This is a genomic window from Vibrio sp. TBV020, from assembly GCF_046056895.1.
In the GTDB taxonomy this organism is placed as follows: domain Bacteria; phylum Pseudomonadota; class Gammaproteobacteria; order Enterobacterales; family Vibrionaceae; genus Vibrio.
In genome coordinates this window covers 691,414-806,756 of record NZ_JBEEAQ010000003.1, presented here as the reverse complement: position 1 = coordinate 806,756, position 115,343 = coordinate 691,414, and the positions used below count along the sequence as shown (strand labels likewise).

Sequence of the window (115,343 nt, the reverse complement as noted above, 5' to 3'; positions counted from 1 at the left end):
TCTCTGTACTCTTGTTCTAAAAGAGGACCAAACTGAATTTTGTAACCCAGTCGACGTAAGAATGCTGGGTCGCTGATCTTTTCTGGATCTAAGTTCGTAGAAAAAGCCAAAGTCAGTATGAAAGGGATAGAAATCTGCTGGCCGTTTGGCAAGTTCAAGTAATCATAGAAGTATTCCATTGGAACAATCCAACGGTTCAAAAGCGTGTCGACAGGCATTGGTTGCCTACCTAAGTCATCGATAATAAAGATACCGTTGTTGGCCATCATTTGCAGAGGAGCCATCCAAACTTTGTTATGTTCACTATGATTGACTTCGAGCATATCCATTGTAAGCTCACCGCCCACTTGTATACTTGGCCTTTCACAAAGTGCCCATCTTCGGTCAAAATGCTCTTTAAACGTAATGGATTGAATTTCATCACTTCGAACTTTTTTATGATGCTGCGGGGAAAACACTTTAATGATGTTTCCCATTGCAAATACTGCGTAAGGCACGTAGACGGAAGTATTAAGGGAATTTAGCAGCCTTGTAGCTACAAAGGTTTTACCTGAACCCGCACTTCCGTAAAGCAATAATGCGCGGCCAGAGTTTATTGCTGGACCGAGCACTCCGACCATTCTGTGCGCCCCTAGCACATCAGAAAGGGCAAACTCTACATCCGCACGGTTAACCATTTGAGCCCTAACATCCTGTTCTTCAACCATTTTGTTATATTGATTTAGAGAAACTGGAACAGGTCCTAAGTAAGCATCTTTAACAAACGCAGCATCCGCCTCTTGTAGACCAGATTCGGATAGGCCATAGCGCACATGCCCTGTTGACTGGACAGAGAATGTGGAGGAAGCGGCTTGAAACACTTCAACTAAAGACTTAGCTCGTAGCCCTGCAATCACGTCTTCGATCATGTGACTGTTAATACATAGCAACTTAGTGAGCTGAAGAATATCGGACTTTGGATAAGCAGCAATATGCTTTATGACAAGGTTCTCGACGACAGCTTTGGGAATCCCCAGCTCATCGAATGTTGTAGGAACTGGCGGTTCTGGAGCTTGCGGCGTCAGCTCAGTTCTATGTCGAACCGCAGAATTTGCCTGAACCATATTGACTCCTTGTCATTAATTCAGAAAATAAAAATAGAGAGCTAAACCGATGACAACCACTGGAGCAAAAGGCATTCGGTAATGTTCTTCCATTTTTTTGGGCGCTTGTAATACTTTAGTGCCACTCGTACCAAACTGAGCTAGCATTGAGTACTTATTTAGTTTGGTCCTAAGTTGTTCCGGAGAGTCCGCTAGCCTTAGTACCGCATAGAAAAGACCAACAATTACACTCGATATAGCAATCCAGTAGACAGAGCCAAGTATATGTTCACTCCCTACCCAAAAGCCGACTACCCCCAAAAGTTTAACGTCCCCAGGTGCCATGACTTTTAAAAAGTAAAGAAGTAATGCAACAATAAAGCAAGTAATACCAGTAGTAAGTGAATAAAAAAGAAGGGAAAAGTTTTTATCGATTAGAATTATATCTGCACAGACCAATGCAAATATAACCATTAATAGGTAGTTGGGAATTTTATGTTCTTTAGCATCTGAAACGGCTACAGCAAATAGTACCATCCATATAATAATATCCATTTAGCCGTCCTTGCATACACTAATTATTCATCCTTAATTAAATATAGTTGCAAATTCATTAGTTAGTATGCCTCTAAATGCAATAAATAGCCCTGCGAAACCAACCACTATTAATCCAGCTCCCACCACATACTCTACGACAGTAAGGCCTTCTTCATCTTGCAAGAAACTGTATACAGCGTTCATAGTGTACTCCTAAATAGCTCAAGCCCATGAAGTTATTTCATGGGCTTGTGAATTTAAAATTATCTTTCTAACTTTGTGTTAAGTGTTGAAAACATTAGACAGTTCATCAGTTAATGTATTGGAAAAGGTTCCGAAAATCCCAGCAAGTCCGGCTACAAGTAAACCTGCACCAACAACATATTCGACAACTGTTAGCCCTTCTTCATCCTTCATAAAGGCTTTAATGTTTTTAATTAGCATGCTCATATATGTCTCCTTCCAAAGTTCAGCAAGCTGTAACGCTTATTGATAATTTAGAGTCATTTATAAAAGACATGTTAGGATTATTATGACGACATTTAGCACTTTTTTGCCATAAAACTCAGCGCAATTCAGCATTAAACCTCAGTAGTTTGTCAAAATCTGTTAATTTAAGTTTAATATAATAAAAGTCAGACATGAATTAATTCATAAAAATCAGTTTATTAAAACTAGAAATTAAATAAACTCTTATAACAAACAAACCAACTTAAGTTAGTCTCAGTTTTGAAACTTGACAAAATACACCGCGAACAAAAATGTGATACTGCACAACAAAAAAACAACATAAAACTAAACATTCACTCAATAATGAAGATGGTCATTAAAAGGAAGTCGTACTAAGCTGATCCTTAATACCTTACTCGTATCAATTACAAAGAGAATGAAGGGTACTAAACAGTGGATGTATTACACAAAGGCTATTGGATAGGTCAATCGGTCACTTATGTTTCCAAAGATATTGTGAGAGACATGGAACGTTATTTTCATATCTTGGATTATGGGCATGATGTTTCTGTGCTGAGTGAGCCCGATATCCATTTTTGTTTCTTCTTTTATGAAGAACAGTTTACTTCTCTATTCCTCACCGCTACAAAGCTTTGTCAAAACCTTGATAAGCATATTATCGTCATCCATAAGCAGGAGCTTCCCAATGAGTTTGAAAGTCTAGATGTTGTATTTTCAACATTTAGTATTAATGACGATGACGCACGGACATGGTCAGCTGAGCTCAACAAACAAATCTACTATCAATTTACTCAGCACCAAGAGATCCTTGATATCAACAAACTCACTAACCAACATAACCAAAAGCATATTAGTAAAGACCTCGTTGAGATGTTGAGGTATATCGAAAAGAACCTTTCACGCACCATTCGTGAAGAAGATGTAGCTGAATACTGCCACTACTCTGTAACCTACTTCTCTAAGTTTTTTCATAAAACAATTGGGGTAAGTTTCCGTGATTACCTCACACTAAAAAGAATTAACCTCGCCAAACAGCTATTGACCAACTATCGCAAAGAGAAGATTTCTTTTATTGCTTTTCAATGCGGTTATAACGATGTCTCCTACTTTTCTCGCATCTTCAAAAAGAAAACAGGGATAACACCAGCCGTGTATCGCCAACTTCACTAACAGCATGGCAGTCACAAGATAACTCGAAACTCACCACAATTGCTTCCCTACAGTTTGATTTACATGCTAAAGTTAACATTCTATTAACAATAAAATAATCATAATTTTTGCCAATAACACGGAGTTAGAGAATGATTCAGCCTAACGAGTTGAGCAAACCAACCTGTGCTCTCCCACCACCAAATGAGATGATCTTAAAATGGGCAGCGGAACGCCCAAATGACATCTATCTCAAACAAATTATCAATCGAAAGTTTGTTGAATACACCTATAGCGAGGTTGCCGAACAAGCATTAAAACTTGTCAGTGCACTCAATGAGCTTGGTGTACAGCCTCGTGATAAAGTCGCACTTGTTTCAAAAAACTGTGCCGAATGGTTTATCTGTGATCTTGCAATGATGTTAGGGGATTTCGTCAGCGTCCCTATCTTCCCTACAGCAGGGGCCGATACCATTGAATACTGCTTAACGCACAGCGAAAGTAAGGTGTTAATCGGTGGTAAGCTTGATGATCCTGCTGCCACTCAGCAAGTCATTGAAAGTAAACCCGACCTCATTACTATCTCGTTGCCGTATGATTCGGCACCTGACTGTCAATATCAATTCAAGCAGTTACTGGATAACCACGAGCCAAGTTCTTATCGCCCTGAGCATTATGATGATAAGTTGATGTCCTTAGTCTATACGTCTGGTACCTCTGGGCTTCCGAAAGGCGCAATGCTTACTTATGGAGCATTTAGCTGGTCAGTACAGCAACTAATCAACCATATCGGCATCCAAGAAAACGACCGCCTGTTTTCTTACTTACCTCTTGCGCACATCACCGAACGTGTATACATCTTTGGCTCTTCAATTATGGGTGGCGTCCAAACCGCATTCCCTGAGTCTTTGGATACCTTCATTGAAGATGTGAAAATGCAAAGACCAACACTGTTTATTTCAGTGCCTCGCTTGTGGACTCTCTTCCAGCAGCGTATTCAAGACAAACTGCCTCAGAAAAAACTGAACATTTTACTTAAGATTCCATTCGTGAATTCTTTAATTAAAAAGAAACTGGCAGATGGCCTTGGCCTCGATCAAGCTCGCGTATTAGGTTGTGGCTCTGCCCCTGTTTCCCCTGCTCTATTGGATTGGTACCACAGTGTTGGGTTAAATATTACCGAAGCCTGGGGCATGACAGAGTCTTTTGCCTACAGCACACTCAATTACCCATTCAGAGCGGATAAGATCGGTAGCGTTGGTAATGCTGGCCCAGGTATTGAGCTTAAGATTGCCGATGATGACGAGATCATGGTGCGTGGACAAGGCTTATTCTCTGGGTACTACAAGAATGACATAGCGACTCAAGAGTCCTTTGACTCTGAGGGTTGGCTGCATACTGGTGATATCGGGTTTATTGATAGTGAGGGCTATCTTACGATTCAAGGCCGTAAAAAAGACACCTTCAAAACAGCCAAAGGTAAATTTGTTGCTCCTGTACCGATCGAGAAAAAGCTGTTTGAGTATAGCCGCGTCGAGATGATGTGTCTGATTGGTCTAGGGCTTCCTGCACCAATTTTGCTTGTCGTTCCTCACGACTTCCCTAACTTTGATCGTAAGAGATACGAAAGAACCACAGAAAAAGTGATTGCTCGTATGAACGCAGAGCTCGAGTCTCATGAGCAGATCAAAGGGGTATTAATGATTAAAGATCCTTGGAGCATTGAAAACGGAATCCTCACTCCTACTCTCAAGATCAAACGTCATGTTCTAGAGCAAAAATATCATGATGTAGGACATAACTGGCCTAAAGGACAGATGGTAGTTTGGGAGGAGTAAATTTCTACCAAACTACATAATCATAAATAAAGGAGAGCTCAGCTCTCCTTTTTGTTTACCTATTTATCTCGAGGGTAGTCGACACTATTGCCTTTTAAGGAGTCGTAGCTCAGATAGTGCAAAATTTTAGCTTCAACTCGAAGTCGGCTAATGTTATCGAGAATGAAACCTGAGAATAAGCACGATATCGCTATAACTCCAAGGGCGCTAGATAAGACTGCGGTAGGTAAGCGCTCTACAAGGCCGGTGTTCCAAAACTCAACCACTACAGGCAATCCTAAGACCAAACAAACCAACATAAACAGACCTGAAATCGTAGAGAAGAACTGAAGCGGTTTTACATCCCTCAGTAAAAAAAGGATGAAGTAAAGTATTTTTGCCCCGTCACTAAATGTTCTTAGTTTACTCGCCGTCCCTTCCGGTCTGCTTTTATAACGAGTCGGTACCTCTTTAATCGACATGCTATGGTGCAACGCATGCACAGTTAACTCCGTTTCAATTTCAAATCCGTGGCTAAATATTGGCACTGTTTTTACGAATCGCTTACTCATCACTCGATAGCCCGAAAACACATCATTCAGCTTAGTTCCGAAAAAGACGCTAATCAGTTTAGTGAACAGTTTATTTCCGAGAATATGCCCTTTGGGATAAGCGTCGGATGAGGTAGTACGAGTACCAATGACCATATCGAGATTATTATCGATTAAGTCCTGAATTAAAGAAGCGGCAACTCCTGCGTCATAAGTATTATCACCATCTGCCATAAGGTAAATATCAGCGTCAATATCAGAGAACATTCTTCGTACAACCTTACCTTTACCCTGCCGCTCCTCTTTGTATACCTTAGCTCCTGAATTTATCGCTTCACTAACTGTGCCGTCAGTTGAGTTGTTGTCATAAACATAAACAGTTGCATCAGGTAAGGCCTGACTGAACGCGAGAACAGTTTCCCCAATAGCGCCTTCTTCGTTATAGCAAGGAAGCAATATAGCAATATCTGGTTTGTTACTCATATGTTCTCCTTGTCCACTTTATACAGCTTAATGCCGTGTTCATTGGTATTAACCAAAGTCATCCATTCGGGTGGATTGTCGCTTCTCAAGCGATTAATAAAACCATCACGATTGCTGTTTCTTGAAATAGCCAAACTCGCACCATCTTCACCAAACATAACAAAATCAACGCTTCTGCTTCTTAACTGTGACTTTACATAAGACATATCGTTCGAAGATAAGACCTCGATGACGAATGTGTTCCCATTTATATTTCTATGATACGGCGCGGATATTATCTTGTTTTGCGTCAGTACAAGTGCGGGAGCACCATAAGGTATCGGAGCGAGTATGAGCGCATCCTGAATCTTGCCGTCAATGAGCACATCAACTTTAGATAACATGCTTACTTTCCCTTTTTCTTCACTCCGACTCTCTGCTGAAAATGGTAAAACTTTGAAAAGAACCAGAGCCATAAACCAAGGCATAAATCCCACCATAAACACGATTCTTAGCAATTGATTGGGAAAACGCCCCATAAAATAGACACAGAGCGCGGATTGAATAGGTATAGAGAATATAAATGAGGCAAATACCATTCTAGATTGCCAAAAGAGTGGCATAACTAAGCTGAGAAAGAGAGCTGAATAGAGAATTGCTAACTTTAAGCCTCCCTTGAGAAAGTATGGAGCAACCAAAGCAGGGAGCATAAATAGCAATAAGTTTCTTTCTGAAAAGAATCCATACTCGTGTATATAGTCCAGCATGGGCTTAGCTTCTGTAACATGATTCAGCCAATAGAGCTTTAAGACTTCTGGATAACTATGAAAGACACCTTTAACCAAAAATGGAAACGCGATTAGAACAGGAAGGAAAACAACCGATAATGCAATCAAGCGTATGATTTTGTTACGCTTACGGTAGTCCCCTCTTTCAAAGAATCTTAACGATGCAAAACAAAAAGCATACCCAGACACTAAAACACACAGATACACAATAGAAATAGAGTCATAGTGAACCTCCAAATATTCGTTTAGAGGCCTATTTAAAACGATAAAAACAGCCACAAAAATGGATGAGCTGAGACAAGTTATCGCCGTATATTTCAGTGTATGCAGGTGAATGAAATAACCTTGTAAAACCATGATCCCTAAAATAATCGCCACTATAGGGAGATTTTCCATACCAACCCAAAATGAAAGCGCAATCAACCCACCTTGAACAGTGGCCTTTAGATATTGACGACTATCTTCTCGATTGATTGGTACAAGAGCGACTATCCATGCCAATAGACAAAGCTGTATGTTGTGATGGTCTATCGCACCAGGAAGGAATTTGCTCACAATAGGTGAAAGCAAAACCATAACCATAGCTATCTTTGAGGCATCATCACCTGACAGCCTTTTCGTCATAAAACCAACTGCAGCAACGACTCCGACTAAGTACAATGCTGGAACTATGGTCATTGTCAGAGCAGCTGCTACAGTGCTGCTAAAATAGCTGTGAGTCATCAAATAACAAAGCGCCAACGGAATATCTGGCACTCTTAACCAGTGCATGATGAGGCCATCTTCTGGATTAAAGGCTTCGATTGGCTTCAAGTACCAGTTTCCGTCCTCAATCCAAGAGGTAAATTGGTTATAACGCATATAGTCATCATTATCCGACAACTCAAAAGTCGTTAGTGAATCCCAATGGTTGAACGCTTGCATTGCACTAAATGTCGTTGCGAGGCAGAAAGCAACAAACCAAATGAACACAACGCTATCAGTTCTCTGTCCTATCACCTAAATTCATCCATGAATTAATCTCGTTATAGAATTTTAGTATGGTACAAAGCTGTTTGATTTGTTTATGATTTTGACTTTTCTTCTAAGAAACAAATAAACCTAACAATACTTACTACTACGACTTTTTACTGATTCAGATTAATACGTACTGGCGAAAGAGGTAATTGAAGAGTAATAACGGTAGTATTGATAATTAGGTTCATTTCTAAATACTCAATAAGGCGAGAGTCACTCATGGATGCAAGACTTCATCACCTACCTGGATTACGCTACTTCGAAGTCGCAGCAAGACTAAATAGCTATAGCCGTGCAGCTGAAGAGCTGTTTATAAGCCAAGCAGCTGTCAGTCAAAAAATACGTCAACTTGAAGATGGCTTGGGTTGCAAACTATTTGTTCGAGATGGACGAGAAATGCGCCTCACTGAGCAAGGCAAGACGCTCTATAAATATGTTTCACAAGGTTTAGAAAGCATTGTGTCTGGTCTGAACCAAATTCAAAGCGAGCCATTGGATGGACTGCTGTGTGTCAGTTCAACTCCCTCTTTCGCATCTCGCTGGCTACTTCCTAGACTCTGGAAGTTTTCCGTTCAGTACCCAAATATTCCTATTCGTATCATCACCAGCTGCGACGCACCAAAGCTTAAGCAAGGTGATGCCGATCTTGCGATTTGGCAAGGTGAAGAACTCGATGAAAACTGCGCTCAAAAACTGCATAAAGAGTTCCTTTTCGAAGAGACCATTTACCCTTTTTGTTCGCCTAACCTTACCAAAGCGATTGAGCTTTCTAGCCCAGAGCAACTACTCAATACTTGGCTTATTCACTATGAATCTGGTGGTTACCCTTGGCAAACATGGTTTGCTCAAGCAGGGGTCAAAATGGATAAAGAGTCTGTACAATGGATGGATGTCAGTACTTTTGATCACGCGATGAATGCTGTGATGGCAGGGCATGGTGCGTGTTTAGCATCCGACTCCCTAGCAAGTGATTATATTGAAAGAGGCTTGCTCATTAAGCCATTTGATATCGGAATGACACCAGGTATTCAATTCAATTTGTTCTATGATGACGAATCACCTCGTAGCAATCGTATTCAAGCCTTTGCTGCGTGGCTTCATGAGGAAATTGACCCTCAGAACTAAGCGCTCACCTCTTACATTTAACCGCAAGATATTCTACACATACAAAAAGCCCCTGAAGCTCTCACTTCAGGGGCTTTATAAGCTATCTAGCTAACTTAAAGAATTACTTCTTCTCGTTACGCTCTTTAACTTCTGCGATTACTTGCTCAGCAACGTTTGCTGGACATGGTGCGTATTGACCGAACTCCATAGAGAACTGACCACGACCAGAAGTGATAGTACGTAGGTGACCGATGTAACCAAACATTTCTGATAGAGGAACGTCTGCTTTAATACGAACGCCAGTAGTACCAGCTTGTTGGTCTTTGATCATACCACGACGACGGTTAAGGTCACCGATAACGTCACCAACGTTGTCTTCTGGAGTGAATACGTCAACGTTCATGATTGGCTCAAGAAGTTGCGCACCAGCTTTAGGCATAGACTGACGGAATGCGCCTTTAGCAGCGATTTCGTAAGCGATAGCTGAAGAGTCAACTGCGTGGAAACCACCGTCGAATAGTTCAACTTCTACGTCTAGAGTTGGGAAGCCAGCTAGAACACCAGTTTCCATCATAGATGCGAAACCTTTCTCTACTGCAGGCCAGAATTCTTTAGGTACGTTACCACCAACAACTGTTGAAGAGAACGTGAAGCCTGAGTTTGGCTCACCTGGGCGGATACGGTAGTCGATCTTACCGAACTGACCTGAACCACCAGACTGCTTCTTGTGCGTGTAGCTATCTTCAACTGCTTGAGTGATAGTTTCACGGTAAGCTACCTGTGGAGCACCTACTTCTAGCTCAACGCCGTAAGTACGCTTAAGGATGTCTACCTTGATGTCTAGGTGAAGTTCACCCATACCTTTCAGGATAGTTTCGCCAGACTCTTCGTCAGTCTCAACCTGGAATGATGGATCTTCTGCAACCATCTTACCGATAGCGATACCCATCTTCTCTGAACCGCCTTTATCTTTTGGCGTTACAGCGATAGAGATTACTGGTTCTGGGAAGATCATAGCTTCAAGAGTACATTCGTGCTTAGGATCACATAGAGTGTGACCAGTTTGAACGTTCTTCATACCAACGATAGCGATGATGTCACCAGCTTGCGCTTCAGTAAGTTCGTTACGTTCATCAGCTTGCATCTCACACATACGACCGATACGCTCAGTCTTACCAGTTGCTGAGTTAAGGATAGTGTCACCCTTCTTCAGACGGCCAGAGTAGATACGTACGAATGTTAGTGCACCAAAACGGTCATCCATGATCTTGAATGCTAGCGCTTTTAGTGGCTCATCTGCAGATACAGTAGCTACTTCGCCAGTTGGCTCACCAGTTTCTGGATCTGTTAGAGGCTGAGGATCAACTTCTGCTGGAGCTGGTAGGTAATCTACAACAGCGTCAAGGATAAGTTGCATACCTTTGTTTTTGAATGCAGAACCACAGAACGTTGGGAAGAACGCTAGGTCACGAGTACCTTTACGGATACAACGCTTAAGGTCTTCGATAGAAGGCTCTTCACCTTCCATGTACGCTTCCATTAGGTCGTCGTCTTGCTCTACAGCAGTTTCAACTAGCTCTTCACGGTACTGTTCTAGGTCATCAATCATGTCCGCAGGAACATCTTGAATTTCGTAGTTTTCTGGTAGACCTGTGTCGTCCCAAACGTAAGCTTTACGGTTTAGTACGTCAACAACACCAACGAAATCGTCTTCACGACCGATTGGCAGAGTCATTACTAGTGGGTTTGCGCCAAGAACGTTCTTCACTTGATCAACAACGTTGAAGAAGTCTGCACCCATACGGTCTAGTTTGTTTACGAAGATCAGACGAGCAACTTCTGAATCGTTCGCGTAACGCCAGTTTGTTTCTGACTGAGGCTCAACACCACCAGAACCACAGAATACACCGATACCACCGTCAAGTACTTTAAGTGAACGGTATACTTCAACTGTGAAGTCAACGTGTCCCGGAGTATCGATAACGTTTAGGCGGTGGCCATTCCACTCACAAGTTACCGCAGCTGACTGGATTGTAATACCGCGCTCAGCTTCCTGTTCCATGAAGTCAGTTGTAGACTCACCGTCGTGTACTTCACCAGTTTTGTGGATTTTACCAGTAAGCTTAAGAATACGCTCAGTGGTGGTAGTTTTACCCGCATCAACGTGCGCGAAAATACCAATGTTTCTGTACTTTGATAAATCTGCCATTGTCTTACTCTGTTTATAAGGTATAAATTGCGCGCAGAGTATATCACAATCTGTCAAGACTGATACCCTTGCCAACGCTGTATGTAAAAAAAACTTTTCTCACCAATACTAGCGCTAATTTCACCGACTTGCGGCAAATTAACCTTAGGAGATTGTGTTTTTTAAGAATAAAAATGCTGCTTACACCAGATAAGCAGCACTGATATTGTGTCTAATGCCTACTGTTTAACGTGGGCAAATTTCCGACTCTGGGAAGAAGAACTCGATTTCACGAGCTGCTGATTCCGGACTGTCTGAACCGTGAACTGAATTATAGCGCATGCTCACTGCGTAATCAGCACGAATAGTGCCACAAGCTGCTTCTTCAGGGTTCGTTTTACCCATCAGTTCACGGTAACGTGCGATAGCGTTTTCACCTTCAAGCACCTGAACCATAATCGGACCAGATGTCATGAATTCTTTTAAAGCAGGGAAGAATGGTTTGCCTTCATGCTCAGCATAAAAGCCGCTCGCCTGCTCTTCAGTCAGTCGAACCATCTTCGCAGCAATGATTTGTAAACCCGCTTTTTCGATACGATGGTAAATTTCACCGATTAAATTACGCTCTACTGCATCGGGCTTAACAATAGAAAAAGTTCTTTCTAGAGTCATAGGGTATCCTTTCATTTATCTTTGTTTTAATAGAAGAGGCTCTTCGGCCTCTTATTGCTATTTATTCGCTTGCTGAAGAATCAGTCCAGCTAAACTGCGCACACCAACACCTGTTGCGCCCGCAGCCCATTTATCCGTCGCTGATTTGCGATATGTTGCAGCACAATCAAAATGTAGCCAGCCCTTCTTGTAATCTTCAACAAAGTAAGAAAGGAAAGCCGCTGCAGTACTTGCACCAGGAGAGTAATCACCACTACTGATGTTTGATAAATCAGCAAAGTTTGAAGGTAACATGCCACGGTGGAAATCCGCTAGAGGAAGTGGCCATAGCCCTTCTTTTTCTTCTCGAGCAACAGTCAGTGCTTGATGAGAAAGCTCGTCATCAAAACTCATTAAAGCGTGGTAATCGTTACCAAGAGCATTCTTTGCCGCACCCGTTAATGTCGCGCAGTCGATAATAAGCTCTGGGTTTTGCTCACTCGCATACATTAGACCATCAGCCAAAACCAAACGCCCTTCCGCGTCTGTATTCATGATTTCTACTGTTTTGCCATTTTTGTAGGTAATGATGTCACCAAGTTTCAGCGCACGACCAGAAATCATGTTCTCAGCACAGCATAGAATTAACTTAACGCGCTTGTTTAGACCACGCATGATAGCAAGTCCAAGGCCACCAGTAATAGTACCTGAACCACCCATGTCAGCTTTCATCGCTGTCATAAAACCAGATGGTTTAATACTGTAACCACCAGAATCAAACGTAATACCTTTACCAACAAGGCAAGCAAATACCGGCGCGTTTTCATCCCCAGTTGGGTTGAAATCAAGCTGCAGCATTGCTGAAGTACGCTCTGAACCACGCCCTACAGCATAGATACCTTGCCAACCTTCAGCTAACAAGTCTTTGTCTTTAACAATGCGAGCTTTAACCGTACCTTCTGGTGCCACTGACTTGATGAATTCAGCCGCCATTGTAGCAAGTTGACGCGGTGCAACTTCTTCAGCAGGTTTGTTAATGATATCGCGAGTAAAGTCAGTCGCTTTAATGCGAGCCTCTAGCTCTGCTTGATCGCTTTCCTCAAGTTCTTGCCAAATTAGCTGATTCGCTTTTTTCGGCCCACGGTAACCTTGATGAAAAGACCATACACTTTCCAGATCCCATCCATTTCCTTCTAAGGAAACTGACGCAATGCCTTGACTATCAAGCTTACGTGCTGCGCGTTGGATAGCACCAAGGTCATGACCTTCACCTATATGAACGACTGCACCTTGCTCTGAAAATGAAAGAATCGCCTTCTCGCCCCAATGTGGTGCTGCAGCGTCTTTGCTTAGAAATACTGACATCTGTGTAGACATGGTTTCTCCTTGTCTGTACTGGCGTTGCCTACGCCTTTTTCTATTCACCTCTGGATGTTAACACTTTAATGTTAAATTGATAAAAAAACGGACCATAAGGTCCGTTTTTTTTAGTAAATTTTGTTAACTGAGAGAGGTTTCCCCGCTAGGGTTAATCCATTTCATCCATCCAACATAGGATCACAGCTTCCAAAATTTTCTCATTTGAGCGGTTTGGCTCATCATCAAATTCTTCTAACTCTGTAATCCATTGATGCAGATCGGTAAAACGTACTGTTTTAGGATCAATCTCTGGAAACTTATCGCATAGCTCAATCGCAATATCACGCGAGTCTGTCCATTTCATTGCTTACCTTCCTTTCTACTCTGCGGTAGTCATTAACTAAGAATTAGAGATAAAGATTAATGATCTTCTGAAGCGTGGTTCAGCGTGTACTTCGGAATTTCTACAACAAGGTCCTCGTCAGCAACTTTAGCCTGACAACCTAGTCGAGATTCAGGCTCAAGACCCCATGCTTTATCTAGCATGTCATCTTCAAGCTCATCACTCTCATCCAAAGAGTCAAAACCTTCACGAATCACTACATGACAAGTTGTACATGCACATGATTTTTCACATGCATGCTCAATGCCGATACCATTTTTAAGTGCAACATCTAGAACTGTCTCACCTGAGTTAGCTTCTAGTACAGCACCCTCTGGGCATAAATCTTCATGTGGTAAAACAATAATCTTAGGCATAACTCTATCTCTTAAATATCATTTACTGATTGACCTGACAGTGCAGCTCGAATCGATTTATCCATACGGCGAGAAGCAAAATCCTGACTCGCCTTATCAGTATCTTTGATACCTTGTTCTATTGCATCTGCGTCATCGGCATTACGTAGCTCAATAAGTGCTTCGATTGCTTTAATAAGATCTTGGCGCTCGGCCTCTGACAACAGCTCGTCACCATCCGCTTGCATTGCAGCAATCAAACCTTCAATAACTCGGTCGGCTTCAACTCGCTGCTCTGCCAACGCGCGCGCCAACATGTCATCTTTCGCATAAGTCATCGAATCACGCAGCATATTCGCAACTTCATCATCACTTAAACCATAAGAAGGCTTAACTTGGATTTCAGATTGAATACCCGTGCTCTTCTCCATTGCAGTTACCGATAACAAGCCATCTGCATCAACTTGGTAAGTCACTCGAATATGAGCGGCGCCCGCAGCCATTGGTGGAATACCTTTGAGTGAAAAGCGAGCTAGAGAGCGGCAATCGTCAACCATTTCTCGCTCACCCTGAACGATATGAACACTCATTGCAGTCTGACCATCTTTGAAAGTTGTAAACTCTTGAGCTCGCGCAACAGGAATAGTGGTATTTCGTGGGACGATTTTCTCAACCAATCCACCCATGGTCTCAATGCCAAGCGATAGTGGAATAACATCAAGAAGTAGCATTTCAGAATCTGGTTTGTTGCCCGCTAGGATATCTGCTTGAATGCCCGCGCCAATCGCCACTACTTCATCTGGGTTGATCGTGGTTAATGGTTGACGACCAAAGAAATCTCCAACCATTTCACGAACCAATAATGTTCGTGTAGAACCACCAACCATGACAACTTCAAGCACTTCTTCTGCGTCAACATCTGCATCTTTAAGTGCTCGACGGCAGGACATCAGTGTTTTTTTCACTAATGGTTTAATTAGATCTTCAAATTCTTCACGTGAGATAGTGCCTTGCCAACCCAATACATCGACGGAAACATTGTCTTGCTCAGAAAATGCAATTTTTGTCTCTGTTGCGACATTCAACAATATACGAGTTTGTTCTGCAGTTAGTGATTGCGTGATACCCGCTTTTTCGACGATGTAGTCAGCTAACAAGTGATCAAAATCATCGCCGCCTAACGCAGAGTCACCACCCGTTGCTAGAACTTCAAAAACGCCTTTTGATAAGCGCAGAATAGAGATATCAAATGTACCACCACCAAGGTCGTAAACCGCAATCACACCCTCTTGGCCAGAATCAAGGCCGTAGGCAATCGCTGCAGCTGTTGGTTCATTCAATAGACGAAGAACATGCAGACCCGCAAGCTTCGCAGCATCTTTTGTTCCAGCACGCTGAGCATCATCGAAATAAGCCGGTACAGTGATCACAACACCAGATAACTCACCACCAAGTGTTTGTTCCGCACGTTGACCTAGCTTTCTAAGAATTTCAGCAGACACTTCAATCGGGTTTTTGTCACCACTTGCCGTTTCTAAAACAGGTAATCCATTGTCACTCGCCTTAAATTGGTACGGCAGGTTTGGATAACGTTGTTGTATATCGGCAAGAGATCGGCCCAATAGGCGCTTAACCGAAATGATAGTATTAGCAGGGTCGGTTTCTGCTTGCGCTTTAGCGTCATAGCCTACAACAGGTAGTTCACCTGAATAGTTAACCACTGACGGTAAGATGCTTATGCCTTTCTCATCAGTTAACGTCGCCGCATCTCCACTTCGTACTGAAGCAACCAAAGAGTTGGTCGTACCTAAATCAATACCAGCAGCAAGTTTGTGCTCATGAGGTGCCGAGCTTTGGCCCGGTTCCGCAATTTGAAGTAATGCCATGGGTGGTCCTTGTGTACACTAGCCGAGGAGCTTATCTTCCACTAGTTCAATTTCATTTTTTAATTTGGCGATAAACTTTAGCTTACGGACGCGATCAGCTGCTTGTTGCCAATCTGATTCATTGAGCTCTTGCTCTGTTGCCGCTAGCTGTTGTTTAAACATCTTGCTCACTTTGCTGTCAAAATCGAACAAAGCATCTTCAGGGTCTGAGCTAGATGAAATATCTTCCAGTTCTTCACGCAGTTCCATTTGCTCCATAAGGAACATTGGGTCTTGCATCGTTTGCTGCTCGCCACGAATCTCAACGCCATTTTGAGCTAAGATGTACTCTGCACGCGAGATAGGATTTTTCAAAACCTGGTGAGCGTCATTGATCTCTGCGGCCTTTTGTACAGCCAGTAATCGATCGCGTTCTGACGCAGTCGCAAAGTTGTCAGGGTGAAACTGTTTTTGAAGTTCACGGAACTGTGAAGAAAGAAGGCTACCATCCAGATTAAACTGACTTGGTAGCCCAAACAATTCGAAGTAATTCATTGAGAATTCGGTCCTTGGTAATAAACCTGCAAGTGATTCACTCGCAGGCGCTATCAATTAAACGTTGAAGCTTTCACCACAACCACATTCGCTTTTCGCATTCGGGTTATTAAATTCGAACCCTTCATTCAAGCCTTCTTTAACGTAGTCCAACTCTGTACCATCCAAGTACACTAGGCTCTTTTGATCAATGATCACTTTCACGCCTTCGTGCTCAAATACAGAGTCCTCTTCGTTTAGCTCATCAACAAACTCAAGTACATAAGCCATTCCCGAACAACCTGTCGTTTTCACACCTAAACGTAAACCGATGCCTTTGCCTCGATTGTCTAGGAATGTTCTAACGCGACTTGCCGCGGTTTCTGTCATTGTAATGGCCATACTGCACCTTAGTTTGTCTATATTGCGAATGAAATGGGAGAACTAGCCTCCCATTATATACTTAATCTTGATGTTTTTTCTTGTAATCAGCAACTGCTGCTTTGATCGCGTCTTCTGCAAGAATTGAACAGTGAACTTTCACTGGTGGAAGTTCTAGTTCTTCTGCAATCTCTGCATTTTTAATCGCTGCTGCTTCATCAATGCTCTTACCTTTCACCCATTCAGTGACAAGAGAGCTTGAAGCGATTGCACTACCACAACCGTATGTTTTGAACTTCGCATCTTCGATAATACCTTCTGGTGTTACCTTGATTTGCAGCTTCATAACATCACCACACGCAGGTGCGCCAACCATGCCGCTACCTACTGCCGGGTCTTCTTTATCAAATGAACCTACGTTGCGTGGGTTCTCGTAGTGATCAATTACTTTTTCGCTATATGCCATGATGTTTTACCTCGAATCCTCTATTAAATTCCTGGGAATAACCTATCGATTAGTGGTGAGCCCACTCAACGGTATCTAGGTCGATTCCTTCCTTGTACATATCCCATAGAGGAGACATGTCGCGCAGTTTAGTTACTGCAGTACGAATTTGTTCAATTGCGTAGTCGATCTCTTCTTCTGAAGTGAAACGACCAAATGAGAAGCGAACAGAGCTGTGTGCTAATTCATCGTTTAGACCAAGTGCACGTAGAACGTATGATGGTTCTAGGCTTGCTGAAGTACATGCACTACCAGACGATACTGCTAGGTCTTTTAATGACATAAGCAGTGACTCACCTTCAACGAAAGCAAAACTTACGTTTAGGTTATGTGGTACACGCTGCTCTAAGTCACCGTTAACCGTTACTGCTTCAAGGTCGATAACGCCTTCAAGTAGACGGTTGCGTAGCGCCATTGCGTGATCATAGTCTTTCTGCATATCTTCTTTAGCGATACGGAACGCTTCACCCATACCAACAATTTGGTGTGTAGGTAGAGTGCCTGAACGGAAACCACGCTCATGACCACCACCGTGCATTTGCGCTTCTAAGCGAATACGCGGCTTACGACGAACATACAGAGCACCGATACCTTTAGGGCCGTAGATCTTGTGTGCAGACATAGAGATAAGGTCAACTTTCATCTCTTTTACATCAATAGGCAGTTTACCTGCTGATTGTGCAGCATCTACATGGAATACGATCTTACGCTCACGACATAATTCGCCGATAGAAGAGATATCTTGAATAACGCCAATTTCGTTATTCACATGCATGATAGAAACAAGCACAGTATCTTCACGCATTGCTGCTTCTAGCTTTTTAAGATCGATAAGACCGTTTGATTCAGGCTCAAGGTATGTTACTTCGAAGCCTTCACGCTCTAGCTGACGGCAAGGATCTAGAACTGCTTTATGTTCTGTTTTGCAAGTAATTACATGCTTACCTTTTTTCGAGTAAAAGTGAGCTGCACCTTTAATTGCAAGGTTATCTGATTCTGTCGCACCAGAAGTGAATACGATCTCACGTGGGTCTGCATTCAATAGGTCCGCAATTTGCTCACGGGCAGTATCTACTGCTTCTTCTGCCTGCCAGCCGTAACGGTGTGAACGTGATGCTGGGTTGCCAAACGTACCATCCATAGTCATGTACTGAACCATTTTTTCAGCTACACGAGGATCAACAGGACAGGTCGCTGAATAATCTAGATAAATAGGCAGTTTCATTCTCTACTCCAATGTAACAGGCAGCCGCTTAATTGCGGACGTTTACACCGATGGGCGCGGTGTTTGTATTTTTATTTGCTAGCCCATGATTCACGGCAAGACCAATATCTTGTCGATCTGAAATTTCTAAAACTTCGTTGTCTTTCATCAGCTCACCTAGAGTGATGTTATTCAAGAAGTCACTAATGCGCGAGCTTAAGTCACGCCATAGTGTATGGGTTAAACAGCGAGAACCACCTTGGCAGTCTCCCTTACCATTACACTTTGTTGCATCAACCGATTCGTCTACTGCCGCAATCACTGTTCCGATTGCAATTGAGTATGCGTCTTCACCTAGTCGGTAACCACCACCAGGCCCACGTACACTCGCTACTAGACCAGCTTTACGCAATTTAGAGAAAAGCTGCTCTAAGTAAGACAATGAGATCCCTTGACGCTCAGAAATGTCCGCCAAAGGTACTGGGTTCTGTTGCGAATGCAGAGCCACATCTAACATGGCTGTCACTGCGTATCTTCCCTTAGATGTAAGTCTCATATAACACCATATCCACACCGTTTATGTGGTATGAATTCTTTCATACCTGACTATTTTGGTCAAGTATTTAGTTGACTAATTTAGTCAGGTATTTAACCTTTTTTAGCGCGTGGTTATATGTTACTAAGAAATACGCTTTTCAATTGCAGTAAGAACACCACGTAGAATATTAAGTTCTTGCGCTTCTGGTCTTGCACGATTGAATAGTCGACGCAGCTTGTTCATTACCTTTCCAGGCTGATCTTCACTGATAAACTGGGTATCTTTAGCCACTTTTTCAAGGTGTGAGAAGAACATTTCTAATTCTTTGTGTCTTGGGTATTCCACCACCTCTTGTGGCTCGTACTGACTTTGCTCACGCTCTAAAAATGCCATACGCACTTCGTAACTAAGAGTCTGAACAGCCATTGCTAAGTTTAGCGAGCTGTATTCTGGATTTGCTGGGATACAAACATGATAGTGACAGGTTTGTAATTCATCGTTTGTTAGGCCAGTACGTTCACGGCCAAAAACTAACGCCACAGGCGAGTCTTGACCTTCCTCGACGAACTTTTTACCACACTCACGTGGTTCTAACATGGGCCATTCAAGTGTACGAGAACGCGCACTGGAACCTACAACTAGTGCACAGTCAGCAACAGCTTCTGTTAGAGTACCCACAACTGTTGCATTCTCAGCAATATCAGCAGCCCCTGCAGCTAAAGCTAAAGTCTGTTCATCAACACTGCATTGAGGGTCAACTAGCACTAGGTTACTCAAGCCCATCACTTTCATTGCTCGAGCGGCAGAGCCAATATTTCCAGAGTGCGAAGTCCCTACAAGGACAACTTTAACGTTGTTAAGCATTGATAAATCCCAAGACGAATAATAAAGCTGCAAGATAGTACCATATACCTGAGTAAAATGGTCAGACCCTTTGATCGATAAAAACCAAGAGAGCAAAAAATAACCACTTCCTTTTAACGATTTATCTGGTATACTGCCGCCCGTTTTTCTGTTCTTTAACATCCGTTGGGAAATTAGTATGCATCCAATGCTTAATATCGCTATTCGTGCTGCACGAAAAGCTGGCAATCATATTGCGAAATCTTTAGAAAATGCTGAGAAGATCGAGTCTACTCAGAAAGGCATTAACGACTTTGTTACTAACGTAGACAAAGAAGCTGAAACGATCATCATCGACACTATTCAAGCTTCTTACCCTGAGCACTGTATTGTTGCTGAGGAAAATGGCGTTATCGAAGGTAAAGACAAAGACGTACAATGGATCATCGACCCACTGGATGGCACTACAAACTTTGTAAAAGGTTTACCTCACTTCTCTGTATCAATTGCTGTACGCTTCAAAGGTAAAACTGAAGTAGCATGTGTATACGACCCAATGTTAAATGAACTATTCACTGCACAACGTGGTGCTGGTGCGCAACTTAACAATGCTCGTATTCGTGTTAAGCAACTGAAAGACCTTCAAGGTACTGTTCTAGCAACAGGTTTCCCATTCAAGCAGAAGCAACACTCTGAGTCTTACTTCAAGATTATGTCTTCTCTATTCGTAGACTGCGCTGATTTCCGTCGTACAGGTTCTGCTGCGCTTGACCTATGTTACGTTGCTGCAGGTCGTGTTGACGGTTTCTTCGAACTTGGCCTTAAGCCTTGGGATATCGCTGCAGGTGAGCTTATCGCTCGTGAAGCAGGCGCTATCATCACTGATTTCGCTGGCGGTACTGACTACATGAAATCAGGCAACGTTGTAGCTTCAAGTGCACGTGGCGTGAAGAGCATGCTGAAACACATCCGTGAAAACGGAAATGAAGCAATGCTTAAATAATTAAGCTTCGTCACAGCTGAATATCAGAAAGCCCCGCTTTTTTATAAGCGGGGCTTTTTTTGTTTAGATAACTTTTATTAAGCTAATAAAAGAGCAGCCTCTATCTCAGCACACGTTATACCCTGTAGAGCGTCGGAAACACCCTTCGATCAACTTCATTTAATACATCATAGGCCTGATTGATTACGAGTAACGTTATTCTTAACCATGTTTAAGTCAGTCATAAAGACCTCTTACCTCTAGATTGCTTTATGCTTAGCTCCCTTTGAGCATGACTAATCATCATCCGCAAAACAAAAGAGACAATGATGCCAAAGTCGTCAAAATAATTAGATCGTCAGCATAGGGATAAGGAAGGTTGATACGCAGAGGATTAAGTAGGAGCTTCTTCTTTAAACTAAGGCCTTAATTGTGATTCCAATTAGTACCTAACTTGCTCGTTCTTGGGGGAAAGTGAATCCATTGCAGTGAACTGGTCTCACTCTACCGATAAAATGGCGTACAAAGTAAAAAGGCCTTAGTCTCTCGACTAAGGCCTTAAATATGGCAGGGGTGGAGAGATTCGAACTCCCAACACGCGGATTTGGAATCCGCTGCTCTGCCAATTGGAGCTACACCCCTGTAGTTCGTATTTAATGAGACGACTCTCTAAATAAGTGGCGGAGCGGACGGGACTCGAACCCGCGACCCCCGGCGTGACAGGCCGGTATTCTAACCAACTGAACTACCGCTCCGCACTGGTTAGACCTAAAGTCTAAATTTAAAGCCTGGCGATGTCCTACTCTCACATGGGGAAGCCCCACACTACCATCGGCGCTAATTCGTTTCACTTCTGAGTTCGGCATGGAATCAGGTGGGTCCAAATCGCTATGGTCGCCAAGCAAATTCTTTAATTTGAAAAGCTGTAGTTCTTACACATTCAATGTTCTTACTTTGAGTCCATCAAAACCCTTTGGGTGTTGTATGGTTAAGCCTCACGGGCAATTAGTACAGGTTAGCTCAACGCCTCACAACGCTTACACACCCTGCCTATCAACGTTCTAGTCTCGAACAACCCTTTAGGACCCTCAAGGGGTCAGGGAAGACTCATCTCAGGGCTCGCTTCCCGCTTAGATGCTTTCAGCGGTTATCGATTCCGAACTTAGCTACCGGGCAATGCGTCTGGCGACACAACCCGAACACCAGAGGTTCGTCCACTCCGGTCCTCTCGTACTAGGAGCAGCCCCCTTCAATCTTCCAACGCCCACGGCAGATAGGGACCGAACTGTCTCACGACGTTCTAAACCCAGCTCGCGTACCACTTTAAATGGCGAACAGCCATACCCTTGGGACCGACTTCAGCCCCAGGATGTGATGAGCCGACATCGAGGTGCCAAACACCGCCGTCGATATGAACTCTTGGGCGGTATCAGCCTGTTATCCCCGGAGTACCTTTTATCCGTTGAGCGATGGCCCTTCCATACAGAACCACCGGATCACTATGACCTGCTTTCGCACCTGCTCGAATTGTCATTCTCGCAGTCAAGCGGGCTTATGCCATTGCACTAACCTCACGATGTCCAACCGTGATTAGCCCACCTTCGTGCTCCTCCGTTACTCTTTGGGAGGAGACCGCCCCAGTCAAACTACCCACCAGGCACTGTCCGCAACCCCGATTCAGGGGTCAACGTTAGAACATCAACACTACAAGGGTGGTATTTCAAGGACGGCTCCAACGATACTGGCGTACCGTCTTCAAAGCCTCCCACCTATCCTACACATGTAGGGTCAATGTTCAGTGCCAAGCTGTAGTAAAGGTTCACGGGGTCTTTCCGTCTAGCCGCGGGTACACTGCATCTTCACAGCGATTTCAATTTCACTGAGTCTCGGGTGGAGACAGCGTGGCCATCATTACGCCATTCGTGCAGGTCGGAACTTACCCGACAAGGAATTTCGCTACCTTAGGACCGTTATAGTTACGGCCGCCGTTTACCGGGGCTTCGATCAAGAGCTTCGACCGAAGTCTAACCCCATCAATTAACCTTCCGGCACCGGGCAGGCGTCACACCGTATACGTCATCTTACGATTTTGCACAGTGCTGTGTTTTTAATAAACAGTTGCAGCCACCTGGTATCTGCGACTCTCAATAGCTCCATCCGCGAGGGACTTCACCGTCAAGAGCGTACCTTCTCCCGAAGTTACGGTACCATTTTGCCTAGTTCCTTCACCCGAGTTCTCTCAAGCGCCTTGGTATTCTCTACCCGACCACCTGTGTCGGTTTGGGGTACGATTCCTTACAATCTGAAGCTTAGAGGCTTTTCCTGGAAGCATGGCATCAATGACTTCACACCCGTAGGTGCTCGACGTCGTGTCTCAGCCTTAGAAAGAGCCGGATTTACCTAACTCTTAAGCCTACGCACTTGAACCTGGACAACCGTCGCCAGGCCCACCTAGCCTTCTCCGTCCCCCCATCGCAATTGTAAGAAGTACGGGAATATTAACCCGTTTCCCATCGACTACGCCTTTCGGCCTCGCCTTAGGGGTCGACTTACCCTGCCCCGATTAACGTTGGACAGGAACCCTTGGTCTTCCGGCGAGGGGGTTTTTCACCCCCTTTATCGTTACTCATGTCAGCATTCGCACTTCTGATACCTCCAGCATGCTTTACAACACACCTTCAACGGCTTACAGAACGCTCCCCTACCCAATGACTAAAAGTCATTGCCGCAGCTTCGGTTTATAGCTTAGCCCCGTTACATCTTCCGCGCAGGCCGACTCGACTAGTGAGCTATTACGCTTTCTTTAAATGATGGCTGCTTCTAAGCCAACATCCTAGCTGTCTAAGCCTTCCCACATCGTTTCCCACTTAGCTATAATTTGGGACCTTAGCTGGCGGTCTGGGTTGTTTCCCTCTCCACGACGGACGTTAGCACCCGCCGTGTGTCTCCCGGATAGTACTTACTGGTATTCGGAGTTTGCAAAGGGTTGGTAAGTCGGGATGACCCCCTAGCCTTAACAGTGCTCTACCCCCAGTAGTATTCGTCCGAGGCTCTACCTAAATAGATTTCGGGGAGAACCAGCTATCTCCAGGTTTGATTGGCCTTTCACCCCTAGCCACAAGTCATCCGCTAATTTTTCAACATTAGTCGGTTCGGTCCTCCAGTTGATGTTACTCAACCTTCAACCTGCCCATGGCTAGATCACCTGGTTTCGGGTCTATATCCAGCAACTCGACGCCCAGTTAAGACTCGATTTCTCTACGGCTCCCCTAGATGGTTAACCTTGCTACTGAATATAAGTCGCTGACCCATTATACAAAAGGTACGCAGTCACACCACGAAGGTGCTCCTACTGCTTGTACGTACACGGTTTCAGGTTCTATTTCACTCCCCTCACAGGGGTTCTTTTCGCCTTTCCCTCACGGTACTAGTTCACTATCGGTCAGTCAGTAGTATTTAGCCTTGGAGGATGGTCCCCCCATATTCAGACAGGATATCACGTGTCCCGCCCTACTCGATTTCACTGAATGTGCGTTGTCGACTACGGGGCTATCACCCTGTATCGCCGGACTTTCCAGACCGTTCGTCTAACGCATATAAAGCTTAAGGGCTAGTCCAATTTCGCTCGCCGCTACTTTCGGAATCTCGGTTGATTTCTTTTCCTCGGGGTACTTAGATGTTTCAGTTCCCCCGGTTCGCCTCATTAACCTATGTATTCAGTTAATGATACATGCTTATGCATGTGGGTTTCCCCATTCGGAAATCCCAGACTCAAGTGGCTTTTACTGCCTAATCTGGGCTTATCGCAAGTTAATACGTCCTTCATCGCCTCTGACTGCCAAGGCATCCACCGTGTACGCTTAGTCACTTAACCATACAACCCCAAAGAGTTTCGCGAAGCGAATCTTGAGGATGTTGTTAAACAACCAAAGTTGTCTGCAATTTTTATACATGATGCAGACTCGATTTTGCCGGACTCAAATTCCAAGAACACTTGAATGTGTTGTATTGGTGTTTGTCTTAAAGACAAACATTGAGAACTTTACAATCAACAATAACTTGTTGATTTGTCAGCTTTCCAAATTGTTAAAGAGCTAATCACTTCTAATGAAGTAACCATTTTTAAAAGCACTTAATCAAGTACGCTTAAAGATGGTATCCCGTAGGGGAGTCGAACCCCTGTTACCGCCGTGAAAGGGCGGTGTCCTAGGCCTCTAGACGAACGGGACACTAGATTCTTACTAAGTAAGAATTGGTGGAGCTAATCGGGATCGAACCGATGACCTCTTCGCTGCCAGCGAAGCGCTCTCCCAGCTGAGCTATAGCCCCTCAAAGCTCTAATAAAGACATATCAATCTGTGTGAACACTCATCGCAATAATCATCGTATAAGGAGGTGATCCAGCCCCAGGTTCCCCTAGGGCTACCTTGTTACGACTTCACCCCAGTCATGAACCACAAAGTGGTGAGCGTCCCCCCGAAGGTTAAACTACCCACTTCTTTTGCAGCCCACTCCCATGGTGTGACGGGCGGTGTGTACAAGGCCCGGGAACGTATTCACCGTGGCATTCTGATCCACGATTACTAGCGATTCCGACTTCATGGAGTCGAGTTGCAGACTCCAATCCGGACTACGACGCACTTTTTGGGATTCGCTCACTATCGCTAGCTTGCTGCCCTCTGTATGCGCCATTGTAGCACGTGTGTAGCCCTACTCGTAAGGGCCATGATGACTTGACGTCGTCCCCACCTTCCTCCGGTTTATCACCGGCAGTCTCCCTGGAGTTCCCGACATTACTCGCTGGCAAACAAGGATAAGGGTTGCGCTCGTTGCGGGACTTAACCCAACATTTCACAACACGAGCTGACGACAGCCATGCAGCACCTGTCTCAGAGTTCCCGAAGGCACCAATCCATCTCTGGAAAGTTCTCTGGATGTCAAGAGTAGGTAAGGTTCTTCGCGTTGCATCGAATTAAACCACATGCTCCACCGCTTGTGCGGGCCCCCGTCAATTCATTTGAGTTTTAATCTTGCGACCGTACTCCCCAGGCGGTCTACTTAACGCGTTAGCTCCGAAAGCCACGGCTCAAGGCCACAACCTCCAAGTAGACATCGTTTACGGCGTGGACTACCAGGGTATCTAATCCTGTTTGCTCCCCACGCTTTCGCATCTGAGTGTCAGTATCTGTCCAGGGGGCCGCCTTCGCCACCGGTATTCCTTCAGATCTCTACGCATTTCACCGCTACACCTGAAATTCTACCCCCCTCTACAGTACTCTAGTCTGCCAGTTTCAAATGCAATTCCGAGGTTGAGCCCCGGGCTTTCACATCTGACTTAACAAACCACCTGCATGCGCTTTACGCCCAGTAATTCCGATTAACGCTCGCACCCTCCGTATTACCGCGGCTGCTGGCACGGAGTTAGCCGGTGCTTCTTCTGCAGCTAACGTCAAATGAGGCCGCTATTAACGACTCCACCTTCCTCACTGCTGAAAGTACTTTACAACCCGAAGGCCTTCTTCATACACGCGGCATGGCTGCATCAGGCTTGCGCCCATTGTGCAATATTCCCCACTGCTGCCTCCCGTAGGAGTCTGGACCGTGTCTCAGTTCCAGTGTGGCTGATCATCCTCTCAGACCAGCTAGGGATCGTCGCCTTGGTGAGCCCTTACCTCACCAACTAGCTAATCCCACCTGGGCATATCCTGACGCGAGAGGCCCGAAGGTCCCCCTCTTTGAGCCGAAGCTATTATGCGGTATTAGCCATCGTTTCCAATGGTTATCCCCCACATCAGGGCAATTTCCCAGGCATTACTCACCCGTCCGCCGCTCGACGCCGTTATCGTTCCCCGAAGGTTCAGATAACTCGTTTCCGCTCGACTTGCATGTGTTAGGCCTGCCGCCAGCGTTCAATCTGAGCCATGATCAAACTCTTCAATTTAAGATTTTGTCGGCTCAATGAATACTGAACATTACATAAGTAATGTTTGAATTGACTGTGCTGAGTCTTTCGACTCGTTGGTCACTTCGTTTCATTGAAACCTAATTTGAAGCCGAAGCTTCTAATTGGATTATCATCAACGAGTGCCCACACAGATTGATAGGTCTATATTTTTAAAGAACTTCGTTTTGGGCTCTGCTCAAAACGGACGGCCATTTTATCGAGATAACTTTTAGTGTCAAACACTTTTTTCGTTATTTCTTCGAAAGTTATCATTTAACTTTCACCGCCGTTGCTGTCATTGCTTATCCGCTCGGTTTCCCGTGACAACGGAGGCGCATTATAGGGAGTTCCGAATTAAGCACAACCCCTAAAATTAAAAAAAATGCTTTTTTTAAACCGTTAGCTCAACAATCCATCAATAAGCATAAAAAGAACACAAAAGGGCCGGTTTTCGGCCCTTTTATCTAGTTTTAATTGTCTATTCTATTGATGAGCAATGATCTGGTCATTGTTCACTAGTAGTTTCACAGGTTTATCCGGAACAACCTTTCCTGCGAGTATCGCTTTCGCAAGTGGGTTTTCAACGCTTTGCTGAATAGCACGCTTTAAAGGTCTTGCCCCATAAACAGGGTCAAATCCTACTTGTGCAATTAAATCTAGCGCCTTGTCCGATACATCTAAAGAATACCCCTTCTCTTCCATACGCTTCGAGAGTCGCGCAAGTTGAATAGAAGCAATCGACTTGATGTGCTCTTGTCCTAATGGGTGGAACACGACACTCTCGTCAACTCGATTCAGAAACTCAGGACGGAAATGTTTACCGACTACATCCATCACCTGATCTTTCATGCCTTGATAGTCGAGTGAAGCAAAGTTTTCTTGAATGCGAGCCGAACCTAAGTTTGACGTCATGATCACAACGGTATTGCGAAAATCGACTGTACGCCCTTGCCCATCAGTTAAACGACCATCATCGAGTACTTGAAGCAGTATGTTAAACACATCTGGATGCGCTTTCTCTACTTCATCAAGCAGAATCACTGAATATGGCTTCCGACGAACCGCTTCAGTTAAGTAACCACCTTCTTCGTAACCAACATAGCCAGGAGGTGCTCCCACCAAGCGCGCCACCGAGTGCTTTTCCATAAACTCAGACATATCAATGCGAACCATTGCATCTTCACTATCAAACATGAAGTTAGCTAATGTCTTACATAATTCTGTTTTACCAACACCAGTAGGACCTAAGAATAGGAACGAGCCGATTGGTTGATTAGGATCGGACAAACCTGCACGGCTACGTCGTATAGCATTTGCAACAACTTCAACCGCTTCCGTTTGACCAATCACACGTTTGTGAAGTACATCTTCCATACGCAGTAACTTCTCTTTCTCTGCTTCGAGCATTTTTGAAACAGGAATACCAGTCTGCTTTGAAAGCACATCAGCGATTTCATTGTCAGTCACTTTATTACGCAGCAGCGTCATTTCTTGCATTTCGGCTTGGGTCGCAAGGTCTAACTGTTTTTCTAGCTCTGGGATGCGACCATATTGCAACTCAGACATTCTATTCAAGTCACCAGCTCGGCGAGCAAACTCCATATCCATTCGAGCTTGCTCTAGCTCAGATTTGATATGTTGAGTACCTGATAAGGCCGCTTTTTCTGCATTCCAAACTTCATCGAGTTCAGCAAAGGCGCGCTCTTTCTCGCTTAACTCTTCATTTAAAATAGTTAAGCGCTTTTCACTCGCCTCATCGTGTTCATTCGTTAGTGCTTGCTGCTCAATTTTAAGCTGAATGATCTTTCTTTCTAATTTATCTAGCGACTCAGGTTTAGAGTCGATCTGCATTCGGATGCTAGAAGCTGCTTCATCAATCAGATCGATCGCTTTGTCTGGCAGTTGGCGATCGGATACATAACGATGGGACAAACTCGCGGCAGCAACAATCGCTGGGTCGGTGATCTCTACATGGTGGTGAAGCTCATAACGCTCCTTCAAGCCACGCAAAATCGCCACTGTATCTTCAACACTTGGCTCATCAACAATGACTTTTTGGAAACGACGCTCTAACGCTGGGTCTTTCTCGATATATTGACGGTATTCATCTAACGTCGTTGCGCCAACACAGTGAAGTTCACCACGAGCCAAAGCCGGTTTTAACATGTTACCTGCATCCATCGACCCTTCACCTTTGCCAGCTCCCACCATAGTGTGAATTTCATCAATGAAGAGGATGACATTACCTTCTTCTTTAGAGAGTTCATTAAGGACGGATTTCAATCTTTCTTCAAATTCACCACGGTACTTCGCACCAGCCACCAGCGCGCCCATATCTAAAGAAAGGACTCGACGCCCACGGAGCCCTTCCGGTACTTCGTTATTAACGATGCGTTGGGCAAGCCCTTCAACAATCGCAGTCTTACCCACACCTGGTTCACCAATAATGACCGGATTATTCTTGGTTCGACGTTGAAGTACTTGGATTGTTCTGCGAATTTCATCATCACGGCCAATAACTGGGTCAAGCTTGCCTTGTTCAGCTCGCTCTGTCAGATCGATTGTGAATTTCTCAAGCGCCTGGCGAAGCTCTTCCGCATTAGGATCATCAATCTTTTGACCACCACGAACTTTATCTATCGCTTCAGACAATTTTGCTTCTGTTAAACCGAGTTCTTTTAGTAGTGAACCGAGTGGTCCTCTATCTTCTAGCGCAGCGAGTAGAAACACCTCAGATGAAATGTAGGAGTCTTGGCGTTTTTGAGCCACCTTGTCACACAAGTTAAACATAGTGCCCATAGCACTTGATAACTGCACATCACCACCAATGCCACTCACCTTAGGTAAACGGTCTAGGATTTCACTCAACTTTGATCGTAGATGAGTAACATCGACATTAAGCATTGTTAGCAGCGGACGGATTGGACTACCGTTTTGATCCATTAATGCAACCATTAAATGAACCGGTTCGATATATTGATGATCACGACCTAAAGCAAGCGACTGAGCGTCAGATATAGCGATTTGGAATTTGCTAGTAAATCTGTCAAGACGCATATCTACCTTCCTACCTCAACTGAGAAAAAATAACTAATCAGTATGAAAGATGGATACGCAGAGGGGGATTTTCAAGGGGGGATTGTCGGTTTCAGTTATGAAAGTAGACGATTAGTTTTCAATCCAAATAAAAGTTGCTTGTCGTCCTGTGATACCATCTCTACGGTAGGAATAAAAGCGACTTTCATCTTCAAAGGTGCATAGGTTACTGTAGTAGACCAGCTCAACACCCACTCTATTAAGACGCTGGGTCACGAGAATATTCATATTCGCTAGCCATTTGCCAGGTTGCGTTTTCGCAGTAAAAGCCTGTTGAGCATCTGGCACTATAGCGGTAAAGGCTTCAACTACATCTTGCCCTACTTCAAATGCGGGCTGACCAATCGCAGGACCAATCCAGGCCATAACGTCACCATCAAACTTGGCAACGGCATTTTCTACGATGCCATTAGCTAATCCGCGCCAGCCAGCATGAACAGCAGCCACTTGAGTGCCATCTGTATTAGTCAAAAGTACAGGGAGGCAATCCGCTGTCATAGCGGAACAGACCACACCAGAAGAAGCTGTATATAGGCCATCTGCGTCCAAAATTTGCTTCGTTGGTTCACTCACTTCTAACACAACAGAGGAGTGCGTTTGATTAAGCCATATCGGTGCAGTAGGCATCTTGGCTGCTTGCTGCAAGGCACTCCGATTTTTAAGTACCATAGCTTGATCATCCCCGACATGTGTTCCCAAATTAAGCCCTTGATAAGGCCCAATAGAAAAACCCTCACCTCTTGTCGAAGCAAATGCCTTTACGTGCGCTTTAGCTGGCCAGTTAGGGATGATCATTTCCATACTTAAAACTCGTCTTTCAAGCCGTGTTCTTGAGTATCTTGACGCAGTGCTTCTGCCATTTCGACCATATCATCAGGCACAGGCGCGTGGAACTCCACATCTTCACCAGTAATCGGGTGTTCAAACTTAAGCATTACCGCGTGTAGCGCTTGACGATCAAAACTACGAATATGATTCGCTAGCTCTTCTGACGCACCACTTGGAATTCGTGCACGACCACCGTATGCAGTATCACCCAATAGAGGGTGTTGCAGGTAAGACATATGGACACGAATTTGGTGAGTACGACCCGTTTCTAGGCGCAAACGGATACGTGTATGCTCACGGAAGTGTTCTGCAACTCGGTAGTGCGTAATCGCAGGCTTACCCATAGGGCTTACTGCCATCAAGGTACGCTTAGTTGAGTGGCGACCAATTGGTTGCTCAACTCGACCACCAGCGGTCATTCGACCAATGGCTATAGCTTCATACTCACGAACAAAGTTACGTTTTTTCTGCAGTGCACGAACTAAGCGAGTTTGAGCAGGAACCGTTTTAGCAACAACCATCAAGCCTGTTGTATCTTTATCTAGACGGTGCACAATACCCGCACGAGGCACTTCCGCGATATTAGGATAATGATGCAACAGCGCATTAAGCACTGTGCCATCTGGCGTGCCTGCACCTGGATGAACAACGAAGCCACGAGGTTTATTGATCACTAGGATGTCATCATCTTCATAAACGATATCAAGAGGAATATCTTGTGCTTCCCAGCGTTCTTCATCTTCAAGTTCCGCTTGCAGGATGATCTCCTCGCCACCCATAACCTTGGTGCGAGGTTTTGTAATCACTTCACCGTTAACTTTAACTTTACCGTCAAGCAGCCATTCCTTTAGGCGCGAGCGAGAAAAGTCAGCGAATAATTCGGCGATAGCTTGGTCTAGGCGTTGGCCTAATTGGCTATCTTTTACTGTATTTGTTAATTCAATCTGCTGAGCCATATCGAACTTTTTTAAAAACTGTGAGACTAATTGTCACTACTGTGGAAAAATGTACTATTGGACATTGTATCTGTTACTGCTTAGAAAGTAACGGAAGCAACTGAAATATTTATCTCAAGGAATCGAATCCTGACATGAAAAAGCATACTTTATCTGGCTTGTTGGCATTATCAGTACTGGTTGGCTGCTCTAGCAGTGAAGAAGTTGTTCCAGACGTGCCACCATCTGAACTCTATTCAGAAGCACAGATTTCGCTTCAAAGTGGTAGCTGGCTGACTGCAATTGAAAAGCTAGAGGCTTTAGATTCTCGTTACCCGTTTGGTGCCTATTCAGAGCAAGTACAGTTAGATCTTATCTACGCATACTATAAGAATGACGATCTTGCTTTAGGTCTTGCAACTATTGAACGCTTTATGCGCCTAAACCCAACTCACGAAAAGCTGGACTGGGTGCTTTACATGCGTGGCCTAACTCATATGGCACAAGACCGTAATTTCATGCACGACCTATTTAATGTTGACCGTAGTGATCGCGATCCTGAGCCAGTAAAGAAAGCATTTTCTGATTTTAAAAAGCTGTTAGAACGATACCCAACAAGCCCATATGCAGAAGACTCTCAAAAGCGAATGTATGCTTTGAAAAACCGTCTTGCAGAGTATGACCTAGCAACGGCTGATTTTTACCTTCGCCGTGAAGCTTGGATCGCAGCGATTAATCGCACTCAAGAGCTACAAAAAACATACCCTGATACGGAAGCAGCTCGAAAGTCTCTCGAGATTCAGCTTGAGGCGTACAAACAGCTTAATCTAGAAGATGCGATTGAACGTACCGAAAAAATGATCGAGCTGAACCCTCAGTAAGCCGCTATAAAATAAAAAGAAAACGCCTCACATTCTGAGGCGTTTTTTGTTTCTCACGTTTTGCCAACATATCACTTTCGGACTACATTTTAATCAATATGGTTTAGAGGTGGTTCATGCTCCGGATAATCTTACTTGTTTCAATTTTCAGCTTTTACATTGGCCAAGCAATGGCGTTGTCATTATCACCATTGCAAAAACAGCCCTACTTCGGCGACCTTCCAACCTTAGAAAAGAAAGGGGTCATTCGAGTACTTGTTGCTGCAGATCTTGGCTTTTATTACGTTGAAGCAGGAAAACCAAAAGGGATCTTAGCTGAGCTTTTATATCACTTCGAAAAAGAACTGAGACAACGTTCGTCTTATTTCAACTTACAAGTCATCCCAGTACATAGAGACGAGTTAGTTCCTTCACTTGAAAAAGGGTTTGGCGATCTTATTGTCGCAAATTTAACTATCACCCCTTCTCGGTCCAAGTTAATTGACTTTAGTGCGCCTGTTTTGAGTGACGTTCAAGAGTTGCTAGTGACGCATAAAGACCAGCCTGTTATTGAGAACATAGAAGAGTTAAGCGGCAAAGAGGTATGGGTTAGAGCAAGCTCAAGCTATTTTGAAAGCTTGGTGCAATTAAATGAACAATTAGATAAAAAATCCAAACCTCCCGTCATCGTTCATTTTGTCGAAGAGACACTACAGGACTATGAACTGGTTGAAATGGTTAACCAAGGCCACATACCTGCAACGGTTCTCGATAGTCATAAAACTGAGTTATGGCTAAAAGTGATGGAAAACATTCAGATACAAGAAGCGATACCACTAAGGAAAGATGGCCAAATTGCATGGGCAATGCGTAAAGATAGTCCAAAGCTAGAAGCGTATGTAAATCAATACCTAAGAAACTATCGTTCGGGCACACTGCTAGGCAATGTTATCTATGGTAAATACCTCGACAATACCCGCTGGTTACAACGCATCCTTAATCCAAAACATATAAATAAATTAGAAACGCTAGCACCAACTTTTGAGCAATATTCGGATCAGTACAGCTTTGACTCTCTGATGATTTCTGCTCAAGGTTTTCAAGAATCAGGGCTAGACCAAAGCAAAGTCTCACATAAAGGCGCGGTAGGTGTGATGCAGGTACTTCCTAGTACCGCCAAAGATCCTAACGTAAACATTCCCAACATTTATGAAGTCGATAACAATATCCATGCCGGCGTAAAGTATATGCGCTTTATTAAAGATCGTTACTTTAGTGATGAAGATATTCTGCCTGAGGATCAAGTCTACTTTTCCCTAGCGGCATACAACGCAGGGCCAGCAAATATACGTAAGATGCGGCGCTTAGCAGAAAAGAATGGTTACGACCCAAACAAGTGGTTTAGAAATGTTGAGATCATGGCGAGAAGAAACATAGGCAGAGAGCCGGTTCATTATGTATCCAACATAAACCGTTACTTCATTATCTACAAACAGTTGAACGCTTTGAAGCTGGTAAGGGAAAATCAAGCCACACTCAACCGCTCTAACACACCTTCATTAATTATTGATGATTAGAGAGAATCAAACGGGTCGAGCAAAGAAAAATAAAACGGAGAGAATTCTGGAATTCAATTCACATTAATGTGATGGTCAATTCGTAATCACCTGTTTTTATTAGGTCGCATTAAGCCGCTAAAAAGCAGATGATTTTTAGTTGTTTACCTCTTCCAATCTAATGAGATTTTTAAACGAAACAAGCTTTTTCGTGACAAAATAGTCATACAGTTTGAGCTAGATCACGTTTAAATTTAGCTACCTAAACAGCCCACAAAATAGTGATCTAAATCACATTATTTTACCATAAGATAAGTAATCTGGAGTTAACCCATGAGGGATGACACAGAGGAAAACATCTATGAAAGTAAACATCACTGGCAAGAACATCGACATCACCTCTGCAATCCGCACTCACATTGAGAGCAAGTTTAAAAAGCTAGAAAAGTGGCAAGTAGACATTATCGGTTGCCAAGCAAGCTTCAGCGAAGAACCAAATAAGCAGAAAAAATTTGAAGCTGTAATTACTGTACCGAAAGGCCAACTTATCGCATCTGCGACGCATGAAGATTTATACGCTGCCGTTAACGAGGTAGAACAGAAGCTAGAACGTCAGCTAAACAAACTACGCCATAAGCCAGAAGCACGCCGTGCAGACAAGCCTGAGCTTGAAGAAGTAGAATAAAAATATAAATTTAGAGGATTCAGAAAAATAGCGCCGAAAGGCGCTATTTTTTTGCTTGACGCTCCATACTCGGTTGCTTATTGTGTTTAAAGATTCACAACAAAGCCTATGAATATGCACAACACCACTCTGTTCTTTTTTGACTTCTTTTTTCTCCACTAGGCTTGGAGGCTCTCTCGTTTTCGAAAGATAAGTCAAAAACGAACAGGAAGCCTCCCAAAGGGAGGCTTTTTTTATGAGGAATACTAGGATGACTGACCAAAAATACTCGCTTGAAGAAATACGCTTACGATTAAATGAGCTCGATGATCAATTGCTACAGCTCTTATCGGAGCGTCGTCAAATGAGTATTGAAGTGGCGAAGAGTAAGGTCCAAACATCAAAACCTATACGTGATGCGGAAAGAGAGCAGCAGTTATTGGTTAAACTGATCAACAACGGTAACCAAAAATATGACCTTGATGCGCAGTATATCACTAAGCTATTCCACACGATTATCGAAGACTCTGTGCTTCTTCAGCAGTCTTACCTGCAAAACCTAGCCAACCCTGAACTAAGCCGCAAACCTCTAGCTAGAGTCGCTTTCCTTGGTTCAAAAGGCTCATACTCTCACTTAGCTAGCCGCGAGTACTTTAGCCGTAAGAACACAGAGCTAATTGAGCTAAATTGTGAGCATTTCAAAGGCGTGACAAACACTGTTGAATCAGGCCATGCTGATTACGGTGTTCTACCTATTGAAAATACTAGTTCAGGCTCTATCAATGAAGTGTATGACTTGCTTCAACATACAACCCTTTATATCGTCGGTGAGCTTACCCTACCTATTGAACACTGCTTAGTAGCAACCGCTGATTTAAGGTTGGAAGAGATCAAGACACTCTACTCCCACCCTCAGCCACATGCACAGTGCAGCGAGTTTTTAAGTAAACTTAAAGGCGTGAAGCTAGAGTCATGTGCAAGCACTGCAGATGCAATGCGTAAAGTAAAAGAAATGAAACGCACCGATGTTGCCGCTATTGGCAACGCATCAAGTGGCAAGCTTTATGGCTTACAGTCAATTCAAGGCAATATTGCTAACCAAACAGAAAACCACACTCGTTTCATTGTTGTCGCACGTAAGCCGGTTGAAGTTTCTACCCAAATCCCGGCGAAAACTACGCTTATCATGTCAACCTCACAGGAAGCCGGTTCATTGGTTGAAACACTGTTAGTACTTCAGCGCTACAGCATCAACATGACAAAACTAGAGTCTCGTCCAATCATGGGTAACCCTTGGGAAGAGATGTTTTATGTGGACCTAGAATCTCATCTGGACTCACAACAGATGCAACAAGCTCTTATTGAGCTCACCAAGATCACGAAACACTTGAAAGTGCTAGGCTGTTACCCAAGTGAAAATGTGAAACCAACCCAGGTGAAGTTACAATAAATAAACCTACGCAGATCAAATAAATACACTCTTATTGCTGACACAATTTATGAATATCTTAGTATCCTTAGATATTAAGTTGCATATTAGTGTTGTGTCAGCTCATTCCAACTGACTCTGATAAGCCATACATCTCAGATTTATCCAAAAGGTAAACCCTAGTCAGTATGAGAGTTCCTTTCTTATCGCTTTTTTTATTTGTTAGCACCTTTAGCTCAGCTTCCGAATCTCCTCTTAGTATTTACATGTGGGAAGACACCTTATCACCCAATGTACGCAGTGATTGGGAGACTGACACAGGTGTTCCTCTAAGATTGTCTCACTTTGACAATGACGATGAACGCAGCTTGTTGATGATGAAAAGCGTCCAGTTACCATTTGATATTGTTGTGCTTGATAACGTTTCGGCTCAAATATATGGCAGATTAGGCTCGTTTGAAGATCTATCGAGTTTAAAAAATCGTTCTAACAACGACTCCAAATGGAATCAAGCATGTGGTACACATGCTATTCCCTACTTCTGGGGATCTGTAGGTATTGCTTATCGAAAAGATATGATTGATTCACCACCAGCAACTTGGAGTGAGTTTGTCCAGCCTCCAGATGAGTGGGTTGGTAAGATAGGTATGATCAACGACAGTATTGAAACCTTTCTTCCCGTTTTTTACAGCTTAGGCATTCCCCCAACGACAGACAGCCCTGCCGACCTTCAAGCAGCATACCCAGCAATCATCTCGTTCAACAATAGTGTGCTGACGTATGAATACATTTTGAGTTACATCCGCAGCCAATCAGACCCAAACCGTTTACTGATGACATTAGCTTATAGTGGTGATCAGTATTCACTGAATCGTTTCTTTGGTCAGGAACAATGGGCATACATCATTCCAGAAGGAGAGTTGTTTCTTTGGGTTGACTGCCTTGCTATCAGCAGCCATTCAGCCAATAAACAAACAGCTAAAGCATTCTTAAACTACCTAATGGATCCCAAAGTAGCTGCAAAAAATGCAACCGATATCAAAGCTGCTACACCTAACTTAAGTGCTATCAAATTACTGCCTGATTGGTATCTAAATGATGCATCATTATTTCCATCAAAAGAGCGCCTTAAAAGCGCCAGAATAGATAGTGAACTCTCGGCAGAAAACATCAGCCTAAGAGTGAAAATGATTAACCAGTTACTTAAACGCCATGAAGCTAAATACTAGAGTATTATTACTTGTCGCCCCGGTGATCATGTTGAGTGCAGCAGTCTCTAGCTACAGCATTTACATAAACCAAAAAGATGCGCTAATAAAAAGGGAAAATAGCTACCTGCAACTTTCTATGGAAAAGCTGGCTGGCCACTTTCGTCAATCTTTAGCCCTAATCAACAGCTACTCTTTAACATTGACTAAAAGCGACATCATTCGCCACTACTTCGGTCAACCGGAAAATCCCTATCGGGAAATGAAGCTTATAGGCAACTTACAGACAACGATTGAGAACTTACAACCGAATAAACAAGATGATATTGCTGTCGCTATTGTCGATAGCAATCAACAGGTAAAGTTCTATGCTGACAACCAAAGTGACCCATTTTCAGCTCTTGATGAAAATGTCTTAAAATACGTCAATCATATTTATCAGCAGACTGGGCAAACGTCTCATACTGGTTTCGCTAAAAGTTATCAGGGACAGAGCATATTAATTCGCTACGATGTCCTTGATAAAAGCACGCTGGTTTCTCCACTTAGTTACAATAAAGATCAAGTGTTCTTTATCGTTGTATCCCTATCGCTTGAAAAATTCGATCAGCTTAAACATATTCTAGAATTCGATAACGACAGTAGTATCTTCTTTTCCGTTGAACCGGTAATTAAGTCAGGCCTAGCCCAATCGGTAGAACTCAAACCTGGCTTGCATGCTATTCTCGACCCGGCTCAATACCTAACCACAGAGAAACTTGCCAAAATTGAACAAAGACTGCTGCTATCATTTGGTGCATCTTCTTTAGTGACTGTATTGATCCTACTTTTTCTGTTGTACCGCCATGTCATCAAGCCAATCACTCACTTAGATCGTCAACTTAAAGACGTTGAAATGCAAAAGCGCAGCAACATTGAAAAGCTAGACAATGACAATGAAATTGGTCGTCTATCGATTCGCTTCTATGACATGTACAAAGAGCTCAACTCAAGCTATCAAAAGACCAAAGCGATGGCGGAAAATGATCATCTAACTCAACTAGCCAACCGCTACCAATTCCAAGTTTATGTCGAGCGGACTCTAGCAAATAAGATGAGCCACAAATATGCGTGGATCTTGTATATCGACTTAGACAACTTCAAATATGTTAACGATAAATACGGTCACCATGTGGGTGATTCCCTGCTAGTGAGTTTTGCCGAGCACATCAAGTCAGTGAGCAAGGCAAGTGAAGCACAATACGGCATTAAATGTTTGGCCTCACGACTGTCAGGAGATGAATTCGCCATCTTCATTGCTGCAGACCAAAATGCTCACTACGCAGAAAGCCTTGCTTTGTCTGTACTCGAACCTATCCAAAACAATACCAATACTGCTATCGGTAACTTCCCGATTACCGCCAGTATCGGTATAGCTTCATACCCAGAAGATGGGTTGGATGTTACTAAGCTACTGTCCCATGCAGATACCGCGATGTATCAAGCAAAACGCGCGGGTAAAAACCAAATAGCTCACTATTCCAAAGAGCTTGATGAAGTGGTTCGCCGCCGCACTCAAGTTGAGCGAGCACTGCGTAATGGGGATTTGGAAAATGAATTCACACTACTTTATCAACCTTACTTCGATCGAAGCGGTCAATACATAAAAGGAGTGGAAGCTCTGTTGCGTTGGGACTCTCCGAAGCTTGGAAAAGTAAACCCGAGTGAATTTATCCCAATTTCAGAACAGATTGGGCTATTTGGCACCATCGACCGTTGGGTAATCAAACAAGCCTTTAAAGACTTCTCTAAGCTACAAGATTGTTTTGAACAGCCGATCTGCCTGTCTATAAACCTATCCTCAGCAGAATTAGACTCGTTACAACTTGCTAGCGATATTCAATCATTGATGGAGCAATACCCTATTACTCCTCACTTGATTGATTTCGAAATAACAGAAACTTTTGCTTCGGACTCACAAAGCTATTTGCTACTCCATGAGTTGTCACAGATGGGCTTCAAGTTAACCATTGACGACTTTGGCTCGGGGTATACATCAATCACCCAGTTGGTCGAATACCCAGTACAAAAAATCAAATTTGATCGTGAGTTCTTAGAGACCTTGATTAAGACGAATAATCACCAAGTCGTTAAACCTCTGGTTGACCTTTGTCACTCTCAATCTATGATGGTAACCGCAGAAGGCATTGAGTCCGAAGAGATGCACCGTTGGTTAGCAGAGAATAAATGCGACTACATGCAAGGCTATCACTTATCGCCACCTCTCTCGTTAACTCAACTAAAGTTTGACCCTAAGGCCCAGAAAGGAAACCTTGATGTCCAAGAAGAAGGTTATTGTAGCTTCGCTTAATCCCGCAAAAATTAACGCCGTAAAAAGTGCGTTTGAAGCTTCATTCCACAATGAGAATTTTGAGTTTATCGGAGTAAGTGTCGCGAGTGGCGTTGCAGATCAACCCATGACCAATGAAGAGACTCATACAGGTGCCCTTAATCGTGTTGCCAATGCGAAAGCAGAACATAGTGGTGGTGATTATTATGTTGGCCTAGAAGCAGGTATAGAAGGCTCTGTAACATTTGCATGGATGGTGATTGAATCAGCAACTCATCGCGGTGAATCCCGTTCGGCCAGCTTAATGTTGCCACCAATCGTCATCGAAAAACTACAACACGCCAATGAACTTGGTGATGTAATGGATGACGTTTTTGGCACAGAGAATATTAAACAGAAAGGTGGCGCTATTAGCTTGCTGACCCATAACTTGCTCACTCGCAGTTCTGTGTATCATCAAGCTCTCATTCTGGCACTCATTCCTTTCGTGAACCCAAAACACTTCCCTAGTAACTTGTAATTTAACTATTAAACAGTTACTTGGTAGAAAGTAAAAAGGGTGCTTATTAGCACCCTTCTTTCTTCTCTAGTAACTGAGCAATTTCTTGTTTTTCCTCAGCACTTTTCGATTTCAATTCATTAGAACCCCGAGTAATAGTCGCAATGCCTACCCCGAGCATTTGACTGATTTGCCGCTGAGATAGATCGCCTTTTAGCAACTCTCGAAAGATATTTACTCGGGCAACCAGAGCGTCACGCTCATCTGGTGTGAGTAGCATAGTTAATAACATTTCGTGCTGCTGGGATTGGGTGCTATCGCTGATCAAATCTAAGATCTGCTGCCACTCTTTATACTCAGGCTCTAATGACATCTATAAGGTGCTCGCTAATATTTCGCATTCAACTCGTGTTGATTTAAAAAGGCGCCATCCACTCCAAGTACTTCTCGGTAGTAAGTTTCAAACATTAGGATATTTTGAACGTATCCTCGCGTTTCTTTGAAAGGAATAGCCTCAATAAATGCGTAAGCGTCCAGTTTTCCATCAGTACGCTCACGCCAAGTTTTCACTCGGTTAGGCCCTGCATTATACGCAGCCAATGCGAAAATTCGATTGTTATCGTACTGCTCAAGTAAACCATCAAAATAGTGACTGCCTATTTCAATGTTCTTACCTACCTCATACAGGTCTTTCGTGCCTTGATAAGTCAATTTGTACTTCTTGGCAGTGTATTTCGCCGTTGAAGGCATAATCTGCATGATACCTCGGGCACCCACTGGTGAACGAGCTTCGATATCAAGCGCACTTTCTTGTCTTGCGAGAGACATTAAAGTGATCGGGTCAATGCTGTGTTTGTCTGCATAGAAGTTAAACCACCAGCGGTGAGCGATCGGAAAACGCATATGAAGGTTATCCCACATTTTTGCTTTAATGGTCGCTGTTACAGTTAAGTGGTGCCAGCCCTTAAATGAAGCAAAAGCCGCTAACATCTCTTTTTGATTTGTGTCTGCACGCTCTAACAACCAAGTCCACTCACTCTTTGCAGCCGCTATTTTATCGCGCTCTACAAGCTCTTCGATTCTGACAAGATCAGTATTGAAATCCTGAATCTGTTTTTTATCTAAAGTAATCACGGATGTTGGGTACTCAATTGAACGCTTTAACTCTTTCGCTGCCGCCACACTGTAAAAGTTGCGCTGACCTATAATCGATTCCATACGCTTTTGGCCAGCTGAGCGATTACCGTTCTCTAGTTCACTGCGCCCTAGCCAATACTGCCAACGTAAACTGTCCTGCTTCTTTTGTGATAATTGCGCAATCCAATTCTCAACACCTTTCCAATCAGCGTGTTGTATGGCTAAACGAATACGACGCTCAATCAATACCTCGCTTTCGGAGTTTTTAATTTGCTTATCGCGCCATTTCGCCAATTCATCAGAGTCGGTATTGATTAAGCGAAAGGCGATGTAGTCAGCTAATTTCTGACGAGCGGGCTTATCCATTTTCTGCGCATCGACGACGGTTTCAAACACCTCTTGCGCCTGTTCAACATCTTTACGTGCAAGCTTCTTTAGCGCCAGTGTGGTTTGCTCACGATTGAAGTCCGTCGCTTCTTGTTTCTTAGCAAATGAAACGACCGATTCAGGCTTACTGAAAAGTTCCAGCATCAATTTGGCTTGTTTTTTCGCTTGAGAGGAGGAGACTTGTTTTGCTAGGTAATTGAGCAAGCGTCCATTGCGAGACTCAAACACCAATACCATCCGGTCAAGAACAAGTTGGTCGGTTTTTAGTCCTGCTTGGTCCCAATGCTCGAATAATGGGTCACAAGCATCTGCGATACTTTTACCTGACAGCCACAGTTTTTCAGCGCCTTGGAAAGCGAGTTCTTTGTTCCCTTCTAACGAATGCGCATAAAAGTAATGGCATTGATAGGTTTCGCCCCTCGGTTCTACCGTCTGAAACTCTAAGAGGGTTTTCCACTCCCCTTTATCTGCGAGCTGGTCAATATACGGTGCTCTAATTCGTTTAGAAAAAGGAAACGAATAATGATTTTCTATGAAGGATTCGACTTCCTGTGGGGAACGCTCACCTAACCCAACTAGAAAGCTTCGATAATCGACATAAGGGGTTAAGGGGTAATCTGCAATATCAGGTCGAATTTTTTGGTATGCCTCGACCTGCTGAGAATCCAATAGCTTTTGCGCTTGGTCATAGATTTCGCGTTGAGTTTGCAGGTCGACTGCCATTGCTGACGTTGAGAAAATTGCGCTGCAAGCCATCGTAGAAGCAAAAAAAATCGATGACGGAATACGATGCAGCGACTTGGAGAAAGTCAGATTCATAATGGTCTCATCCTGAGATTATCGTAATGTGTTTTTCCTATTAATGCTTATTGTAAACATCGGTGTAAAGCGAATAGGTGTAAATATTAATAAATTCACACTACTGTGACGTTTCCCCGACTTAAGCCTTACTATTGCTTAGTAATTCATCAGTAGTAACGTTTGTGACACACACCAGTCGTTTCTGTGGTAACAAACTGAGCGCTATTAGTATAAAATAACCGTTTACATAAATTGATTATTTAGGAACGATCGGCAATGGCTGAATACGTATATACCATGTCGCGCGTGAGCAAAATTGTGCCACCAAAGCGACAAATTCTTAAAGACATCTCTCTAAGCTTCTTCCCTGGCGCTAAAATCGGTGTTTTGGGTCTAAACGGTGCAGGTAAATCGACGCTACTGCGTATTATGGCAGGTATCGATACCGATATTGATGGCGAAGCACGTCCACAACCAGGTCTAAATGTAGGCTACTTACCTCAGGAACCTGTACTGGATGAGTCAAAAACAGTTCGTGAAATCGTTGAAGAAGCCGTATCTGATGTTGCAGGTGCAATGAAGCGTCTTGACGAAGTATACGCTGCGTACGCAGAACCAGATGCTGATTTCGATGCTCTAGCAAAAGAGCAAGGTGAATTAGAAGCGCTGATTCAAGCAAAAGATGGCCACAACCTAGAGAACTCTCTAGAACGTGCTGCCGATGCACTTCGACTACCAGAGTGGGATGCGAAGATTGAGCACCTGTCAGGTGGTGAGCGTCGCCGTGTTGCTATCTGTCGCCTACTTCTAGAAAAACCTGACATGCTTCTTCTAGACGAACCTACCAACCACCTTGATGCTGAATCTGTTGCTTGGTTAGAGCGCTTCTTAGTCGATTACACAGGTACTGTTGTTGCGATTACCCACGACCGTTACTTCCTAGATAACGCTGCAGGTTGGATCTTAGAACTTGACCGTGGTGAAGGTATTCCATGGCAAGGTAACTACACTTCTTGGCTTGAACAAAAAGATGCTCGTCTGCAACAAGAAGCATCTCAAGAGAAAGCTCGTCAAAAGACCATTGAGAAAGAACTTGAATGGGTTCGTCAGAATCCAAAAGGTCGTCAAGCGAAGTCTAAAGCTCGTATGGCGCGCTTTGAAGAACTACAAAGTGGCGATCACCAGAAACGTAACGAAACCAACGAACTATTTATCCCGCCAGGCGAGCGCCTAGGTGACAAGGTTGTTGAAGTTAACAACCTGACTAAATCATTCGATGGTCGCGTGCTAATTGACGACCTATCTTTCAGCATGCCTAAAGGCGCTATCGTCGGTATCATTGGTGCCAACGGTGCAGGTAAATCAACGCTATTTAAGATGCTAAGTGGCACAGAACAGCCTGACTCAGGCACTATCGAGATGGGTGATACTGTTAAACTCGCGTCTGTTGATCAGTTCCGTGATTCAATGGATGACAGCAAAACTGTATTCCAAGAAATCTCTGAAGGCGCTGATATCATCAAGATCAACAACTTCGAAATCCCTGCTCGTGCGTACTGTTCACGCTTTAACTTCAAAGGCTCAGATCAACAGAAGATCATTGGCGAGCTTTCTGGTGGTGAGCGTAACCGTGTCCACCTTGCTAAGCTACTAAAAGCTGGCGGCAACGTACTGCTACTCGATGAGCCAACCAACGACCTTGACGTTGAAACGCTACGTGCTCTAGAAGAAGCACTACTTGAGTTCCCAGGCTGTGCAATGGTTATCTCGCACGACCGTTGGTTCCTAGACCGTATTGCGACTCACATCATCGACTACCGTGACGAAGGTCAGGTTAACTTCTACGAAGGTAACTATACTGAATACATGGAATGGTTGAAGAAGACGCTAGGTCCAGAAGCTGCGGAACCACATCGCATCAAGTACAAGCGTATTACGAAGTAATATTACTGCTTGAAATTCATGCAAAGGCCGCTAATATTAGCGGCCTTTATTATATCGATCTCAATACGGATAAATTCGGTATTGATTAACGTGAAGAATGCGAACGAGCACGCATAGTGGCCACTGTAATTTTGATACTCTTCTGAGTTGGAATTAAGAGAGAAAGTTATGATTGAACGACGCCGTTTTTCACGAATTGTATATCAAACTCAGGCAGAACTGACGCAAGACTCAACGAAGGTCTATGCCGCGGTCAGCGATCTTTCCTTACACGGATTGCTCCTTACCAGTGACCAGTCAACACTGCTCGATACTGATAAACAAGTCGATGTTGAGTTTTCGCTTTCAGGAAGTGATGTCTCGATCCAACTGGTAGGGAATATCGTTGGACTTAATAACAATGTGATTCGTCTATGTATTGATCATATTGATATTGAAAGTATCGGACATTTAAAGCGGTTAGTTGAATTGAACGTAGGTGACGATGAACTGTTACACAGAGACATTGAACACCTATCTGATCTGGGTGAGTACGCCTAACCTAACGAGTTATGTCAAAAAAAATTACCATTTCTATCCCTGCCGAATCAGGGGTACAAAATTTCCATGTCTCTAGAACTGCACTGCTACTCTCCATTACTACCTTCGCAGGCACAATTGCTGCTGGTGTAGGCTACGGTTTCTATAGCTGGCAGCAAGAGCGCCAAACAGAGCAAGAATTTCGTGCATTGGCGAGCCAGCTTCAAGAGATTGAAACACAGAAGCAAGATATTGAGCTCCTATATCAAGAGCAAATTAAAGAAACTCATAGTCTCTCTCAAGAACTTGAAGAGAAGCGTGATCAAATCAATATTCTTGGCCAACGCGTCTATGACGTTGAATCTGTTTTGGGTTTGGCGAATGAAGCATCGGTGGATGAAAGTAACCTAGAAAACCGCCTTGATGCAGCTGCAATTGACTCCGCTGTGCGCGCCACAATGTTTCGTATGATTCCGAATGACTCCCCACTTAATTACCTGCGAGTATCTTCATCATACGGTCGACGTACTAATCCAATCACAGGCAAACGCCATACCCATACTGGCATCGATCTCACCTGTAAACGTGGTGAAGAGATCTATGCACCAGCCGATGGTGTTGTAGAAACCGTTCGACCAAGTAAGAAAGGTTTTGGAAATTTCCTAACGGTTCGCCACTCATTTGGTTTTATGAGTTCCTATGCTCATCTACAAAAGTTTAAAGTGCGTAGCGGCCAATTTGTGAGTAAAGGCGATTTGATTGCTACCTGTGGTAACTCAGGTAACTCAACAGGTCCACACCTCCACTATGAAGTACGCTTCTTAGGCCGTTCATTGAACCCACAATATACAATGGACTGGACACCTGAAAACTTTAACTATCTATTTGAAAAAGAGAAAAAAGTAAAATGGGCGCCATTGGTAAAGTTAATTGATGACACCGTTCGACTGCAAGTGAACCTTACCAATAACCCATACCAAGACAGTTCGGTCAGTACCGTGAAAAATGAACCTGATACGACAAAAGAAACTCTCTCTATCCAATAAATAAAAAGAGCGACCAGTGGTCGCTCTTTTTATTTATATCGGCTTATTATCCGCGGTGAATAGAATCATTCGCCTGCTTCAATAGGTTTTGGCTTTCATCTAGGAATTGCTTCGAGTAATCACCAAACCAATCACTAACTCGATCAAAGCTTTCTACAAACGCTTGCTTATCTTTACCATCGAGAATCTCTAACGCTTCTCCAAAACAACGATGGAAGCGCTTAATCATATCGATGTTTTCCTGTGACGATAGAATGATATCACCGTACAGATTTGGATCCTGCCCAAACAATCGTCCGACCATAGCGAGTTCAAGGCGGTAAATCGGTGAGCTCAGTTGCAATAACTTATCAATATTCGGGTTTTCACGGCTAAGGTGTAGACCGTAAGCAAACGAGGTAAAGTGACGCAGTGCCTGAATTAATGTCATACCATGGTCGTGTTCACTCGCATCAATCTGACACAGGCTAGCCCCCCAAATAGAGAACTGCTTTAGCAACCATTGGTAATGCTCTTCACCACGTCCATCACAGTAGACAATCACCTGCTTTGCCAAGCTCGGAACATCTGGGCCAAACATAGGGTGTAGACCAACAACAGGACCTTGGTGAACATTCAGCATTGCCTCAAGAGGCTTTGACTTAATTGAAGTTAAATCACATAAGATACAGTCACTTGGTAAGTTTGAGAGCTTTTCAATCACACCTTCTGTTAAGTGGATTGGAACCGTGACTACAACCATGCCCGCATTTTCCAAGATCGCATCTGCTTGATCCCAGTCTTTACTGCCCAATACCTTTACATCGTAACCAGACAATTTGAACATGCGGCCAAACAAACCACCAAGCTGGCCATTACCACCGACGATCACAACAGAGCGAAGCTCAGGATTCAGGCACTTAAATCCTGAATCTTTTTCACTGGCATAAGATTCACGCATTGTACGGCGAAGGATGTCTTCAATAAGCTGAGGCGGTACACCTTTCTTTTCTGCTTCTTCACGACGAGAAGCGAGCATCGCCGCCTCACGATCTGGGGCATAGATGGGTAAACCATGCTCACTCTTCACTTCGCCGACTTTCTCAACCAAAGAAAGTCGTTGTGATAATAAATCTAGAATCTGCTTGTCTACTGCGTCAATCTGATCACGCAATTCGTTCAATTCAACGGCCATTGATATTCCTTGTGCTCTCGTTTTAGCCTTTCAGTCTGTCTTCTAGGAAAGGAACTAGCTCTTCATGTGCGTGACGTAATAGTGCCTCAGTTGTATCCCAATTGATACAGGCATCTGTAATAGAAACGCCGTATTGCATCTCACTTAGAGGAATATCAGAAGGCTGGTTCCCTTCATTGATATGGCTTTCGATCATAAGGCCAATAATTGACTTATTGCCTTCGCGAATTTGATGAATAACATCTTCTGCAACAAGAGGTTGACGACGGAAATCTTTACGTGAGTTAGCGTGGCTACAATCAACCATCAATGAAGCATCTAAGCCATGTTTTGCCATGTCTTGCTCACATTCCGTTACTGATACTGAATCGTAGTTTGTCTGTTTACCACCACGCAGAATAACATGGCCATTTGGATTACCTTGAGTAGTCAGAAGAGCTACCTGGCCTTCTCGGTTAATACCCATAAAGCGATGGCTTGATGATGCAGCCTGCATTGCATTAATTGCTGTTGCAAGGTTGCCATCTGTACCGTTCTTGAAGCCAATTGGCATAGACAGACCACTCGCCATTTCACGGTGAGTTTGTGACTCGGTCGTACGTGCACCAATGGCAGCCCAACTGAAAGTATCTGCTAAGTACTGAGGGCTAATTGGGTCAAGAGCTTCTGTCGCTAAAGGAATTTCCATTTCAGCCAGCTCAACTAAAAGTTCGCGGCCAACATGAAGACCATGCTCAATATCAAATGAGCCATCTAAATGCGGGTCGTTGATTAAACCTTTCCAGCCGACAGTGGTACGTGGTTTTTCAAAGTACACACGCATAACAATATACAGTTGGTCACTCAGTTGCTCTGACAAAGCTTTAAGGCGTTTTGCGTATTCCTTCGCAGCCTCAATATCATGAATAGAACAAGGACCACAAACAATCAGAAGACGGTGATCTTTCTTGTGAAGAATATTGGCGATAGTTTGGCGAGACTCTTGAATAAAGCGACGAGCGTTATCACTCAACGGCAATTTTGCTTTCAATTCGTCTGGCGTAATCAGTACTTGCTCATCACTGATGTTAATATTGCTCAATTCACTTTTCTGCATAACTCTAACCTGTATATTTTTTTTTACACCAAGCGTAATCCGTATCAACCCGGCTGGAATAACGCTAAGATAACAGCCTGAAATTAGATTTCAAGATGTAAACAATAAAAAACATCGTGTAAAAATAAATTTACACAGATGCATTTTTCAGGTTTTATATCAGAATTATGAACTAAGCATGTTTTCTCACAACAATCTTTTCTAAAATAGTCCTTAAATACCACCGACTTTACCGTTATGGACTTAATACTCTCCTTACTACAGCAGATGTGTGTCTATCTAATGCTTGCTTATATGCTGAGTAAGACACCGATCTTCTTGCCTCTGCTTAATATCTCAAACCGATTAAGCCATAAAGTAAGCGTTTATGTGCTTTTCTCTCTCTTTTGTATCATGGGAACCTACTTCGGCTTACAGATCAATGACGCAATTGCCAATACACGGGCTATTGGCGCGGTGATGGGCGGTTTATTTGGTGGTCCTATCGTTGGCTTTTTCGTTGGTCTTACTGGTGGCCTTCATCGTTACTCTTTAGGTGGATTCACTGACTTAGCTTGCGCGATTTCCACGACCGCTGAAGGGCTGATTGGGGGCTTGTTCCACGTTTACTTTGTTAGAAAAGGAAAATCTGAGCAGCTATTCAACCCGAGCGTGGTATTTGCAATCACTTTAGTCGCAGAGGTGGTTCAAATGACGATCATACTGATCGTGGCTAAACCTTTCGATCAAGCTTATACACTCGTTTCAGCTATTGCCGCACCGATGATCATTGCTAACTCTGTCGGAGCCGGCCTGTTTATGAGTATCTTGCAAGATAGGAAAACAATATTTGAAGAGTATTCCGCGACATTTTCGCGAAGAGCGCTCAACATTGCCGAGCGTTCTGTTGGTATTCTTGCGTCTGGCTTTAACTCAAACAATGCAGATAAAATTGCTCGTATTATTTATGAAGAAACCAATGTCGGGGCAGTCTCAATAACCGATGATGAAAAGATTCTCGCTTTTGTTGGCATCGGTGCTGACCATCATAAACCCAATACACCAATTTCATCGCAAAGCACTTTAGACGCGATTAGCCAAAACGATATCATCTATCTTGATGGCAAAGAAAAGCCTTATCAGTGCTCAATTTCCTCTGATTGTAAACTTGGTTCGGCACTGATCATTCCTCTGCGCACCGGTGATAAAGTGATTGGTACCATTAAATTATACGAACCAAAGCGTAAGTTATTTTCAACTATCAATATGTCGATGGCAGAAGGTATTGCTCAGTTACTATCGAGCCAAATTCTATTTGGTGAATACCAGCAGAAACAGACCCTTCTCTCTCAAGCTGAAATCAAACTGCTTCATGCTCAAGTGAATCCTCACTTCTTATTCAATGCACTCAATACCATCAGTGCCGTAGTTCGCCGAGATCCGACTAAGGCACGCGAATTGATCCAACAGTTATCACACTTTTTTCGCAGCAACTTAAAGCAAGATATAGAGACAGTTACCCTGAAAGAAGAGTTGGCACACGTCAATGCCTACCTATCCATTGAAAAAGCCCGCTTTACCGATCGCTTAGAAGTGAATATCGATATTGATGATGAACTACTAAAACGTAAGGTCCCGACTTTCACTCTGCAACCCTTAGTCGAAAACGCCATCAAGCATGGTATTTCAAACCTACTCGAAGGTGGACATATCCATATTTACAGTCGAGATGTATCAAACGGTATGCAGGTCGTGGTTGAAGACAATGCAGGTAGCTATGTCGCTCCTTCACAAGATCATGCAGGCTTAGGCATGCAAATCGTTGATAAAAGGCTTACCAATAAGTTTGGTCGAGTTGCAGCTCTCAATATTGAGGTAAGTCCCAACCAATTAACCCGAATGAGCTTTATTATTCCTGATAAGAACTCGTATTAAGGTATTGCTATGCTTTCTGCTTTAGTCATAGATGACGAACTGTTTGCTCGTGAAGAGTTAACAGAGTTGCTCGAAGAAACTGGGCATATTGAGGTCGTTGATCAAGCCAGCAACGCCATTGAAGGGTTAAAGAAGATCAACCAACTCAAACCTGACGTTGTTTTTCTTGATATTCAGATGCCACAAATTACCGGCATTGAACTGCTCGGTATGCTCGACCCTGAAACAATGCCGAAAGTGGTGTTTGTCACAGCCTATGATGAATTCGCTATTCAAGCGTTTGAAGACAATGCATTTGATTATCTACTTAAACCCGTAGATACCTCTCGTTTAGATAAAACCGTCAAGCGACTACTCAAGTCTCATCAAAACACGCAACAGCAAGTTTCGGCTATTGCGCCACAAAGCTTGGATCAAATACCTTGTGTTGGCCTAAATAGAATCGTCATTATTCCAACTAAGGATGTAGAGTTTGCATACAGCGACATTAGTGGTGTACATGTTCAAACTCATGACCAAAAAGCAGACTCACAGCTTACTCTCAAAGTACTGGAAGAGAAAACCAGTTTGGTTCGTTGCCATCGGCAGTATCTGGTCAACATTCAAGCAATCAAAGAAATCAAACTGCTAGAAAACGGCTTAGCCGAAATTATAACCGTCAGTACTCACCCGCTTCCAGTTAGTCGCCGTTACTTAAAAACATTAAAAGAGATGCTTGGTTTTCACTAACCAGCAAATAAAAAAAGAGCCACATTACGTGGCTCTTTTTTAAGACTCAATTAGCCGTTGCATCGCTTGTGATGCTTGCTTCCAACGGTCACTGCGTTGAAGATCTGACAGAGTAAAGCTATGCGTTTTAATAAGTTGCGAAGCTTTCGGTGTTTCCATGATTGGCAAGTTATCTAAGACTTCTACTTGTGCGTCACGCTTATTACATACCAACACCATATCACAACCAGCCACCAGCGATTGATGAGCACGCTCTGCAGGTCCTCCCATAATCGCAGCGCCTTCCATAGTAAGATCATCAGAAAATATAATACCGTTAAAGCCAAGTTGCTCGCGTAGAACTTGCTTTAGCCAAAACTGCGAACCACTGGCTGGTTGATCATCATAATGTGGAAACACAACGTGTGCAGGCATCATAGCGTCTAATATCCCTGCCTCAATTTGCGCCTTGAAGATCGCCATATCTTGCTCAAGAATAGTGTCACGGTTATCAAATGGCGTTTCTAAATGAGAGTCAGCAATCACCCCCCCGTGACCCGGGAAGTGCTTACCCGTTGTCGCCATGCCGACTGACTTCATGCCTTTCATATAGGCTAGGCTGTGGCGGATGATACTCTCGACGTCTTCACCAAAAGCTCGGCTACCGATCGCTTTACATTCGTGCCCTTTGTCGAGCACTGGCGCGAAGCTCAAGTCTATATCATGTGCAACAAGCTCTGCAGCCATCAACCAGCCACCATGTTCTGCTAGCTGTTCACCGTTTGCATGTTTGGCATATTGCTCTGCGGCAGGAATAAGTGAGAACCCTTCTCGAAAGCGCTGTACTCGACCACCTTCTTGATCCACACCAATCAAAATTGGACGCTTAGCTGCTTCACGAATCGATTTATTCAAAGCAAGTAACTGCTCACTGTCATGGTAGTTACGGGCAAAAAGAATCACACCACCAACAGTAGGATGTTGCAGTATTTCTTTGTCCTCTGCAGTCAGTTCACAACCTTCCACATCTAGCCATAATGGTCCCATAATGAATCCTTATTGTTTTAATGCCGCAACCGCGGATTTACTTTGTTCTATCAGTTGATCTGCACTTTCTTCTCTCTGAGTCAGTGCAATAAAGAGCAAATCGGTAATCAATAATTGACTGTCTCGCGCTGTGATTGACGAGCTTCGTATTTGCTCTTCGTCTGCTGCAGTCTGCAACTTAATGTCTGAGTATTTGTCTAGTGGTGTCGGTGCAAGTTGGCTAATGGTAATGACCTTGGCCTTACGCCCTTTCGCTATTTGAGCCACACGTAAGACTTCTCGACTACGTCCCGAATACGATAACGCAATCAGCACATCACTTTCATTTAAGGCTGAGGCATTGGCAACTTGAATATGGGCATCATGTTCACAATGAACCGCATGTCCAATCTTCATCAGCTTATAACTCAGGTCTTTCGCAACTAATGATGAAGCCCCTACCCCAGCGATTTGAATTTTGTTCGCCTTGTGGAGAAGTTCCGTAGCAGATTGAATATTCGCACCATCATTCAAAGCGACCGTCCGCTCTAAAGAGTGCTGTTTGCTAGACAATAGCTTTTCCATCACCACTTGCGTGTCATCATTACGTGAAATTGAGCCATGAATAGCCTTCCGCGAGGTTGGTTGGTAACTGATTTCACCTTCATACAGTTTCAACTTTAACTCTGAAAAGCCACTGTACCCTACCTTTTGACTGAACTTAACGACCGTTGATTGGCTCACTCCAATCGCTTTAGCAAGCTCTGGTGAAGAGAGCAATTTTACCTGCTCAGGATGCTCTAATAAGAACTGAGCAATTAAACGATCAGAAGGAGAAAGCTGTGGAAGCATCGCATTGATACGAGGTAAACCTTTCATTTTTACACTCCTCTTAATGCGGCTTAGTTTACCTATCTCGTGATTTTTCGGAATAGCTATTCCAACCTCTAATTCAATTTGGAATAGATTTAGTCACCAATTGAGATCATCCTCAAATAAAAACACTGCTCACTATTCCATCAAGGAATAGAGTTTGGGATTACTTATTCACCCCATCATACTGTGCAAAATAACAACGATATATACCCTACACAATTCATGCTATGGAGCTGCTATGAATTCTCTATTTACTTCATTAGATTGGGCAGTATTTGCGCTTTACTTCGCACTGATAGCCTACACAGGATGGCACTTTAGTCGTGTCAAAATAACCTCTACAAAAGACTACTTTCTAGGTGGGAACAGCATGCCAATGTGGGTGGTGGCCGTTTCAGTTTTGGCGACCTCTCAATCTGCAGCCACTTTTCTTGGTGGACCAGAGTCAAGTTATCGCGGCAATTTAACTTACCTAGCAACCAACATTGGTGGCATTCTTGGTGCTCTTTTCGTTGCTTGGGTACTGATCCCTAAGTTTTACCAAAACAAAGTCTCTACCGTATACGAATTACTCAAGGTACGTTTTGGTGAAAAGACCAAACAACGTGCTGGCTTGATGTACCTCATCGGCCGTGTATTTGCGTCAGGTTCACGTTTGTACATGGCTGCGATTGCCGTATCTATGATTCTGTTTACTAATATCGAACCATCAAGTGTTGTTACATCCGTCATCATCCTTGTCGTTGTGGGGCTTGCCTATACCTACATGGGTGGTATCCGCTCAGTTATTTGGAGTGACCTAATCCAATTGATCGTATACGTCGGCGCTGCGCTTGCGGTGATTGTGTACCTACTTGGGCAAATTCCGGCAGACATGGGACAGATTATTGGTGCACTACAAAACCCAGGTGGTGAGCAAATATCGAAGCTGACCCTATTAGACTTCAGTTTAGATTTCTCTCCTGCTGGAACTTTTAGTTTCTGGGCGTGTATTACCGGCTTTGTATTGCTAAATATCGGCGCATTCGGCCTCGACCAAGATATGACACAGCGCGTACTGACTTGTAAAAATGCAAAACAGGGTTCACAAGCAATGATTAACTCAATCATCTTCTCTATCCCTGTGGTACTGGTATTCATGACTATCGGCCTACTGCTGTACATTTTTTACCAACGTCCTGAGCTAATGGGTGTAGAAGGTAAAGAAGTAGTACAGAGCTTCAACGGTGAAAATGTCACAATCTTTATGTACTATGTTCTCAATGAAATGCCAGCTGGTCTTCGTGGTCTAGTTACCGTTGGCGTCGTTGCAGCAGCACTCTCTACGCTAAACTCTGGCCTTAACTCTATGTCTTCGGTTGCCGTACAAGACTTATATAAACCTTGGAAAGAAGCACGCGACGGCATTCAAGATGACTTCCACTATGTCAAAGTAGGACGCTTTGGGATGGCTGCAGCAGCGATTGCTTTAGGTAGCATGGGGATCCTTTGTTACTACTGGCAGCAATACACTGACATGCCGCTACTGTCTTTTGCACTTAGTGTCATGGTCTTTGCTTACACTGGTTTACTAGGGGTCTACTTCACCGCTATCTTTACCAACCGTGGTAGTGAAGCTTCAGTAGCACTAGCACTCGTTGCAGGCTTCCTAACCACCTTACTACTTCAAGCCTACATTTGGGATACGGTTATGGGTGTCATAAACCCAGAGTGGGTTGGCGTACGACTGGCATTCCCATATCAGCTATGTATTGGCACATTGGTTTCTCTATGTGTTTGCTTATGCGGTAAGGCTCAGTCACAAGAACAGAATAAATTGCAGACCGCTTAACAATGATTACGCACCTTCTTGCTGTCGACGGGGGCGGGACAAAAACCGCTCTTCGTCTTACACCTCTGGAACCCCTAAAGACGGACCCGTTTTTCACCTTAACGTTTGGTCCGTCGTCTCTAACTCAACAAGGACCTGCATCTATAGAGACTATAAAGTCTGCTATTGCACAGTGTCTTAGAGAGCACCAGTTGCGACCAGACCAAGTTTCAATCGTGGTTGGCGTTGCCGGTGCTGGGAACATAGAGCTTAAACAACAATTACAACTGGCACTAAGCCGGTATCCAATATGCCAAGTTACAACGGATGCACATATTTCTCTCTTAGGCGCAAACGACGGTATGCCAGTGAATACAATAGCGATAGGTACTGGCAGCGTAGCAACAAAGTTTAGCACCACTGGTGAGATTTCTATTTACGGTGGATGGGGATTTCCAATCGGAGATGAAGGCGGTGGAGCTTGGCTAGGTCAGCAAGCGGTACGTTCATTGATTTCTGCGATAGAAACAGGACATCACAGCGCCATTACCAAGCAATTGAGTAAGACGATTGGTCATACCCGTCCAATGGTTTTGCAATGGCTTAAGACGGCCAATGCATCGACCTTTGCTCAGTTTGCTCCTGATGTACTTAATGCTGCTCAACAAGGTTGTGAGTACAGCAAAAACATTCTGTTTCAAGCAAATCAGTACATTGATAAATTAATAACAAAGTGCTGTAAAAATAATGAGCTGGATATCGCCTTTCTAGGTAGTTTAGGCGCATACTATCAATCACATATACAGCCCCAATGGCGCTCTAGGGTTATCCAAGCAAAAGGAAGTGCCTTAGATGGAGCAACCTTACTAGCGCGACAACAAATGGATGTAACTAATGAGTAAAGAACTCTACATAGGCGTAATGTCAGGCACTAGCCTTGATGGTGTAGATACCGCACTTGTCGAATTTGAAGATGGTCACCTACGCCTTTTAGCATCGCGTGACTATTCAATTCCTAGTGATCTAAAACAAAGAATACTTAACGTCTGTTTGGGGCAACAAACAAACCTTGTCGAGATTGGTGAAATCGATCACCAGCTTGGAAAACTTTATGCCGATGCAGTTAACGCCCTTCTTAAAGCGACTGGCTGCACTGCTTCGCAAATTACAGCGATAGGCAATCACGGCCAAACGGTCTTCCACCAGCCAAATAGCCAAAGCCCGTTTACCATGCAACTTGGTGACGCCAACATTATCGCCGCCCTAACTGGGATTGATACCGTCGCCGACTTTAGACGCAAAGATATGGCATTGGGTGGACAAGGAGCGCCGTTAGTTCCTGCATTTCATCAGTCGATTTTTCAATCAACTCATTCGAGTGTGGTAGTACTGAATATTGGTGGTATTGCGAACATTTCAGTGCTTAGGCCCGAACTGCCAGTGATTGGTTATGATACTGGACCAGGCAACATGCTTATGGATGCTTGGTGTATGAAACACCTCAGCCAACCTTATGATAAAGATGCTGCGTTTGCCTCACGCGGTGATGTGAATCAGTCACTGCTCAATCAGCTGCTTGATGAACCTTACCTCAAATTAGCGGCGCCAAAAAGTACGGGACGAGAACTATTTAACTTACCGTGGCTAGAACGCATTCTGGCCCAGCACACATTGTCGAACCAAGACGTTCAACGAACTTTATGCGAATATACGGCCATAACTGTTGCGCATGAAGTTAAGAAGTACCATTTAGGTAATGATCCCGAACTACTCGTCTGTGGCGGCGGTGCACAAAACCCACTTCTCATGGAGCGATTGACCCAGTTGTTATCAGGTTGGAATGTGATGACAACCAATGATAAAGGTATCGACAGTGACAATATGGAAGCGATGGCTTTTGCTTGGCTCGCCTATCGCCGCATTCATAACTTGCCAAGCAACCTACCTGAAGTCACCGGAGCCTCAAAGCTGGTTTCTCTAGGCGTGATGTACTCTGCTGATAAATAAGGATTTATATGACTAACGATGCGCTTATTGCTGCACTATCTCACCTTGTGTCTGAAGGTCGAAACCCTGAAACAATGGACATCGACCTATTGCCTTCTCTAGAGATCGTAAAGCGAATTAACCAACAAGATCAGCTTGTGCCTTTAGCCGTAGAAAAAGTCCTACCTGAAATAGCGCAAGCGGTAGACAAAATTACAGCGGCATTTCAGCAAGGTGGCCGCCTAATCTATATGGGAGCAGGTACCAGCGGGCGCCTTGGAGTATTGGATGCATCAGAATGTCCACCAACTTTCGGTGTCTCTGATCAAATGGTTATTGGCCTTATTGCCGGTGGCCCTGAAGCAATCTTAAAAGCAAAGGAAGGAGCAGAAGACTCTCCTGAGTTTGGTGTTGAAGACCTTAAGTCGATCGATTTTAGCGATAAAGATGTAGTTGTCGGTATCGCGGCAAGTGGACGCACCCCTTATGTCATTGGCGCTCTTAATTATGCAAATGACATCGGTGCGACTACCGTTTCACTCTCTTGTAACCCAGGCTCACCAATCGCCGATATCGCTCAAATTGCGATTAGCCCAGTTGTCGGCCCCGAAGCTCTCACCGGCTCTACGCGACTAAAATCAGGTACGGCGCAGAAGCTTGTTCTTAACATGCTGACAACTGCGAGTATGATTCGCCTAGGCAAGAGCTACCAGAACTTGATGGTAGATGTAAAAGCAACCAACAAAAAACTGGTTGCCCGCGCTGCTCGTATCGTAATGCAAGCAACAGATTGCGACCAAGCTGAAGCCACACGCACATTGGAGCAAACAGATTACGATGTGAAACTCGCTATCTTAATGATCCTCACTGGATTGGACGTTAACAATGCCAAACAGCAGCTACATCGAGAAGAGGGCTTCTTGCGTCGAGCGGTTGAATCAAACCAATAACCTCAATAACAAAGGGCTCATATCGATGAGCCCTTTTTTGTCACGCTACTTTGTTATTGTTTAGAGAAACTGTCCCAACCTCGTTTCCATTCCATGCGGAATTTTTGTGCGTTTTCAGTCCCTTCACAAACACCTTCGTAATACTGACCAGACAAACCTATCTGATAAGCATGGTCTGGATTGCAATACTCGCGAACGCCTTCTAGATAGCCCTGATCATAGTCAGACTGCTTAACACTACCTAGACTCGATAAGTCTTTATATGAGCGCTGAGTGTGTCCTGTTATACCATCCTGATAACCAATTTGGTGCCAATCACCTTGTTCAGCTAATTGCTCTGGGCTACTCGCACATGCGGCTAGTAGCGACACCATTGCAGCGACAACTATCTTTCTCATTATTTTTCCTTGTTTTTGCTGTTGTTGATCATCAAACCACTAAATTTAAATAAATACCACTCACAATCGAGAAAAACCATTTAGTTTCCCAGCAAACCACTCAATTCACTATATGACCACTCACTCTAGAAGCGAATGAAGCTTGGCAATGAATTACTTAGTATTCAACCTGAGCTTAATAAATTTCACTAAGGAACAAGTGCTATGTTGTGGTTTCTAACCTGCGTTGCAGCCCTAATCGGTGGCTACTTTATTTACGGCGCTTTCGTTGAGAAGATTTTTGGTATCAATGAAAAACGTCAAACCCCTGCCCATACAAAAACTGACGGCGTTGATTATGTTCCAATGTCGACGAAAAAAGTTTACCTAGTTCAATTGCTGAACATTGCCGGCGTTGGTCCTATCTTTGGTCCAATTATGGGTGCCCTTTACGGTCCTGCTGCCATGCTTTGGATTGTAATTGGTTGTATCTTCGCAGGTGCTGTACATGACTACTTCTCAGGTATGTTATCAGTACGAAATGGCGGAGCATCGGTTCCTACTATCACTGGCCGCTACTTAGGCAAAGGCGCAAAACACTTTATGAATATCTTTGCCATTGTCCTGTTGTTGCTAGTTGGTGTTGTTTTCGTTTCTGCTCCAGCGGGCATGATTACCAACCTAATCAATGACCAAACTGGATTTAGCGTTAGCATGACAACTATGGTCATTGCGATCTTTGCCTACTACATTATCGCTACGATTGTTCCTGTCGATAAAATCATTGGCCGCTTCTACCCGCTATTTGGTGCTCTACTTATCTTTATGTCTGTTGGCCTAATGACGGCAGTAGCTTTCTCTAGTGAGCACACTGTGATGGGTGATTTCCAAGTTTCAGACATGTTCTCTAACTTAAACCCTAATGATATGCCTCTATGGCCAGCACTATTCATCACGATTGCATGTGGCGCAATTTCTGGCTTCCACGCGACTCAGTCTCCATTGATGGCGCGTTGTATGGAAAACGAAAAGAATGGCCGCTTTGTTTTCTACGGTGCAATGATTGGTGAAGGTGTAATTGCTCTTATTTGGTGTGCGATTGCTCTATCGTTCTTTGGTAACTTAGATGCACTGTCTGAAGCAGTAAGCAATGGTGGCCCAGGCAATGTTGTTTACAGCGCATCATTTGGACTTCTTGGTGTGTTTGGTGGTGTGATTGCTTTCCTTGGTGTGGTTATTCTACCAATTACATCAGGTGACACAGCATTCCGCTCTAGCCGTCTTATTCTTGCTGAGTACTTCAACGTAGATCAAAAAGCACTGCGTAACCGCTTGATGATGGCAGTACCACTGTTTGTTATTGGCGGCATCTTGACTCAAGTAGACTTTGGCATTATCTGGCGCTACTTCGGTTTTGCAAACCAATCGACAGCAGTAATGATGCTTTGGACTGCATCTGCTTACCTACTACGTCACAACAAGCTGCATTGGATTACCACAATTCCAGCAATGTTCATGACAACTGTATGTGCAACGTTCATTCTAAACAACAGCTCACTTGGTTTCGGTTTACCAATGAATGTTTCAACAGTGGCAGGGATTCTATTCTCACTAGCAGTAACGGCTTACGTTATTAAAGTATCAAAAGGTAAAGGTGAAACAGACCTACCTGAAGATGAAAAACCACAAGCAGTCACTGAAACTGCATAAGCTAATCGCACTTCGCTTGCTATCTAAAAGGCTCCTTCGGGAGCCTTTTATTTTTCTGACATAATAAAAAAGCCAGCGTAAATCGCTGGCTTTAAAAATTCATTGCGGCTTAATCGACTTGCTTAATTTGCAGCTCTTTTGGCACTTCAAAGAACATGTTCTCTTCACGGCCTTGAATCTCTTCTACAGAGCGAGTGCCAACAAGTTCTTTAATACGTTCAAGGATTTTGTTTACGAGTTCTTCTGGAGCAGAAGCACCAGCTGTAACACCCACTCTTACTTTGCCTTCAAACCACTGAGGTTCGATATCTTCAGGGCAGTCAGTTAAGTATCCAGGCGTACCTAATTTTTCAGCGAGCTCTTTCAAACGAGTAGAGTTGGATGAGTTCTTAGAACCAACAACAATCACGACATCTACGTCTGTTGCCATTTCACGCACTGCATCTTGGCGATTCTGTGTCGCATAGCAAATATCGTCTTTACGCGGCCCTTGAATATCAGGGAATACTCGACGTAGCTCTTCAATAACATCTGCTGTCTCATCAACAGATAATGTCGTTTGGCTTACATAATGGAGATGACTTGGATCTTTCACGATCTCTTTCAGCTTAACGACATCCTCTGGTCGTTCAACCAAGTACATACCACCCTCATCGCTAGCATATTGCCCCATCGTACCTTCAACTTCAGGGTGGCCAGCATGACCGATTAGAACCACTTCCATATGCTTACGGCTTGCTCTAGCAACTTCCATATGAACTTTGGTCACCAGTGGACATGTCGCATCAAATACCGTCAAGTCACGCTCTTTAGCTTCTTTACGTACTGCTTGAGATACGCCATGAGCAGAGAAAATAACAATGTTATCGTCCGGCACTTCATGCAGCTCTTCAACAAAGATAGCACCACGTTGTTTTAGACCTTCAACAACAAAGCGGTTGTGTACAACTTCGTGACGAACGTAGATCGGTGGTTGATACATTTCTAATGCACGTTCAACGATGCTGATCGCTCTATCTACACCGGCACAAAAACCGCGAGGGTTAGCTAACTTAATTTTCATTTCATTGCTCATGGAGTCGTAATCTTCTTTGGGCGCTTATTCTACTGACAAAATCTCAACTTCAAAAGTCACATCTTGCCCTGCAAGTGGATGATTGAAGTCTACAGTTACTGAATCGCCAGCAATCTCAGTGATGATGCCAGGGATCTCCATACCATCACGACCAGAAAATGCCATGATAGTACCGACTTCAACTTCTGCATCACCAACAAATTTAGCACGGTCCATATGGTGAATATTATCTGGGTTAGGCAAGCCAAAAGCATCTTCTGCTTTAAGCTCAATCGCCTTCTGTTCCCCAGTATTTAAACCAAGTAGGCACTGCTCAAAATTTTCACTCAGGCTACCATCACCAATGACGAGTTTGGCAGGCTTGCCCATATTGTGAGTACTATCGGCAACTGAGCCATCTTTCATCTTAATCGTGAAGTGCAGAGTTACTGCTGAATCTTGGGCTATTGTAGTCACGTTACTGCTTCCTTGGAGTTGTTGTTATTTTTCGGGGCTAATAAGGCTCACCGATTAGCGCTTCAACATAAAGAAAAGCGCTATCGGAATCAACCGACAGCGCTTAAGGTTATTCGATCAATCACGAATTACGCTTTGGCTTCTTCTTTCTTACGAAAGCCATCTAGGATAATCATTGCCGCACCAATACAGATAGTCGTATCTGCCAGATTGAATGCAGGCCAATGGTAATCACCCCAGAAGAAATCTAAGTAGTCGACCACAAAGCCGTGAACGACGCGGTCAAAGACGTTACCAACCGCACCACCAATGATCATTGCATAAGCGATGTTGTTCCATTTTTCTTTTGCTGGCAACTTACTCATCCAGTAAGTCAACATACCCGTTACTAGAAACGCAATTCCAGTAAATAGCCAACGTTGCCAACCCGCTTGATCACTTAAGAAGCTAAAAGCTGCACCGTAGTTGTGTACATACAATAGGTTAAAAAATGGCAATACTTCGATACGATTAGCCCAGCCATACCCCATGTTGTCCATAACAAACAACTTAATACCGATATCAGCAAAGAAGATAACAATCGCCAACCAAAGCCAACGAACACCTGATTGTTTTAGTGGAATATTTGACATCTTATCCTCTGAAAAATGAGCCCTAAAAATAACCCCAGTAGATACTGGGGCTATAAAAATTACATAAAGTTCAGTCTATCGACGTATTAGGCAAATTTACGAACTTCACCTTCACCATCAACGTTCGTTGCACAACGACCACAAATCTTCTCGTGACCTTCGATTGTGCCTACGTCTGGAGTGTGGTGCCAACAACGATCACACTTCTCGTTTTCGGTTGCTTTAACTTCAACGAATAGACCTTCAACGTCAGTAGCCTGAGCCGCATCCGTCTTCTCGCTTAGAGGTTTAACCGTTGCTGCAGAAGTCAGAAGAACGAAACGTAGTTCATCTTCTAGCTTGTTGATTTTCGCTACGAGTGCATCGTCAGCATAAAGCGTTACTTCCGCTTGTAGTGAGCCACCGATAGTCTTCTCTTTACGAGCGTCTTCTAGAAGTTTGTTTACGCCGCCACGAACCGCTTGGATTTCAGTCCAGAACTCGTTGTTTAGCTCTTCACCTTCAGCCAGACCGAATAGACCTTCGAACCATTCGCCAGTGAAGACAAACTTATCGCGCTCGCCTGGCATTTCGTTCCAGATTTCATCTGCAGTGAACGACATGATTGGTGCCATCCAACGAACTAGAGCTTCTACGATGTAGTAAAGCGCTGTCTGACAGCTGCGTTGAGCGTGACCACCCAATTTCGCAGTGTATTGACGGTCTTTGATTACGTCTAAGTAGAATGAGCCCATTTCGATAGAACAGAACTGCATTAGACGTTGAGTCACACCGTGTGTGTTGTACTCTTCGTAAGCCTTAACAATCTCTTCTTGTGCAGCTAGTGCACGACCAACAGCCCAACGATCAAGTGCTACCATCTCTTCTGCAGGAACGATATCTGTTGCTGGGTTAAAGCCACTTAGGTTCGCTAGGAAGAAACGTGCTGTGTTACGAATACGACGGTATGCATCTGCAGAACGCTTCAAGATTTCATCTGATACTGCTACTTCACCCGTGTAGTCTGTAGAAGCAACCCATAGACGAAGAATATCTGCACCTAGCTTGTTCGTTACATCTTTAGGTGCAACAACGTTACCGATAGATTTAGACATCTTACGGCCGTGACCATCGACTACGAAGCCATGCGTTAGCACTTGCTTGTATGGTGCTTCGCCTTTCATTGCGATAGATGAAATTAGTGAAGATTGGAACCAACCACGGTGCTGGTCAGAGCCCTCTAGGTAAAGGTCTGCTGAGTTACCGTTGTACTCTTCACGTGAGTCAACTACTGAGTAGTGAGTCACACCAGAGTCAAACCATACATCTAGCGTATCAAGTACTTTCTCGTACTTGTCAGCTTCTTCGCCTAGTAGGTCTGCGATTTCTACATCCCACCATGCTTGAATACCTTTTTCTTCAACCAGTTGAGCAACTTTCTCAACTAGCTCAATTGTGTTCGGGTGAAGCTCTGCTGTCTCTTTATGAACGAATAGAGCAATTGGCACGCCCCAAGTACGTTGACGAGAGATACACCACTCAGGACGACCTTCAACCATGCCTTCGATACGGCTTTGACCCCATTCAGGCATCCACTCAACACCCTTGATTGACTCTAGTGCTTTTGCACGTAGGCCAGCTTGGTCCATAGATACGAACCATTGTGGTGTTGCACGGAAGATGATTGGAGTTTTGTGTCTCCAACAATGTGGGTAGCTGTGCTCGTATGCGTGGTGGTGTAATAACGCACCTTTCTCTTTCAGAACTTCTAGTACTGAGTCGTTCGCTTTGAATACATGCTGACCTGCAAATAGCTCAGTATCAGGTAGGTAAACACCGTTAGAGCCTACAGGGTTTGCGATTTCTAGATCGTATTTTTTACCAACCACAAAGTCTTCTTGACCGTGGCCTGGTGCAGTATGAACAACACCTGTACCCGATTCAGTCGTCACGTGATCGCCAAGGATCGCAGGAACTGTGAAATCGTAGAATGGGTGATTGAACTGAGATAGCTCAAGATCCGCACCCGTTGCGAAACCAAGGTTGTGGAAGTGCTCAATGCCAGCACGATCCATTACGTCTTTCGCTAGTTCAGAAGCAACGATGATACGCTGTGCAGCTTGCTCACCGTTCGCTTCAACTTGAATAAGTACGTATTCCAGATCATCACGTAGACATACTGCGCGGTTTGCAGGCAGAGTCCATGGCGTTGTTGTCCAGATAACGATAGAGATATCGCCTTGACCTTCGTGGCCTTCTGCTAGATTAAATTTAGCAAGTAGTGCCGCTTCATCTGCTGCTGTGAATTTAACATCAATAGATGGAGATACTTTATCTTTGTATTCTACTTCCGCTTCAGCAAGAGCTGAACCACAGTCAGTACACCAGTGAACAGGTTTAAAACCCTTTAGTAGGTGACCGTTATCTGCGATTTTACCTAACGCACGGATGATGTTCGCTTCTGTACCGAAGTCCATAGTGCGGTATGGCTTATCCCACTCACCCATGATACCTAAGCGCTTAAAGCTCTCTTTTTGGCCTTCAACCTGACCTGCCGCGTACTTACGACACTCTTCGCGGAATTCTGCCGCAGAGATTTTTTGGCCTGGTTTGCCTTTTTTCTTTTCTACCATTAGTTCAATTGGTAGACCGTGACAGTCCCAACCAGGAATGTACGGTGCATCAAAACCAGAAAGTGTTTTGGATTTAATAATAATGTCTTTAAGAATCTTGTTTAGTGCGTGACCAATGTGGATATCACCATTTGCGTATGGAGGGCCATCATGCAGAACGAAAGATTTTTTGCCTTTCTTCGCTTTACGGATCTCGCCGTAAAGGTCTTCTTTATACCAACGCTTAAGCATTTCTGGCTCGCGATTCGCCAGATTGCCGCGCATCGGAAACCCTGTTTCAGGAAGGTTCAGGGTATCTTTATACTCACTCATCGATTCTTAATTCCGTTGTGTTGGGTGACAGTTAGACATTATGCCAAGCAGCGAACTAAACCGCTTGGTCTTTACGCTGACGCAGCCACACCCTTGCTGCTTCAGCATCCAATTCAATTTGTTGTTTTAAAGCTTCGAATGACTCAAATTTATGCTCATCTCGAATCTTATCTAAAAGTACGATTTCTAACTGCTTGCCATATAAATTGGCTTTAAAGTCGAATAGATGTACTTCTAGTTGCTGGCGAACTCCGTTAACGGTTGGTCTATTGCCAATGTTCGCCACGCCTCCTACTGGTTTATCACCAAGGCCTAAAGCCTCAACGGTATACACACCAGAAACAGGAGATACGCAACGTTTTAGTGGGATATTCGCCGTAGGAAAACCTATCGTTCGGCCTAATTTTCGGCCATGGGATACTCGACCACTAATACTATAATCTCGCCCTAACATTTCCGCTGCTGCATCAAGCTTATCTTTCGCTAATGCTTCACGAATCGCAGTGCTGCTGACTCTTAATTGCTGTAGACGAAAGCTTTGAGTGCTAACCACTTCAAAACCATACTGCTTACCCGCTTCTTGTAGCATGGCAAAGTTGCCTTTACGGCCACGGCCAAAGCAGAAATCATCACCTACGACGAGAAACTTAACACCCAAACGCTTAACCAACAAGTCACTAATAAATTCATCAGCAGTTTGATTGGCAAACTGGTGGTTAAAGTTAACACAAAGCAACCTTTCAATATTGAGTTTACTTAGCTGAACATATTTGTCTCTCAGTCGTGTTAAACGAGCTGGAGCTTTATCTTTAGCAAATAATTCCAATGGCTGAGGGTCAAAGGTCATCACTATTGAAGGTAAACCTAAGACTTTTGCCTGCTCAGACACTTGGCGTAGTACTTCTTGGTGGCCTAAATGAACACCATCAAAGTTTCCGATCGTCAACACACACCCTTGATGGCGTGGCTTGATGTTATGAATGCCTCGGATCAATTCCATTGGAAACCGCTAAAAACCTATCTTTGTGTTAATTTCTCTTCTAAAAAGAGTCTTATTGCGTAAAACTGACGGATTATATACTAATCACGCTCACTCTGTCGCTGCTTTTAAATCTTTTAACCTGACTCCCAGCAATAGCAATGTCGCAAGGTAAACACCAGCACCTAACCCAATAAGTACCGTTAACCACATCACTCGCTCCATCAAACTCCAAGTAAGCCAAACGTCCATTTCTTCTAATTGCCATAAAATAGCAGTGATCATTAGACCACCAGCAACGACCAGTTTGGCCATAAATACGAGTGTTGTACGCGTCAACTTGTACACGCCAGCAAGATGTAAACCACGATAGAGTAAAGACATATTGACGAAAGCGGAAAGCGCTGTCGCAATTGCCAACCCAACATAACCATAGAACCAAGCAAAGATGGCGTTAAAGACCATATTAGTCACCATCGCAATGATTCCGTACTTCACCGGTGTCTTAGTGTCTTGTCGTGAGTAATAGCCCGGAGCAAGTACCTTAATAAGCATGAAATTCAGCAAACCAGAGGCATAAGCCATCAATGACATTGAAGCAAATTCGACATCTTGCGGAGTAAACTCACCACGCATAAATAGCACCATAAGCATTGGCTTAGCTAGCACCATTAAACCGAGCATTGCAGGGACACCGAGCAAGGTCACCATGCGTACGCCCCAATCCATCGTCTGCGCAAAGCCATCACTTTGAGCGTCGACATGCTTACGTGAAAGAGCAGGAAGAATCACAGTTGCAATCGCAATACCGAATAAACCGAGTGGGAACTCCAACAAACGGTCTGAATAATAAAGCCAACTGATTGAGCCTGTTTGTAAGAAGCTTGCAATAAACGTATCAAACAATAAGTTGATTTGGCTTACTGACACACCAAATAAGGCAGGGATCATTAAAGTGCGGATTTTGACAACGCCAGGATCGCGCCATCCCCACTTAGGCTTTACCATTACACTCGCTTTAATTAGGAACGGGATCTGAAACAAAAACTGAACCAAACCGCCAAGGAATACACCAATTGCAAGGCCTATTTCTGGTTGGCTTAACTGAGGTGCGATAAGCCAAGCAGAGAGAATGATCATTACGTTAAGGAAAACAGGTGTAAAAGAAGAGACGGCAAACTTACCCAGTGTATTAAGTATTGCGCCGGACAAAGCAACGAACGTAATAAACCATAAATATGGGAAAGTTATTTTGAGCATTAAGCTGGCGAGCTCAAACTTCTCAGCAGAAGGCCCGCCATTCATCCAGTCTAAGAACCAACCGAAGCCGAATAAAGCAGTAACAACACCAGAGCCTAATACACCAAGTAATGTAACTATAGAGACAATCACCCCGAGGGTACCTGCCGCTCTCGCAATCAGCTCGCGAGTCTTGTCCATATCTCCAGCGGCGTGGCTTTCTGTTAATACTGGAACAAAGGCCTGAGAAAATGCACCTTCAGCAAATAAGCGACGTAAAAAGTTAGGAATTTTGTTGGCAAAGAAGAAGACATCCGCACTTGCGCCTGCCCCCATTAGATTGGCAACAACTACGTCTCGCACTAAGCCTAAAACGCGAGAAATCAATGTCATGGCACTTACAATCATGCCCGACTTGAGTAGACGTTTACTCACAATAACCTCAGGATTCAAAAATTTTGCCTTACTTTACACTAGGAATGTCATAACCAGAGCAGATTAGTATTAGCATTGAAAAAAAAATACTGTTAGAATCCCCGCCATCTTAACCGTGAAGACCTTTCAATCCAAAATTTGTTTGGCTCGATTGGTTTTTGCACAAATTATTTGACATTTAAGAGCAAATAGGGGATATTCCTTGCCCTTAAATTGTCACTGAACTAAGTTTTTGGGAGTTAGACCCTTGGCAAATAGTAAATCTGCTAAGAAGCGCGCTATCCAGGCTGAGAAACGTCGTCAGCACAACGCTAGCCGTCGCTCAATGATGCGTACTTACATGAAGAAAACTGTTGCTGCTATCGAAGCTGGCGACAAAGCTGCTGCAACTGAAGCATTCGCTGCAGTTACACCAATCCTAGACCGTATGGCAACTAAAGGCCTTATTCATAAGAATAAAGCTGCTCGTCATAAGTCTCGTTTCGCTGCAGCAATCAAAGCTCTTTAATTAGAACTCTGATTATACAGTGAAAGAAAAAACCGGCATTAGCCGGTTTTTTTATACCCAAAATTTGGGGCTATCAAGATAACCCCTAATAATTTTATTCTTTGCAGTACAAATCATGCAGTAATTGGATCATCGCTTTAACTTCTTCACTGCTTAATGTGTAGTAAACAGTTTGCGCTTCTTTGCGAGTGTTCACCAACCCATCACGACGAAGCCATGCAAGATGCTGTGAAAGTGCTGATTGACTCAGTTCAAGCTTACTGCACAACTCCCCTACTGATAATTCTTGGTTATGTAGCAAACATAAGATTTGCAGACGACGCTCATTCGCCATCGCCTTGAGTAGTACTACCGCCTGAGCAGAGTTTTTTTCCATCTCTTGTAAATTCATCGGCCACTACCTCTAAACAATATGACAACTAGATCCAGTTTGAGCTTTTACACTGTCTAGAGCTATAACCACACTAAAAACAATGCTATTCAACAAGAATATTTCAAATATTAATCGAATTGTTACAACTAATCTATTTGTTGAAATGAAAAAAGTTCTTAATTAAATAAGGTTGTGAAGTCTGCATCACAAACATTCTTCACTGCTGGGTGCTGAATCATACGTTCTGCGAAGATCACGTAGTACTCTTCTTTTAGCTCATCGATATGGCCAATCAACTGAAGTGGGAGATCGCTTTCTACTTCCGTTACATAAATGGAAGGTGCTAAAAAGATCACATCGTGATGATAACGGGCAAAGGCTTTCATTAGTGCCACGTCATCAAACTCACCTAAGATATTTGGCTTCAAACCTTGTCTATCGAACCACTGCAAGACCTTACGCCCCATTGCTGTGCGACTACCAGGGATCAGGAGTTTTCTCTGTTCTAATACGGCTGGGAAACTAACGTTATCAACATTGCCTGAACAGAAGAAACTCATATTCGACTCACCTAACTTCTTACTATATAAGCCAGGACTTTGGCTGGAATCTACAGGGCAATCGGACAAAATCATGTCCAGCTTATGCTGAGAAAGCTGTTCTAATAACATTTCGTGAGTCGATTCAAAACAGCGTAAATGAATACTGTTGTCATCAGGTACTGTCGTTAACAAGATTTTACTGACTAACCGTTTTGATAAAGCATCAGCGACACCCACATCAAATAGAATATTGGAGCGTTGGCTGTAGTTAACGATATCAAGCATTTCATAACTTAAACCAAACATACGATCAGCGTACTTAAACACCAGTTGACCAAGCTCCGTTGGTTCGAGGCTACGACCATTTCGTTTAGTGAGCTTACCATCCATACGCTCTTCTAGTGCTTTGATCTGCCCTGTGACAGTTTGTGGGGTAAGAAATAGTGCATCAGCAGCTTTCGTTACTGACCCCTGTTTACACACCATCCAAAAGTAATACAGGTGGTTGTAGTTTAAGTGCGACATCGACAGAATCTCTTGTTAAACAGATATGATGGTTATATCAAAAGCAAACCATGACAACAATAACTCGGCAAAACCGATAATAACCAAGCATTAATCAACTTTTACCGAAATCTGATTTTATAATATGACAATTCGTTGTCATAAACTTCTACTCATCCTAAATTTTTTGTGATTTTTTTCGATGTTAGTCACATCTTAAATCGGCTTTAAAAACTCAATAATAAACCATTAAATTCAAATACTTAAAATCATTGTAAATTTCAAATTACACACCAAAAACCAGTCACAAGATAAAAAAAATTTCATTACACAGAACTGTAATATTACTGAAATATTTCCCCTCTAACATCGCCCTCAGTTTCAACAACAGACCAAAACAAAGACATTAACGGTCCACGGAGAAAATGATTATGAACCAAGCTACTACTACAGCGGCGCCGATTTCGAGCACTACTCGCTGGTTGCGCTGGGCTAACTTGGCATTCATGTTGTATCTGCTACTTCTAGCGGTATCTATGGTAGGCAGCGGTTTCAAATGGGCAACTGGCGATCAAGCTAAAGTTCTATTTGAATTTGCTTCTCACCCTGTAGCAGGTTTGATGATCGGTCTAGTCGCAACGGCGCTAATCCAATCTTCAAGTACAGTAACTTCTATTATCGTGGGCTTAGTTGCCGGCGGTCTTCCGGTGGAAACTGCAATCCCAATGGTTATGGGTGCAAACATCGGTACAACAGTAACAAACACACTAGTTTCACTAGGACACGTTCGCTGTAAAGAAGAGTTCAAGCGTGCATTTGCAAGTGCTACGATTCACGATTTCTTCAACTTACTAGCGGTAGCGATATTCCTACCTATTGAAATGATGTTCGGCATCCTTGATAAGATCTCTCATTGGTTGGTATCTCCGTTCCTTGCAACTGGTGATATGAGCATCAAAGGTTTGAACTTCATTAAGCCTCTTACTAAACCAGTTGTAAGCGCAGTAAAAGAGCCTCTAGCAACATTCGGTGATCAAGTTGGTGGTATCATGCTAATCGTTCTGGGTATTGCAACTATCTTCGTTGCTATCACAGTGATGGGTAAACTGATGAAGAGCCTAATGGTTGGCCGAGCTCGTGAGATTCTAAAGAACGCAATCGGTCGTGGCCCAATCCACGGTATCTTCTCTGGTTCAATTGTAACAGTACTTGTTCAGTCTTCTTCTACGACGACAAGTCTAATGGTTCCACTAGTAGGTTCAGGTGTTCTAAAAGTACGAGATGTATACCCATTCACTCTGGGTGCTAACATCGGTACATGTATTACAGCTCTACTAGCAGCAACAGCAGTATCAGGTGAGTTCGCAGTATTCGCTCTACAAATTGCTCTGGTACACCTAGTGTTCAACATCATGGCAACGGTATTCATCTACGGCATCCCGTTCCTACGTGAACTACCAGTGAAAGGCGCTGACCTTATCTCTGATATGGCAGTGAAAAATAAAGCAGTCGTTGCAGGTTACCTACTAGCAGTATTCGTTGCTCTACCAGGTACTATCCTAGCGCTGACAGCATAATAAAAAGTTAATTACACCATCGCTTGCTAAGCCCCTAACGAAAGTTAGGGGCTTTTTTATACCTGAAAATGAGGAACTACCAATCACAAAAGTCATCTCTATTTTCGCCCCTACTCGCTATCTATAATCAGTTTTAGATGCAAAGGAAAAAAATATGAAAGACAAAATAGTTGGAACGGTGGTCCTTGACCAAGAGCAGATAAGCCATGGTGTTAAAACAGTAGCTCGACAGTTAAACCAAGCTTTTGCTGATGCAGTGATTGTGACAGTCACCCCAGGCGGTACCCTGTTTACGGCGGATCTGGTACGGCAATTAGACTTTGATGTGGAAATGGATTTTATCTCTTGCCCACACACTCCAGGTGATAGAGAAAATGGCTCTGCTATCACCTTTGATAACAATATCGATCTCACCAACAAACATGTCATCGTCATTGACGACGCTATCGAATCAGGTGGAACAATGAAGAGACTGGTCGACTTTCTAAAAAGTCACTACCCAATAAACTCTCTATCGGTAGCAACTTTGTTTGTGAAACCAGGGCGAGTCGATATTGATGCTCAGTGTTATTTTGCCTATGAAATGGACAACGATGATTTACTCGTCGGTTACGGTTTACCTTGGAAAGGAAAGTACCGAAACCTTCCATGCGTTCATAAACTAAACATAGCTTGATCGTATGCACATAAATAAAAAGGCCAGCTTCATCGCTGACCTTTTATTTATTCTTTACTGACTATACCGAGAACGGATACTTAATCGCATCGTGATGCTCATACCCTTCAACCCAGAAGTCATCCAGAGTGACCCAGGTTTCTAAATCTTCTAATGACTTAATTTCAGGATTGATATGGAAAGTAGGTGCTTTCAGAGGCTCGCGCTTAAGCTGCACATCACGCATCAGTTCTAGCTGGTCTTCATAGATATGAGCATTTACGATCTTATGATATGCCTGACCCGCTTTCTTACCCGTAATCTGCGCCATGATCGCTAGAAATACATAAACCTGAACCATATTGAAGTTTAGGCCAAGAGGTACGTCACACGAACGCTGAGTGCTGTTTAGATATAAGGTATCACCAAGCAACGAAAAGTGATGGCTGTACATACAAGGACGCAGACAGCCCATATGGAACTCGCCTGGGTTGTAAAAGTTAAGGATTTCACCGCGGTCATCAACACCACGAGTTAAATCATCAACAATCTTACGTAGCTGATCGATATGTCCGCCATCTGGCTTCGCCCACGCTCGGCCCTGCACACCGTAAACACGCCCCATGTCATCCTCACCTTTACGGTAAGAATTGTTTAACCATGCGTCGTTAAGGTTTGCATTCGCATCCCACGTTTTAGTACCAAGCTTGCGAAAATCTTCTGCATTGTCATAACCACGAATATAGCCAAGTAGCTCAGCAACTGCGGCTTTCCAAAAACTCTTACGCGTTGTAACTAGGGGGAACTGGTTATTTGCGACATCGTAAGTTAGATCGGCATTGATAACGGTTAGACAGCGCTTACCTGTTCGCTCGTTTTCAACCCATTCACCTTGCTCAACAATTCGCTGACAGAGATCTAAATACTGTTTCACACCAATTCCTTACTTCTGTTGTTGGGGTAGTTCGTCTTTGTAATGGCCGCGCTTATATGCCCATACCATCATGAGGATGCCAATGATCACCATAGGTAGAGATAGGATTTGTCCCATTGAGATAAACCCGCCAAATAGACCTAGATGGGCATCAGGCTCACGTACATATTCGACTAAGAAGCGGAATGTACCATATCCAGCTAAAAATAGCCCTGATACTGCACCGAGAGGACGAGGCTTTTTGATAAACCAATTAAGAATAAAGAACAGCACAATCCCTTCTAAGAACATTTCGTACAGCTGTGAAGGGTGACGAGGAAGTGGCCCACCGTTCGGGAAGACGAATGCCCAAGGAACATCCGTCACACGTCCCCAAAGCTCACTATTCATGAAATTACCTAATCGGCCCATACCAAGGCCAAACGGCACCAACGGAGCGATGAAATCCGCAACACCAAAGAACGTGCGGCCATTTTTCTTCGCATACCAAAACATTGCGGTAATAACACCTAGCAAGCCACCATGGAATGACATGCCACCCGTCCAAACTTTAAATAAGTAAAGAGGGTCTTGAAGGAACAAATCAAAGTTATAGAAAAGAACGTAACCTACACGTCCACCAATCACTACGCCTAAGAAGCCAGCGAAAAGGAGGTCTGAAACTTGTTCCCTTGTCCAGCCACTGTCTGGTTTATCTGCTCGTCGGTTTGCTAGCCAAAGTGCAAAAGCAAAGCCAACTAAATACATTAATCCATACCAACGGATTGAAAGAGGTCCAATAGAGACTAAAACAGGATCTATATTTGGAAATGGTAGATATCCCTGAGACATAGGATTTTTACTCTTATTTATTTAGATAATCATGAAGCGTATAGATGAGAGTGCGTTACAGCAACATAGTTCCAGCAACAAACATTAAAAAGAGTGCAAATATTTTTTTCAATGTTGGTGTTGGTAAAGAAGTTGCGAGTTTCGCACCAATTCGAGTCGTCATCATCGATGTTGACGCGATAGCAATCAATGCCGGAAGGTAAACATAACCGATACTGTACTCAGGTAAAGACTCTACTTTATAACCGTGTAAGATAAAGCCAATCATTCCTGAGATTGCAAGCATACAACCACATACCGAAGAAGAGCCAACAGCTTTACGCATTTCAATACCATGGCGATTCAAAAATGGAACTGATAGGGAGCCGCCACCAATACCGGCAAGGCTTGATATCATACCAATACCCGTACCAATCATCACTGTAGCGGTATTGCCTGGCATCGTCCGGTTCGATTTACCCTTAATTGAAAATAGCATTTGAATAGCAAGGCACAGCACAATAACACCAAACACCTTAGGCAAGTACTGAGCTGGTATCCACTCCGCGACTTTTGCACCTAAGAAGCCACCAACGATGACCCCCGGCATCAACCATTTCACCACAAACATATCGACGTTACCCAGTCTGAAGTGATTCAGTGCGGACGAACCAGATGTCGCAATAATAGTCGCAAGTGAAGTCGCCAAGGCAATGTGCATGCTAATAGAAGGATCGATGCCTGCGAGCGGCAGAAGAAACAGCAGAGCAGGTACAACAAGTAGTCCACCGCCTATACCAAGTAACCCAGCCATTACTCCGACAAGAGCACCAAGTGCCATAAAGGCGAGAAGTAATTCAATTAACACAAGCTACCTTATTTTTTACCTGCACGGATAAACCCAGCAAAGCCTTTATCCTCGAAAAACACCTGCATCATAGTATATATGTCATGGCCATACGGCTGCATCAGAGCTTTGTCAGCAAGCGCCTGGAGTTCATCTATTTCAGTGTTACGCAGTAAGTATTTTACCTTTGCCACATTTGATGTGTTCATACTCAAGCTACGATAGCCCAATCCAACCATTAACAGCGCCCCTATTGGATCACCCGCGAGTTCACCACAGATACATACAGGCAACTTGAGTTGCTGACAGCTTTTATGAATATGGCTTAACGCCATAATCACAGAAGGGTGCATCGATTCGTAAACATCAGCGACACGAGCGTTATTACGATCCACGGCAAGTAGATACTGCGTTAAGTCGTTGGTGCCGATAGAGACAAAATCCACTTTACTCGCTATCAAGGGCAGTAAGTAAATCATGGATGGCACTTCAATCATCACGCCGATTTCAGGCATACGAACACGATCATCAAGTTCAGAAACTTCATCATAAGCGCGTTCGATTAACTCAATCGCATCATCCAGTTCCTGAGCTCCCGATACCATTGGCAGTAAAATACTTAAGTTCTGGTGTGTTGAGCTCGCACGCATCATTGCGCGGATTTGCATTAAGAAAATATCTGGGTGATCGAGCGTGAATCGGATACCTCGCCAGCCCAAGAATGGGTTGTCTTCTTCAATAGGAAGATATGGTAAAGCTTTATCTCCACCTACATCGAGGGTACGCATCACAACCCGTTTATTAGGGTAGGTATTTAATACGGCTTGATATTGCTGAGTTTGCTCTTCTTCTGAAGGGAAGCGATGTTGCAACAAAAACGAGATTTCAGTTCGATATAGCCCTACCCCATCAACGCCTTGGTTGATCGCAATATTCGCATCAGCACTCAAACCCGCATTAAGCATCACTTCAATGCGTTCGCCATCTTTGGTAAATGCAGGCTCTTCGATACGCTGATTGACCATATTCGCCAATTCGCGCTCTTCATTGGCTAATTCTCGATACTCACGTAGTAACTGACGGTTTGGCGAAACAAGAATTTTACCACTGTAGCCATCAACAACACCCAACTTACCGTTAATCGCCTTTAAGTTGAGGCTCACGCCCATCACCGCCGGAATACCAAGCGCTCGTGACAAAATTGCAGCGTGTGAATTCGCGGCACCTTCTAGAGAGATAACCGCCAGAAGCTTTTCTTTAGGTACCGACGCGAGCAAGCTTGCCGTGAGCTCACGAACAACCAAGATAACCGGCTTTTCGATAACCTGACGATCTTGCTCGGTATTGTGTAAGAAGAACAGTAAACGCTGGCCTAACTCGCGAATATCTTGTGCACGTTCACGTAAGTAAACATCTGACATACGAGCAAAGCGATTTGAATAGGACTCAACAACCTGACGTAACGCCCAGTCGGCTCGATCCCCTTTTTGGATCTGCGCTTTTAAGTCTTTACGCAGCATTGGGTCGTTCAATAAGTGAGTAAACAGATCAAATATCGCCAACGCATCTTTATTGATTTCGCTATCAAGCTTTTTGCGCATACGGCGAAAATCACTCAATGCTTCTTCAATTGCGAGCAATAACCACTCCTGCTCACGTTCAACATCAAGTGTCGATGCAGGATAGATATTAGAGAGCTCAGGTTGAGTGTCATCCCACCAAAACTCTCCGATCGCAACCCCCGAAGACGCAGGTACACCACGTATCGCCTGTTGCTTTTTCTCTAACCGCCAATGCCCTTGGGTTTGAGCATGGGCAATGATCACCGCGAGCTGTGCAGCAAGAGTCACTAAGAAAGACTCTTCCATTTCATTAAATAAACGTGGCGTTTTTTGTTGCACGACTAAAACCCCAAGCACCTGCTTGCGGTAAATAATAGGTGTGCCTAGAAAACTTTGGTAAATTTCTTCACCAAGTTCTGAGAAGTATTTAAATTTGGGATGTTTTGATGCTTCAGCAAGGTTCAACGGCTCAGCACTACGCTTAACCAAGCCGACCAAGCCTTCACTAAAGCGGATATGAATTTTATCGCCTTTGAAACGCAACCCCTGAGTCGCCATCAACTCTAGGCGCTGCATTTCTTCATTGGCAAGATAGACAGTACAACACTCAGTGCTCATAGCACTGCACGTTTGCTTTACTAGAATATCTAAAGCTTGATGGACTTCATCAACTTTAGATACTTGTTCAACTATTTCCCTTAGCTGAGAAAGCATGCCTATCCTCTTCGATGCTTACGCTTACCTTTAACTCTGCGTTCTTTAAATGGCATCGCCATGGATGCAAACTCTTTCATTGCTCGTCGATAAACATCGCGCTTGAAAGAGACCACTTGTCGCACTGGATACCAATAACTTACCCAACGCCAACCATCAAATTCAGGGGAACTACCTCGCTGCATGTTAATTCGTGATTCATCACAATCTAAGCGCAGTAGAAACCATTTCTGTTTTTGGCCGATACAAACCGGTTTCGAATCCCAACGTACGAGTCGCTTTGGTAGTTTGTACCTTAACCAATGACGACTTGTCGCTACGATTTTGACATCTTTTTTAGTAAGACCAACCTCTTCGTATAACTCCCTGTACATTGCTTGTTCAGGTGTTTCACCTTCGTCAATTCCGCCTTGAGGGAACTGCCAAGAGTGTTGTCCGTATCGTTTTGCCCAGAAGACCTGACCATGGCTGTTACAGATTACAATTCCCACATTTAAGCGGTAACCATCGCCATCTATCACTGGCCAACCTCTAATAAATTCTTAATTACAGTGATTTTTCCACATATCCCCAGCAGGAGCAAACTTACTAGTGTGACTAACACAGAAAATATTACCTTCCTTCTGAATAATGGATAACTTTTAATCAAAACCAAGGTTACTCACACACATGTGAGACATAGGCCACATTTATTCACCTTTTCTGTGTATAACTATGTGAAGAATCAATGAGAAAGTGATCAATAATCGAACGCACTGTAAAGCAGCAATATCAACATTAAGCGAAGGTAGATAATTAATCCTTTTAAAACATACAATTAATAAAACATCACTGTGAAAAACATGGAATCCCAACTTTAAAATATAACCTCAACACAGATCGGTCAAAGATCAACCAACCCTGCATTTATCCACACACCGCGTCCATGACTTGGGTAATAACTTGAAAAGACAAGTATTTTATCACTCAAAAACCACTGTTAATTTATACATAATCAATGAAAGTTAACTAATTTTGCGTTGCACCTGTGGATAACCTAAGAAATGATGATCTTTTGCTCATAACGATCAATCTTAGTACATTCGAAATTTCCTCAGATTCCGTTACAATAGCGACCCTCCACACATTAGATCGATGACATATGAAATCCGAACCTCAGTCAGAACAAGAACTGCTTGAACGAGCAAATAATATTGCTGGTGTCAGCTTTCAAGAACTCGCTGACGAGGCAAAGATCAATGTGCCACCGGATCTTCGCCGGGATAAAGGCTGGGTTGGTCAATTACTCGAGTGGCATTTAGGTGCGACTGCTGGAAGCAAACCAACTCAAGATTTTGAAAAACTGGGTATCGAATTGAAAACGATCCCAATTAGTTACACTGGTAAGCCATTGGAAACCACTTTTGTCTGTGTCGCTCCATTGGTTGGTGTACATGGCCTTACTTGGGAAACCAGTCATGTAAGAAATAAGCTATCCCGTGTTATCTGGGTTCCAGTAGAAGGTGAACGAGAGATTCCATTAGCTGAACGACGCGTTGGTTCGCCGCTAATTTGGTCACCAAGTCACGAAGAAGAATCGCAGCTAAAGCAAGACTGGGAAGAGTTGATGGAAATGATCGTGCTTGGCCGCGTAGAGCAGATCAATGCACGACATGGTGAAATGCTTCAACTGAGACCAAAAGCAGCAAACAGTCGAGTGCTAACGGAAGCGTACGGCGCTAGCGGAAAACCAATTAAAACCCTGCCGAGAGGGTTTTATCTTAGAACTCAGTTTACCGCTCGAATTCTAGAACAGCATTACGTTTAATGTGTGGTCAAAGATAACTCTACATCGTGGTACAACGGCCCATCTCCAGCACCAAATTCATCGTATGCATTGTGCAGACGTAAGTATGCTCTCTCTACTCCTAAGCGCAGCAGCTCCTCTTTGACAAGCTCTAGTGAATCAAAATGGATCGGTTCATCATCAACCTTTATTGGCTCGAGTTTATGTTTGTATTCCACGGCTAATAAGTACTGAGACAAATCAGAACAGCCAATTACAAATACTTTCGGCGGTTGATAGCTCTCTTTATGGTATCCATGAATCCACTTATCTAACTGACTTTTTTGCATAACTCACCTCCATATAACAGTATTAGCCAAGTTAGCAATTTTTGCGAATTTGTTACCTGATCCTTTTCTAACCCCAGAAAAATCACCTATAGTGGTATATCTTCAACAGTGATGACAAGGAAGATCGATGCAATACAACAAGTTACCTCATTCGACTCTTGAGCTAAGTAAGATCTGTCTTGGCACAATGACGTTCGGTGAGCAGAACACAGAGCAAGAAGCATTTAGCCAACTCGACTACGCCCTCGAGCGAGGTGTGAACTTCATTGATACCGCTGAAATGTACCCAGTACCACCAAAAGCAAACACACAAGGCTTAACCGAGCAATATATTGGTAACTGGCTTGCTAAATCAGGGAAACGTGAAAAAGTCGTACTTGCAACCAAAATCGCAGGCCCGAGAAACGTGCCATATATCCGAGACAATATGAGCTTGGATAGAAAAAACATCCACTTAGCGATCGACGACAGCTTAAAACGCCTACAGACAGATTACGTTGATCTTTACCAGCTTCACTGGCCTCAGCGTCAAACTAACTGCTTTGGTCAACTCAATTATCCATACCCAGATGAACAAGAAGAAGTCACGCTAATAGAGACTTTAGAAGCACTCGCTGAACTGATCAAAGCAGGTAAAGTTCGTTACATTGGCGTGTCCAATGAAACACCTTGGGGCGTAATGACCTTATTACGTTTGGCTGAAAAACATGAATTGCCAAGAATTGTCTCTATTCAAAATCCCTACAACTTACTGAACCGAAGCTTTGAAGTTGGATTATCTGAAATCAGTCACTACGAAGGAGTTCAGCTATTGGCCTACTCTCCGCTAGCCTTTGGCTGTCTCAGTGGTAAGTACTTGAATGATGCTCGACCTAATGGTGCACGCTGCTCGCTCTTTGAACGCTTTGTGCGCTACTTTACGCCTCAAGGTATTCAAGCGACTCAAGCGTATGTGAACTTGGCCAGAGAACATGGCTTAGACCCTGCGCAGATGGCACTCGCTTTTGTCAATCAAAGGCCGTTTGTCGCATCCAACATCATTGGCGCGACAAACCTTGAACAGCTTAAATCAAATATTGATAGTTTAGATGTCGTATTAACGGATGAGTTGCTTCAAGGGATTCAAGAGATTGGAACGACTTACTCCAATCCTTGTCCATAAACCGTCTGGTTCATTTTCGACAGTCATAGAGTTCGGGGCAGGTGAAGCAACCTGCCCCTTTTATTTACGTCAGTATTCGCGCACTGAGTACACGACGAAGATGACGAACACGACGCTCGGCTTTGACGCAATCTGGCTCGGTAAAACCAATTGGTCGACCATCTTGCTCTAGGCCAATATCACGAAGCAAGTGAGCATTATTCCACGGAAGATCATACGCGCTGCGGCGTAATTTTCGTTTCCATTCACGTTCTTCACGTTTAAGGTCTGCCTTTACTAAGACGGTGGCTAGCTTTAGATATACAGAATGACTCATGAGTTTTCTCCAGTTGAGTAAGTGCTGGGAAAAGATCAACGAATCTAGAAAGATTGAGTTTTAATTCGCTGCCTTTCCGCAGCCAATTAAAAATAAGAGGGTACGGATTAATTACATTGGTTTATCTAGGTTTCGATCGGCGATAACAGAGGTATGTTTATTCGCACCCATTGCTGGTGTGATTCGATCGACAGACGCACAGATAAATGATTGAACAGTAAAGTGTTTCATTGTGCGCCTCCTAGCTATGTATTAATCCAAATAAGTTTGTGGGTATGAACCTGAGCTCATGGTTAAATTCTAACCGCGATGGTTATTTATTCAACTGCTTTTTAACCAACAAAAGCAAAACAATTTTTTTACCTAAAAATAACCATTCATCGCCTAGGAGAATAAGATATTCATCTTGGCTCTAATCAATCAATGGTGAATTATGTCTAATTTATAAAAAAGCCACACTGAATATAGTGTGGCTTGAGAAGTCTGTATCGCATTTTAGGCGGGCACATCTGAGATCAAGTTATGCTTGTTTAACAAACGATACATTGTTGCACGCGATACACCTAGCTCTTTCGCCGCCATCGAGACCTGTCCAGAGTGAGACTCCAACACAAGCAATAGAGCATCTCTTTCGCTACGCTCTCGAATACTCTTCAAGCTACGTCGACTATCACTACGCTTAGGTAAATCCAAACTTACCTCATCGAGCATGACCGTATCTGACATGAGAACTACTCGTTTAATCTGGTTCATCAGTTCGCGAACGTTACCAGGCCAATGGTAGCGGGTTAAAGCACGGGTCGCTTCTTCGGTAAAACTGCGTGCTTGAGCATTGTACTCTTTCGAATATTCTTGCAAGAAATGACGTGCAAGAATCGCGATATCCCCAGCTCGTTCTTTCAAACTCGGCACATTGATTCTGAGCACGTTGATGTAATGGTATAGCTCTTCATTGAAATCACCATCAATTAAAGCTTTTTCTATGTCTGCAGAGTTTGCAGCTAGTACACGTACATCGACTTCTTTACGTCCTGAGGCAGTGTCAACCATGCCTTCTTGCAAGAAACGTAATAGATTAAATTGTTGAGATTTCGGTAAGGTGAGAATGTCATTGAGTAGAATCGTCCCGCCATGAGCTTTCTCTAGAATCGAAGGCTCATTAGTATCTTCTCGATTAATACCAAATAGATCGCTCTCAATACGACGCTCTGACATCGCTCGACAGTTAACTGAAATAAACTCTTTATTGGCACGAGCCGAGGTACGGTGCACTGCTCGCGCGACCGTTTCTTTACCTGTACCACTTTCACCGTAAATAAGAATACTGACGTCCGTTGGACCTATACGTTTGATTTGATCTCTTAGACGCTTAACTGGCATTGAGTCGCCAATTAACCCCATATCGCTTTGATTGCCATAGTGAGGCCACACTTTTTTCTCTAACTTCAGCATTCCCAACTGGTGACCGATCGTACTCAGCAGTTGTGCGTCTGGAATTGGCGCAGTGAAAAAGTCGATACAGAAGTTAACGATAAATTGGCAGATCGTATCGGAGCTCAACTGAGATTCACGGATAAACGCAAGCCATCGAACCTGCTTATGTTTACTCACCAAATTGGCGATGCCATTTAAGCTAAACTCGTCATGACTAAGATCGACAATGCCAATGCAAGGACCCGTTTCAGTAAACAGCTCATCAGCTTTGCGCAAATCTCCACACTGCGTGCACCTCCAACCGACTTGCTCTAAGACTGAAAGCCACGGCTCATAGGTTCCTCCCACTACAACCAACGAACCTGGAACGGAATCCATCCGGAATTGACTACCCATGAAGCTAGTTCCTTTTATTGATAACGTAAATAGTGTGCATACAAAAGCACATAAAAAATTATGTCGTTACATTATAGAGACTCGCGTAGAGAATCTGTCTCAATAATAAGACTAGTGATTGAATCGACCTTTTTCCATACATTGTGGGAGTAGTCTCAAAGAAATTTGCGTCTTTATCTTGATTTTCAGTAGCTTACAGAACAACGTTTTAGTACGTAATATATTTCAGGTAATAAAAAAGCCATCCGAAGATGGCTTTTTCAATTCAATTATTTTGACCGATTACGCTTGTGGACGCATCGCTGGGAACAGAATCACGTCACGGATTGTGTGCGTGTTAGTGAACAGCATTGCTAAGCGATCGATACCGATACCTTGACCAGCTGTTGGTGGTAAGCCGTGCTCAAGTGCTGTGATGTAGTCTGCATCGTAGTACATTGCTTCATCATCGCCCGCATCTTTCGCATTAACTTGCGCTTTAAAACGCTCGTCTTGATCTTCTGCATCGTTAAGCTCAGAGAAGCCGTTTGCAACTTCACGACCACCGATAAAGAACTCAAAACGGTCTGTGAAGAATGGGTTGTCATCGCTACGACGTGCCAGTGGAGAGATATCCGCTGGGTAGCCAGTGATGAACGTTGGTTGGATTAGCTGAGGCTCAGCTGTTTCACCAAAGATCTCTTCTAGAAGCTGACCACATGTCCAGAATGTCTCTACTTCAACGTGTACAGACTTCGCGATTGCTACCATCTTCTCACGGTCTTGTAGATCTTCTTCTGTTAGTGCTTGGATCTCAGCGTGGTCAGGGTTGTAGTGTTTGATTGCTTCAAACATGCTCATACGAGCGTACTTACCACCAAACTCAACCGTCTCGTCACCGTAAGGCATAGACGTTGAACCTAGAACGTCCATTGCTACTGTGCTTAGCATCTCTTCTGTTAGATCCATTAGATCTTTGTAGTCAGAGTACGCTTGGTAGAATTCCATCATTGTGAATTCTGGGTTGTGACGTGGCGATAGGCCTTCGTTACGGAAGTTACGGTTGATCTCGAATACACGGTCAAAACCACCCACTACTAAACGCTTCAGGTAAAGCTCAGGTGCAACACGTAGGTACATGTCGATGTCTAGTGCGTTGTGGTGAGTAATGAATGGACGAGCCGTTGCACCACCAGGGATCACGTGCATCATTGGCGTTTCCACTTCTAGGTAGCCTTTTGAGCTCATGAAGTTACGGATTGCCGATACAAGCTTAGAACGGATGATGAACGCTTCACGTGAATCTTGGTTCACGATTAGGTCAACGTAACGCTGACGGTAACGCATCTCTTGGTCAGTCAGACCGTGGAACTTCTCTGGAAGTGGACGAAGTGCTTTAGTTAGCAGCTCGTAAGACTCCATGTTCACGTAAAGGTCGCCTTTACCTGACTTGTGAAGTGCACCTTTAACACCGATGATGTCACCGATATCTAGACCTTGGTATTTCTCTTTCAGCTCTTTTTGAACATCTTTCGCTGCATATGCTTGGATACGGCCAGATGTTTCTTGGATAGCTAGGAATGGACCACGCTTAGCCATAACACGGCCAGCAATTGCAACAACGTGGTTTAGCTCTTCTAGCTCTTCCTTCGTCTTTTCACCGAATTCCGCTTGAAGATCGCCAGCTAGGTGCTCACGACGGAAATCATTTGGGTGGCCATTTGCTTTGCAGCTTTGACGGATATGATCCAACTTAGCGCGACGCTCAGCAATTAGCTTGTTTTCTTCTTGTACGTTTTCGTTTTGAACAGCATCAGTCATTTTCGATGTATCCTGTTTTCGTTAGTAACGAGTGTTTTTTCGGTGAAAAGCTTATAGACCTGATTTCAGGCTAGCTTCGATAAATTTGTCTAAGTCGCCGTCTAGAACCGCTTGAGTGTTGCGGTTTTCTACGCCTGTACGTAGGTCTTTAATGCGCGAGTCATCAAGTACGTAAGAGCGGATTTGGCTACCCCAACCGATGTCAGATTTCGCATCTTCATTTGCTTGCTTCTCTGCATTCTGCTTTTGAATCTCTAATTCAAACAGTTTTGCACGAAGCTGCTTCATCGCTTGGTCTTTGTTCTTATGTTGAGAACGATCATTCTGACATTGAACCACAGTGTTAGTTGGAACGTGAGTAATACGTACCGCAGATTCTGTAGTGTTAACGTGCTGACCACCCGCACCTGATGCACGGTATACATCAATACGTAGATCAGAAGGGTTAATGTCGATGTCGATGTTGTCATCAATCTCTGGGTAGATAAACGCAGAAGCAAACGATGTATGACGACGGCCGCTTGAGTCGAATGGTGATTTACGAACTAAACGATGAACACCAGTTTCTGTACGTAGCCAACCGTAAGCGTATTCGCCAGAAATCTTTACAGTCGCACCTTTAAGGCCTGCAACTTCACCTTCAGATACTTCGATAACCTCAGTCTTAAAGCCTTTCGCTTCAGCCCAACGTAGATACATACGCAGCATCATTGAAGTCCAGTCTTGCGCTTCTGTACCACCAGAACCAGACTGCAAGTCAATGTAGCAGTCAGATGCATCGTGGTCGCCAGAGAACATACGGCGGAATTCTAGCTTTTCTAGCTTCGCTTCAAGCTCTGCAAGTTCTGGTTCGATTTCGTCAAACGTTTCTTGATCTTCTTCTTCAACGGCAAGTTCTAAAAGACCATCAACGTCTTCCACACCTTGCTCAAGTTGATCGATCGTTTCAACAACCGCTTCTAATGCAGAACGCTCTTTACCTAACGCTTGTGCACGCTCTGGTTCGTTCCATACATCTGGTTGTTCTAGTTCTGCGTTAACTTCTTCTAGACGCTCTTGTTTCGCGTCATAGTCAAAGGTACCCCCTCAGGACATTTGTGCGCTCAGACACGTCCTTTAGGCGGTTTTTAATTGGATTGATTTCAAACATGTTTGCTCAACATTTATGAGTAGAATTTAACCGGAGAATTCTACTCAAAAATGTGACGAAGATACAGGAATTTTTTATTGGCGAATAAAAATTCATCAATATAAAAAATCCCCTGTCACGCCTTACGTGACAGGGGATCTTTGATTCATCTTTACTGAGTGATTATGCCGTTTCTTCGGTTAACTCTGCTTCTTCAACTTTACCAACAAAAAGCATAGCAATCATTGCTACAACAGTAGGAAGTAACCACCCCATACCGATATTGAATAGCGGCAGCATGTTAAATGCAGACACATCAACACCAGCAACTTTTGCTGCATCAATAAGAGCAAATAGCAGTGATACTAGAATAACCACACGGTACGCCGCTTTTGGATTTGGAAGCTTCTTACGAATAAACGTCAGTGCAACCAAAGCAATCGCAACAGGGTAAAGTGCAAATAGAACTGGAACAGACAAAGCAATCAGTTGAGATAGACCTACGTTTGCTACCGTCGCACAAGCTACACCGTTAATGATAACCCAAGTCTTGTAAGACATTGGCGTTAACGAGCTAAAGTAATCCGAACATGCTGAGATAAGTCCAATCGCTGTTGTTAGACACGCTAGAAGTACAATCACAGATAGAACGATTTGACCGTAAGGACCAAACAGAGATTGTACATATAGACTCAGTACAACACCGCCATTGTCTGCGCCCGCTGCTACAGCAGAGCTGGTTGCGCCCAAGTAGAACAGTGAAACGTAAACAAACGTTAGACCAGCAGCTGCAATACATGCCGCACTGATTAGGTATTTCGCTGTTGGTTTTTGCTCAGTAATGCCTTTTTGACGCAGTGCATCAACAATCAATACACCAAACATCAAAGAACCAAAGGTATCCATGGTGTTGTAACCTTCAAGGAAACCTTTTTGCAGTGGGTGCGTTAGGTATTCACCTTGCGCAGCAATCATCTCGCCTTGTGGGTCAATAAACACCGCTGCAGCTAGAATAATCAGGCCGATGAAAAGAACTGGCGTCAACACTTTACCAATCACATCAATCAGTTTTCCTTGTGACCATGCGAAGAACATAGCAACAGCAAAGAAAAGAATAGAGAAGATCGTTAGGTGAGCTTGTGCTGCATCAATAAAAAACGGTTTTACCGCCATCTCGTAAGCGACAAGGCCAGTACGAGGCGCAGCAAACGCAGGACCGATGATAATAAAGATCAGTACCGCCATTACCATGGCAGCACGCTTTGGCAAATCTTTCGTTAAGTGCTCCCAAGAGCCACCAGCAACTGCAATAGCAACGATAGTAATTAAAGGAAGACCTACCGCAGTTAAAAGGAAACCTGTCATCGCAGGAAGAAGGTTATCACCCGCAAGTTGACCCGCTAGAGGTGGAAAAATGATGTTACCTGCACCTAAAAAGAAAGCGAAAAGCATAAAGCCGACCGCAATAATATCTGTTAATTTTAAAGTCTGATTCACTGTCGACCCTTTACTTATTATTTATTCAATGTTGTGTATGCTGAGTAGTACAAAATTATTGTCTACTCTATAAAATTTAGGCGCGCATAATGACGAAATCCTAATTGAGTGGCAAGCAACAGATAAAAAACACCATATAAATTTACAACAAACGTTAAAATGCAGCATATATCACTAGTTAAATAAAAATAACCAGCCCAATTAACTAATCACCTTCTGTTACATTCACAAAACAGATAGAACAAAAAACCAAACAATAAGTTAACAACAGATCATTTAACTCAAAATCCATACAATCACCGATGAACATAAAATTTTATGAAAAAGACAAAAAGCTTTGAGTTTAAACAGTTTAAAATTGATGGTGGCTACTCAGGAATGCCAGTCAGTACCGACGGCGTACTATTAGGCTCTTGGGCAAAACTGGATAACATTAAATTCATACTTGATATTGGGACTGGCACAGGGGTGCTTAGCTTAATGTGCGCACAACGAAGTCCAAACCTTGCCCTTGAAGCAATCGAGATAGATCATCACGCATTACAAGCCGCCCAAACCAACTTCGAAAACTCTCCATGGTCTGAGCGCATTGACCTCCATTACGGTGATGTACTGACGCATTCCTTTTGTCATAAATTCGACACTATCATTTGCAACCCGCCCTATTTCAACAGTGGTGAACAAGCGCAAAATAGCAGTAGAGCAATCGCAAGACACACAGACACGTTAGATCATAGCGACTTGCTACAACGATGTTGGGATCTACTGACCGATCAGGGCTATGCCAGCTTTGTACTTCCTAAAGTCGAAGGGGAAGCGTTTATTTCGTTAGCAAAGCAGAACAAGTGGTCATTACAACGATTATGCCAAGTTAAGCCAACGGAGAGAAAAGAAGTGAATAGGCTATTGATTCAACTAGGTAAACAGCCGAAACCATTGGATGTCAGTACCTTGACGATTCATGATAATGGTGGCTACAGTGATGACTTTGTACAGCTAACCAAAGCCTTTTATCTAAAGATGTAGAAAATAAGGTGTGATCCTTGTCACCGAACACTCTATAATACGACCCCTTAAATTTAATGCTCACGCCAACTCGCTTGTGGAGACCTTATAGTGATCAGAAATTTCGCTGAATTAGAGTTAGACCCTAACCTACTCCTCGCCATTGAAGAAATCGGTTATGACCGCCCGACCCAAATTCAGGCTGAAGCCATCCCTCAAGCGCTAGATGGCCGTGACATTCTTGCATCTGCTCCGACAGGTACAGGTAAAACAGCTGCATTTGTACTGCCAGCGCTTCAATATTTGCAAGACTTTCCTCGCCGTAAGCCTGGGCCTGCGCGAGTATTGATTTTAACGCCAACACGTGAGCTAGCAATGCAGGTCGCAGACCAAGCGCGCGCATTGGCAAAACACACCAAACTCAATATCTTTACCATCACTGGTGGTGTGCAATATCAAGAGCACGCAGACATCCTAGGTAAAACTCAAGATATCGTAGTAGCAACTCCAGGTCGCCTGATGGAGTACATCAATGCAGAACGTTTTGACTGTCGTGCCATTGAGTGGCTAGTCCTAGATGAAGCTGACCGCATGTTAGATATGGGCTTTGGCCCAACTGTTGATCGCCTTTCAACTGAGTGTCGCTGGCGTAAACAGACGCTACTATTTTCTGCAACACTTGAAGGTAAAGGTGTTGAAGGCTTTACTGCAGATCTACTAAAAGATCCCGCTGATATTGATGCAGAACCTTCACGTCGTGAGCGTAAGAAAATCGCTCAATGGTATCACCGTGCAGATGATATGAACCATAAACTTGAACTGCTTAAGAAGATCATCACAGATCAAGCCGAGCGTTCAATCGTGTTCTTAAAAACCCGCGAGCGCCTTGCTGAGCTACGTACTGAACTTGAAAAGGCACAAATCCCTTGCGCATGGATTCAAGGTGAAATGCCACAAGATCGTCGTAACAATGCTATTGCACGTTTCCGTGATGGTACGGTGAACGTACTACTGGCTACCGACGTAGCAGCACGTGGTATCGACCTTCCTGACGTAAGTCATGTCATCAACTACGATATGCCTCGCAGTGCTGACGTTTACCTTCACCGCATCGGACGTACAGCCCGCGCAGGTAAAAAAGGTAATGCCATTTCTCTTGTTGAAGCGCACGATCAACCAATGCTTGATCGCGTCGCTCGTTATGTAAAAGAAGACATCAAAGAACGCTTTATTAAAGAGATGCGCCCTAAACACAAGAAGCCAGTGTTTAAGAAAAAGAACAAGAAAAAAGACGACAAAAAGAAAACAGCCGCTAAAGGCAAGAAGAAAGTCGCTAAGAAGAAAAAGTAATCTCTTGGTTTAAATAGTATGAATAAGGGTTGATGTGAGAGCATCAACCCTTTCTTTTTTCTGTGAAGACCACACTGTAAAGCTCATCTAGTTCACGGCCCACTTTAAGAGATTCCTTACTCACTCCTTCGTCGCTCTATGGAATGACGGCCTAAAAAAATACCGCCTTAATACGGCGGTATTTATAACAACTGAGATTATCACTCCATCTTCAAAGCATTTGTTGTGAGAGCAAGGCGACAAGTAAACTCAACCTTGGGAGCGTAGTACGCTACGTGACTAAGGTGAGTTTACGCAGTCAACGCCGCTATCGCAGCAAAGGCAAAGAAGATTAGTGTTCGCGAGTCGCGCGGAACTCAACCTCTGGAAAACGCTCTTTCGCCAGATTCAAGTTCACCATCGTTGGCGCGATGTACGTCAGGTTATCACCACCATCAAGCGCTAGGTTGGTTTGGTTCTTGCGCTGGAAATCATCTAGCTTCTTACCGTCTGAACACTCTACCCAACGAGCTGTCGCAACGTTAACACCTTCGTAGATTGCTTCTACGTTGTATTCCGCTTTCAGACGAGCAACAACTACATCAAACTGAAGCACACCTACCGCACCTACGATAAGGTCATTGTTTTGCAGTGGACGGAATACCTGTACTGCTCCTTCTTCTGAAAGCTGAACTAGCCCCTTCAACAGCTGCTTTTGTTTCAACGGATCTTTTAGACGAATACGACGGAACAGTTCTGGAGCAAAGTTTGGAATACCAGAGAACTTCAGTGCTTCACCCTGAGTGAAGGTATCACCAATCTGAATTGTGCCATGGTTGTGCAGACCGATAATATCACCTGCGTATGCGTTTTCTGCACGAGCACGGTCACCAGCCATGAAAGTTACCGCATCAGAGATACTCACGTTCTTACCTGTACGAACATGGTTCATCTTCATACCTTGCGTATAAGTACCTGACACGATGCGCATGAAAGCAATACGGTCACGGTGCTTAGGATCCATGTTTGCTTGGATCTTAAATACAAAGCCTGAGAACTTATCTTCCGTCGCTTCAACTTCACGCTCAACCGCTTGACGTGCTTTTGGTGCTGGTGCCCATTTAGTTAGGCCATCTAGCATGTGGTCAACACCAAAGTTACCCAGTGCAGTACCAAAGTAAACAGGCGTCAGTTCACCGGCTAAGAAAAGTTCTAGGTCAAACTCTGGACATGCGCCCATTACAAGCTCAAGCTCTTCACGAACGCTTTCTGCTAGGTCTGCACCAACTTTTTCATCAAGCTCAGGGTTATCTAGACCTTTGATGATACGCACTTCTTGAATTTCATGGCCATGGCCAGATTCATACAGGATCGTTTCATCACGATGGATGTGGTAAACGCCTTTAAACTCTTTACCACAACCGATAGGCCAAGAGATTGGCGCACACGCCATACCTAGCTCGCTTTCAACTTCATCTAGAACTTCCATTGGGTCACGTACATCACGGTCCAATTTGTTCATGAAGGTTACGATTGGTGTATCACGTAGACGCGTTACTTCCATTAGCTTACGAGTACGGTCTTCGACACCTTTCGCTGCATCTATAACCATTAGACATGAGTCAACCGCAGTCAAAGTACGATAGGTATCTTCCGAGAAGTCTTCGTGTCCTGGAGTATCAAGTAGGTTTACAAGACAATCATTGTAAGGGAACTGCATTACAGAGGTTGTTACCGAGATGCCACGCTCTTTCTCCATCTCCATCCAGTCAGATTTCGCATGTTGAGCAGAGCCACGACCTTTTACAGTACCCGCTTTTTGGATTGCGTTTCCGAATAACAGTACTTTTTCTGTAATAGTGGTTTTACCCGCATCTGGGTGCGAGATGATAGCGAAAGTTCTACGCTTAGAAACTTCGCCAAGAAAAGGAGTATTTGACATGAAAGGGTTCTTCTTCTGTCTATGAGCTACTTTGAGCGAGTCACAACTCTAGCTCTAGCGGTTCGATTCAATTTTGCGCGGTATTTTCGCTTATATTGCTCTATGGGGCAACTTCATCAACGAAATTGGTGTAAAAAGAGTATCTATGACGTTACAAATTAAAATATCAATAAATATGGGCTATAACTAAAGGAGTAGAAGGAACTAATCTCAACTATGCCTGAAAGCAAAAAAATTAACTCATTAGCTTTTCGACAAGCTAAAACAGTTTTCCTCGTATCAGTAATTTTGGGGATATGTTTTAGCTTCTATCATATTTTGGTGGATGTTCATCAGGAGCAAAAGCGCATTGAAGAGCATTACCAGTTTAAGCTTCTGCAGAATTATTCGAACGCCAGTCAAGCGGCCTACCACCTAAACCAGCTTCTTGCTGAACAGGTGGCTTCAAGCTTGATGATGGATAACGCCGTCTACAAAGTGCAAATCATTGATGACTTTGGCGATACCCTCACCGAGCGAGAACGCAATATCTCCCAACAGAGTGATTTTACCGAAGCGTTATCGAGTTACTTGACGCCTACGTCCCCCATATACACGACTGACCTTCACCAGCCTAACTCTCATGTTGTTGTTGGAACATTAAGCTTTTCGGTGAATGGCGCTTATATAGCTAAAGACTTTATCGCTAAAACAACACAGATCCTTCTGTTCGATCTATTTCGAAACATTCTTCTGACGTCGATTTTGTTGCTGTTCTTTTATCAGAAATTATCCAAGCCCCTTGTGACATTGATTGAATGGGTGCGTTCTCTACAAAACAACGACAGCGATGCTCCCCCACCAACCCTATATCGAGATGATGAGCTCGGGCACCTTGCCCAGACGTTCCATACGCTTTGGAAAGATAGAGAAGCTGCAGAAGTTCAGCTCAACCAATTGGCTTATTATGATTCATTGACCGGACTCGCCAATCGCAGCCTTATGCTACAAATGTTGGAAGAAGAAATTGTCCATGCAAATAAGGACAATCAAGCTGGGGCACTCTTCTATCTAGACTTAGACCGATTTAAAACGATTAACGACTCACTTGGACATACCATTGGTGATAACCTGATTAAGGCGATATCGATGCGGGTCGAAGCATGGCTACAAAGCGACTTTACCGCAGCGCGCATCGGCGGTGATGAATTTGCCATTTTACTGCCTAATACAAATGTCGATAAGGCCCATGAGCTTGCACAGCAGCTTTTGGCTCTGATCTCCAATCCATATTCAATTGATGATCACCAACTATATTGCACCGTAAGTGTTGGCATCGCAGTATTCCCATCTGTTGGCAGCACCAACATTGACGTACTTCGCCAAGCTGATACCGCGCTTTACCGAGCCAAAGTCGCAGGTAGAAATAAGTACATGTTTTATGAGCCAGAAATGCAGGCTCAAGTTGAGTCATTTTTGGAGATTGAGAAAGGGCTTCACGAAGCGATCAATAAAGGCCAGTTAGAACTCTACTACCAACCTCAAGTCGATGATAAACATAATATTATTGGTGTAGAGGCACTAATCCGTTGGAATCACCCAGATAAAGGATTGTTACCCCCTGGGGTGTTTATGCCTATTGCTGAAGAGACTGGACAAATACTTCAAATCGGTAATTGGATCATTGAACAAGCCTGCTACCAATATGCAAATTGGAAGAAGAATGACCTTTTACCCAGCACATTCCGTCGCTTAGCCATAAACATCAGTCCATTACAGTTCTCACAAAGCGCATTCGTTGAACACATTGTTGACTCTATGGCCCAAGCAGGTATCAATGGAGAACACATCGAGTTAGAGATCACTGAAAACTTACTACTTGAAAACGTAGAAGGTGCAATCCAAAAAATGACCGAACTGAAAGAACACAACTTGAAAACGTCGATTGATGATTTCGGTACGGGTTATTCCTCACTTCGCTATCTTAAGCATCTTTCAGTTGATGTTTTAAAAATCGATCGCTCCTTCGTCACGCAGTTACACTTAGATGAAAGTGATCAAGCCATTGTCGATACCATCATTATGACGGCGAAAAGACTCAATCTAGAAGTGATAGCAGAAGGTGTAGAAGATGCCTACGAGCTGCAAGCATTGAAGCAACTCGGTTGTGACCAATTCCAAGGTTATCTTTTCGATAAACCACTTCCGGCATCAGAGCTCAAACAACGTTTTGAAACGAACTACTACCCCATAGAAGAGCCTACAGTGATTAAAGCCGTGCAAAAATAATCGCTATCTAGAAGAAGATGTAACTCATAATAATTGCATCTTCTTTACCCGTCTGAGTTGGGTAATAGTTGATGCGTCGGTCGACTTCATTGAAGCCCACTGCTTCGTACAAACCTGCTGCACGAATATTACTTTCTCTCACCTCTAACCAGGCACTTTCAGCTTTGGCTTGCTCACACATTGTTAAAAAGCCTTCGATGAGCTGCTTACCATACCCTTTGCCCTGCTCATTAGGATCGACCGCTATGTTGAGTAGCGTCACTTCACCAACAATATTCTGGGCGTAAAAGTATCCGACAACCTTGTCATCTTTCATCAGTACATGATGACATGCGCCGCGACTATTGATATCGCGAATTAGTGTTTGTGACCAAGGGTGTGTATGTGCTCGAGTCTCAATCGAAAAAACAGAATCCAAATGAGATTCTGATAAAGAATGTAATGTCATATTATTTTAATGCTTGTATTTGCTGCCAAAGGGCACGCTTCTCGGCTTGATTTCCGTCGATCTCGGCTAAGCTTGGTGAATGCAACACTTTATCACTCAGACCTGACTGGCTGTCACACCCTGCGAACCAAGCCCATTCTAAATCCTCAGCGCTTAGCTGAGAAAGTAGTTCTGGAGAAAGGTGGCGAGTATCCTCAAGCGTTAGATTAATGGTCTTAAGAATATTCTCAAACAGCGTTGCTGTCGTCCCACTAGGCAGCTGCGGTGAAACCAAAAGCAACTTACATTCCACGGGCAGGCGGATCCCTTCAGCGCTATAACCTTGCAAGCGGTCTGGATGGGATAACTGGTAAGCTTGAATCCCCATTTCATGTAAGTAAGTCAGTTCTTGGTTCGACATATTTGGTAGTTCACGAAAATAAAAAGCGGTGTCATGCTAACACAAGCAGACACCGCTATTACATGATTAAAGACTAAGAGTGAGTTAGAAGCTCGCTTTAACAGCGTCTGCGATTTTTAGCGCAGAGCTTTGTACCAATTCAGCGTCTTCACCTTCCACCATAACGCGAATCAAAGGCTCTGTACCTGATTTACGTAGTAGTACTCGACCTTTATCCCCTAGTTCAGCTTCAACTTCTGCAGTCGCTTGTTTTACCGCTTCTGCTTCAAGTGGGTTTGACTCACCTTCGAAACGGACATTTTCCAATACTTGCGGGTAAAGTGTCATACCTTGAGATAGGTCATGTAACGACATGTCGCTACCAACTACCGATGCGAGCACTTGCAGTGCTGCGACAATCGCATCACCTGTCGTCACTTTATCTAACAAGATGACATGACCAGAGTTTTCGGCACCAATCTTCCAACCTTTAGCCAGAAGTTGTTCCATAACATAACGGTCACCAACAGCCGCACGAGTAAATGGAATACCCAATTGTTTCAGGCCATTTTCCATGCCCAAGTTAGTCATTAGCGTACCAACAACACCTCCTTTCAGTTCTCCACGACGTAGTGCATCACGAGCAATGATATAAGCGATTTGGTCACCATCAATCTTGTTGCCAAGGTGATCAACCATAATAATACGGTCACCATCACCATCAAACGCAAGACCAAGCTCAGCACCTTCTTCTACAACGCGTTTTTGGAGAGCACGAACATCCGTCGCACCAACTTCATGGTTGATATTAGTACCGTTTGGTTCAACGCCCATTGCAATGACATCTGCACCTAGCTCGCTAAATACTGCTGGGGCAATGTGGTAAGTCGCACCATGTGCACAGTCGACAACAATCTTCTTACCAGCAAGACTTAGCTCTGATGGGAATGTGCTCTTACAAAACTCAATATAGCGACCTGCAGCATCGTTTAAGCGACTTGCTTTACCTAGTTCAGCTGATTCAACACATTCGATTTCTTTGTCTAATTCAGCTTCAATCGCGAGCTCAATATCATCAGGTAGCTTTGTACCTTCAGAAGAGAAGAATTTAATGCCGTTATCGTAGTATGGGTTATGTGAAGCAGAAATCACAATCCCCGCTTCTGCGCGAAATGTTTGAGTCAAATAAGCAACGGCTGGTGTTGGCATAGGACCAGTGAATGTTGCTTTAAGACCAGCTGCTGCAAGGCCTGCTTCTAGAGCAGATTCGAGCATATAGCCAGAAATACGAGTGTCTTTACCAATGATGACTTTCTTTGTACCCTGCTTAGCCAGCACGCGACCTGCTGCCCAACCTAGCTTCAAAACAAAATCAGGCGTAATAGGGTATTGTCCTACTTTGCCACGAACACCATCGGTACCAAAATAACGTCTTTTCTCTGACATAGTTATTCCTTTATATTTTTTATAGCTCTCAATGGTTCTCTTTGACCATTGAGACAATTCTTATAGCATCAAGCGTTTGTTCGAAGTCATGAACACGAATAATTTGCGCACCTTTCATTGCCGCGACTGTTGCACAACTGACGCTCGCAGCAACACACTCTGCCGGCGCTTTATCAAGCAACTTAAACAGCATCGATTTACGCGACATTCCAGCCAGAATAGGCAAACCAAATTGATGAAACGCTTCTAAATGCGCAAGCATATGATAGTTGTGTTCAAGCGTTTTTCCAAAGCCAAAACCAGGATCAAGAATAAGTTGCTCACGTTTGATACCCATTTGCTCACAAGCATCAATCCGCTCTTGAAGGAACTCACCGACTTCTTTCAATAAGTCTTCATAATGCGGGTTCGTTTGCATCGTGCGAGGCTGCCCTTGCATGTGCATCAGGCAAATAGGCAATCCAGTTTCCGCAGCTACTTCTAACGCTCCTGGCTCTTGCAGTGCACGAACATCGTTAATAATGTCTGCGCCTGCTAAAGCGGCCTGACGCATTACTTCAGCTTTACTGGTATCAATTGAAATCCATACATCATAGTGCTGACGAATAGCTTTAATTACAGGAATGACACGTTGTAATTCTTCTTCTAAAGCCACATCTGGAGCGCCGGGGCGAGTTGACTCACCACCGATATCAATAATCGTAACGCCAGCTTCGATCATGCACTTAGCCTGTTCGAGTGCGTTTTCTAATGTATTGAATTTACCGCCATCAGAAAATGAGTCAGGTGTAACGTTAAGGATCCCCATAACTTGGGGATTGGATAAATCGAGAGATTTATTGTTGGCTTTCAGTATCATAATAAATGCAAAAACCCCGAGTTTCCCCGGGGTTTAGTCTTAAACATTGAATTACTCAGAGTCTTTCTTCTCTGGCGCTTCTACTGTAGTTTCGTCAGAAGATGCTTTTTCTTCTGCAGGTTTCTCTGCAGATTGCTCTGGAGCCACTTCTTCAGCTTTTGCTTCTGGTTTAGCTTCAGGCTTGTTCGCATTATCACCCCAGCCTGCTGGCTCGCGAATCTCTTCTTTACGATCCATTAGGTCATCGATTTGGCCTGCATCGATAGTTTCATACTTCATCAACGCATCTTTCATTGCGTGCATGATATCCATGTTGTCTTCAAGGATCTGCTTAGCACGAGCATAGTTACGGTCGATGATTTGGCGAATCTCAGTATCAATCAGCTTAGCAGTATCATCGGACATATGTTTAGTCTGTGTAACGCTGCGGCCTAGGAATACTTCACCTTCTTCCTCTGCATAAAGAAGAGGACCTAGTTTTTCAGAGAAGCCCCATTGCGTTACCATTTTACGAGCAATATCAGTAGCACGTTCAATATCGTTAGACGCCCCCGTTGATACTTTGTCTGCACCGTAGATTAGCTCTTCAGCAAGACGACCACCGTATAGGCTTGAAACCATAGACTCAAGATGTTGACGAGACATGCTCACACGATCTTGCTCTGGTAGATACATAGTCACACCTAGCGCTCGGCCACGTGGAATGATCGATACCTTGTACACTGGATCATGTTCAGGAACTAGACGACCAACAATTGCGTGACCGGCTTCGTGGTACGCTGTTGACTCTTTCGTCTCTTCAGACATAACCATTGAACGGCGTTCTGCACCCATCATGATCTTATCTTTAGCCAGTTCAAACTCAACCATAGATACATTGCGCTTGTTACCGCGAGCAGCAAACAAGGCCGCTTCGTTAACTAAGTTAGCAAGGTCTGCACCCGAGAACCCAGGCGTACCACGTGCGATTAGAGATGGCTCTACGTCACCTGCTAGAGGAACTTTACGCATGTGTACTTTAAGGATCTGTTCACGACCACGTACATCTGGTAGACCAACAACAACTTGACGGTCAAAACGGCCCGGACGCAATAGCGCAGGGTCAAGTACGTCAGGACGGTTAGTCGCAGCGATAACAATAATACCTTCGTTACCTTCGAAACCATCCATTTCTACTAGCATTTGGTTAAGTGTTTGTTCACGTTCATCGTGACCACCACCAACACCAGCACCACGCTGACGACCTACTGCATCGATTTCATCGATGAAGATAATACAAGGTGCTGCTTTCTTCGCCTGCTCGAACATGTCACGCACACGAGATGCACCAACACCAACAAACATTTCAACGAAGTCAGAACCTGAAATAGTAAAGAACGGTACTTTCGCTTCGCCAGCAATTGCCTTAGCAAGTAATGTTTTACCAGTACCAGGAGGACCAACCATTAGAACACCCGTTGGAATCTTACCACCCAGTTTCTGGAAGCGGCTCGGGTCACGTAGGTAATCCACCAGCTCTTTTACGTCTTCTTTTGCTTCGTCACAGCCTGCAACATCAGCAAAAGTGGTCTTAATTTGTTCTTCGCTCATCATGCGAGCTTTGCTCTTACCGAAAGACATAGCGCCTTTACCGCCGCCGCCTTGCATTTGACGCATGAAGAAAATCCACACACCAATCAGTAAGATCATAGGGAACCAAGAAATAAAGATAGTACCTAGTAGGCTTTGCTCTTCAGGAGGTGTGCCTTGTACTTTCACATTTTGGTTAATTAGGTCATCAAGGAGCTTTTGGTCGTAGACTGGCATGTAAGTAACATAACGCGCGCCGCCGCCACGACGAGTGAAACTAATCTCACCGTCTTTAAAAGTTGCTTCCTGAATCTGGCCTTGGCCAACTTCCTGTACAAACGTGGTGTAATCCACCGCTCTGCCATTGCTCTCTCCAGGGCCAAAGCTCTGGAAAACCGACATCAATACGACAGCGATAACAAGCCACAGAATTAAATTTTTTGCCATGTCACTCAAGGTGTCAGCCTCTCGATAACTAATTGTAATTAAAGGTAGGGTACTACAGTTTATAACCTGTAGCTATAGTGTTAACCAGGCCATTAAAGACCAAAATAGTTAACCTTTGTAACCAGTGGCTACAACGAAGACTTCTCGGGAGCGAGCTCGCGATGAGTCGGGTTTTCGGATTTTCACAGCTTTAAACATGTCACGAACTTCTTTCACAAATTGATCGAAGCCCTCACCCTGGAAAACCTTTACAACAAAGCTACCATTAGGTGCTAGAACTTGTCGACACATATCTAAAGCCAATTCAACTAAATACATAGCGCGAGGCTGATCAACAGAGTTATTGCCAGCGATATTCGGCGCCATATCTGACATTACCACGTCCACCATTGAAGGCTGGATACGTTCAAGTAATGCTTCAAGTACCGCATCATCACGGAAGTCACCTTGTAAAAAGCTAACGCCTGCAATTGGGTCCATCGGAAGAAGGTCACATGCAATGATCTGTCCTTCTTCACCTATTATCTTAGCAGCATATTGAGACCAACCACCTGGAGCCGCACCAAGATCGACAACAGTCATACCAGGTTTTAGCAATTTATCTTTGGTTTGGATCTCTTCAATCTTGAAGTAAGCGCGTGAACGATAGCCTTTTTTTCGTGCTTCGTTAGCGTACTTATCATCAAAATGCTCTTTCAACCAGCGGCCAGAACTGGCCGAGTGTTTCTGTTTACTCATTGGTTTCCTAATAGATAGAGGGAACAACTAACCCAATAAATTATAGTCTTCAGGGTTAGATGGCGTTAAAATGGTATTTTTCAACCCTTATATTAAAGAAAATTGGCCGCGTAATGAACCTAAGCACTAAACAAAAGCAGCATCTAAAAGGCCTAGCGCACAGTCTAAAACCTGTTGTGCTTATGGGCGCTAACGGACTAACTGAAGCTGTTCTAGCGGAAATCGAAATTGCTCTTGACCACCACGAGCTGATCAAAGTGAAAGTTGCGTCTGAAGACCGTGACACAAAAAACTTGATCATTGAAGCTATCGTTCGTGAAACAGGCGCAGAAAAAGTACAAGTAATTGGTAAAACTCTTGTGCTATTCCGCCAAGGCGAAGAGCGTAAAATCGAATTGCCACGTAAGTAATCTTACGTCAATTAGGCAATAAAAAAGGTCGCTAATGCGACCTTTTTTGATATCTGTGCAATAGAAATAATAGCTTAGATATACTCTACGCTATCAATTTCGAAGTCACGGTCACCACCTGGGGTAGAAATAACGACTTCGTCACCTTCCATCTTACCGATTAGACCACGTGCGATTGGCGAGCTTACTGAAATACGGCCAGCTTTGATGTCCGCTTCGTCGTCACCAACGATCTGGTAAGTTTTCTCTTCTTCAGTGTCACAATCAATTAGAGTCACTGTTGAGCCAAAGATAACTTTACCTGAGTTGTCCATCTTAGTTACGTCAATCACTTGCGCTACAGACAGCTTGTATTCAATATCACGAATCTGAGCTTCACAGATACCTTGCTCTTCACGAGCAGCGTGGTATTCCGCGTTCTCTTTTAGATCGCCAAGCTCACGCGCTTCAGCAATAGCTTCAGAAATCTGTGGGCGAAGCTTTAGTAAACGGTCTAGTTCTACACGCAGCTGTTGTTCGCCACGTAGTGTCATTGGGACTTTTTCCATGATGTACCTCTTTGCCAAAGCTACCTTTGGACAAAACAAAACTACCCAATCCGTTGGATTAGGTAGTGTATTAACTAACGATTTCTTCTAGTGTAAACAAACTTGGCAACTAAATCACCTTAATTCCATCCGTCGGAAAAAAGTGAGATCGCTGTCTAATTAAACAATCAAGCAAAACACTTCAAAAAAACCTAATTCAACTCTTTAGGCGTAAAAAAAACTAAAACTTCTGTTAATTACAACTCAATCAACTAGCCAATCAAAGCCATAAGAATCAGACACTTGATATTTTTTTACCATAAATAAAACAGTGTTCATAATTGCCTTTTATATCGTTTTACTACCTCACTGTGGAACTTTAGCGGTACAACATTGCTCACCGATTACTCATTCGGGAATCATTGATATTTCATAATTTTGACACAAGTCTCATATATGAATATTGATTCACAAGAGTAATGAGTAGAGGATGAACCATACGTGAGTCATCACTCGCAAAAACAACTATTTATGGACAGTAAATTAGGACTAATAAGATGAACAAAACTCTGATTGCTCTAGCAGTTTCAGCTGCAGCAGTGGCGACAGGCGCGGTAGCGGCTGACGGTAAACAAGCAGGCGGTATCGAAGGTACTTCTGTATACAGCTCAAACGGCAACTCTCTAGAGATCGGTGGTCGTGCTGAAGCTCGTCTATCTCTTAAAGATGGTAACGCACAAGACAACTCTCGTGTACGTCTAAACTTCCTAGGTAAAACTCAAATCACTGACAGCCTATACGGTGTTGGTTTCTACGAAGGTGAGTTCACTACTGCTGACTCTGATGCGTCAGCTACTGACAATGGCTCAGATATCGACCACCGTTACACTTACGCTGGTATCGGCGGTGACTTCGGTGAAGTGACTTACGGTAAAAACGACGGCGCGCTAGGCGTTATCACTGACTTTACCGATATCATGTCTTACCACGGTAACTCTGCTGCAGACAAAATTGCTGTTGCTGACCGTACAGACAACATGGTTTCATACAAAGGCCAATTTGCTGACCTAGGTCTAAAAGCAAGCTACCGCTTCGCTGATCGTACAGATTCTACAACTGACACTGGTTACGACAACAACGAGCAAGATGGTTACTCTCTATCTGCTATCTACGCTCTTGGCGAGTCAGGTGTTAAACTAGGTGCTGGTTACGCTGACCAAGACCTAGCAAACGAATACATGCTTGCTGCGTCTTACCGCATCAGCGACTTCTACTTCGCTGGTACTTTCACTGACGGTGAAAAAGCTGCTGACAACGTTCGTCGTTCTGTAGATTACACAGGTTACGAATTCGCAACTGCGTACACGCTAGAGAAGACAGTATTCACAGCAACGTACAACAACGCAGAAACTAACGATGAAACTTCTGCAGACAACGTTGCAATCGATGCGACTTACTACTTCAAGCCTAACTTCCGTACTTACATCTCGTACAACTTCAACCTAATCAGTGAAAATGACAAGATTGGTGGTACATCTCTAGTAAACGGCACAGCATCTAAAGCAGACGCTGAAGACGAACTAGCAATCGGTCTACGTTACGACTTCTAATTTATGGCTTAATGTCATGAATCTAAGACGCCCGCTCTCTAGCGGGCGTTTTTTTTACTCGCTATACTGAATCCTCTCGACTCAATAGTGACTCTATAACTATGCTTCTGTCTTTACGATTGCTTTCTCTCGCCTTATCTTTCTTGATTATACCGCTGCAAGCCTTAGCTTACGCTCCATTGAATGAATTACCTCAAGGCAGCCGAGCAGCATTAAAAATCCAAGGCTTAAGTAATAACAAAAGTTATGTCACGACAGAAAATCAAAACCAACTATTTCCACCTGCCAGCACACTAAAAATCGCTACTGCTCTCGCGGCAAAGTTAGAGCTTGGCGATGAATTTCGTTATCAAACCCATTTGCTACAATCTGGCAACGATGTTGTCATCCAATTTAGTGGTGACCCAACACTAACAACCGAAGATCTAAAGCAGCTTCTAACTACTAGCGGCATCAAGAAAATTGATGGTAATCTATGGTTAGACAATAGTGTATTCACAGGCTACGACAGAGCCGTCGGATGGCCGTGGGATATTCTTGGCGTTTGCTACAGCGCACCAGCTAGCGCGATTACTCTCGATGAAAACTGTGTACAAGCCTCAATTTATACCCAAGATGACGGCAGAACTCGTGTATATGTTCCTGAGCATCAACCAATTTATGTCACAACTCTTGCCACAAGTGTCTCTAAAAACGCGCAAGAGAGCCTTCAGTGTGATTTAGAGCTACTGACCTCACCAGATAACCACTACCAACTGCAAGGGTGTCTACAGCATCGCAGCAAGCCATTACCGCTAAAGTTTGCAGTGCAAGATCCTTCCCTTTATACCCAGCGTGTTTTATATACCTTGCTCTCTCAGCTAAACATTGAACTCACTGGTAGCATAAAAATTGGGGCAATGACTTCCAAGGGGAAGCGCTTGGCAACTCACGAGTCAGATGCTCTGCCTGAACTGCTCGAAGTCATGCTACGTAAGTCAGATAACCTGATTGCGGATAACCTAACTAAAACCATCGGTGCTCATTTTTATATTCAACCCGGCAGTTTTGATAACGGCACGAAAGCAATCAAGCAGATTCTATTTGCTAACACAGGTATCGATATAGAGCATACTCCGCTTGCTGATGGGTCCGGCCTATCACGCAACAATCGCTTTACGAGTCAAAATATGGCAGCTGTATTGCGCTATATTTGGCAGCATGATGATGAGTTAGAGCTCATATCGTTGATGCCTACTTCTGGTATCAATGGCACACTAAAATACCGCCGTAGCATGCGCAAAGAGCCAATCAAAGGTGAGATTACGGCTAAGAGTGGTTCACTATACGGTAGTTCCAATATGGCAGGCTTTGGCTTAGATAAACAAGGAAAGCCAAGTACTCTATTTGTACAGTTCGTCGCTGATTACCACCCCCCAAAAACAAAGAGCGACAGTAAACCTACCGTCGCTCCAATTACACAATTTGAAACCTTGTTCTACAAAGATGTTGTGAAGTTCAGTCAGGCAATACCTAAGAAGTAATTCACGACTGTAAAATAGATCCACATACCCGAGATATCAACGATAGACGCTAACACCGGACTCACTAGAACTGCTGGGTCCAATTTAAAGGCTCTTGCTAAAATAGGCAGCAATCCACCTAGTGTCGTCGACATCGTCACTTGAATAAATAAAGCGACTGCTATAGCCAGTGCAATGGTATTGAGTTCAAAACCACCTGTCGCGCTGTCATCGCTAAATAGTAAGATACGTCCGATGATCACCAATGAAATTGCCAGAGCCAAACATATTGCGACTCGGCTTTCTTTCCAAAACACAGCGAGCCATTGACGCTTACGCAACTCTCCAGTCGCTAGAGCTCGTATAACTAACGTTGCAGCTTGTGTTCCTGTGTTTCCTCCTGCTGCGGCGATAACTGGCATGTATATCGCCAACAATACCAGTTGGCTGAGTGTATCTTCATACTGAGCAATAATAAGCCCAGAAACGATTCCTAACAGCGCTAGAGCGATAATCCAACCAATACGCTGTTTTACATGTTCAATTACTGAAGTATCAAGATAACTACTTGGGGTTTCTACTTCGGAATGAATCAATCCAAGCTGATGAGCATAATGCCGAGCTAACTTATCATGCCCTTCAATTTCCAGTGCTGATATCAACTGCTGTACGTAACCAATAGAGCAGTGGTGAAGTATAGCCACTGCCTCCTCAACAGGCATTACCGTTAATAGGTGTACTTGTTGAGTTTGCTCATAACGCAAAAATGCATTGCGAGCTGCCCCTATCTCTTCATTCGAAAAGTGAGGTGTGTTTTCAATGTAAGTATTGCTCATTACCGTCATGGCGAATCTCCCGATTGGCAATAGGTAACGACCATCAAATAACAACTAACCAGAAGACGTGATCGTGAGGTGCAATTAGTCATTGACTAACCACTCACACTAAAAGTTTTCAGTGAAGGTAGCTGAGTATTTAATTACTAGTTTTCATGGAGAAAAATGAGAGAAATCAGAGAAAAGTGGATCGCTCTACCACATGGGTAAAGGCGAAAGTGACAATACCGATGAGGTTTATTTTTCTCCCTTGATACTAGGAGGATGGTCGATATTGTTCATAAAAGTCTCCGAATAAACTGCTTTAGTAGCAGCGCGAGAATAGTAACAAACTCGGATAGGAAAATCAGTCAATTTTAGGCAAAGATGAATAACATTTGACCGAGCTATCAGTCTAGTTATAAACATAAAAAAAGCGCCTAAAAAGGCGCTTTCATTCACAGTATTTTCTATAACGTAGCCGTTACTATTTAATATCTTTACTTAATAGTAATACGAGCAAACTTGCGTTTACCTACTTGGAATACGTAAGTGCCTGCTTCTGGTGCAAACTTAGAGTCAGCTACCTTTTCGCCATCAATTTTTGCTGCGCCTTGTTTTACCATGCGCATCGCTTCTGACGTTGAAGCACACAAACCCGCTTCTTTTAGAATGTTGCTCACTGGAAGACCAGCATCAAATGCAAACTCTGGCATTTCGTCAGGAATTTGATTCTTAGCGAAACGATTTACGAACTCTTGCTCTGCTGCATCAGCATCCGCTTCAGTGTGGAAACGTGCAATGATCTCTTTCGCTAGTGCTACTTTCACATCGCGTGGGTTTTTGCCTGCTTCTACACCAGCTTTAAGATCTGCGATCTCTTCTAGAGGACGGAAAGAAAGCAACTCGTAGTAGCTCCACATCAGTTCATCAGAGATAGACATGATCTTACCGAACATCTCGCTCGGCGCTTCACTCACACCAATGTAGTTGTGAGCTGACTTAGACATTTTCTTCTCGCCATCAAGACCAACAAGAAGTGGCATTGTCAGTACAACTTGAGGCTTTTGACCGTGTGCTTTTTGTAGTTCACGACCCATTAGTAGGTTGAACTTCTGGTCTGTACCGCCAAGCTCAACATCCGTTTCCATTGCTACTGAGTCATAACCTTGTAGGAGTGGATACATAAACTCATGGATAGCAATTGGCTGGCCGCCTGTGTAGCGTTTTTTAAAGTCATCACGCTCAAGCATACGAGCAACTGTCTGGTTAGCAGCTAGGCGAATCATACCCTCAGCGCCTAACTCAGATAGCCACTCAGAGTTAAATTGAATCTTAGTCTTTGCTGGGTCAAGAATCTTAAACACCTGCTCTTTATACGTCTCAGCGTTGCGCAAAACGTCTTCACGAGTCAGTGGTGGACGAGTCGTGTTTTTACCAGTTGGATCTCCAACCATGCCAGTAAAGTCACCGATTAGGAACGTCACATCATGACCTAGCTCTTGAAAAGCACGTAGCTTGTTCAAAATAACTGTATGACCTAGGTGAATATCAGGAGCAGTTGGATCGGCGCCCAATTTGATGCGTAGAGGACGACCCTCTTTCAATTTAGCAATCAGTTCTTCTTCTGGAATTAATTCGTCAACACCGCGCTTAATCTCGGCTAGTGCAGCTTCAATGCTCGCCATTCTTGTTCACTCCCACAGATTTGGCAAAAATTTGTTAGTTTGCCATCTTACTTGAATAGCGATGCTTTTTGAAACCAGTTAGACTAAACAGCTTAGCTTTTTTATTGAATTTTTTAGAACGGACATAAGATGTTGTCGCTTTTCGCTCGACTTCCATGGATTCACCGAGCTCTTATCGCCTTTTTTAGCGCCATTATTGTTGTCGCGCTGTTTCTTCCTGCCCCTAAAGATCTTCGCCAGGAAGAGAATAACTACCAAGTTGGCAAAGCTTACCCACTGGCCATTAATCAAGAAATCATTTCTGAGCAGCAGGCAATTCCTACGCTTGCCGTCCTTCGATGGGAAAAACATACCATTGGTTCTGGCGATAGCATGGCACTGCTTTTCCAACGGGCTGGATTATCTTCTCGACTTCTTTACGAGCTCACGTCTACTAACAAAGAGATTGAACGTCAACTAACTCGAGTCAGACCTGGTGACTCTTTCCAATTTGGCTTTGATTCAGACAACCAGTTAGTTCAAATTAAGCGCCAACTCAGCCCCTATGAAGCCTTCTTAGTCACTAAATCAAGCGACGGTTACACCTCTACCATCGATAAAAAAGAAGTCCACTTCCAATACAACTATGCGGAAGCAAACATCACCTCTAACTTCTGGAATGCGGGGATAAATGCTGGTTTGACGGCTAACCAAATTATGGAACTTGCCGGGATCTTTGGTTGGGATATCGACTTTGCGCTCGACATTCGTAATGGCGATAGCTTTCGGATTCTTTACCAAGAGAAAGTAGTTGAAGGTGAAGTCGTTGGTCGAGGAAAAATCATTGCCGCTATCTTTACTAACCAAGGTGATACTTTTACTGCCGTTAGAGATGACAAGACTGGCAACTACTATGACGAAAACGGCAGAGCAATGAAGAAAGCATTTCTACGCTCTCCACTCGATTTCCGTCGCGTAAGCTCAAACTTTAACCCTACACGTCGCCATCCAGTAACAGGCAAAGTGAGAGCACACCGAGGTACCGACTATGCTGCACCAGTAGGCACACCTATTTGGGCCGCTGGTGATGGTATCGTACAAAAATCGAGTTACAACCAGTTCAACGGTAACTACGTTTTTATCAAGCACAGCAATACTTACATTACCAAGTATCTCCACTTGACCAAACGAACAGTAAAGACCGGACAACGAGTCAAGCAGGGCCAAACCATTGGTACACTGGGTGGAACAGGACGCGTAACAGGTCCTCACCTTCACTATGAATTCTTAGTAAATGGGGTACACAAAAACCCACGAACGGTTAAGTTACCTCAATCTAAGTCTCTCACTGGAAAAACAAAGGCGACGTTTATCGCTAACGCTAAAATCAGATTAGAGAAGTTAGAACGATATGGTGAACTACTAGCTACACCATAACTTCTAAAAGGGTTAAAAATAAAAGCCCCGCCAAGTACGGGGCTTTATCTTTATTCCGCTTCAATTACGGTATTGGCTTGCTCTTCCACTTTGTGTTGTCGGCCCAACATCAACAAACATGGTGTAAGCACTAAGGTCAGAACAGTAGCAAATGCCAAACCTCCAGCAACTGCCGTAGCAAGCTGTGACCACCATTGCGTACTTGGTGCGCCAAACTCAATCTTTTGATTGATCAAGTCGATATTCATCTCTAGCACCATTGGTAATAAGCCAAGAATTGTTGTCACCGTCGTCAACATTACAGGGCGAAGACGCTGCACACCGGTACGCAAAATTGCTTCCCGTTTATCTAGCCCACGCTTCAGCAATTGATTGTAAGTATCGATTAATACAATGTTGTTGTTCACCACGATGCCCGCTAAGGCTATAACGCCGATACCCGACATCACGATGCCAAATGGCTTTTGAAATACCAACAGACCAACAAATACACCTACCGTTGAAAACAGCACGGCACTGAGGATCAAAAACGCTTGGTAGAAGCTATTAAACTGAGTGATCAATATCAGCGCCATAACAACTAAGGCAACTAAGAAAGCATTCTGTAAGAACGCTGAAGAGTTTTCTTGCTCTTCATTTTGCCCGCGAATCTTAAACTCAACGCCTGAAGGTAAATCCAATTGAGCCACCGCATCTGTAAGTTTGGGTAGCTCTAACGCTAAGTTATAGCCCTCTTTTATATCTGCCATAATGTTGATCACTCGATGACCATCAATACGGCGAATAGTGTCCTGCTTATGGTCAGGGACGATATTGGCAAAGTTAGTGATCGGAACAAGACCAGCAGGCGTTTTAACCCTTAGCTGATCAAAACGGCCGATATCTCGTTTCTCTTCTGGGTAGCGAACCAATATATCCACTTCTTCTGTTGCGTCATCAGGTAAGTAATCACCGATTTTAAGACCATTGGTGACAAACTGAACCGTATTACCAACCAATGTTGCATCCGCAGCAAAACGAGAAGCGTCATCACGGCGAATATCAATCTGCCAATCAATACCTTCTTTGCTTGAAGTATCACTGATATTGGTAAACGCTGGATAGTTGTCCGCCCACTTTCTTACTAACTTAGCAGCAGCATCAAGTTCTGCAGGCACTCTAGACGACATTTCAATCACAAGATCATGCTCAACCGGCGGCCCGGCATCAGGAAACTTGTACTCGATCTCTACTCCTGCATAGTTGTCAGTTTGTTGTTTGAGCTCTTCAATAATGTCTTTTACTTGGCGTCGATATTGCCAATCAACAGGCGTGATTTGAATTTGCCCAATCTCATCATCACCTCCAGTACGAGTGTAAACACTTTCAAACTCATCATGGCCAAGCATGACCGCTTCAATGTCTCGCATTATGACGTCTTTTTCATCCAGAGATAGGTCACCATAGGAACGTACTTTTACAGTAAAGAAAGGAGGATCAACTTCTGGGAAAAACTCTGCCCCTAACCCAGCTTTGGCATAAGTAAATCCAACTGCGATCGCCAACAAAATAGCACTCATCAAAATCTTCAAAGGGTGCCTGATAGCAATATCTAAAGTCTGGAAGTAAAGCTTGGTTATCCCGGTCGCTTTAGAAAAATCACCATCATGGAGTGCGACCATTTTCTCGCGCTGAGCTTTAGTTACATGCTGAGGTCGACCGATCAAACTACCGAGAACTGGCACAAGCAATAGCGCCATAGCTAGAGAAGCCGTCAATGTCGCAATCAGTGTTAACGGTAAGTATTTCATAAACTCACCCGTGACATCTGGCCAGAATAGTAACGGAGCAAAGGCTGCCAAGGTGGTTGCTGTGGAGGCAGTGATCGGCCAAGCCATGCGTTTAGCCGCGTCTCGGTATGCTTCTCGTCTTGGCGTGCCCTCTTGCATCCGCCTATCTGCAAATTCAGTAACAACGATGGCACCATCCACCAGCATTCCCACCGCCATGATAAGCGAGAACAGTACGACGATATTGACCGTTAAACCAAACACTGAGAGGACAAGTAAGCCAGTAAGGAAAGAACCTGGAATCGAAACGCCTACAAGAAATGCCGTTCTCACACCCAAAATCGCAATGATCACGATCACCACCAAAATAATGGCTGAAAGAATGTTATTTTGTAGATCGTTGAGCATCACTTTTACGTCTTTCGACTGATCCCAAGTGTACTTAACCAGCAAATTGTTTGGCCAATCAGGACGCTTTTGCGCTTCTTCGAGTACCAACTTAATCAAGTCAACGGTTTCAATGATGTTCTCACCAGCACGCTTCTTGACATCCATAACAACAGCAGACTTACCATCAAGTCGTGCATAGCTTTCTGGATCACGAAAAGCACGTCGAACCGTCGCCACATCCCCAAAAGTAATAACTTGCTTGCCATCGACTTTGACAGGCAGATCCAACACGTCTTTCAGCGAATCAAAAACAGAAGGTACTTTGACAGAAAATCGGCCATAGCCAGTATCAACAAAGCCAGCCGCTACGACACGGTTATTCAATGCGATAAGGTTGTATATGTCAGCTTGATCGAGTCCATAGCTTTCCATCAGTAGCGGATCTACAATGATCTCAACGATGTCTTCTCGATCCCCGGCAATGTCGACTTCTAAGATCTGACGGTAGCTTTCAAGTTTATCTCTTAGCTGTCGGGCAATATGAACAATCGTTCTTTCAGGCACAGTACCATAGAGCACCACAGATAATGCGGGCTCTTCTGAAGCAAGCGTAACCTCATTTACAGTTGGCTCGTCACTGTCACTTGGCAGTTTGGGCTTGGCTAAATCAACCGCTTCACGTACATCAGCCATCGCTTTATTCAGGTCAACACCGACACTGAACTCTAGCATCACAGAGGCATGACCTTCAGAGGCCGTAGAGGTCATCTCCTTCACGCCTTCGATCGCTCTAAGTTCCTGTTCTATTGGCCTAACAAGAAGGCGCTCAGCATCATTGGGCGAAATCCCTTGGTGACCAACTGACACGTAAATGATCGGTATCGTAATATCAGGGCTCGATTCTTTTGGAATCGTGATGTAAGTGCCTACCCCTGCTAATAAAATGAAAATCAGCAACACCATCATGGTACGAGTTCTAGACAATGCGGCATCAATCAATGCAAACATAATTGTGCCTCCTAGTTTTGTTGCTCGATGGCAATAACTTGGTCACCATCACGCACAAACCCTTGTCCGGTTGTGACAATTTTTACTCGCTCACCAAGACCCGTTAGCCAAACTCCATCTTGCTCAGCCTTAACCAATTGAATAGGAACAAATTCGATATGATCTTCAACCAAGGTTTTGACCCCAAGGTTACCCGACTCATCTAATGCCAACATTGCAGGGGTTATTTTGATTGCCAGCTGATCTTGCAGGTTTAGTGTCACTTCAGCGCTGACACCCGCAGGAATTCTTTGCTCAGGGTTAGGCATTTCTATTTCAATCGGGAATGTATTGGTGGAAGCAGAAGAAACACGCGAGATATAACGCACTTTACCTACCGCTTCTTGGCCATTGATAAAGCGAACTTTTGCATCTTGGTTAGCAAGTAGATCTTGGATATGACGCTCACTCACATCAGCTTCGATAATGACCTTTTCTAGATCAATTAAGGTCGCAACCGGATCACCCACACCGACAAAGTCACCTGTTTCAATAAACAGATGATCAACTACGCCACTAAATGGGGCTGTTACTGCAGTGTTTCTTAAAGCAATCTTGGCATTGCTCACCATCGCTTTAGCTTCGACTAAGCCTGCTTGAGCATTCGTGAACGCAACTTCCCCTTGCAGACCTTTGCTTTTTAGCGACTGCGCAGCTTTAAACTCTTTCTCTTTTACCTTCAACACAGCTTGAGCACGCTGAAGTTGAATTTCGAGGTCGCCTTTATCAATCAGAGCAATCACTTGCCCTTGTTCAACACTCTGTCCTTTTACAACCTTAAGCTGAATGATTTTCCCTGCAATTTCAGCCCCCAACTTGGCTTGCTTATTGGGTGCAGTTCTACCGTATAGATCGATGGTTTTGTGCGTGGATTGAGCCGTAAAATTGGTATAAACCACCTTAGCTAACGGGATATCTTGCGCTTCTTTCTGGGGAGAAGAGTCTTCTGCATTTAACATTCCTACGCCAAGCCATAGCGTCAGTAATGTCACTAAAATTAAGGAGATCAAATAAGGGCGAACCGCGAAAAATCGCAGAGGTGAAAAACTAGCCATAACTGTCCTTAGTGTTGCTGCGTTATATCGAACTACGGATTAAATGCCATGAAACAACATTCTGATTTATGTGTTGCTACTAAGAGGTAAACGAGAACTATTTATCAGAATATAAATTAACCACTAAAAAATAAAATACAGTTGGACAGTAATTTAGACTAGGTCTCAGTTTCTAGAATAATAGGGCAGCAAAATAATAAAGGACTAGATAAAACAAAGGCTGCAAACGCAGCCTTAGGAAAGTGAGTAGCGATTAAACGCTAAATGATGCACCACAACCACAAGTGGTCGTTGCATTCGGGTTATTCACAAAGAAACGTGAGCCCTCAAGACCTTCAGTATAGTCAACCTGACCACCAACAAGGTATTGCAGACTCATTGGGTCAACGACTAGCGTCACACCACTGTTTACGATGGTTGTGTCACCTTCATTGACGTTTTCATCAAAAGTGAAACCGTATTGGAAACCACTACAGCCGCCACCTGTGATATACACGCGCAGTTTCAGTTCTGGGTTCTCTTCTTCAGCAATCAAAGCCCCTACTCGTTTAGCGGCTGCGTCTGAAAATGTTAGTGGGATATTTACTTCGCTCACGATGACCTCTCTCAGTCGTCTAGTTCCAGACCGCTCTCACCATCTGGAGTTTTATCTTTTAATATTACGGTGATTATCTAATACCTGAGTGAAGCGTTCAAGTATTCACCACTTTTGAAGCTATTTTTTACACGAAATCTGTTCTATTTGCTGTCAAAGTACTCAGAATGTGGTGCAAAGCGTTTTATTGAATGGGATTGGACAGGTACAATGCGAGCCAAATTGGTCCGAGCAATCAAAAGAGGATATCCCATGACCAAATCAGCAGATCTATTTCAAAAAGCACAGCAAACCATTCCTGGTGGCGTGAACTCTCCAGTACGTGCTTTTAATGGCGTTGGTGGCGCACCGATTTTCGTTGAGCGTGCCGATGGCCCATTGATTTTTGATGCTGACGGCAAAGCGTACATTGACTACGTTGGCTCTTGGGGTCCAATGATCCTTGGTCATAACCATGCGGTAATTCGTGAAGCTGTGATTGACGCAGCGCAACGTGGTCTAAGCTTTGGCGCTCCAACTGAAATGGAAATCGCTATGGCTGAGCTTGTTTCTGAACTTGTACCATCAATGGAGCAAATCCGTATGGTGAGCTCTGGTACTGAAGCAACCATGAGTGCGATCCGCCTAGCACGTGGTTACACTGGCCGCGATAAAATCATGAAGTTCGAAGGTTGTTACCACGGCCACGCAGATAGCCTATTAGTTAAAGCCGGTTCTGGCGCACTAACACTAGGCCAACCAAGCTCTCCTGGCGTTCCTGCTGATTTTGCTAAGCACACACTAACAGCAACATTTAACGACCTTGATTCAGTACGTGAGCTATTTGCAGCCAACAAAGGTGAGATCGCATGTATCATCGTTGAACCTGTTGCAGGCAACATGAACTGTATCCCACCAGTAGAAGGCTTCCACGAAGGTCTACGCCAAATCTGTGATGAAGAAGGCGCACTACTTATCTTTGATGAAGTAATGACTGGTTTTCGTGTCGCTCTTGGTGGCGCGCAAGGTTACTACAACATCAAGCCAGACTTAACTACGCTAGGTAAAGTAATCGGTGGCGGTATGCCAGTAGGCGCGTTTGGTGGTCGTAAAGAAGTGATGCAGCACATAGCTCCAACAGGCCCAGTTTACCAAGCGGGTACTTTATCAGGTAACCCAGTAGCAATGGCTGCGGGTTTTGCATGTCTGAATCTACTAAAAGAAGAAGGTAATGAGAAACGCCTTGCTTCGAAAACCAAACAATTAGCTGATGGATTCAAAGCTCTTGCTGACAACCACGGCATCCCACTAGTCGTTAACCAAGTCGGCGGCATGTTCGGTTTCTTCTTTACGGAACAAGAAACAATCACCCGTTATGAAGACGTGACTAAGTGTGATATCGAACGCTTCAAGCGCTTCTTCCACTTAATGCTTGAGCACGGCGTTTACCTTGCACCATCTGCATTCGAAGCAAGCTTTACTTCTCTGGCGCACGGCAGCAAAGAGATTGAAGCAACACTAGAAGCTGCAGACCGCTGTTTTGCGATTCTAGCGAAAGAAGCTTAAGCCGATTCCAAATGACAAAAAGCTGCCTATGGGCAGCTTTTTTATTGCCAATTGATAACGACCAAAACCGCAAGTAGGCCAAGCAATAAAGAAAACCAAGGTACCTTTCGTCTCTTTTCTGCCGTCTCTCCTGAGCACTTATCTTTGTTACAACATCCCATAAATTGACGCCCCGCTGACTAACTTTTTGATTTTAAATTGAAGACTAGAAATTTTGCAGCCATTATACTGATATAAAGTCGAAAAATTGGACAACTATTGTGTCAGAGAAAGTCAAAATAACTTCCAGTCATTGGGTATTGATCGTTGCCCTATTAGCTGCTGGGTTCGCGAGTTTTCTACTCTTAGAGCCTTATATCAACTCCATTGTCATGGCTTTCATCATATCTCTATTGATGTTTCCAATTCATGAATGGATTGAGAACAAGCTACCCAATCACCGTAATATCAGCTCGCTAATTTCTTGTGTTATTCTTACATTTATTATCGTTGTACCTTTGTTATTCGTGTTTGGTGCCATTGTTCAGCAAGGTTCTACCTTCTCCCAAAACGTCTATCAGTGGGGCACTCAAGGGGGGATTCAAACCATCTTTGAACACCCATGGGTAATAAAAGGACTGTCATTAGTTAATACTTACTTACCGTTCGATACTATAAAACCACAAGAGATTGCTCAGAAAGTTGCTCAATTTGCTACATCGTTCGGCAGTAACTTAGTCGGGATGAGCGCAAAGATATTAGGTGATGCCACTAATTTCTTAATGGACTTCTTCTTGATGTTGTTCGTGCTATTTTTCCTTCTTCGCGATCACGATAAGATCATCAGCGCACTGCGTCACATTTTGCCTTTTTCACGTAGCCAAGAAGACAAGCTACTGGATGAAATTGAACAGGTTTCCAAATCTGCAGTAATGGGCTCTTTCTTAACCGCAATCGCACAAGGCTTTGCTGGCGGCATCGGTATGTGGCTCGCTGGATTCCCTGGACTATTCTGGGGCACGATGATGGGCTTTGCTTCCTTTATCCCAGTAGTGGGGACCGCTTTAATCTGGATTCCAGCCGCTATCTACTTATTCCTGACGGGCGATACAACTTGGGCCATTTTCCTAACGGTTTGGAGCGTTGCGATTGTAGGCTCTATTGATAACCTATTACGTCCACTGCTTATGCAAGGAAGTGGCAGCGCAGGTATGAGTACCCTAATCATTTTCTTCTCATTACTGGGTGGTTTGCACTTATTCGGTTTGATTGGCTTGATTTATGGCCCACTGATTTTTGCAATTACCATGGTGCTGTTCAATATCTATGAAGAAGAGTTTCAAGACTTCTTAGATCAGCAAGATCGCAGCTAATAAGCTAAGGCGATTTATCACTACAAGAGGAGGGAGGATTATGCGAAAATCCTCCCTCAATTTTTTACACCGAGTTCATTATGTCTGCTTACATCGCCCCAAGCCAAATAGCCCAGCGCCAGCTTGCTTACTTTGAAGGTAAACATGTACTAGTTGCAGGAGAAGCTGAAGATCTTTTCCCGGTAGAGCTAGCGAATCATTGCCACTCCGTTACGGTTTTCACAACTAACTACGGTTACCACAGACAGCTTGAATCTCAGCCTAAGATTACCAGTGTGTTTGGCGCAGAGTTTGACCAAGAAACACCGGCAGACGTGGTATTACTGTATTGGCCGAAAGCGAAAGCGGAAGCGGAATACCTACTTGCGATGCTAATGGCAAAACTTGGTGAAAATACAGAAATTGTCGTGGTCGGAGAAAATCGCTCTGGTATTAAAAGCATTGAAAAGATGTTTAAGCCATATGGCCCAATTACGAAATATGACTCCGCTCGACGTTGTTCTTTTTACTGGGGACAGTGTACTCAAACTCCTGAAGCTTTTGAGCTCGATAAATGGTTCAAGAGCTACCAAGTCAGCTACAAAGAAACATCACTAACGATTAAGAGCTTACCTGGAGTATTTAGCCACGGTGAATTTGATATTGGCAGTAAACTGCTTTTAGACACACTGCCTAATCTAACTGGAAAGGTGCTCGATTTCGGCTGTGGTGCTGGTGTGATTGGCAGCGTAATGGCAACTCTTAATCCTGGAATTGAACTCGAAATGTGTGATATCAGCGCATTAGCTGTTGAATCTAGTAAAGCGACACTCGTAGCCAACGGTCTAACGGGTAAGGTGTTTGCTTCAGATGTCTATTCAGACACAAGTAATGATTACGACTTCATTATAAGCAACCCTCCATTCCACGCAGGTCTAGATACGAGCTATAGCGCGACTGAAACCTTGCTGGCTAAAGCCCCAAGCTATCAGAACAAAGCCGGACAACTGCTTATCGTGG

96 protein-coding genes, 4 tRNA genes, 3 rRNA genes and 1 other annotated feature (2 of these 104 only partly in view) are annotated in these 115,343 nt (G+C 43.8%); of the genes, 36 read left to right on the top strand and 67 right to left on the bottom strand.

Annotated elements, in window-relative coordinates; all coding sequences use genetic code 11:
- The 4 genes from AAFX28_RS11735 to AAFX28_RS11720 all read right to left on the bottom strand — a co-directional run.
- Positions 1-1,103 carry the 5' portion of an AAA family ATPase gene (locus AAFX28_RS11735; protein ID WP_408687854.1) on the bottom strand. The gene continues 244 nt to the left of window position 1, outside the view, so only the first 1,103 of its 1,347 coding nucleotides appear in the window; its start codon is at positions 1,101-1,103; its stop codon lies off the left edge, out of view.
- A 15-nt stretch (positions 1,104-1,118) separates the two neighbouring features.
- Positions 1,119-1,637 carry a prepilin peptidase gene (locus tag AAFX28_RS11730; protein WP_408687853.1) on the bottom strand — a complete coding sequence of 173 codons (519 nt, stop codon included), beginning with the start codon at positions 1,635-1,637 and terminating at the stop codon, positions 1,119-1,121.
- A 33-nt stretch (positions 1,638-1,670) separates the two neighbouring features.
- Entirely contained in the window at positions 1,671-1,823 is a 153-nt protein-coding gene (locus AAFX28_RS11725; protein ID WP_408687851.1) for a Flp family type IVb pilin, read from the bottom strand.
- A gap of 78 nt (positions 1,824-1,901) precedes the next feature.
- Positions 1,902-2,069, bottom strand: a complete 168-nt coding sequence (locus tag AAFX28_RS11720) for a Flp family type IVb pilin (RefSeq protein WP_408687850.1) — start codon at positions 2,067-2,069, stop codon at positions 1,902-1,904.
- A 453-nt stretch (positions 2,070-2,522) separates the two neighbouring features.
- On the opposite strand from AAFX28_RS11720, the gene AAFX28_RS11715 reads away from it, so the two are divergent.
- Together AAFX28_RS11715 and AAFX28_RS11710 are read left to right on the top strand one after the other, a co-directional pair.
- The gene (locus AAFX28_RS11715) at positions 2,523-3,260 is read left to right on the top strand and encodes a helix-turn-helix domain-containing protein (RefSeq protein WP_408687848.1); all 738 of its coding nucleotides are present in this window, start codon (positions 2,523-2,525) and stop codon (positions 3,258-3,260) included.
- 131 nt (positions 3,261-3,391) lie between these two features.
- Positions 3,392-5,077: an AMP-binding protein gene (locus AAFX28_RS11710; RefSeq protein ID WP_408687846.1), complete on the top strand. Its 1,686-nt coding sequence runs from the start codon at positions 3,392-3,394 to the stop codon at positions 5,075-5,077.
- A gap of 59 nt (positions 5,078-5,136) precedes the next feature.
- On the opposite strand, the gene AAFX28_RS11705 is transcribed toward AAFX28_RS11710, so the two are convergent.
- Positions 5,137-6,090, bottom strand: coding sequence for a glycosyltransferase family 2 protein (locus tag AAFX28_RS11705; protein ID WP_408687845.1), 954 nt, complete (start codon positions 6,088-6,090; stop codon positions 5,137-5,139).
- On the bottom strand, positions 6,087-7,781 hold the full coding sequence (locus AAFX28_RS11700) for a hypothetical protein (RefSeq protein ID WP_408687843.1): 1,695 nt from the start codon (positions 7,779-7,781) through the stop codon (positions 6,087-6,089). The genes AAFX28_RS11705 and AAFX28_RS11700 overlap by 4 nt, the downstream gene beginning before the upstream one ends.
- A 312-nt stretch (positions 7,782-8,093) precedes the next feature.
- Here AAFX28_RS11700 and AAFX28_RS11695 point away from each other — a divergent pair, with 312 nt between their 5' ends.
- Positions 8,094-8,999 carry a LysR substrate-binding domain-containing protein gene (locus AAFX28_RS11695; RefSeq protein ID WP_408687841.1) on the top strand — a complete coding sequence of 302 codons (906 nt, stop codon included), beginning with the start codon at positions 8,094-8,096 and terminating at the stop codon, positions 8,997-8,999.
- Positions 9,000-9,102: 103 nt separating this feature from the next.
- Here the strand turns inward: AAFX28_RS11695 and fusA are convergent, their stop codons facing one another.
- The 12 genes from fusA to trmJ all read right to left on the bottom strand — a co-directional run bounded on the left by fusA (position 9,103) and on the right by trmJ (position 19,808).
- A complete protein-coding gene (fusA, locus tag AAFX28_RS11690; protein ID WP_408687839.1) occupies positions 9,103-11,190 on the bottom strand; it encodes an elongation factor G in 2,088 nt (695 codons plus the stop codon).
- A gap of 225 nt (positions 11,191-11,415) precedes the next feature.
- Positions 11,416-11,841 (bottom strand): nucleoside-diphosphate kinase, encoded by a 426-nt coding sequence (gene ndk, locus AAFX28_RS11685; protein ID WP_408687838.1) that lies wholly within the window; start codon positions 11,839-11,841, stop codon positions 11,416-11,418.
- 57 nt (positions 11,842-11,898) lie between these two features.
- Complete coding sequence (pepB, locus tag AAFX28_RS11680) at positions 11,899-13,197, bottom strand: aminopeptidase PepB (protein ID WP_408687837.1); 1,299 nt, start codon at positions 13,195-13,197, stop codon at positions 11,899-11,901.
- A 151-nt stretch (positions 13,198-13,348) separates the two neighbouring features.
- On the bottom strand, positions 13,349-13,543 hold the full coding sequence (gene iscX, locus AAFX28_RS11675) for a Fe-S cluster assembly protein IscX (RefSeq protein ID WP_408687835.1): 195 nt from the start codon (positions 13,541-13,543) through the stop codon (positions 13,349-13,351).
- Positions 13,544-13,599: 56 nt separating this feature from the next.
- Positions 13,600-13,938 (bottom strand): ISC system 2Fe-2S type ferredoxin, encoded by a 339-nt coding sequence (gene fdx / locus AAFX28_RS11670; RefSeq protein ID WP_408687834.1) that lies wholly within the window; start codon positions 13,936-13,938, stop codon positions 13,600-13,602.
- An 11-nt stretch (positions 13,939-13,949) separates the two neighbouring features.
- On the bottom strand, positions 13,950-15,803 hold the full coding sequence (gene hscA / locus AAFX28_RS11665; RefSeq protein ID WP_408687833.1) for a Fe-S protein assembly chaperone HscA: 1,854 nt from the start codon (positions 15,801-15,803) through the stop codon (positions 13,950-13,952).
- Between the two features lie 18 nt (positions 15,804-15,821).
- Positions 15,822-16,337 carry a co-chaperone HscB gene (hscB, locus tag AAFX28_RS11660; protein WP_408687832.1) on the bottom strand — a complete coding sequence of 172 codons (516 nt, stop codon included), beginning with the start codon at positions 16,335-16,337 and terminating at the stop codon, positions 15,822-15,824.
- Between the two features lie 57 nt (positions 16,338-16,394).
- Positions 16,395-16,718, bottom strand: coding sequence for an iron-sulfur cluster assembly protein IscA (gene iscA / locus AAFX28_RS11655; protein WP_408687831.1), 324 nt, complete (start codon positions 16,716-16,718; stop codon positions 16,395-16,397).
- A gap of 61 nt (positions 16,719-16,779) precedes the next feature.
- Positions 16,780-17,163: a Fe-S cluster assembly scaffold IscU gene (gene iscU, locus AAFX28_RS11650; protein WP_239837389.1), complete on the bottom strand. Its 384-nt coding sequence runs from the start codon at positions 17,161-17,163 to the stop codon at positions 16,780-16,782.
- 49 nt (positions 17,164-17,212) lie between these two features.
- Positions 17,213-18,427: an IscS subfamily cysteine desulfurase gene (locus AAFX28_RS11645; protein ID WP_408687830.1), complete on the bottom strand. Its 1,215-nt coding sequence runs from the start codon at positions 18,425-18,427 to the stop codon at positions 17,213-17,215.
- Positions 18,428-18,455: 28 nt separating this feature from the next.
- Positions 18,456-18,962 carry a Fe-S cluster assembly transcriptional regulator IscR gene (iscR, locus tag AAFX28_RS11640; protein WP_408687829.1) on the bottom strand — a complete coding sequence of 169 codons (507 nt, stop codon included), beginning with the start codon at positions 18,960-18,962 and terminating at the stop codon, positions 18,456-18,458.
- Positions 18,963-19,085: 123 nt separating this feature from the next.
- Complete coding sequence (trmJ, locus tag AAFX28_RS11635; protein WP_408687827.1) at positions 19,086-19,808, bottom strand: tRNA (cytosine(32)/uridine(32)-2'-O)-methyltransferase TrmJ; 723 nt, start codon at positions 19,806-19,808, stop codon at positions 19,086-19,088.
- A 178-nt stretch (positions 19,809-19,986) separates the two neighbouring features.
- On the opposite strand from trmJ, the gene suhB reads away from it, so the two are divergent.
- Positions 19,987-20,790, top strand: a complete 804-nt coding sequence (suhB, locus tag AAFX28_RS11630; protein WP_408687826.1) for an inositol-1-monophosphatase — start codon at positions 19,987-19,989, stop codon at positions 20,788-20,790.
- A gap of 544 nt (positions 20,791-21,334) precedes the next feature.
- On the opposite strand, the gene AAFX28_RS11625 is transcribed toward suhB, so the two are convergent.
- The 10 genes from AAFX28_RS11625 to rluD form a co-directional block, all read right to left on the bottom strand.
- Positions 21,335-21,411, bottom strand: a tRNA-Trp gene (locus AAFX28_RS11625).
- Positions 21,412-21,447: 36 nt separating this feature from the next.
- Positions 21,448-21,524: transfer RNA gene (locus AAFX28_RS11620), tRNA-Asp, on the bottom strand.
- A gap of 31 nt (positions 21,525-21,555) precedes the next feature.
- Positions 21,556-21,671 (bottom strand): 5S ribosomal RNA (gene rrf / locus AAFX28_RS11615).
- 82 nt (positions 21,672-21,753) lie between these two features.
- A 23S ribosomal RNA gene (locus AAFX28_RS11610) occupies positions 21,754-24,643 on the bottom strand.
- A gap of 279 nt (positions 24,644-24,922) precedes the next feature.
- Positions 24,923-24,998 (bottom strand) — tRNA-Glu (locus tag AAFX28_RS11605).
- Positions 24,999-25,022: 24 nt separating this feature from the next.
- Positions 25,023-25,098 (bottom strand) — tRNA-Ala (locus tag AAFX28_RS11600).
- Between the two features lie 59 nt (positions 25,099-25,157).
- A 16S ribosomal RNA gene (locus tag AAFX28_RS11595) occupies positions 25,158-26,710 on the bottom strand.
- Together the 16S, 23S and 5S rRNA genes with 4 tRNA genes alongside form the textbook arrangement of a ribosomal RNA operon.
- 486 nt (positions 26,711-27,196) lie before the next feature.
- Positions 27,197-29,770, bottom strand: a complete 2,574-nt coding sequence (gene clpB / locus AAFX28_RS11590) for an ATP-dependent chaperone ClpB (RefSeq protein WP_408687825.1) — start codon at positions 29,768-29,770, stop codon at positions 27,197-27,199.
- Between the two features lie 111 nt (positions 29,771-29,881).
- Positions 29,882-30,610 (bottom strand): peptidoglycan editing factor PgeF, encoded by a 729-nt coding sequence (gene pgeF, locus AAFX28_RS11585; protein WP_408687823.1) that lies wholly within the window; start codon positions 30,608-30,610, stop codon positions 29,882-29,884.
- A gap of 2 nt (positions 30,611-30,612) precedes the next feature.
- Positions 30,613-31,593, bottom strand: a complete 981-nt coding sequence (gene rluD, locus AAFX28_RS11580; protein ID WP_408687822.1) for a 23S rRNA pseudouridine(1911/1915/1917) synthase RluD — start codon at positions 31,591-31,593, stop codon at positions 30,613-30,615.
- A gap of 134 nt (positions 31,594-31,727) precedes the next feature.
- Between rluD and bamD the strand changes: the two genes are divergently transcribed.
- The 7 genes from bamD (at position 31,728) to yjjX (ending at position 40,138) form a co-directional block, all read left to right on the top strand.
- The gene (bamD, locus tag AAFX28_RS11575; protein WP_408687821.1) at positions 31,728-32,453 is read left to right on the top strand and encodes an outer membrane protein assembly factor BamD; all 726 of its coding nucleotides are present in this window, start codon (positions 31,728-31,730) and stop codon (positions 32,451-32,453) included.
- Between the two features lie 116 nt (positions 32,454-32,569).
- Positions 32,570-34,009: a transporter substrate-binding domain-containing protein gene (locus AAFX28_RS11570; RefSeq protein ID WP_408687820.1), complete on the top strand. Its 1,440-nt coding sequence runs from the start codon at positions 32,570-32,572 to the stop codon at positions 34,007-34,009.
- 340 nt (positions 34,010-34,349) lie between these two features.
- The gene (gene hpf, locus AAFX28_RS11565) at positions 34,350-34,673 is read left to right on the top strand and encodes a ribosome hibernation-promoting factor, HPF/YfiA family (RefSeq protein WP_408687818.1); all 324 of its coding nucleotides are present in this window, start codon (positions 34,350-34,352) and stop codon (positions 34,671-34,673) included.
- Positions 34,674-34,789: 116 nt separating this feature from the next.
- Positions 34,790-34,910 (top strand) — a sequence feature (Phe leader region).
- 13 nt (positions 34,911-34,923) lie between these two features.
- Positions 34,924-36,102: a prephenate dehydratase gene (pheA, locus tag AAFX28_RS11560; protein ID WP_408687816.1), complete on the top strand. Its 1,179-nt coding sequence runs from the start codon at positions 34,924-34,926 to the stop codon at positions 36,100-36,102.
- A 167-nt stretch (positions 36,103-36,269) separates the two neighbouring features.
- Positions 36,270-37,310, top strand: coding sequence for a spermidine/putrescine ABC transporter substrate-binding protein (locus AAFX28_RS11555; RefSeq protein ID WP_408687814.1), 1,041 nt, complete (start codon positions 36,270-36,272; stop codon positions 37,308-37,310).
- On the top strand, positions 37,294-39,639 hold the full coding sequence (locus tag AAFX28_RS11550) for a putative bifunctional diguanylate cyclase/phosphodiesterase (protein WP_408687813.1): 2,346 nt from the start codon (positions 37,294-37,296) through the stop codon (positions 39,637-39,639). Before AAFX28_RS11555 ends, AAFX28_RS11550 begins: the two co-directional genes overlap by 17 nt.
- The gene (gene yjjX / locus AAFX28_RS11545; RefSeq protein ID WP_408687812.1) at positions 39,605-40,138 is read left to right on the top strand and encodes an inosine/xanthosine triphosphatase; all 534 of its coding nucleotides are present in this window, start codon (positions 39,605-39,607) and stop codon (positions 40,136-40,138) included. The genes AAFX28_RS11550 and yjjX overlap by 35 nt, the downstream gene beginning before the upstream one ends.
- A gap of 46 nt (positions 40,139-40,184) precedes the next feature.
- Here the strand turns inward: yjjX and trpR are convergent, their stop codons facing one another.
- The gene (gene trpR / locus AAFX28_RS11540; protein WP_408687811.1) at positions 40,185-40,490 is read right to left on the bottom strand and encodes a trp operon repressor; all 306 of its coding nucleotides are present in this window, start codon (positions 40,488-40,490) and stop codon (positions 40,185-40,187) included.
- Positions 40,491-40,504: 14 nt separating this feature from the next.
- The gene (gene sltY / locus AAFX28_RS11535) at positions 40,505-42,460 is read right to left on the bottom strand and encodes a murein transglycosylase (protein WP_408687810.1); all 1,956 of its coding nucleotides are present in this window, start codon (positions 42,458-42,460) and stop codon (positions 40,505-40,507) included.
- Between the two features lie 258 nt (positions 42,461-42,718).
- Here sltY and ettA point away from each other — a divergent pair, with 258 nt between their 5' ends.
- From ettA to AAFX28_RS11520, 3 genes are all read left to right on the top strand, one after another.
- Entirely contained in the window at positions 42,719-44,386 is a 1,668-nt protein-coding gene (gene ettA / locus AAFX28_RS11530; protein ID WP_408687809.1) for an energy-dependent translational throttle protein EttA, read from the top strand.
- Between the two features lie 168 nt (positions 44,387-44,554).
- Positions 44,555-44,926 (top strand): PilZ domain-containing protein, encoded by a 372-nt coding sequence (locus AAFX28_RS11525; protein WP_408687807.1) that lies wholly within the window; start codon positions 44,555-44,557, stop codon positions 44,924-44,926.
- Positions 44,927-44,937: 11 nt separating this feature from the next.
- On the top strand, positions 44,938-45,951 hold the full coding sequence (locus tag AAFX28_RS11520; RefSeq protein WP_408687806.1) for a peptidoglycan DD-metalloendopeptidase family protein: 1,014 nt from the start codon (positions 44,938-44,940) through the stop codon (positions 45,949-45,951).
- 46 nt (positions 45,952-45,997) lie between these two features.
- On the opposite strand, the gene tyrA is transcribed toward AAFX28_RS11520, so the two are convergent.
- Entirely contained in the window at positions 45,998-47,125 is a 1,128-nt protein-coding gene (gene tyrA / locus AAFX28_RS11515) for a bifunctional chorismate mutase/prephenate dehydrogenase (protein ID WP_408687804.1), read from the bottom strand.
- A gap of 22 nt (positions 47,126-47,147) precedes the next feature.
- On the bottom strand, positions 47,148-48,221 hold the full coding sequence (locus tag AAFX28_RS11510) for a 3-deoxy-7-phosphoheptulonate synthase (RefSeq protein WP_408687803.1): 1,074 nt from the start codon (positions 48,219-48,221) through the stop codon (positions 47,148-47,150).
- Between the two features lie 237 nt (positions 48,222-48,458).
- On the opposite strand from AAFX28_RS11510, the gene AAFX28_RS11505 reads away from it, so the two are divergent.
- Positions 48,459-50,135 carry a LytS/YhcK type 5TM receptor domain-containing protein gene (locus AAFX28_RS11505; RefSeq protein WP_408687802.1) on the top strand — a complete coding sequence of 559 codons (1,677 nt, stop codon included), beginning with the start codon at positions 48,459-48,461 and terminating at the stop codon, positions 50,133-50,135.
- A gap of 9 nt (positions 50,136-50,144) precedes the next feature.
- The gene (gene btsR, locus AAFX28_RS11500) at positions 50,145-50,864 is read left to right on the top strand and encodes a two-component system response regulator BtsR (protein WP_408687801.1); all 720 of its coding nucleotides are present in this window, start codon (positions 50,145-50,147) and stop codon (positions 50,862-50,864) included.
- 39 nt (positions 50,865-50,903) lie between these two features.
- Here the strand turns inward: btsR and nagZ are convergent, their stop codons facing one another.
- Complete coding sequence (nagZ, locus tag AAFX28_RS11495) at positions 50,904-51,890, bottom strand: beta-N-acetylhexosaminidase (protein WP_408687800.1); 987 nt, start codon at positions 51,888-51,890, stop codon at positions 50,904-50,906.
- 9 nt (positions 51,891-51,899) lie between these two features.
- Positions 51,900-52,748, bottom strand: a complete 849-nt coding sequence (locus AAFX28_RS11490; protein ID WP_408687798.1) for a MurR/RpiR family transcriptional regulator — start codon at positions 52,746-52,748, stop codon at positions 51,900-51,902.
- Between the two features lie 235 nt (positions 52,749-52,983).
- Between AAFX28_RS11490 and AAFX28_RS11485 the strand changes: the two genes are divergently transcribed.
- From AAFX28_RS11485 to murQ, 4 genes are read left to right on the top strand one after another with little or no spacing between them, the layout of a single operon-like run.
- Entirely contained in the window at positions 52,984-54,576 is a 1,593-nt protein-coding gene (locus tag AAFX28_RS11485; protein ID WP_408687796.1) for a sodium:solute symporter, read from the top strand.
- A gap of 2 nt (positions 54,577-54,578) precedes the next feature.
- Positions 54,579-55,457: a BadF/BadG/BcrA/BcrD ATPase family protein gene (locus AAFX28_RS11480; protein ID WP_408687794.1), complete on the top strand. Its 879-nt coding sequence runs from the start codon at positions 54,579-54,581 to the stop codon at positions 55,455-55,457.
- Positions 55,450-56,562, top strand: a complete 1,113-nt coding sequence (locus AAFX28_RS11475) for an anhydro-N-acetylmuramic acid kinase (protein WP_408687792.1) — start codon at positions 55,450-55,452, stop codon at positions 56,560-56,562. Before AAFX28_RS11480 ends, AAFX28_RS11475 begins: the two co-directional genes overlap by 8 nt.
- Before the next feature lie 8 nt (positions 56,563-56,570).
- Positions 56,571-57,491: an N-acetylmuramic acid 6-phosphate etherase gene (murQ, locus tag AAFX28_RS11470; protein ID WP_408687790.1), complete on the top strand. Its 921-nt coding sequence runs from the start codon at positions 56,571-56,573 to the stop codon at positions 57,489-57,491.
- 53 nt (positions 57,492-57,544) lie between these two features.
- Here the strand turns inward: murQ and AAFX28_RS11465 are convergent, their stop codons facing one another.
- Entirely contained in the window at positions 57,545-57,889 is a 345-nt protein-coding gene (locus tag AAFX28_RS11465) for a DUF2799 domain-containing protein (protein WP_408687789.1), read from the bottom strand.
- A 204-nt stretch (positions 57,890-58,093) separates the two neighbouring features.
- Between AAFX28_RS11465 and AAFX28_RS11460 the strand changes: the two genes are divergently transcribed.
- Positions 58,094-59,578 carry a carbon starvation protein A gene (locus tag AAFX28_RS11460; protein WP_408687787.1) on the top strand — a complete coding sequence of 495 codons (1,485 nt, stop codon included), beginning with the start codon at positions 58,094-58,096 and terminating at the stop codon, positions 59,576-59,578.
- 109 nt (positions 59,579-59,687) lie between these two features.
- On the opposite strand, the gene ispH is transcribed toward AAFX28_RS11460, so the two are convergent.
- The 6 genes from ispH to murJ form a co-directional block, all read right to left on the bottom strand.
- A complete protein-coding gene (gene ispH / locus AAFX28_RS11455) occupies positions 59,688-60,653 on the bottom strand; it encodes a 4-hydroxy-3-methylbut-2-enyl diphosphate reductase (RefSeq protein WP_408687785.1) in 966 nt (321 codons plus the stop codon).
- Between the two features lie 24 nt (positions 60,654-60,677).
- A complete protein-coding gene (fkpB, locus tag AAFX28_RS11450; protein ID WP_408687783.1) occupies positions 60,678-61,109 on the bottom strand; it encodes an FKBP-type peptidyl-prolyl cis-trans isomerase in 432 nt (143 codons plus the stop codon).
- Between the two features lie 128 nt (positions 61,110-61,237).
- Positions 61,238-61,741, bottom strand: a complete 504-nt coding sequence (gene lspA, locus AAFX28_RS11445) for a signal peptidase II (protein ID WP_408687781.1) — start codon at positions 61,739-61,741, stop codon at positions 61,238-61,240.
- An 86-nt stretch (positions 61,742-61,827) separates the two neighbouring features.
- Positions 61,828-64,665, bottom strand: a complete 2,838-nt coding sequence (gene ileS / locus AAFX28_RS11440; protein WP_408687779.1) for an isoleucine--tRNA ligase — start codon at positions 64,663-64,665, stop codon at positions 61,828-61,830.
- Positions 64,666-64,720: 55 nt separating this feature from the next.
- Complete coding sequence (gene ribF, locus AAFX28_RS11435; protein WP_408687777.1) at positions 64,721-65,665, bottom strand: bifunctional riboflavin kinase/FAD synthetase; 945 nt, start codon at positions 65,663-65,665, stop codon at positions 64,721-64,723.
- A 90-nt stretch (positions 65,666-65,755) separates the two neighbouring features.
- Positions 65,756-67,318: a murein biosynthesis integral membrane protein MurJ gene (murJ, locus tag AAFX28_RS11430; RefSeq protein ID WP_408687775.1), complete on the bottom strand. Its 1,563-nt coding sequence runs from the start codon at positions 67,316-67,318 to the stop codon at positions 65,756-65,758.
- 247 nt (positions 67,319-67,565) lie between these two features.
- On the opposite strand from murJ, the gene rpsT reads away from it, so the two are divergent.
- Positions 67,566-67,826, top strand: a complete 261-nt coding sequence (gene rpsT / locus AAFX28_RS11425; RefSeq protein WP_004744855.1) for a 30S ribosomal protein S20 — start codon at positions 67,566-67,568, stop codon at positions 67,824-67,826.
- Positions 67,827-67,920: 94 nt separating this feature from the next.
- Here rpsT and AAFX28_RS11420 read toward each other — a convergent pair whose 3' ends face one another.
- Positions 67,921-68,217 carry an ArsR/SmtB family transcription factor gene (locus AAFX28_RS11420; RefSeq protein WP_408687773.1) on the bottom strand — a complete coding sequence of 99 codons (297 nt, stop codon included), beginning with the start codon at positions 68,215-68,217 and terminating at the stop codon, positions 67,921-67,923.
- A 158-nt stretch (positions 68,218-68,375) separates the two neighbouring features.
- Positions 68,376-69,266: a transcriptional activator NhaR gene (gene nhaR, locus AAFX28_RS11415; protein ID WP_408687771.1), complete on the bottom strand. Its 891-nt coding sequence runs from the start codon at positions 69,264-69,266 to the stop codon at positions 68,376-68,378.
- Positions 69,267-69,676: 410 nt separating this feature from the next.
- Between nhaR and AAFX28_RS11410 the strand changes: the two genes are divergently transcribed.
- Together AAFX28_RS11410 and AAFX28_RS11405 are read left to right on the top strand one after the other, a co-directional pair.
- Positions 69,677-70,822, top strand: coding sequence for a Na/Pi symporter (locus AAFX28_RS11410; protein WP_408687770.1), 1,146 nt, complete (start codon positions 69,677-69,679; stop codon positions 70,820-70,822).
- Positions 70,823-70,976: 154 nt separating this feature from the next.
- Positions 70,977-71,498, top strand: a complete 522-nt coding sequence (locus tag AAFX28_RS11405; protein ID WP_408687768.1) for a phosphoribosyltransferase — start codon at positions 70,977-70,979, stop codon at positions 71,496-71,498.
- Between the two features lie 61 nt (positions 71,499-71,559).
- On the opposite strand, the gene AAFX28_RS11400 is transcribed toward AAFX28_RS11405, so the two are convergent.
- The 5 genes from AAFX28_RS11400 to rppH are packed head-to-tail and all read right to left on the bottom strand — an operon-like array spanning position 71,560 to position 76,865.
- Entirely contained in the window at positions 71,560-72,411 is an 852-nt protein-coding gene (locus AAFX28_RS11400) for a thymidylate synthase (RefSeq protein WP_408687766.1), read from the bottom strand.
- A gap of 9 nt (positions 72,412-72,420) precedes the next feature.
- On the bottom strand, positions 72,421-73,242 hold the full coding sequence (lgt, locus tag AAFX28_RS11395) for a prolipoprotein diacylglyceryl transferase (protein WP_408687764.1): 822 nt from the start codon (positions 73,240-73,242) through the stop codon (positions 72,421-72,423).
- A gap of 55 nt (positions 73,243-73,297) precedes the next feature.
- The gene (locus AAFX28_RS11390; protein ID WP_408690862.1) at positions 73,298-74,062 is read right to left on the bottom strand and encodes a sulfite exporter TauE/SafE family protein; all 765 of its coding nucleotides are present in this window, start codon (positions 74,060-74,062) and stop codon (positions 73,298-73,300) included.
- A 35-nt stretch (positions 74,063-74,097) separates the two neighbouring features.
- Positions 74,098-76,344, bottom strand: a complete 2,247-nt coding sequence (gene ptsP, locus AAFX28_RS11385; protein ID WP_408687762.1) for a phosphoenolpyruvate--protein phosphotransferase — start codon at positions 76,342-76,344, stop codon at positions 74,098-74,100.
- 2 nt (positions 76,345-76,346) lie between these two features.
- Complete coding sequence (rppH, locus tag AAFX28_RS11380) at positions 76,347-76,865, bottom strand: RNA pyrophosphohydrolase (protein ID WP_006878813.1); 519 nt, start codon at positions 76,863-76,865, stop codon at positions 76,347-76,349.
- A 620-nt stretch (positions 76,866-77,485) separates the two neighbouring features.
- On the opposite strand from rppH, the gene mutH reads away from it, so the two are divergent.
- Positions 77,486-78,151 (top strand): DNA mismatch repair endonuclease MutH, encoded by a 666-nt coding sequence (gene mutH, locus AAFX28_RS11375; RefSeq protein WP_408687761.1) that lies wholly within the window; start codon positions 77,486-77,488, stop codon positions 78,149-78,151.
- On the opposite strand, the gene AAFX28_RS11370 is transcribed toward mutH, so the two are convergent.
- Entirely contained in the window at positions 78,148-78,459 is a 312-nt protein-coding gene (locus AAFX28_RS11370) for a DUF6482 family protein (RefSeq protein WP_408687759.1), read from the bottom strand. The two genes, mutH and AAFX28_RS11370, sit on opposite strands and share 4 nt — an antisense overlap.
- A gap of 127 nt (positions 78,460-78,586) precedes the next feature.
- Between AAFX28_RS11370 and AAFX28_RS11365 the strand changes: the two genes are divergently transcribed.
- Positions 78,587-79,621, top strand: a complete 1,035-nt coding sequence (locus AAFX28_RS11365; RefSeq protein WP_408687757.1) for an NADP(H)-dependent aldo-keto reductase — start codon at positions 78,587-78,589, stop codon at positions 79,619-79,621.
- Between the two features lie 64 nt (positions 79,622-79,685).
- Here AAFX28_RS11365 and AAFX28_RS11360 read toward each other — a convergent pair whose 3' ends face one another.
- The 5 genes from AAFX28_RS11360 to brnQ all read right to left on the bottom strand — a co-directional run bounded on the left by AAFX28_RS11360 (position 79,686) and on the right by brnQ (position 86,193).
- Positions 79,686-79,937 carry a DUF1127 domain-containing protein gene (locus AAFX28_RS11360; RefSeq protein WP_408687756.1) on the bottom strand — a complete coding sequence of 84 codons (252 nt, stop codon included), beginning with the start codon at positions 79,935-79,937 and terminating at the stop codon, positions 79,686-79,688.
- 495 nt (positions 79,938-80,432) lie between these two features.
- Positions 80,433-81,767, bottom strand: coding sequence for a cyclic-di-GMP-binding transcriptional regulator VpsR (gene vpsR / locus AAFX28_RS11355; protein WP_408687754.1), 1,335 nt, complete (start codon positions 81,765-81,767; stop codon positions 80,433-80,435).
- A gap of 282 nt (positions 81,768-82,049) precedes the next feature.
- The gene (gene lysS, locus AAFX28_RS11350; protein ID WP_408687752.1) at positions 82,050-83,567 is read right to left on the bottom strand and encodes a lysine--tRNA ligase; all 1,518 of its coding nucleotides are present in this window, start codon (positions 83,565-83,567) and stop codon (positions 82,050-82,052) included.
- 51 nt (positions 83,568-83,618) lie between these two features.
- Positions 83,619-84,717 (bottom strand): peptide chain release factor 2 gene (prfB, locus tag AAFX28_RS11345; RefSeq protein WP_126575070.1). Its coding sequence is split into 2 segments (ribosomal slippage): positions 83,619-84,641 and positions 84,643-84,717, totalling 1,098 coding nucleotides; the frame shifts between segments, so codons are not numbered across the junction.
- A gap of 162 nt (positions 84,718-84,879) precedes the next feature.
- Entirely contained in the window at positions 84,880-86,193 is a 1,314-nt protein-coding gene (gene brnQ / locus AAFX28_RS11340; RefSeq protein ID WP_408687749.1) for a branched-chain amino acid transport system II carrier protein, read from the bottom strand.
- A 318-nt stretch (positions 86,194-86,511) separates the two neighbouring features.
- Between brnQ and AAFX28_RS11335 the strand changes: the two genes are divergently transcribed.
- Together AAFX28_RS11335 and srmB are read left to right on the top strand one after the other, a co-directional pair.
- Positions 86,512-87,219, top strand: a complete 708-nt coding sequence (locus AAFX28_RS11335) for a tRNA1(Val) (adenine(37)-N6)-methyltransferase (RefSeq protein ID WP_408687747.1) — start codon at positions 86,512-86,514, stop codon at positions 87,217-87,219.
- 90 nt (positions 87,220-87,309) lie between these two features.
- Positions 87,310-88,548 (top strand): ATP-dependent RNA helicase SrmB, encoded by a 1,239-nt coding sequence (gene srmB, locus AAFX28_RS11330; protein ID WP_408687745.1) that lies wholly within the window; start codon positions 87,310-87,312, stop codon positions 88,546-88,548.
- Positions 88,549-88,879: 331 nt separating this feature from the next.
- On the opposite strand, the gene prfC is transcribed toward srmB, so the two are convergent.
- Entirely contained in the window at positions 88,880-90,469 is a 1,590-nt protein-coding gene (prfC, locus tag AAFX28_RS11325) for a peptide chain release factor 3 (protein ID WP_408687743.1), read from the bottom strand.
- A 216-nt stretch (positions 90,470-90,685) separates the two neighbouring features.
- Between prfC and AAFX28_RS11320 the strand changes: the two genes are divergently transcribed.
- Entirely contained in the window at positions 90,686-92,737 is a 2,052-nt protein-coding gene (locus AAFX28_RS11320; protein WP_408687741.1) for a putative bifunctional diguanylate cyclase/phosphodiesterase, read from the top strand.
- Positions 92,738-92,744: 7 nt separating this feature from the next.
- Here the strand turns inward: AAFX28_RS11320 and rimI are convergent, their stop codons facing one another.
- The 6 genes from rimI to rlmE form a co-directional block, all read right to left on the bottom strand.
- The gene (rimI, locus tag AAFX28_RS11315; protein WP_408687739.1) at positions 92,745-93,185 is read right to left on the bottom strand and encodes a ribosomal protein S18-alanine N-acetyltransferase; all 441 of its coding nucleotides are present in this window, start codon (positions 93,183-93,185) and stop codon (positions 92,745-92,747) included.
- A 1-nt stretch (position 93,186) separates the two neighbouring features.
- The gene (locus tag AAFX28_RS11310; RefSeq protein ID WP_408687737.1) at positions 93,187-93,585 is read right to left on the bottom strand and encodes a DNA polymerase III subunit psi; all 399 of its coding nucleotides are present in this window, start codon (positions 93,583-93,585) and stop codon (positions 93,187-93,189) included.
- Positions 93,586-93,669: 84 nt separating this feature from the next.
- Complete coding sequence (gene glmM, locus AAFX28_RS11305; RefSeq protein ID WP_408687735.1) at positions 93,670-95,010, bottom strand: phosphoglucosamine mutase; 1,341 nt, start codon at positions 95,008-95,010, stop codon at positions 93,670-93,672.
- A 28-nt stretch (positions 95,011-95,038) separates the two neighbouring features.
- Positions 95,039-95,869 (bottom strand): dihydropteroate synthase, encoded by an 831-nt coding sequence (gene folP, locus AAFX28_RS11300; protein WP_408687733.1) that lies wholly within the window; start codon positions 95,867-95,869, stop codon positions 95,039-95,041.
- A 51-nt stretch (positions 95,870-95,920) separates the two neighbouring features.
- On the bottom strand, positions 95,921-97,885 hold the full coding sequence (ftsH, locus tag AAFX28_RS11295; RefSeq protein WP_408687731.1) for an ATP-dependent zinc metalloprotease FtsH: 1,965 nt from the start codon (positions 97,883-97,885) through the stop codon (positions 95,921-95,923).
- Between the two features lie 108 nt (positions 97,886-97,993).
- A complete protein-coding gene (rlmE, locus tag AAFX28_RS11290) occupies positions 97,994-98,623 on the bottom strand; it encodes a 23S rRNA (uridine(2552)-2'-O)-methyltransferase RlmE (protein WP_408687729.1) in 630 nt (209 codons plus the stop codon).
- Positions 98,624-98,736: 113 nt separating this feature from the next.
- Between rlmE and yhbY the strand changes: the two genes are divergently transcribed.
- On the top strand, positions 98,737-99,033 hold the full coding sequence (yhbY, locus tag AAFX28_RS11285; RefSeq protein ID WP_053441182.1) for a ribosome assembly RNA-binding protein YhbY: 297 nt from the start codon (positions 98,737-98,739) through the stop codon (positions 99,031-99,033).
- Between the two features lie 74 nt (positions 99,034-99,107).
- Here yhbY and greA read toward each other — a convergent pair whose 3' ends face one another.
- Positions 99,108-99,581 (bottom strand): transcription elongation factor GreA, encoded by a 474-nt coding sequence (greA, locus tag AAFX28_RS11280; RefSeq protein ID WP_053441181.1) that lies wholly within the window; start codon positions 99,579-99,581, stop codon positions 99,108-99,110.
- A 536-nt stretch (positions 99,582-100,117) separates the two neighbouring features.
- Here greA and AAFX28_RS11275 point away from each other — a divergent pair.
- Positions 100,118-101,170: a porin gene (locus tag AAFX28_RS11275; RefSeq protein WP_408687727.1), complete on the top strand. Its 1,053-nt coding sequence runs from the start codon at positions 100,118-100,120 to the stop codon at positions 101,168-101,170.
- A 101-nt stretch (positions 101,171-101,271) separates the two neighbouring features.
- Positions 101,272-102,693, top strand: a complete 1,422-nt coding sequence (dacB, locus tag AAFX28_RS11270; protein WP_408687725.1) for a serine-type D-Ala-D-Ala carboxypeptidase — start codon at positions 101,272-101,274, stop codon at positions 102,691-102,693.
- Here the strand turns inward: dacB and AAFX28_RS11265 are convergent.
- Both AAFX28_RS11265 and tyrS read right to left on the bottom strand, forming a co-directional pair.
- Positions 102,672-103,517, bottom strand: coding sequence for a magnesium transporter (locus tag AAFX28_RS11265; RefSeq protein WP_408687723.1), 846 nt, complete (start codon positions 103,515-103,517; stop codon positions 102,672-102,674). The genes dacB and AAFX28_RS11265 overlap by 22 nt on opposite strands.
- Before the next feature lie 470 nt (positions 103,518-103,987).
- Entirely contained in the window at positions 103,988-105,175 is a 1,188-nt protein-coding gene (tyrS, locus tag AAFX28_RS11260; protein ID WP_408687721.1) for a tyrosine--tRNA ligase, read from the bottom strand.
- Positions 105,176-105,304: 129 nt separating this feature from the next.
- On the opposite strand from tyrS, the gene AAFX28_RS11255 reads away from it, so the two are divergent.
- Positions 105,305-106,591, top strand: coding sequence for a peptidoglycan DD-metalloendopeptidase family protein (locus tag AAFX28_RS11255; RefSeq protein ID WP_408687719.1), 1,287 nt, complete (start codon positions 105,305-105,307; stop codon positions 106,589-106,591).
- Between the two features lie 50 nt (positions 106,592-106,641).
- Here AAFX28_RS11255 and AAFX28_RS11250 read toward each other — a convergent pair whose 3' ends face one another.
- The 3 genes from AAFX28_RS11250 to erpA all read right to left on the bottom strand — a co-directional run bounded on the left by AAFX28_RS11250 (position 106,642) and on the right by erpA (position 111,447).
- Positions 106,642-109,758: an efflux RND transporter permease subunit gene (locus tag AAFX28_RS11250; RefSeq protein WP_408687717.1), complete on the bottom strand. Its 3,117-nt coding sequence runs from the start codon at positions 109,756-109,758 to the stop codon at positions 106,642-106,644.
- An 11-nt stretch (positions 109,759-109,769) separates the two neighbouring features.
- Entirely contained in the window at positions 109,770-110,852 is a 1,083-nt protein-coding gene (locus AAFX28_RS11245) for an efflux RND transporter periplasmic adaptor subunit (RefSeq protein WP_408687715.1), read from the bottom strand.
- A gap of 253 nt (positions 110,853-111,105) precedes the next feature.
- Positions 111,106-111,447, bottom strand: a complete 342-nt coding sequence (erpA, locus tag AAFX28_RS11240; RefSeq protein ID WP_408687713.1) for an iron-sulfur cluster insertion protein ErpA — start codon at positions 111,445-111,447, stop codon at positions 111,106-111,108.
- A gap of 252 nt (positions 111,448-111,699) precedes the next feature.
- Here erpA and hemL point away from each other — a divergent pair, with 252 nt between their 5' ends.
- The 3 genes from hemL to rsmC form a co-directional block, all read left to right on the top strand.
- A complete protein-coding gene (gene hemL, locus AAFX28_RS11235) occupies positions 111,700-112,992 on the top strand; it encodes a glutamate-1-semialdehyde 2,1-aminomutase (protein WP_408687711.1) in 1,293 nt (430 codons plus the stop codon).
- Positions 112,993-113,252: 260 nt separating this feature from the next.
- Positions 113,253-114,344 carry an AI-2E family transporter gene (locus tag AAFX28_RS11230; protein WP_408687709.1) on the top strand — a complete coding sequence of 364 codons (1,092 nt, stop codon included), beginning with the start codon at positions 113,253-113,255 and terminating at the stop codon, positions 114,342-114,344.
- A gap of 80 nt (positions 114,345-114,424) precedes the next feature.
- Positions 114,425-115,343, top strand: partial view of a 16S rRNA (guanine(1207)-N(2))-methyltransferase RsmC gene (gene rsmC / locus AAFX28_RS11225; RefSeq protein WP_408687707.1) — the 5' portion only. Its footprint extends 104 nt past the window's final position; 919 of the gene's 1,023 nt are visible here — the first part of the coding sequence; the start codon lies at positions 114,425-114,427; its stop codon lies beyond the right edge, outside the window.

What these genes read in the sequence shown, in the direction of transcription:
- hscA (WP_408687833.1), bottom strand. Translation starts at nt 15,803, where the DNA reads ATGGCATTACTTCAAATTGCGGAACCGGGCCAAAGCTCGGCACCTCAT.
- hscB (WP_408687832.1), bottom strand. Translation starts at nt 16,337, where the DNA reads ATGAATTACTTCGAATTGTTTGGGCTACCAAGTCAGTTTAATCTGGAT.
- hpf (WP_408687818.1), top strand. Translation starts at nt 34,350, where the DNA reads ATGAAAGTAAACATCACTGGCAAGAACATCGACATCACCTCTGCAATC.
- AAFX28_RS11335 (WP_408687747.1), top strand. Translation starts at nt 86,512, where the DNA reads ATGAAAAAGACAAAAAGCTTTGAGTTTAAACAGTTTAAAATTGATGGT.
- AAFX28_RS11370 (WP_408687759.1), bottom strand. Translation starts at nt 78,459, where the DNA reads ATGCAAAAAAGTCAGTTAGATAAGTGGATTCATGGATACCATAAAGAG.
- iscU (WP_239837389.1), bottom strand. Translation starts at nt 17,163, where the DNA reads ATGGCATATAGCGAAAAAGTAATTGATCACTACGAGAACCCACGCAAC.
- folP (WP_408687733.1), bottom strand. Translation starts at nt 95,869, where the DNA reads ATGATACTGAAAGCCAACAATAAATCTCTCGATTTATCCAATCCCCAA.
- pgeF (WP_408687823.1), bottom strand. Translation starts at nt 30,610, where the DNA reads ATGGAAATGATCATCCCTAACTGGCCAGCTAAAGCGCACGTAAAGGCA.
- nagZ (WP_408687800.1), bottom strand. Translation starts at nt 51,890, where the DNA reads ATGGGACCATTATGGCTAGATGTGGAAGGTTGTGAACTGACTGCAGAG.
- AAFX28_RS11275 (WP_408687727.1), top strand. Translation starts at nt 100,118, where the DNA reads ATGAACAAAACTCTGATTGCTCTAGCAGTTTCAGCTGCAGCAGTGGCG.
- AAFX28_RS11405 (WP_408687768.1), top strand. Translation starts at nt 70,977, where the DNA reads ATGAAAGACAAAATAGTTGGAACGGTGGTCCTTGACCAAGAGCAGATA.
- rlmE (WP_408687729.1), bottom strand. Translation starts at nt 98,623, where the DNA reads ATGAGTAAACAGAAACACTCGGCCAGTTCTGGCCGCTGGTTGAAAGAG.
- bamD (WP_408687821.1), top strand. Translation starts at nt 31,728, where the DNA reads ATGAAAAAGCATACTTTATCTGGCTTGTTGGCATTATCAGTACTGGTT.
- nhaR (WP_408687771.1), bottom strand. Translation starts at nt 69,266, where the DNA reads ATGTCGCACTTAAACTACAACCACCTGTATTACTTTTGGATGGTGTGT.
- pheA (WP_408687816.1), top strand. Translation starts at nt 34,924, where the DNA reads ATGACTGACCAAAAATACTCGCTTGAAGAAATACGCTTACGATTAAAT.
- fusA (WP_408687839.1), bottom strand. Translation starts at nt 11,190, where the DNA reads ATGGCAGATTTATCAAAGTACAGAAACATTGGTATTTTCGCGCACGTT.
- greA (WP_053441181.1), bottom strand. Translation starts at nt 99,581, where the DNA reads ATGGAAAAAGTCCCAATGACACTACGTGGCGAACAACAGCTGCGTGTA.
- ribF (WP_408687777.1), bottom strand. Translation starts at nt 65,665, where the DNA reads ATGGAATTGATCCGAGGCATTCATAACATCAAGCCACGCCATCAAGGG.
- ptsP (WP_408687762.1), bottom strand. Translation starts at nt 76,344, where the DNA reads ATGCTTTCTCAGCTAAGGGAAATAGTTGAACAAGTATCTAAAGTTGAT.
- AAFX28_RS11505 (WP_408687802.1), top strand. Translation starts at nt 48,459, where the DNA reads ATGGACTTAATACTCTCCTTACTACAGCAGATGTGTGTCTATCTAATG.
- AAFX28_RS11480 (WP_408687794.1), top strand. Translation starts at nt 54,579, where the DNA reads ATGATTACGCACCTTCTTGCTGTCGACGGGGGCGGGACAAAAACCGCT.
- AAFX28_RS11570 (WP_408687820.1), top strand. Translation starts at nt 32,570, where the DNA reads ATGCTCCGGATAATCTTACTTGTTTCAATTTTCAGCTTTTACATTGGC.
- AAFX28_RS11265 (WP_408687723.1), bottom strand. Translation starts at nt 103,517, where the DNA reads ATGACGGTAATGAGCAATACTTACATTGAAAACACACCTCACTTTTCG.
- AAFX28_RS11550 (WP_408687813.1), top strand. Translation starts at nt 37,294, where the DNA reads ATGAAGCTAAATACTAGAGTATTATTACTTGTCGCCCCGGTGATCATG.
- AAFX28_RS11475 (WP_408687792.1), top strand. Translation starts at nt 55,450, where the DNA reads ATGAGTAAAGAACTCTACATAGGCGTAATGTCAGGCACTAGCCTTGAT.
- tyrS (WP_408687721.1), bottom strand. Translation starts at nt 105,175, where the DNA reads ATGGCGAGCATTGAAGCTGCACTAGCCGAGATTAAGCGCGGTGTTGAC.
- mutH (WP_408687761.1), top strand. Translation starts at nt 77,486, where the DNA reads ATGAAATCCGAACCTCAGTCAGAACAAGAACTGCTTGAACGAGCAAAT.
- AAFX28_RS11525 (WP_408687807.1), top strand. Translation starts at nt 44,555, where the DNA reads ATGATTGAACGACGCCGTTTTTCACGAATTGTATATCAAACTCAGGCA.
- iscR (WP_408687829.1), bottom strand. Translation starts at nt 18,962, where the DNA reads ATGAGACTTACATCTAAGGGAAGATACGCAGTGACAGCCATGTTAGAT.
- clpB (WP_408687825.1), bottom strand. Translation starts at nt 29,770, where the DNA reads ATGCGTCTTGACAGATTTACTAGCAAATTCCAAATCGCTATATCTGAC.
- AAFX28_RS11365 (WP_408687757.1), top strand. Translation starts at nt 78,587, where the DNA reads ATGCAATACAACAAGTTACCTCATTCGACTCTTGAGCTAAGTAAGATC.
- AAFX28_RS11410 (WP_408687770.1), top strand. Translation starts at nt 69,677, where the DNA reads ATGAACCAAGCTACTACTACAGCGGCGCCGATTTCGAGCACTACTCGC.
- AAFX28_RS11730 (WP_408687853.1), bottom strand. Translation starts at nt 1,637, where the DNA reads ATGGATATTATTATATGGATGGTACTATTTGCTGTAGCCGTTTCAGAT.
- murQ (WP_408687790.1), top strand. Translation starts at nt 56,571, where the DNA reads ATGACTAACGATGCGCTTATTGCTGCACTATCTCACCTTGTGTCTGAA.
- AAFX28_RS11695 (WP_408687841.1), top strand. Translation starts at nt 8,094, where the DNA reads ATGGATGCAAGACTTCATCACCTACCTGGATTACGCTACTTCGAAGTC.
- ileS (WP_408687779.1), bottom strand. Translation starts at nt 64,665, where the DNA reads ATGAGTGAGTATAAAGATACCCTGAACCTTCCTGAAACAGGGTTTCCG.
- AAFX28_RS11360 (WP_408687756.1), bottom strand. Translation starts at nt 79,937, where the DNA reads ATGAGTCATTCTGTATATCTAAAGCTAGCCACCGTCTTAGTAAAGGCA.
- AAFX28_RS11705 (WP_408687845.1), bottom strand. Translation starts at nt 6,090, where the DNA reads ATGAGTAACAAACCAGATATTGCTATATTGCTTCCTTGCTATAACGAA.
- AAFX28_RS11520 (WP_408687806.1), top strand. Translation starts at nt 44,938, where the DNA reads ATGTCAAAAAAAATTACCATTTCTATCCCTGCCGAATCAGGGGTACAA.
- ispH (WP_408687785.1), bottom strand. Translation starts at nt 60,653, where the DNA reads ATGAGCAATGAAATGAAAATTAAGTTAGCTAACCCTCGCGGTTTTTGT.
- yhbY (WP_053441182.1), top strand. Translation starts at nt 98,737, where the DNA reads ATGAACCTAAGCACTAAACAAAAGCAGCATCTAAAAGGCCTAGCGCAC.
- lgt (WP_408687764.1), bottom strand. Translation starts at nt 73,242, where the DNA reads ATGTCTCAGGGATATCTACCATTTCCAAATATAGATCCTGTTTTAGTC.
- AAFX28_RS11320 (WP_408687741.1), top strand. Translation starts at nt 90,686, where the DNA reads ATGCCTGAAAGCAAAAAAATTAACTCATTAGCTTTTCGACAAGCTAAA.
- lspA (WP_408687781.1), bottom strand. Translation starts at nt 61,741, where the DNA reads ATGTCAAATATTCCACTAAAACAATCAGGTGTTCGTTGGCTTTGGTTG.
- AAFX28_RS11245 (WP_408687715.1), bottom strand. Translation starts at nt 110,852, where the DNA reads ATGGCTAGTTTTTCACCTCTGCGATTTTTCGCGGTTCGCCCTTATTTG.
- rluD (WP_408687822.1), bottom strand. Translation starts at nt 31,593, where the DNA reads ATGGCTCAGCAGATTGAATTAACAAATACAGTAAAAGATAGCCAATTA.
- rimI (WP_408687739.1), bottom strand. Translation starts at nt 93,185, where the DNA reads ATGACATTACATTCTTTATCAGAATCTCATTTGGATTCTGTTTTTTCG.
- AAFX28_RS11720 (WP_408687850.1), bottom strand. Translation starts at nt 2,069, where the DNA reads ATGAGCATGCTAATTAAAAACATTAAAGCCTTTATGAAGGATGAAGAA.
- prfC (WP_408687743.1), bottom strand. Translation starts at nt 90,469, where the DNA reads ATGTCAAATACTCCTTTTCTTGGCGAAGTTTCTAAGCGTAGAACTTTC.
- AAFX28_RS11420 (WP_408687773.1), bottom strand. Translation starts at nt 68,217, where the DNA reads ATGAATTTACAAGAGATGGAAAAAAACTCTGCTCAGGCGGTAGTACTA.
- AAFX28_RS11645 (WP_408687830.1), bottom strand. Translation starts at nt 18,427, where the DNA reads ATGAAACTGCCTATTTATCTAGATTATTCAGCGACCTGTCCTGTTGAT.
- AAFX28_RS11725 (WP_408687851.1), bottom strand. Translation starts at nt 1,823, where the DNA reads ATGAACGCTGTATACAGTTTCTTGCAAGATGAAGAAGGCCTTACTGTC.
- trmJ (WP_408687827.1), bottom strand. Translation starts at nt 19,808, where the DNA reads ATGCTTAACAACGTTAAAGTTGTCCTTGTAGGGACTTCGCACTCTGGA.
- vpsR (WP_408687754.1), bottom strand. Translation starts at nt 81,767, where the DNA reads ATGGGTAGTCAATTCCGGATGGATTCCGTTCCAGGTTCGTTGGTTGTA.
- AAFX28_RS11255 (WP_408687719.1), top strand. Translation starts at nt 105,305, where the DNA reads ATGTTGTCGCTTTTCGCTCGACTTCCATGGATTCACCGAGCTCTTATC.
- yjjX (WP_408687812.1), top strand. Translation starts at nt 39,605, where the DNA reads ATGTCCAAGAAGAAGGTTATTGTAGCTTCGCTTAATCCCGCAAAAATT.
- AAFX28_RS11460 (WP_408687787.1), top strand. Translation starts at nt 58,094, where the DNA reads ATGTTGTGGTTTCTAACCTGCGTTGCAGCCCTAATCGGTGGCTACTTT.
- AAFX28_RS11390 (WP_408690862.1), bottom strand. Translation starts at nt 74,062, where the DNA reads ATGGCACTTGGTGCTCTTGTCGGAGTAATGGCTGGGTTACTTGGTATA.
- AAFX28_RS11310 (WP_408687737.1), bottom strand. Translation starts at nt 93,585, where the DNA reads ATGTCGAACCAAGAACTGACTTACTTACATGAAATGGGGATTCAAGCT.
- iscX (WP_408687835.1), bottom strand. Translation starts at nt 13,543, where the DNA reads ATGAAATGGACAGACTCGCGTGATATTGCGATTGAGCTATGCGATAAG.
- trpR (WP_408687811.1), bottom strand. Translation starts at nt 40,490, where the DNA reads ATGTCATTAGAGCCTGAGTATAAAGAGTGGCAGCAGATCTTAGATTTG.
- AAFX28_RS11490 (WP_408687798.1), bottom strand. Translation starts at nt 52,748, where the DNA reads ATGAAAGGTTTACCTCGTATCAATGCGATGCTTCCACAGCTTTCTCCT.
- ettA (WP_408687809.1), top strand. Translation starts at nt 42,719, where the DNA reads ATGGCTGAATACGTATATACCATGTCGCGCGTGAGCAAAATTGTGCCA.
- AAFX28_RS11555 (WP_408687814.1), top strand. Translation starts at nt 36,270, where the DNA reads ATGAGAGTTCCTTTCTTATCGCTTTTTTTATTTGTTAGCACCTTTAGC.
- AAFX28_RS11700 (WP_408687843.1), bottom strand. Translation starts at nt 7,781, where the DNA reads ATGCAAGCGTTCAACCATTGGGATTCACTAACGACTTTTGAGTTGTCG.
- AAFX28_RS11710 (WP_408687846.1), top strand. Translation starts at nt 3,392, where the DNA reads ATGATTCAGCCTAACGAGTTGAGCAAACCAACCTGTGCTCTCCCACCA.
- AAFX28_RS11465 (WP_408687789.1), bottom strand. Translation starts at nt 57,889, where the DNA reads ATGAGAAAGATAGTTGTCGCTGCAATGGTGTCGCTACTAGCCGCATGT.
- AAFX28_RS11510 (WP_408687803.1), bottom strand. Translation starts at nt 48,221, where the DNA reads ATGCAGAAAAGTGAATTGAGCAATATTAACATCAGTGATGAGCAAGTA.
- tyrA (WP_408687804.1), bottom strand. Translation starts at nt 47,125, where the DNA reads ATGGCCGTTGAATTGAACGAATTGCGTGATCAGATTGACGCAGTAGAC.
- glmM (WP_408687735.1), bottom strand. Translation starts at nt 95,010, where the DNA reads ATGTCAGAGAAAAGACGTTATTTTGGTACCGATGGTGTTCGTGGCAAA.
- AAFX28_RS11485 (WP_408687796.1), top strand. Translation starts at nt 52,984, where the DNA reads ATGAATTCTCTATTTACTTCATTAGATTGGGCAGTATTTGCGCTTTAC.
- btsR (WP_408687801.1), top strand. Translation starts at nt 50,145, where the DNA reads ATGCTTTCTGCTTTAGTCATAGATGACGAACTGTTTGCTCGTGAAGAG.
- iscA (WP_408687831.1), bottom strand. Translation starts at nt 16,718, where the DNA reads ATGGCCATTACAATGACAGAAACCGCGGCAAGTCGCGTTAGAACATTC.
- lysS (WP_408687752.1), bottom strand. Translation starts at nt 83,567, where the DNA reads ATGACTGATGCTGTTCAAAACGAAAACGTACAAGAAGAAAACAAGCTA.
- AAFX28_RS11250 (WP_408687717.1), bottom strand. Translation starts at nt 109,758, where the DNA reads ATGTTTGCATTGATTGATGCCGCATTGTCTAGAACTCGTACCATGATG.
- ndk (WP_408687838.1), bottom strand. Translation starts at nt 11,841, where the DNA reads ATGACTCTAGAAAGAACTTTTTCTATTGTTAAGCCCGATGCAGTAGAG.
- pepB (WP_408687837.1), bottom strand. Translation starts at nt 13,197, where the DNA reads ATGTCTACACAGATGTCAGTATTTCTAAGCAAAGACGCTGCAGCACCA.
- hemL (WP_408687711.1), top strand. Translation starts at nt 111,700, where the DNA reads ATGACCAAATCAGCAGATCTATTTCAAAAAGCACAGCAAACCATTCCT.
- suhB (WP_408687826.1), top strand. Translation starts at nt 19,987, where the DNA reads ATGCATCCAATGCTTAATATCGCTATTCGTGCTGCACGAAAAGCTGGC.
- dacB (WP_408687725.1), top strand. Translation starts at nt 101,272, where the DNA reads ATGCTTCTGTCTTTACGATTGCTTTCTCTCGCCTTATCTTTCTTGATT.
- ftsH (WP_408687731.1), bottom strand. Translation starts at nt 97,885, where the DNA reads ATGGCAAAAAATTTAATTCTGTGGCTTGTTATCGCTGTCGTATTGATG.
- fdx (WP_408687834.1), bottom strand. Translation starts at nt 13,938, where the DNA reads ATGCCTAAGATTATTGTTTTACCACATGAAGATTTATGCCCAGAGGGT.
- sltY (WP_408687810.1), bottom strand. Translation starts at nt 42,460, where the DNA reads ATGAATCTGACTTTCTCCAAGTCGCTGCATCGTATTCCGTCATCGATT.